This window comes from Orlajensenia leifsoniae, assembly GCF_004570845.1.
Classification (GTDB): domain Bacteria; phylum Actinomycetota; class Actinomycetes; order Actinomycetales; family Microbacteriaceae; genus Orlajensenia; species Orlajensenia leifsoniae.
Genome location: NZ_SPQZ01000001.1, coordinates 674,232 through 788,518, shown reverse-complemented (window position 1 = coordinate 788,518; position 114,287 = coordinate 674,232). Strand labels below are relative to the sequence as shown.

105 protein-coding genes (2 of these 105 cut by a window edge) are annotated in these 114,287 nt (G+C 69.3%); 61 read left to right on the top strand and 44 right to left on the bottom strand.

Going from position 1 to position 114,287, the window contains the following annotated elements; all coding sequences use genetic code 11:
* Positions 1-1,363: the final stretch of a methionine synthase gene (metH, locus tag E4M00_RS03860; RefSeq protein ID WP_135119232.1), read on the top strand. Its footprint begins 2,276 nt before the window's first position; the window shows 1,363 of its 3,639 coding nt (coding positions 2,277-3,639); its start codon lies beyond the left edge, outside the window; the stop codon is at positions 1,361-1,363.
* Here the strand turns inward: metH and E4M00_RS03855 are convergent.
* The 4 genes from E4M00_RS03855 to msrB all read right to left on the bottom strand — a co-directional run bounded on the left by E4M00_RS03855 (position 1,251) and on the right by msrB (position 6,046).
* Entirely contained in the window at positions 1,251-4,313 is a 3,063-nt protein-coding gene (locus E4M00_RS03855) for an ATP-binding cassette domain-containing protein (protein ID WP_135119142.1), read from the bottom strand. The two genes, metH and E4M00_RS03855, sit on opposite strands and share 113 nt — an antisense overlap.
* A gap of 35 nt (positions 4,314-4,348) precedes the next feature.
* Positions 4,349-4,915 carry a hypothetical protein gene (locus E4M00_RS03850; protein ID WP_135119141.1) on the bottom strand — a complete coding sequence of 189 codons (567 nt, stop codon included), beginning with the start codon at positions 4,913-4,915 and terminating at the stop codon, positions 4,349-4,351.
* A 127-nt stretch (positions 4,916-5,042) separates the two neighbouring features.
* The gene (msrA, locus tag E4M00_RS03845; RefSeq protein ID WP_135119140.1) at positions 5,043-5,573 is read right to left on the bottom strand and encodes a peptide-methionine (S)-S-oxide reductase MsrA; all 531 of its coding nucleotides are present in this window, start codon (positions 5,571-5,573) and stop codon (positions 5,043-5,045) included.
* A complete protein-coding gene (msrB, locus tag E4M00_RS03840) occupies positions 5,570-6,046 on the bottom strand; it encodes a peptide-methionine (R)-S-oxide reductase MsrB (protein WP_135119139.1) in 477 nt (158 codons plus the stop codon). Before msrB ends, msrA begins: the two co-directional genes overlap by 4 nt.
* A 491-nt stretch (positions 6,047-6,537) precedes the next feature.
* On the opposite strand from msrB, the gene E4M00_RS03835 reads away from it, so the two are divergent.
* The 11 genes from E4M00_RS03835 (at position 6,538) to E4M00_RS03785 (ending at position 17,487) form a co-directional block, all read left to right on the top strand.
* Positions 6,538-7,302 (top strand): SDR family oxidoreductase, encoded by a 765-nt coding sequence (locus E4M00_RS03835; protein ID WP_135119138.1) that lies wholly within the window; start codon positions 6,538-6,540, stop codon positions 7,300-7,302.
* Positions 7,303-7,351: 49 nt separating this feature from the next.
* On the top strand, positions 7,352-7,960 hold the full coding sequence (locus E4M00_RS03830; RefSeq protein ID WP_135119137.1) for a TetR/AcrR family transcriptional regulator: 609 nt from the start codon (positions 7,352-7,354) through the stop codon (positions 7,958-7,960).
* Entirely contained in the window at positions 7,953-8,987 is a 1,035-nt protein-coding gene (locus E4M00_RS03825) for an NADPH:quinone oxidoreductase family protein (RefSeq protein WP_240036818.1), read from the top strand. The genes E4M00_RS03830 and E4M00_RS03825 overlap by 8 nt, the downstream gene beginning before the upstream one ends.
* Positions 8,984-9,718 carry an SDR family NAD(P)-dependent oxidoreductase gene (locus E4M00_RS03820; protein WP_135119136.1) on the top strand — a complete coding sequence of 245 codons (735 nt, stop codon included), beginning with the start codon at positions 8,984-8,986 and terminating at the stop codon, positions 9,716-9,718. The genes E4M00_RS03825 and E4M00_RS03820 overlap by 4 nt, the downstream gene beginning before the upstream one ends.
* Positions 9,719-9,849: 131 nt before the next feature.
* On the top strand, positions 9,850-10,299 hold the full coding sequence (locus tag E4M00_RS03815) for a hypothetical protein (protein WP_135119135.1): 450 nt from the start codon (positions 9,850-9,852) through the stop codon (positions 10,297-10,299).
* 58 nt (positions 10,300-10,357) lie between these two features.
* Complete coding sequence (locus E4M00_RS03810) at positions 10,358-12,430, top strand: PQQ-dependent sugar dehydrogenase (RefSeq protein WP_204772959.1); 2,073 nt, start codon at positions 10,358-10,360, stop codon at positions 12,428-12,430.
* A gap of 204 nt (positions 12,431-12,634) precedes the next feature.
* Positions 12,635-13,381, top strand: coding sequence for an ABC transporter ATP-binding protein (locus tag E4M00_RS03805; RefSeq protein WP_135119134.1), 747 nt, complete (start codon positions 12,635-12,637; stop codon positions 13,379-13,381).
* Positions 13,378-14,094 (top strand): ABC transporter ATP-binding protein, encoded by a 717-nt coding sequence (locus E4M00_RS03800; RefSeq protein WP_135119133.1) that lies wholly within the window; start codon positions 13,378-13,380, stop codon positions 14,092-14,094. Before E4M00_RS03805 ends, E4M00_RS03800 begins: the two co-directional genes overlap by 4 nt.
* Before the next feature lie 2 nt (positions 14,095-14,096).
* Positions 14,097-14,975: a branched-chain amino acid ABC transporter permease gene (locus tag E4M00_RS03795; RefSeq protein WP_135119132.1), complete on the top strand. Its 879-nt coding sequence runs from the start codon at positions 14,097-14,099 to the stop codon at positions 14,973-14,975.
* Complete coding sequence (locus E4M00_RS03790; RefSeq protein WP_240036817.1) at positions 14,972-16,183, top strand: branched-chain amino acid ABC transporter permease; 1,212 nt, start codon at positions 14,972-14,974, stop codon at positions 16,181-16,183. The genes E4M00_RS03795 and E4M00_RS03790 overlap by 4 nt, the downstream gene beginning before the upstream one ends.
* Before the next feature lie 11 nt (positions 16,184-16,194).
* The gene (locus tag E4M00_RS03785) at positions 16,195-17,487 is read left to right on the top strand and encodes an ABC transporter substrate-binding protein (protein WP_056165387.1); all 1,293 of its coding nucleotides are present in this window, start codon (positions 16,195-16,197) and stop codon (positions 17,485-17,487) included.
* A 172-nt stretch (positions 17,488-17,659) separates the two neighbouring features.
* On the opposite strand, the gene E4M00_RS03780 is transcribed toward E4M00_RS03785, so the two are convergent.
* From E4M00_RS03780 to E4M00_RS03760, 5 genes are all read right to left on the bottom strand, one after another.
* Positions 17,660-19,267, bottom strand: a complete 1,608-nt coding sequence (locus E4M00_RS03780; RefSeq protein ID WP_135119131.1) for an AMP-binding protein — start codon at positions 19,265-19,267, stop codon at positions 17,660-17,662.
* A gap of 86 nt (positions 19,268-19,353) precedes the next feature.
* Entirely contained in the window at positions 19,354-20,556 is a 1,203-nt protein-coding gene (locus E4M00_RS03775; RefSeq protein WP_135119130.1) for an acyl-CoA dehydrogenase family protein, read from the bottom strand.
* On the bottom strand, positions 20,556-21,662 hold the full coding sequence (locus tag E4M00_RS03770; protein WP_135119129.1) for a phosphotransferase family protein: 1,107 nt from the start codon (positions 21,660-21,662) through the stop codon (positions 20,556-20,558). Before E4M00_RS03770 ends, E4M00_RS03775 begins: the two co-directional genes overlap by 1 nt.
* An 83-nt stretch (positions 21,663-21,745) precedes the next feature.
* Positions 21,746-22,171 (bottom strand): acyl-CoA thioesterase, encoded by a 426-nt coding sequence (locus tag E4M00_RS03765; protein ID WP_135119128.1) that lies wholly within the window; start codon positions 22,169-22,171, stop codon positions 21,746-21,748.
* 3 nt (positions 22,172-22,174) lie between these two features.
* A complete protein-coding gene (locus E4M00_RS03760; RefSeq protein WP_135119127.1) occupies positions 22,175-22,837 on the bottom strand; it encodes a QsdR family transcriptional regulator in 663 nt (220 codons plus the stop codon).
* 137 nt (positions 22,838-22,974) lie between these two features.
* On the opposite strand from E4M00_RS03760, the gene E4M00_RS03755 reads away from it, so the two are divergent.
* Positions 22,975-24,249 carry an acyl-CoA dehydrogenase family protein gene (locus E4M00_RS03755; protein ID WP_135119126.1) on the top strand — a complete coding sequence of 425 codons (1,275 nt, stop codon included), beginning with the start codon at positions 22,975-22,977 and terminating at the stop codon, positions 24,247-24,249.
* Positions 24,246-25,499 carry an acetyl-CoA C-acetyltransferase gene (locus E4M00_RS03750; protein ID WP_135119125.1) on the top strand — a complete coding sequence of 418 codons (1,254 nt, stop codon included), beginning with the start codon at positions 24,246-24,248 and terminating at the stop codon, positions 25,497-25,499. The genes E4M00_RS03755 and E4M00_RS03750 overlap by 4 nt, the downstream gene beginning before the upstream one ends.
* 9 nt (positions 25,500-25,508) lie before the next feature.
* On the opposite strand, the gene E4M00_RS03745 is transcribed toward E4M00_RS03750, so the two are convergent.
* Genes E4M00_RS03745 through E4M00_RS03735 form a run of 3 tightly spaced genes read right to left on the bottom strand, consistent with a single transcriptional unit; the run spans position 25,509 to position 27,880 of the window.
* Positions 25,509-25,979, bottom strand: coding sequence for a MaoC family dehydratase (locus tag E4M00_RS03745; protein ID WP_135119124.1), 471 nt, complete (start codon positions 25,977-25,979; stop codon positions 25,509-25,511).
* The gene (locus tag E4M00_RS03740) at positions 25,976-26,725 is read right to left on the bottom strand and encodes an SDR family oxidoreductase (RefSeq protein ID WP_135119123.1); all 750 of its coding nucleotides are present in this window, start codon (positions 26,723-26,725) and stop codon (positions 25,976-25,978) included. Before E4M00_RS03740 ends, E4M00_RS03745 begins: the two co-directional genes overlap by 4 nt.
* Before the next feature lie 33 nt (positions 26,726-26,758).
* Entirely contained in the window at positions 26,759-27,880 is a 1,122-nt protein-coding gene (locus E4M00_RS03735; RefSeq protein ID WP_135119122.1) for an alcohol dehydrogenase catalytic domain-containing protein, read from the bottom strand.
* A 134-nt stretch (positions 27,881-28,014) separates the two neighbouring features.
* On the opposite strand from E4M00_RS03735, the gene E4M00_RS03730 reads away from it, so the two are divergent.
* Positions 28,015-29,247 (top strand): serine hydrolase domain-containing protein, encoded by a 1,233-nt coding sequence (locus tag E4M00_RS03730; RefSeq protein ID WP_135119121.1) that lies wholly within the window; start codon positions 28,015-28,017, stop codon positions 29,245-29,247.
* 19 nt (positions 29,248-29,266) lie between these two features.
* On the opposite strand, the gene E4M00_RS03725 is transcribed toward E4M00_RS03730, so the two are convergent.
* Positions 29,267-30,439 carry a MarP family serine protease gene (locus tag E4M00_RS03725; RefSeq protein WP_135119120.1) on the bottom strand — a complete coding sequence of 391 codons (1,173 nt, stop codon included), beginning with the start codon at positions 30,437-30,439 and terminating at the stop codon, positions 29,267-29,269.
* Positions 30,440-30,550: 111 nt separating this feature from the next.
* Entirely contained in the window at positions 30,551-30,961 is a 411-nt protein-coding gene (locus tag E4M00_RS03720; RefSeq protein ID WP_135119119.1) for a VOC family protein, read from the bottom strand.
* A 160-nt stretch (positions 30,962-31,121) separates the two neighbouring features.
* Here E4M00_RS03720 and E4M00_RS03715 point away from each other — a divergent pair, with 160 nt between their 5' ends.
* Positions 31,122-34,544 (top strand): DEAD/DEAH box helicase, encoded by a 3,423-nt coding sequence (locus tag E4M00_RS03715; RefSeq protein WP_167756814.1) that lies wholly within the window; start codon positions 31,122-31,124, stop codon positions 34,542-34,544.
* Positions 34,545-34,577: 33 nt separating this feature from the next.
* On the opposite strand, the gene E4M00_RS03710 is transcribed toward E4M00_RS03715, so the two are convergent.
* Positions 34,578-35,045: an SRPBCC family protein gene (locus E4M00_RS03710; protein WP_167756813.1), complete on the bottom strand. Its 468-nt coding sequence runs from the start codon at positions 35,043-35,045 to the stop codon at positions 34,578-34,580.
* 76 nt (positions 35,046-35,121) lie between these two features.
* Here E4M00_RS03710 and E4M00_RS03705 point away from each other — a divergent pair, with 76 nt between their 5' ends.
* Positions 35,122-35,586, top strand: coding sequence for a winged helix-turn-helix transcriptional regulator (locus E4M00_RS03705; RefSeq protein WP_135119116.1), 465 nt, complete (start codon positions 35,122-35,124; stop codon positions 35,584-35,586).
* A 53-nt stretch (positions 35,587-35,639) separates the two neighbouring features.
* On the opposite strand, the gene E4M00_RS03700 is transcribed toward E4M00_RS03705, so the two are convergent.
* From E4M00_RS03700 to E4M00_RS03680, 5 genes are all read right to left on the bottom strand, one after another.
* A complete protein-coding gene (locus E4M00_RS03700) occupies positions 35,640-37,130 on the bottom strand; it encodes a glycosyltransferase family 39 protein (protein ID WP_135119115.1) in 1,491 nt (496 codons plus the stop codon).
* A gap of 113 nt (positions 37,131-37,243) precedes the next feature.
* The gene (locus E4M00_RS03695) at positions 37,244-38,047 is read right to left on the bottom strand and encodes a lysophospholipid acyltransferase family protein (RefSeq protein ID WP_135119114.1); all 804 of its coding nucleotides are present in this window, start codon (positions 38,045-38,047) and stop codon (positions 37,244-37,246) included.
* Between the two features lie 120 nt (positions 38,048-38,167).
* On the bottom strand, positions 38,168-38,848 hold the full coding sequence (locus tag E4M00_RS03690; protein WP_135119113.1) for an alpha/beta hydrolase family protein: 681 nt from the start codon (positions 38,846-38,848) through the stop codon (positions 38,168-38,170).
* Between the two features lie 122 nt (positions 38,849-38,970).
* On the bottom strand, positions 38,971-39,543 hold the full coding sequence (locus E4M00_RS03685) for a YceI family protein (RefSeq protein ID WP_240036815.1): 573 nt from the start codon (positions 39,541-39,543) through the stop codon (positions 38,971-38,973).
* A gap of 97 nt (positions 39,544-39,640) precedes the next feature.
* Positions 39,641-39,832, bottom strand: a complete 192-nt coding sequence (locus tag E4M00_RS03680) for a hypothetical protein (RefSeq protein ID WP_135119112.1) — start codon at positions 39,830-39,832, stop codon at positions 39,641-39,643.
* A gap of 170 nt (positions 39,833-40,002) precedes the next feature.
* On the opposite strand from E4M00_RS03680, the gene E4M00_RS03675 reads away from it, so the two are divergent.
* A complete protein-coding gene (locus tag E4M00_RS03675) occupies positions 40,003-40,656 on the top strand; it encodes an NADPH-dependent F420 reductase (protein ID WP_135119111.1) in 654 nt (217 codons plus the stop codon).
* Between the two features lie 34 nt (positions 40,657-40,690).
* Here the strand turns inward: E4M00_RS03675 and E4M00_RS03670 are convergent, their stop codons facing one another.
* Both E4M00_RS03670 and E4M00_RS03665 read right to left on the bottom strand, forming a co-directional pair.
* Positions 40,691-40,978 (bottom strand): DUF1905 domain-containing protein, encoded by a 288-nt coding sequence (locus E4M00_RS03670; protein ID WP_056165423.1) that lies wholly within the window; start codon positions 40,976-40,978, stop codon positions 40,691-40,693.
* 9 nt (positions 40,979-40,987) lie between these two features.
* Positions 40,988-42,406 carry a maltokinase N-terminal cap-like domain-containing protein gene (locus tag E4M00_RS03665; RefSeq protein WP_135119110.1) on the bottom strand — a complete coding sequence of 473 codons (1,419 nt, stop codon included), beginning with the start codon at positions 42,404-42,406 and terminating at the stop codon, positions 40,988-40,990.
* Between the two features lie 114 nt (positions 42,407-42,520).
* On the opposite strand from E4M00_RS03665, the gene E4M00_RS03660 reads away from it, so the two are divergent.
* From E4M00_RS03660 to treZ, 5 genes are all read left to right on the top strand, one after another.
* On the top strand, positions 42,521-42,820 hold the full coding sequence (locus E4M00_RS03660; protein WP_135119109.1) for a putative quinol monooxygenase: 300 nt from the start codon (positions 42,521-42,523) through the stop codon (positions 42,818-42,820).
* Between the two features lie 104 nt (positions 42,821-42,924).
* Positions 42,925-43,716, top strand: coding sequence for a transglutaminase-like domain-containing protein (locus E4M00_RS03655; protein ID WP_135119108.1), 792 nt, complete (start codon positions 42,925-42,927; stop codon positions 43,714-43,716).
* A 91-nt stretch (positions 43,717-43,807) separates the two neighbouring features.
* Positions 43,808-44,854 (top strand): Gfo/Idh/MocA family protein, encoded by a 1,047-nt coding sequence (locus tag E4M00_RS03650; RefSeq protein WP_135119107.1) that lies wholly within the window; start codon positions 43,808-43,810, stop codon positions 44,852-44,854.
* Positions 44,855-44,931: 77 nt separating this feature from the next.
* On the top strand, positions 44,932-47,394 hold the full coding sequence (gene treY / locus E4M00_RS03645) for a malto-oligosyltrehalose synthase (RefSeq protein WP_240036813.1): 2,463 nt from the start codon (positions 44,932-44,934) through the stop codon (positions 47,392-47,394).
* Positions 47,391-49,166 (top strand): malto-oligosyltrehalose trehalohydrolase, encoded by a 1,776-nt coding sequence (treZ, locus tag E4M00_RS03640; RefSeq protein WP_135119106.1) that lies wholly within the window; start codon positions 47,391-47,393, stop codon positions 49,164-49,166. Before treY ends, treZ begins: the two co-directional genes overlap by 4 nt.
* Here treZ and E4M00_RS03635 read toward each other — a convergent pair.
* Complete coding sequence (locus tag E4M00_RS03635) at positions 49,150-50,238, bottom strand: carboxylate-amine ligase (protein ID WP_167756812.1); 1,089 nt, start codon at positions 50,236-50,238, stop codon at positions 49,150-49,152. The two genes, treZ and E4M00_RS03635, sit on opposite strands and share 17 nt — an antisense overlap.
* 198 nt (positions 50,239-50,436) lie before the next feature.
* Here E4M00_RS03635 and E4M00_RS03630 point away from each other — a divergent pair, with 198 nt between their 5' ends.
* Positions 50,437-50,820, top strand: a complete 384-nt coding sequence (locus tag E4M00_RS03630) for a TFIIB-type zinc ribbon-containing protein (protein WP_135119104.1) — start codon at positions 50,437-50,439, stop codon at positions 50,818-50,820.
* Positions 50,821-50,895: 75 nt separating this feature from the next.
* On the opposite strand, the gene E4M00_RS03625 is transcribed toward E4M00_RS03630, so the two are convergent.
* Both E4M00_RS03625 and E4M00_RS03620 read right to left on the bottom strand, forming a co-directional pair.
* Positions 50,896-51,603 (bottom strand): type 1 glutamine amidotransferase domain-containing protein, encoded by a 708-nt coding sequence (locus tag E4M00_RS03625; protein WP_135119103.1) that lies wholly within the window; start codon positions 51,601-51,603, stop codon positions 50,896-50,898.
* Positions 51,604-51,683: 80 nt separating this feature from the next.
* On the bottom strand, positions 51,684-52,940 hold the full coding sequence (locus E4M00_RS03620; protein ID WP_135119102.1) for an MFS transporter: 1,257 nt from the start codon (positions 52,938-52,940) through the stop codon (positions 51,684-51,686).
* Between the two features lie 168 nt (positions 52,941-53,108).
* Here E4M00_RS03620 and E4M00_RS03615 point away from each other — a divergent pair, with 168 nt between their 5' ends.
* Entirely contained in the window at positions 53,109-53,564 is a 456-nt protein-coding gene (locus E4M00_RS03615) for a MarR family winged helix-turn-helix transcriptional regulator (RefSeq protein ID WP_135119101.1), read from the top strand.
* A gap of 29 nt (positions 53,565-53,593) precedes the next feature.
* Here the strand turns inward: E4M00_RS03615 and E4M00_RS03610 are convergent, their stop codons facing one another.
* Together E4M00_RS03610 and E4M00_RS03605 are read right to left on the bottom strand one after the other, a co-directional pair.
* A complete protein-coding gene (locus E4M00_RS03610) occupies positions 53,594-54,457 on the bottom strand; it encodes an NAD-dependent epimerase/dehydratase family protein (protein WP_135119100.1) in 864 nt (287 codons plus the stop codon).
* 75 nt (positions 54,458-54,532) lie between these two features.
* Positions 54,533-55,099: a TetR/AcrR family transcriptional regulator gene (locus E4M00_RS03605; RefSeq protein WP_135119099.1), complete on the bottom strand. Its 567-nt coding sequence runs from the start codon at positions 55,097-55,099 to the stop codon at positions 54,533-54,535.
* A gap of 123 nt (positions 55,100-55,222) precedes the next feature.
* On the opposite strand from E4M00_RS03605, the gene E4M00_RS03600 reads away from it, so the two are divergent.
* From E4M00_RS03600 to E4M00_RS03550, 11 genes are all read left to right on the top strand, one after another.
* Complete coding sequence (locus E4M00_RS03600) at positions 55,223-55,645, top strand: tautomerase family protein (protein ID WP_135119098.1); 423 nt, start codon at positions 55,223-55,225, stop codon at positions 55,643-55,645.
* 73 nt (positions 55,646-55,718) lie between these two features.
* Entirely contained in the window at positions 55,719-56,576 is an 858-nt protein-coding gene (locus E4M00_RS03595; RefSeq protein WP_135119097.1) for an alpha/beta fold hydrolase, read from the top strand.
* Between the two features lie 40 nt (positions 56,577-56,616).
* A complete protein-coding gene (locus E4M00_RS03590) occupies positions 56,617-57,438 on the top strand; it encodes an alpha/beta fold hydrolase (protein WP_135119096.1) in 822 nt (273 codons plus the stop codon).
* Between the two features lie 7 nt (positions 57,439-57,445).
* Entirely contained in the window at positions 57,446-58,237 is a 792-nt protein-coding gene (locus tag E4M00_RS03585) for an SGNH/GDSL hydrolase family protein (RefSeq protein ID WP_135119095.1), read from the top strand.
* A 126-nt stretch (positions 58,238-58,363) separates the two neighbouring features.
* The gene (locus E4M00_RS03580) at positions 58,364-58,933 is read left to right on the top strand and encodes a sugar O-acetyltransferase (RefSeq protein WP_135119094.1); all 570 of its coding nucleotides are present in this window, start codon (positions 58,364-58,366) and stop codon (positions 58,931-58,933) included.
* Between the two features lie 104 nt (positions 58,934-59,037).
* Positions 59,038-59,427 (top strand): ArsR/SmtB family transcription factor, encoded by a 390-nt coding sequence (locus E4M00_RS03575; protein ID WP_135119093.1) that lies wholly within the window; start codon positions 59,038-59,040, stop codon positions 59,425-59,427.
* Positions 59,424-59,900 carry an SRPBCC family protein gene (locus E4M00_RS03570; protein ID WP_135119092.1) on the top strand — a complete coding sequence of 159 codons (477 nt, stop codon included), beginning with the start codon at positions 59,424-59,426 and terminating at the stop codon, positions 59,898-59,900. The genes E4M00_RS03575 and E4M00_RS03570 overlap by 4 nt, the downstream gene beginning before the upstream one ends.
* A 108-nt stretch (positions 59,901-60,008) precedes the next feature.
* Positions 60,009-60,452 carry a VOC family protein gene (locus E4M00_RS03565; protein ID WP_135119091.1) on the top strand — a complete coding sequence of 148 codons (444 nt, stop codon included), beginning with the start codon at positions 60,009-60,011 and terminating at the stop codon, positions 60,450-60,452.
* 15 nt (positions 60,453-60,467) lie between these two features.
* Positions 60,468-61,352, top strand: a complete 885-nt coding sequence (locus E4M00_RS03560) for a PhzF family phenazine biosynthesis protein (protein ID WP_135119090.1) — start codon at positions 60,468-60,470, stop codon at positions 61,350-61,352.
* A gap of 312 nt (positions 61,353-61,664) precedes the next feature.
* The gene (locus E4M00_RS03555; protein WP_135119089.1) at positions 61,665-62,432 is read left to right on the top strand and encodes a DUF1353 domain-containing protein; all 768 of its coding nucleotides are present in this window, start codon (positions 61,665-61,667) and stop codon (positions 62,430-62,432) included.
* Positions 62,433-62,515: 83 nt separating this feature from the next.
* On the top strand, positions 62,516-62,764 hold the full coding sequence (locus E4M00_RS03550) for a hypothetical protein (RefSeq protein WP_204772958.1): 249 nt from the start codon (positions 62,516-62,518) through the stop codon (positions 62,762-62,764).
* 16 nt (positions 62,765-62,780) lie between these two features.
* Here E4M00_RS03550 and E4M00_RS03545 read toward each other — a convergent pair whose 3' ends face one another.
* Positions 62,781-63,737, bottom strand: coding sequence for an EamA family transporter (locus E4M00_RS03545; protein WP_135119088.1), 957 nt, complete (start codon positions 63,735-63,737; stop codon positions 62,781-62,783).
* A 281-nt stretch (positions 63,738-64,018) separates the two neighbouring features.
* On the opposite strand from E4M00_RS03545, the gene E4M00_RS03540 reads away from it, so the two are divergent.
* The 5 genes from E4M00_RS03540 to recQ all read left to right on the top strand — a co-directional run bounded on the left by E4M00_RS03540 (position 64,019) and on the right by recQ (position 72,640).
* Complete coding sequence (locus E4M00_RS03540; RefSeq protein WP_240036811.1) at positions 64,019-68,092, top strand: ExeM/NucH family extracellular endonuclease; 4,074 nt, start codon at positions 64,019-64,021, stop codon at positions 68,090-68,092.
* A 139-nt stretch (positions 68,093-68,231) separates the two neighbouring features.
* A complete protein-coding gene (locus E4M00_RS03535; RefSeq protein ID WP_135119086.1) occupies positions 68,232-68,873 on the top strand; it encodes a hypothetical protein in 642 nt (213 codons plus the stop codon).
* Between the two features lie 98 nt (positions 68,874-68,971).
* Positions 68,972-69,706, top strand: coding sequence for a YcnI family copper-binding membrane protein (locus tag E4M00_RS03530; RefSeq protein WP_135119085.1), 735 nt, complete (start codon positions 68,972-68,974; stop codon positions 69,704-69,706).
* 5 nt (positions 69,707-69,711) lie between these two features.
* Entirely contained in the window at positions 69,712-70,398 is a 687-nt protein-coding gene (locus E4M00_RS03525; protein ID WP_135119084.1) for a copper resistance CopC family protein, read from the top strand.
* Between the two features lie 211 nt (positions 70,399-70,609).
* Positions 70,610-72,640, top strand: coding sequence for a DNA helicase RecQ (gene recQ / locus E4M00_RS03520; RefSeq protein ID WP_167756811.1), 2,031 nt, complete (start codon positions 70,610-70,612; stop codon positions 72,638-72,640).
* On the opposite strand, the gene E4M00_RS03515 is transcribed toward recQ, so the two are convergent.
* Positions 72,630-73,064: a GNAT family N-acetyltransferase gene (locus tag E4M00_RS03515; protein WP_135119083.1), complete on the bottom strand. Its 435-nt coding sequence runs from the start codon at positions 73,062-73,064 to the stop codon at positions 72,630-72,632. The two genes, recQ and E4M00_RS03515, sit on opposite strands and share 11 nt — an antisense overlap.
* 77 nt (positions 73,065-73,141) lie before the next feature.
* Here E4M00_RS03515 and E4M00_RS03510 point away from each other — a divergent pair, with 77 nt between their 5' ends.
* From E4M00_RS03510 to E4M00_RS03480, 7 genes are all read left to right on the top strand, one after another.
* Entirely contained in the window at positions 73,142-73,540 is a 399-nt protein-coding gene (locus E4M00_RS03510) for a PadR family transcriptional regulator (protein WP_135119224.1), read from the top strand.
* Positions 73,533-74,477: a permease prefix domain 1-containing protein gene (locus E4M00_RS03505; protein ID WP_135119082.1), complete on the top strand. Its 945-nt coding sequence runs from the start codon at positions 73,533-73,535 to the stop codon at positions 74,475-74,477. Before E4M00_RS03510 ends, E4M00_RS03505 begins: the two co-directional genes overlap by 8 nt.
* 191 nt (positions 74,478-74,668) lie before the next feature.
* Positions 74,669-75,712 (top strand): ATP-binding cassette domain-containing protein, encoded by a 1,044-nt coding sequence (locus E4M00_RS03500; RefSeq protein WP_135119081.1) that lies wholly within the window; start codon positions 74,669-74,671, stop codon positions 75,710-75,712.
* The gene (locus E4M00_RS03495; RefSeq protein WP_135119080.1) at positions 75,709-76,548 is read left to right on the top strand and encodes an ABC transporter permease; all 840 of its coding nucleotides are present in this window, start codon (positions 75,709-75,711) and stop codon (positions 76,546-76,548) included. The genes E4M00_RS03500 and E4M00_RS03495 overlap by 4 nt, the downstream gene beginning before the upstream one ends.
* Positions 76,549-76,662: 114 nt before the next feature.
* Entirely contained in the window at positions 76,663-77,064 is a 402-nt protein-coding gene (locus tag E4M00_RS03490) for a DUF7144 family membrane protein (RefSeq protein WP_135119079.1), read from the top strand.
* A 40-nt stretch (positions 77,065-77,104) separates the two neighbouring features.
* A complete protein-coding gene (locus tag E4M00_RS03485) occupies positions 77,105-77,506 on the top strand; it encodes a DUF7144 family membrane protein (RefSeq protein ID WP_135119078.1) in 402 nt (133 codons plus the stop codon).
* 196 nt (positions 77,507-77,702) lie between these two features.
* A complete protein-coding gene (locus E4M00_RS03480) occupies positions 77,703-79,817 on the top strand; it encodes an acyl-CoA dehydrogenase family protein (RefSeq protein ID WP_135119077.1) in 2,115 nt (704 codons plus the stop codon).
* A 118-nt stretch (positions 79,818-79,935) separates the two neighbouring features.
* Here E4M00_RS03480 and E4M00_RS03475 read toward each other — a convergent pair whose 3' ends face one another.
* Together E4M00_RS03475 and E4M00_RS03470 are read right to left on the bottom strand one after the other, a co-directional pair.
* On the bottom strand, positions 79,936-80,133 hold the full coding sequence (locus E4M00_RS03475; RefSeq protein ID WP_055821738.1) for a hypothetical protein: 198 nt from the start codon (positions 80,131-80,133) through the stop codon (positions 79,936-79,938).
* Positions 80,134-80,173: 40 nt separating this feature from the next.
* Positions 80,174-81,184 carry a malate dehydrogenase gene (locus E4M00_RS03470; protein ID WP_135119076.1) on the bottom strand — a complete coding sequence of 337 codons (1,011 nt, stop codon included), beginning with the start codon at positions 81,182-81,184 and terminating at the stop codon, positions 80,174-80,176.
* A gap of 45 nt (positions 81,185-81,229) precedes the next feature.
* Between E4M00_RS03470 and pip the strand changes: the two genes are divergently transcribed.
* From pip to E4M00_RS03445, 5 genes are all read left to right on the top strand, one after another.
* A complete protein-coding gene (pip, locus tag E4M00_RS03465; RefSeq protein ID WP_135119075.1) occupies positions 81,230-82,186 on the top strand; it encodes a prolyl aminopeptidase in 957 nt (318 codons plus the stop codon).
* Positions 82,187-82,259: 73 nt separating this feature from the next.
* Entirely contained in the window at positions 82,260-83,357 is a 1,098-nt protein-coding gene (locus E4M00_RS03460) for an acyltransferase family protein (RefSeq protein ID WP_135119074.1), read from the top strand.
* A 75-nt stretch (positions 83,358-83,432) separates the two neighbouring features.
* Positions 83,433-84,539, top strand: a complete 1,107-nt coding sequence (locus E4M00_RS03455; RefSeq protein ID WP_167756810.1) for an acyltransferase family protein — start codon at positions 83,433-83,435, stop codon at positions 84,537-84,539.
* Between the two features lie 9 nt (positions 84,540-84,548).
* Positions 84,549-85,436 carry a KPN_02809 family neutral zinc metallopeptidase gene (gene ypfJ, locus E4M00_RS03450; protein WP_135119072.1) on the top strand — a complete coding sequence of 296 codons (888 nt, stop codon included), beginning with the start codon at positions 84,549-84,551 and terminating at the stop codon, positions 85,434-85,436.
* 177 nt (positions 85,437-85,613) lie between these two features.
* Positions 85,614-86,255 (top strand): GTP pyrophosphokinase, encoded by a 642-nt coding sequence (locus tag E4M00_RS03445; protein ID WP_135119223.1) that lies wholly within the window; start codon positions 85,614-85,616, stop codon positions 86,253-86,255.
* Between the two features lie 11 nt (positions 86,256-86,266).
* Here the strand turns inward: E4M00_RS03445 and E4M00_RS03440 are convergent, their stop codons facing one another.
* Positions 86,267-87,523, bottom strand: a complete 1,257-nt coding sequence (locus tag E4M00_RS03440; RefSeq protein ID WP_135119071.1) for a Coenzyme F420 hydrogenase/dehydrogenase, beta subunit C-terminal domain — start codon at positions 87,521-87,523, stop codon at positions 86,267-86,269.
* A gap of 141 nt (positions 87,524-87,664) precedes the next feature.
* On the opposite strand from E4M00_RS03440, the gene E4M00_RS03435 reads away from it, so the two are divergent.
* The gene (locus tag E4M00_RS03435; protein ID WP_167756809.1) at positions 87,665-88,678 is read left to right on the top strand and encodes a glycosyltransferase; all 1,014 of its coding nucleotides are present in this window, start codon (positions 87,665-87,667) and stop codon (positions 88,676-88,678) included.
* A gap of 5 nt (positions 88,679-88,683) precedes the next feature.
* Here the strand turns inward: E4M00_RS03435 and E4M00_RS03430 are convergent, their stop codons facing one another.
* The 4 genes from E4M00_RS03430 to E4M00_RS03415 form a co-directional block, all read right to left on the bottom strand.
* Complete coding sequence (locus E4M00_RS03430) at positions 88,684-89,148, bottom strand: FAD synthase family protein (protein ID WP_240036810.1); 465 nt, start codon at positions 89,146-89,148, stop codon at positions 88,684-88,686.
* A 134-nt stretch (positions 89,149-89,282) separates the two neighbouring features.
* Positions 89,283-90,782 (bottom strand): lipopolysaccharide biosynthesis protein, encoded by a 1,500-nt coding sequence (locus E4M00_RS03425; protein WP_135119069.1) that lies wholly within the window; start codon positions 90,780-90,782, stop codon positions 89,283-89,285.
* Positions 90,783-90,785: 3 nt separating this feature from the next.
* The gene (locus tag E4M00_RS03420; protein ID WP_240036834.1) at positions 90,786-91,865 is read right to left on the bottom strand and encodes a polysaccharide pyruvyl transferase family protein; all 1,080 of its coding nucleotides are present in this window, start codon (positions 91,863-91,865) and stop codon (positions 90,786-90,788) included.
* Complete coding sequence (locus tag E4M00_RS03415) at positions 91,865-92,425, bottom strand: acyltransferase (protein ID WP_204772957.1); 561 nt, start codon at positions 92,423-92,425, stop codon at positions 91,865-91,867. Before E4M00_RS03415 ends, E4M00_RS03420 begins: the two co-directional genes overlap by 1 nt.
* A 128-nt stretch (positions 92,426-92,553) precedes the next feature.
* Between E4M00_RS03415 and E4M00_RS03410 the strand changes: the two genes are divergently transcribed.
* The 5 genes from E4M00_RS03410 (at position 92,554) to E4M00_RS03380 (ending at position 103,458) form a co-directional block, all read left to right on the top strand.
* On the top strand, positions 92,554-94,704 hold the full coding sequence (locus E4M00_RS03410; protein WP_167756808.1) for an acyltransferase family protein: 2,151 nt from the start codon (positions 92,554-92,556) through the stop codon (positions 94,702-94,704).
* Positions 94,705-94,862: 158 nt separating this feature from the next.
* On the top strand, positions 94,863-96,923 hold the full coding sequence (locus E4M00_RS17810) for a right-handed parallel beta-helix repeat-containing protein (protein ID WP_167756807.1): 2,061 nt from the start codon (positions 94,863-94,865) through the stop codon (positions 96,921-96,923).
* Between the two features lie 111 nt (positions 96,924-97,034).
* On the top strand, positions 97,035-97,679 hold the full coding sequence (locus tag E4M00_RS03390) for a hypothetical protein (protein WP_135119063.1): 645 nt from the start codon (positions 97,035-97,037) through the stop codon (positions 97,677-97,679).
* A 108-nt stretch (positions 97,680-97,787) separates the two neighbouring features.
* Positions 97,788-102,479 carry a PKD domain-containing protein gene (locus tag E4M00_RS03385; protein ID WP_135119062.1) on the top strand — a complete coding sequence of 1,564 codons (4,692 nt, stop codon included), beginning with the start codon at positions 97,788-97,790 and terminating at the stop codon, positions 102,477-102,479.
* 34 nt (positions 102,480-102,513) lie between these two features.
* Complete coding sequence (locus tag E4M00_RS03380) at positions 102,514-103,458, top strand: glycosyltransferase family 2 protein (RefSeq protein WP_135119061.1); 945 nt, start codon at positions 102,514-102,516, stop codon at positions 103,456-103,458.
* A 14-nt stretch (positions 103,459-103,472) separates the two neighbouring features.
* Here the strand turns inward: E4M00_RS03380 and E4M00_RS03375 are convergent, their stop codons facing one another.
* Positions 103,473-104,396, bottom strand: coding sequence for a glycosyltransferase (locus E4M00_RS03375; RefSeq protein WP_204772956.1), 924 nt, complete (start codon positions 104,394-104,396; stop codon positions 103,473-103,475).
* A gap of 251 nt (positions 104,397-104,647) precedes the next feature.
* Between E4M00_RS03375 and E4M00_RS03370 the strand changes: the two genes are divergently transcribed.
* Together E4M00_RS03370 and E4M00_RS03365 are read left to right on the top strand one after the other, a co-directional pair.
* The gene (locus E4M00_RS03370; RefSeq protein WP_135119059.1) at positions 104,648-105,529 is read left to right on the top strand and encodes an O-fucosyltransferase family protein; all 882 of its coding nucleotides are present in this window, start codon (positions 104,648-104,650) and stop codon (positions 105,527-105,529) included.
* Entirely contained in the window at positions 105,526-106,590 is a 1,065-nt protein-coding gene (locus E4M00_RS03365) for an acyltransferase family protein (protein ID WP_204772955.1), read from the top strand. The genes E4M00_RS03370 and E4M00_RS03365 overlap by 4 nt, the downstream gene beginning before the upstream one ends.
* Here the strand turns inward: E4M00_RS03365 and E4M00_RS03360 are convergent.
* The 7 genes in view from E4M00_RS03360 to E4M00_RS03330 are tightly spaced (at most 52 nt apart) and all read right to left on the bottom strand, a layout consistent with a single transcriptional unit that may run on beyond the window.
* Entirely contained in the window at positions 106,558-107,781 is a 1,224-nt protein-coding gene (locus E4M00_RS03360) for an O-antigen ligase family protein (RefSeq protein WP_135119058.1), read from the bottom strand. The genes E4M00_RS03365 and E4M00_RS03360 overlap by 33 nt on opposite strands.
* Positions 107,782-107,831: 50 nt before the next feature.
* A complete protein-coding gene (locus E4M00_RS03355) occupies positions 107,832-109,424 on the bottom strand; it encodes a tyrosine-protein kinase domain-containing protein (RefSeq protein WP_167756806.1) in 1,593 nt (530 codons plus the stop codon).
* Between the two features lie 52 nt (positions 109,425-109,476).
* A complete protein-coding gene (locus tag E4M00_RS03350) occupies positions 109,477-110,673 on the bottom strand; it encodes a glycosyltransferase (RefSeq protein ID WP_135119056.1) in 1,197 nt (398 codons plus the stop codon).
* A gap of 2 nt (positions 110,674-110,675) precedes the next feature.
* Positions 110,676-111,575, bottom strand: coding sequence for a glycosyltransferase family 2 protein (locus E4M00_RS03345; RefSeq protein ID WP_167756805.1), 900 nt, complete (start codon positions 111,573-111,575; stop codon positions 110,676-110,678).
* Positions 111,572-112,336, bottom strand: coding sequence for a CDP-alcohol phosphatidyltransferase family protein (locus E4M00_RS03340; RefSeq protein WP_135119054.1), 765 nt, complete (start codon positions 112,334-112,336; stop codon positions 111,572-111,574). Before E4M00_RS03340 ends, E4M00_RS03345 begins: the two co-directional genes overlap by 4 nt.
* Positions 112,333-113,532, bottom strand: a complete 1,200-nt coding sequence (locus E4M00_RS03335; RefSeq protein ID WP_420813407.1) for a DUF1972 domain-containing protein — start codon at positions 113,530-113,532, stop codon at positions 112,333-112,335. Before E4M00_RS03335 ends, E4M00_RS03340 begins: the two co-directional genes overlap by 4 nt.
* Before the next feature lie 13 nt (positions 113,533-113,545).
* Positions 113,546-114,287 carry the end of a sugar transferase gene (locus E4M00_RS03330; RefSeq protein WP_135119052.1) on the bottom strand. The gene runs 785 nt beyond the window's last position, so 742 of the gene's 1,527 nt are visible here — the last part of the coding sequence; its start codon lies beyond the right edge, outside the window; the stop codon is at positions 113,546-113,548.

Sequence of the window (114,287 nt, the reverse complement as noted above, 5' to 3'; positions counted from 1 at the left end):
CACCGTGCGCGGCGACGTGCACGACATCGGCAAGAACCTCGTCGACATCATCCTCACGAACAACGGCTACGAGGTGATCAACCTCGGCATCAAGCAGCCCATCGCCGACATCATCAAGGCGGCGGAGGAGCACGACGCCGATGTGATCGGCATGAGCGGGCTGCTCGTCAAGTCGACGGTGGTGATGAAGGAGAACCTGCTCGAGCTCAACTCGCGCGGGCTCGCCGGGCGCTGGCCCGTGCTGCTCGGCGGCGCCGCCCTCACGCGCGCCTACGTCGAGGACGACCTCGCCGGGCTGTTCGACGGCACCGTCCGCTACGCCCGCGACGCCTTCGAGGGGCTGGCGCTCATGGAGCCGCTCGTGGCCATCGCGCGCGGGGCGGACCCGGCATCCGTCGGCCTGCCGGCGCTGAAGAAGCGCATCCATCGCGAGGGGAGCCTGCTCACCCTCACCGAGCCCGAGAACATGCCGACCCGGTCCGACGTGGCGACGGATGCCCCCGTGCCTGTTCCGCCGTTCTGGGGCACCCGCATCGTGCGCGGCATCGCGCTCGCCGACTACTCCGCGTTCCTCGACGAGCGCGCGACCTTCATGGGCCAGTGGGGCCTGAAGCCCGGACGCGGCGACGGCGCCGCCGGCTACGAGGAGCTCGTGCAGACCGAGGGGCGCCCGCGGCTGCGTTATTGGCTCGACCGCATCCTGGCGGAGGGCATGCTCGACGCATCCGTCGCCTATGGCTACTTCCCTGTCGTGAGCGAGGGCGACGACATCGTCGTGCTGAACCACGGCGACGACCCGACGGGCGTGCTCGGGGTGCCCGGGCTGCTGGCGCCCGACGGTGGTTCTGGTGGCGCTCTCGGCTCCGATCGCCTGCGCTTCCACTTCCCGCGGCAGCGCCGTGACAGGCACCTGTGCCTGGCCGACTTCGTGAAGCCGCGATCGTCGGGTCTCGTCGACGTGATGCCCGTGCAGCTCGTCACGGCCGGCGCGCACATCGACCAGGTGACAGCCAAGCTCTTCGCCGAGAACAAGTACCGCGACTACATGGAGCTGAACGGCCTCGTGATGCAGCTCACGGAGTCGCTGGCGGAGTTCTGGCACGGCCGCATCCGCTCCGAACTGGGTTTCGCGGCCGAGGATCCGACCGACGTCGCCGGGCTGTTCAAGCTCGAGTACCGTGGCGCGCGCTTCTCGCTCGGCTACCCGGCCTGCCCCGACATGGAGGACCGCCGCAAGGTGGTCGAGCTGCTCAGGCCCGAGCGGATGGGAGTGGAGCTGTCGGAGGAACTTCAGCTGCATCCGGAGCAGTCGACCGACGCGTTCGTGTTCCACCACCCCGAGGCGAAGTACTTCTCGGTGTAGTCCTTCCGCTGGAAGAGGGACCGCGAAGCGGCCCCGAAGCCGAGGAACCACGCGGCCCGAGCTTCGCCCGGCGCAGCGCCGCGAGGATGGCCGGGCCGGCTACCACGATGCCGACGACGCTCGTGACGGCGCGCAGGGTGTCCCACGTGAGGGTCGACGTCACCAGGGAGTAGAGCAGGAAGGAGCTCGCGTTCTGGGCGACGGATGCTCCGGGCACGTACGCGATGTCCGAGGCGGTTCCCACGGCGAAGGGCCAGAACCACAGGTTCATGATCAGGCCGAAGGCGTACGACGCGACGGCCCCGTAGACGGCGAGAGCGGTGATCTCGAGCGCGCGGCCGTGGTGCCGCATCCGGGCTCGCTGCGTCCGGAAGGCGGGGAGGAGTCCGGCGCCGGCGCCGACCCAGCCGCAGGCGAACATCTGGAAGGGCGTCCACGGGCCGAAGCCGCCCCACATCGTGGACGACAGCGCGATGGTGAGGATGCCGAGCAGGAAGCCGAAGCGGGCACCGAACACGCGGCCGGCGAGGATGAGCAGCACGAAGAGGGCCTCGACCCCGCCGACTCCGGTGCTCGCTATGCGCACGGCGGCGCCGATGGCAGTGAGGGTGCCGAGCAGCGCGAGGGTCTTGGCGGAGCGCACGGCGCCGTCGAGGGACAGCGCGACGGCCACGACCACGAGGGGCAGCAGGGCGATGGCGGCGAACGGCGCTGCCGCCTGGGCCTGGGTCGGGAGGGCGGGCACCAGCAGTGGCCAGGCGAAGGCGGCGGCGGCGAGGAGGGATCCGGCGACGAGGACGAGGGGCTGCCAGAGGGTGACGCGCGGCCCTCCGCTCGCTGAGACCCGGACGGAGTCCGCGGTCGAAGCGTCGTCGGGAACTGCGCTCGGAGCTGGCGCCGTGCTGGATGCGCTTCGGTCGCGGCTTCGCCGGACCTCAGCGAGCGGGTTGCTCTCGTTCGCTGAGGCCCGGACGACGTCCGCGGTCGAAGCGTCACTCAACCGCCCGGCCCGCATCTCGAGCGCACGATCGGCGACCTCGGCCGCGAACGTCCTGTCGTGGCTGGCGATGACGACGGCGCATCCGCTCGCCGCAGCAGTCCGCAGCGCGCCGGCCACCTGCGCTCGCGCGAGCCCGTCGAGCCCGCGCGTCGGCTCGTCGACGAGCAGCACCCGCGGGGCAGCGGCCAGCTGGATCGCGATGGCGAGCAGTCGGCGCTCCCCGGTGGAGAGGTCGCGCGGGTGCCGCAGGGACACGCCACCCGGCGTCGAGCCGAGCAGCGACTCGAATGACCGCTGCGTCGTGCCCCGCTCCACATCGGCCGAGCGGTCGGCGCGGCGGCACTCCTCGGCGACCGTGGTCGAGAACAGCAGGTCGTCGGAGGCGTCGGGCACCAGCGCGACCGACATGCGGCGGAGGCGCGCGGGAAGCCCCGCGACGTCGGCCCCGTCGATGACGACGGTTCCGGATGCCGCAGGCAGGGCGAGCGCCCCGAGCAGTGACGACTTGCCCGCGCCGTTCGGCCCGGTGACCGCCACGATCTCGCCGGCCGCGAGAGCGAACGAGGCGTCGATCACCGCGGGGAGTGCGGCGTGGCTGACGGAGACCCCGACGATGCGGGCGATCGTGGCGCCCGCGCCCGCCGCCGATCCACGCGCCGTCGTTGCACCTGCCACCGCAGCTCCCGGCGTCGGCGCGCCTGATTCTCCGCCGCGCCCCTCGAACATCGACAGCGCGCTCGAGGAACCGGCGCGTCGCAGCTCGCCGCCCTCGATCGACAGCACCTCATCGGCCACGTGCGCCAGCTCGCCGACGCGATGCTCCGCCACGACGACGCAGACTCCGGCCTCGTGGGCGAGTGAACCGAGCAGCTCGGCGATGCGCGAACGGGCGTCGAGGTCGAGATCCGCGAGGGGCTCATCGACGAGCAGGAGCGTCGGCTGCTGGATCACGGCGGCGGCGATGGCGACGAGGGTCGCCTCTCCGGCCGAGAGCGCCCTGATGTCTCGCCCGATGAGGTCGACGATGCCGATGCGCTGCGCCACCTCGCGCACGCGCTCCGCCACGATGACCGGTGCGACGCCGCGCACGTCGAGCGCGAAGCCGATCTCGTCGGCCACGCTCTCGCTGGCGAAGCCGAGTCGGGGCTGCTGCAGCACGACCCCGACGAAGCGGGCGGTGTCACGCGGCGGAACGGCGAGCCTGTCGACTCCGCCGATCTCGATCGTGCCGGTCGCCTCACCGCCGTCGACATGGCTGAACAGGCCGCTGCAGGCGTTCAGGAGCGACGACTTCCCCGAGCCCGTCGCCCCGGCGATGACCGTGAGCGTTCCGGTGGAGAGTGACAGGTCACCGGCGTGCAGCATCCGTCGCCCCTCGAATCCGAGGGAGAGGTCGCGCACGACCACGGGGCGATCGCAGCCGCCGTCGACCGGTCGCGTCGCCGCGAAGCCGCGCACCTCCATGGTCGCTGCCACGGCGACGGCGCGTTCGATGGTGCGCTCGAAGATGGGCACCAGCAGGGAGGCCAGGCCGCGCTCGGCACGCAGGCGGCGGGCGCGGCGCACCGAGGTGACGGCATCCGTCAGCCCCGGGAAGGTCGCCCAGGCGATGACGAGGGCGCGGGCGATGCTGCGGAACGGACCGCGCCGCGCGCCGCGCGCGAAGAGACGCGAGACGTCGACGAATGCGTTCAGCACGCCGAAGGCCAGGATGACGGCGGCGATCGGGAGGGCGCTCTCGATCGCGACCTGGATGCCGCCGGTCGTGATGGGACCGAAGAGCGAGACGTGCGCGAACGGCGGGGGAAGGCGCATTGCCGGCAGGTCGACGAGCACGAGGCCGGAGCCGCCCAGCCCGTTGAAGAGAGCGCGATACGCCAGGCGCAGCGCGATGAAGCCGACGGCGAGGAACGCCGCGGCCTTCAGCGGGGCCGAACGGAAGCGGAGCATCAGGGCCTCACTCTCGCACGCCCGGCGGGCAGGTGTCAGGCGGCGGGCGCGGCGGGCTCGTCGTTCAGCGTGAAGAGCAGCTCCACCGAGTCGCCGGGGGCGAGCTGCAGGGTGCTCAGCCCCTCCTGCGCGTACGCCCACTCGCCGTCGGCCGGCTTCGCCCAGAGCGACCAGTACGCGAAGGCCGCAGGCATGCTGGCGCACTTCTCGAAGTAATCGGTGCCGTCGGGAGAGGTGATCGCCTCATCCTCGGCCGGCACGCCGTTCACACGGCAGACGACCTGGTCGGCGTACTCGTCGGTGCCCTCGGTGGCCACATCCGCTTGCTTGAGAGCGTCGGATGCCGCGATCGGCGCATCCGCCTCGATGCAGGCCGTGGTCGACGGGTCGTCGGCGGCCTCGAGGTTGCCGGCATCGACGATGACGGCGACGCCGGTGCAGTCGCTGATCGGCTCTGCTGCCGCGGTCGAGCTCGAGGCGCTCGACTCCGGCGCTGTGGACACTGTGGAGGCGGAGCCGGCGCTGCTGCAGGCGCTGAGCGCGAGCAGGGCGAATCCGGCGAGGGCGGCGAGCGAGGCGCGAGTGGCGAGGCGGGTCGTCATGCTCTCAGCGTAGGGGGCCGGTGCGCGTGTGACGCCGGATTGCCGGTGGAGCACGACGAACGCCCCGCCCGATCCGAGGGGATCGAGCGGGGCGTTCGGTGTTCACACGGTCAGAACCGCGTTCCGGCTACGCGTTCTGCTCGGCGTTGCGCTTCGGCAGCACCCATCCCGGACGTACGAAGTGGCAGGTGTAGCCGTTGGGGTAGCGCTCCAGGTAGTCCTGGTGCTCGGGCTCGGCCTCCCAGAACGGTCCGGCGGGCGTGACCTCGGTGACGACCTTGGCCGGCCACAGGCCCGAGGCGTCGACGTCGGCGATGGTGTCCTCGGCGACGGCGGCCTGCTCGTCGCTCAGCGGGAAGATCGCCGAGCGGTAGCTGGTGCCGATGTCGTTGCCCTGGCGGTTGCGCGTGGTGGGATCGTGGATCTGGAAGAAGAACTCCAGCTGGTCACGGTACGAGGTGACGGTCGGGTCGAAGACGATCTCGATGGCCTCGGCGTGAGTGCCGTGGTTTCGGTACGTGGCGTTCGGAACGTCGCCGCCCGTGTAACCGACGCGCGTGCTGATCACTCCCGGGCGACGGCGGATCAGGTCCTCCATGCCCCAGAAGCATCCGCCCGCGAGGACGGCGGTCTCGGTGGTGGCGGGTGTGGTGGTCATGAGTTCTCCTTCGTGGTGGATGCGGCGTCGGTCTCGAACAGCGCCCGGAGTTCACCGTAGCCCTGCTCCTCGAGCTCGGCGAGCGGGACGAAGCGCAGCGACGCCGAGTTCATGCAGTAGCGCAGGCCTCCGGCATCCGCGGGCCCGTCGTCGAAGACGTGTCCGAGGTGGCTGTCGGCTCCGGATGAGCGCACCTCGACGCGCTTCATGAAGAGCGTGCGGTCGGTGTGCTCGGTGACGACGTCGGGGCTGATGGGCTTGGTGAAGCTGGGCCAACCCGATCGCGAGTCGTACTTGTCGACCGAGGTGAACAGCGGCTGCCCCGAGACGACGTCGACGTAGAGGCCTGCCTCGTGGTTGTTCCAGTACTCGTTGCGGAAGGCGGGCTCCGTGCCCTCATTCTGCGTGACCTTGTACTGGTTCGGGGTGAGGCGGGCGAGCGCCTCGGGAGTCTTGCGGTAGTCCTGTGACACGTGCTCCTCCTTCTGCTGGCGACGCTGGCTGCGGCGCCGGGGTGACACCCGTATTTCGGTGCCACCTAGGAGAACGGATGCCGGGGGTCTGCTGTTCCGCCGGGGCTGGGAGCGCGCTGTGAGTTGAGGGGCGCGGGCACCGCGGCGACGCTTCTCGCCCGCTTGATCGCGCTCACATGCAGGATGAGAAGCGTTTCGGGTCCCCACGCGACTCGAAACCCAGCTCATCCTGCATATGTAATCTCTGGCAGCGCACGGTATCCAGCGCTGGGCTCCAGCCGCATCCCTCTCAAAGCTTTCGGCGGAGCGAGTTTGCAGGATGACCTCGTCGATGTGTGCCGAGGGAGCCGCATCCGTGGCGTGGTCCTGTAAACGAGGCGAAATGGGGCCCGGGTGTTACGCTCGAGCGAGACAAACCGTCTGGTCGGTCTGTACCATGATGGCGGACGGATGCCAGGCAGCAGCGTACTCGCGTACTCGAAGGAGAGCACATGCAGAGGTTCGACGGCAGGGTGGCGCTGATCACCGGCGGAAGCAGGGGTATCGGCCTCGCCATCGCGAAGCGGTTGGTCGGCGAGGGTGCGCAGGTGGTCATCACCGGGCGCAAGCAGGAGTCGCTCGACGCGGCGCTCGCCGAGCTGAACGGGAGCGGGACCACGTCGCCCGCGACCGCCGTTGCGACCGCCGTCGCCGGCAAGGCCGACGACCCCGAGCATCGCGCCGCCGTCTTCGCGCACATCGCCGCGCACCACGGCCGCCTCGACCACCTCGTGAACAACGCGGGCATCAACCCCGCCTACGGTCCAGCGCTCGAGATCGAGGCGTCGATCGTGCGCAAGATCCTCGAGGTGAACGTGGTCGCCGCCCTCGAATGGACCCGCGACGCCGTGGGCGCCGGCCTCACCACGTCCATCGTGAACCTGTCGTCGATCTCGGCGCTGTCGGCGGCGCCCGGCATCGCGTTCTACGGCGTCTCGAAGGCGGCGCTGGTGAACCTGACGCTGCAGCTGGCGCACGAGTTGGCTCCCGGCATCCGTGTGAACGCCGTCGCCCCCGCCGTGATCAAGACGGCCTTCGCCCGCGCGCTCTACGAGGGCCGCGAAGAGGAGGTGGCCGCCGAGTATCCGCTCCGGCGGCTCGGGGTGCCGGACGACGTCGCCGGACCCGTCGCGTTCCTGCTGTCGGAGGATGCGGCGTGGATCACGGGCCAGACGATCGTGATCGACGGCGGCGGCAGCATCCGTCCCGTCGGATGACCGGCCGCAGCGCACCCCCGCACGACGCAGAAGCAGCAAGGATGAACGCATGAGAGAAACCAGTGTCGTCGACGACGTGACCCGGGCCGCCGTCGAGCTGTTCGCCGCCCAGGGCTACGCGAACACCAGCGTGCAGCAGATCGTGGAGGCCGCCGGCGTCACCAAGGGTGCGATGTACCACTACTTCCAGTCGAAGGACGACCTGCTCTTCGCCATCTACGAACGGATGCTGTCGCTGCAGAAGTCGCACCTCGACGAGATCGTGGCGCGAGGCGGAGCGGTCGACGCCGTGCTGCGCGCCGTGTGCATCGACGTGATCGAGACCTCCATCGATTTCCTGCCCGAGGGCACGGTGTTCTTCCGCAGCCAGCACATGCTCTCGCAGCCGCGCCAGCAGGAGGTCACCCGCCGACGCCGCGACTACAACGACGAGTTCAGCGCCCTGATCGAGGCCGGCCAGCAGGAGGGCCTCTACCGCACCGACGTGCCCCGCCCCGTGCTCATCGCCCACTTCTTCAGCGACCTGCACTACCTCTCGCAGTGGTACTCGCCCGAGGGTCCCGAAGGCAAGACGCTCCTTGCCGAGCAGATCACCGACCTGTTCCTGACGAGCATCGCGGCGGAGCCGACTGGCGGGACAGAGGTGACGGATGCCTGAGCAGACCACGATGCGCGCGTGGCTTGTCACCCGTACCGGCGAACCGTCGGAGGTGCTCGAGCTGCACGACGTTCCGGTGCCGACGCCGGGCCCCGGCGAGGTGCTCGTGCGAGTGCGCGCCGTCGCCGTGAACTTCCCCGACGTGCTGCTCGCGCGCGGGGAGTACCAGGTGCGCCCCGAGCTTCCGTTCACTCCGGGCATCGAGCTGAGCGGCGAGATCGTCGCGATCGGTCCGGCGACGGATGCCGCGGGCCCGAGCGACGGCGACCCGGACGAGGCTGCACTCGGCGTGGGCGACAGGGTCGTCGCCACGAAGATCGGCGTGCTCGCGGAGTACGCCGTGCTCGCGGCATCCGATGTCCATCCGACTCCGCACAGCCTCGACGACGTGCAGGCGGCCGGGCTCATGATCGCCTACCAGACGGCGTGGTTCGCGCTGCATCGTCGGGCGCAGCTGCAGGCCGGTGAGACCGTGCTCGTGCATGCAGCGGCCGGTGGGGTCGGGAGCGCGGCCGTGCAGCTCGCCGTCGCGGCCGGAGCCAGGGTCATCGGCGTCGTCGGCAGCGCCGCCAAAGCCGACGTGGTGCGCGACGCCGGTGCCGAGCTCGTGATCGTGCGCGGAGAGCAGGACTTCGCCGCCGTCGTCAACGAGGCCACCGAGGGCCGCGGGGCAGACGTCGTCTTCGACCCCGTCGGCGGCGAGAGCTTCGAGCGCTCGACCAAGTGCATAGCCTTCGAGGGCCGCATCGTGGTGATCGGCTTCGCCGGCGGAACGGTGCCGACGGTGCGCGCGAACCACGCCCTCGTGAAGAACTACGGCGTGCTCGGGCTGCACTGGGGCCTCTATCCGACGAAGAACCCCGCTCTCGTGGCCGAGGCTCACGCCGAACTGGTGCGGCTCGCGGATGCCGGGGCGATCGCGCCACTGGTCGGGGGAGTGGTCGAGTTCGAGGACGCCCCGGCCGCCATCCAGCAGCTGGCCGGCGGGGCGACAGTCGGGCGGCTCGTGGTGCGGGTGACGCCGTGACCGATCTCGAGGGGCGCGTCGCGCTCGTCACGGGCGGCGCGCGCGGCCTCGGTGAGGCCTATGTGCGGTCGCTGCACGCAGCCGGAGCCAGGGTCGTCATCGCCGACCTGCTCGAGGAGGAGGGCGCGGCGCTCGCCGCCGAGCTCGGCGAGCGGGCCGTGTTCCAGGCCCTGGATGTGACCGATGAAGCGGCGTGGGAACGCGTGGTGGCCGCATCCGTCGCAGCATTCGGCTCGCTCGACGTGCTGGTGAACAACGCCGGCATCGCCAATGCCGCTCCCATCGAGCACCTCACCCTGGCGAAGTGGAACGCCGTGATCGCGGTCAACCTCACCGGCGTGTTCCTCGGCTGCCGCGCCGTGGTGCCGCAGATGAAGGCGCAGGGCAGCGGCTCGATCATCAACATCTCCTCGGTCGAGGGGATGCGGGGCTCGCCGGGCCTGCACGGCTACACGGCGTCGAAGTTCGGGGTGCGCGGGCTCAGCCAGTCGCTCGCGGTCGAGCTCGGGGCATCCGGGATCCGGGTGAACTCGGTGCATCCCGGGCTCATCATGACCGACATGACCACGCGCATCGACCCGGCCAGGATCGACATCCCGCTCGGTCGGCCGGGTGTTCCCGACGACGTCGCCGGCACGATCGTGTTCCTGGCGAGCGACGCGTCGCGCTTCACGAGCGGCGCCGAGTTCGTGGTCGACGGCGGCATGATCGCGGGCATTCCGCACCACTGAGGCATTCCGGGGCCGCGTTCGAGCATCCGACCGCGCCTGAACCAGACCGTCCGGCGGAAATCAAGCCCTTGGTTGCGGAGCCTCGGAGGGATTGTCTGAAGTCGGGGCTGATCTGAGTGAGGTGAATCGAAGTGGACACGAGTGCATGGATCTGGATCATCGTCGCCGTGGTCGTCGTCATCATCGTGGTGGTGGCCGTTCTTCTGATCACGGCGCCGAGGCGTCGGGCGGCGAAGGAGCAGGCCGGGCGCGACAAGGCGTCCGAGCTGCGGGACGAAGCGGCCGAACGGGAGTTGGCGGCACGCGAGCGACAGGCGACGTCGGCCCAGGCCGAGGCTGATGCGCAGCAGGCGCAAGCCGACGCGGCCAAAGCCGATGCAGCGGCTCGCCAGGCGCAACTCGATGCCGAGCGGCTGAAGCGAGAATCCGCCGAGCACCGGGAGGATGCCGACGGCTTGCGTGCCGAGGCGGAGGAACGGGCCAGGAAGGCCGATGAGGTCGACCCCGACGTCGACGGAACGGGCGTGCGCGGCTCGGACGACGTCGGCGGCGCCCACAGCGCGGGCATGCGCGGAGCCTGACCGCGGGTCTAGCCTGAAGACGGCGCGCACTGGAGCGTGCCGAACAGGGGGATGCGTGATGAGAACCTCGCTCCGGATGCTGCTCGCGGCCATCCTGTCGATCGTCTGCGTCACGGCACTGCTCACGCTGCCCGCCGACGCCGCGCAGGCCGCGACGGGCAAACCCATCGTCGGGGTCGCATCGAAGAGGTGCCTCGACATCCAGTACGGCTCGATGACGGCCGGCGCCCAGACCCTCATCGGCACCTGCAACGGCGGCGCAGACCAACGCTGGATGCGCACCGCCGAAGGTGAGCTGCGGGTCTTCGACGGCGCCCGATGCCTGACGGCCGGGCCCGTCACCACCACCCAACCGCGGAAGGCGGTCATCGCGCTCTGCTCGGGCTCCGCCGCCCAGAAGTGGAGCTACACGAGCGCCAAGACGCTCAAACACACCGCGACAGGCCTGTGTCTGCACGTACGGGGTGCGCGGACGACCACCGGAACCCAGGTGAACCTGCACGCCTGCACCACGGGAACCAACCAGAAGTGGACCGTACCCGCGAAGCTGCCCGACACCACTCCGCCGACCACCCCGACGGGCCTCACGAGCTCGGCCCTCAGCTGCACGGCCGTCACCCTGAGCTGGAGCGCGTCGAAGGATGCCGTCGGCGTCACGGCGTATGACCTGTACCACGACGGCCAACTCGTGACCTCCGTCTCCGGAACCGTACGCTCGGCCTCGGTGAAGGTCGTGGCCGGAGTTCCGTGGGGCTGGTACGTGAACGCCCGGGATGCCGCGGGCAACGTCTCGCAGGCCAGCGCCACCGTGACGGTCACGCCGCCGCAGTGCACCACGGACACCGTGGCGCCATCGGTACCGACATCCGTCGCGGCGGTCGCATCCGGAACCAGCGTGAAGGTGACCTGGGCGGCATCGACCGACAACATCGCCGTCACCCGGTACGACGTGCGGCGTGACGGCGCCGTCGTCGGATCGGTGGGCGGCGGCGTTCTGACCTTCACCGACAGCGGACTCGCCGTCACTCGCGCCTACACCTATACGGTCATCGCGCGCGACGCCCAGGGGAACGCCTCGGCAGCCAGCGCACCGTCCACCACCACGACCGGAGCAGCCTGCGGGAGCCCGATCTGCGGCGTCGCGCAGGTGACCACCGACACCGACATCCCGTGGGGGCTCGCCACCCTGCCCGACGGCTCGGTGCTCTACGCGCGGCGCGACGCCCACGACATCGTGCGGCTCGTGCCGACGACAGGGGTCAAGACGACGGTCGGGGCCGTCCCGGGCGCGCAGAGCACCGACGGCGAGGGCGGCGTCATGGGCATCGCGATCGCCTCGGACTTCACCGCCGACCCGTGGCTGTACATCATGCACACCACGGCGACGGACAACAGGATCGTGCGCATGAGGTACGCCGCCGGGAAGATCGACACGACCTCGGTTCAGGTGCTGCTGAGCGGCATCCTGCGCAACAAGTACCACAACGGCGGCCGCCTGCGCTTCGGGCCGGACGGCATGCTCTACGCCTCGACCGGCGACGCGCAGAATGCCGACTACGCCCAGCGTCTCACCGGCACCGGAGCACTGAACGGCAAGATCCTCCGGCTCACGCGTACTGGCGGCATCCCGAGCGACAATCCGTTCAGCGGCAGCTACATCTGGAGCTACGGGCACCGCAATCCGCAGGGCATCGCCTTCGACAGTCGAGGCAGGCTCTGGCAGCAGGAGTTCGGCAACAGCGTGATGGACGAGACGAACCTCGTGGTGAAGGGCGGCAACCACGGCTGGCCGCAGTGCGAGGGCACGTCGGGGAACGGATGCGGGGCAGCCGGCCTGATCGCCCCGAAGAAGACCTACCCCACGGCCGACGGGTCGTGCAGCGGACTCACGATCGTGCGCGACGTGGTCTACGTCGCCTGCGGGCGGGGCTCCCGGTTGTACCGCGAGGTGATCAGCGGCGACAGTCTCACGAACGTGCAGCAGTTCTTCGTGGGCACCTACGGCCGGTTGCGCACGGTCGAGCCGACGTCCGATGGCGGGCTCTGGCTCACCACGACGAACCAGGGCGACAAGGACAGTGTTGCGAACAACAGCAACGAGAAGATCCTGAAGGTGACGCTGGGCGGGTAGGCGCCTCTCGATCCCGCCCTGCCCCGCTCGCTGAGGGCCGAGCGAAGCGACCGCCCGAAGCGCCTTCCACCTCGCTCGCCGTCGCGCTTCGACCGCGGACTTCGTCCGGGTCTCTGCGAGCAGAGAAGAGCGCGTGCAACATTCGCATACCGTCTGGTCGGTTTCTGTTGTAGGGTGTTGCCACCACGACACGAAGAGGTGCCGATGAACACACCCACGCCACGGCTGCGGATCAGCGGGCTCACTGTCGCCTTCGGCGGCCTGACCGCACTCGACGATGTCTCCTTCGACGTCGCCCGCGGCGAGACCTTCGCTCTCATCGGTCCGAACGGCGCCGGCAAGACCACTGTCTTCAACGCCGTGTGCGGGCTCGTGCGTCGTGCGAGCGGCAGCATCGACATCGACGGACGCCCGGCGCCCGCGACGCCGATGGCGTTGGTCGGCCGCGGTGTCTCCCGCACCCTCCAGGGCCTCGGACTCTTCGATTCGATGACCGTGCTTGAGAACGTCCTCGTGCCGCTCGGACTCGGAACCGCCGGCGGCAGGTCGCTGGGGGAGACGGATGCGATCCTCGCCGCCACAGACCAGCTCGCCGCCCTCGGCCTCGCCGCCGATGCAGCCCGCCCCGTGGCGTCGCTGCCCTACCCGGAGCGGAAGCGGGTCGCCCTCGCCCGCGCCCTGGTGACGCAGCCGCAGCTCCTCCTGCTCGACGAACCGGCTGGCGGGCTCGGCTCCGACGACATCACCGACCTGGCGGCCATCGTGCGCGGCATCGCGGCCGCAGGGTGCTCGGTGCTCGTCGTCGAGCACCACATGGACTTCGTGATGAGCCTCGCCGATCGCATCGTGGTGCTCGACTTCGGTCGCGTGATCGCGAGCGGAACGCCCGCAGAGGTGCAGGCGGACCCGCGCGTCGAGGAGGCCTATCTGGGTGTGGAGCCCGCAGCATGACGCCGCTGCTCGAGATCGACGCCATCACCGCCGGCTACGGCGGGTCCCCCGTGCTTCACGAGGTGGGGCTCGCCATCCCGCAGGGCGCGATCGTCGCGCTCCTCGGTGCCAACGGCGCGGGCAAGACCACGCTGCTGCGCACCATCTCCGGCCTGGTCGCTCCGGCATCGGGGCGGGTCGTGCTCGACGGTCGCGACCTCTCGAGCGTGAGCGTCGAGGATCGCTCCCGCAGCGGGCTCGCGCAGGTGCCCGAGGGGCGCAGCGTCGTCGCCGAGCTCACCGTCGACGAGAACCTGCGGCTCGGCGGACTCTGGCGCTTCGACCGCCGGCAGCTCACTGCGGCTGTCGACGAGATCTACGACCTCTTCGAACCGCTGTCGCGCCGGCGGGCGGCATCCGGCCACCAACTCTCGGGCGGCGAACGGCAGATGCTCGCCCTCGGGCGGGCGATCATCGCGAGGCCCCGGATGCTGCTGCTCGACGAGCCGTCGCTCGGACTCGCGCCGCGCGTGGTCGCGCAGATCCTCGGCGTGCTGCGGCGGCTCCGCGACGACACCGGGCTCACCGTGCTGCTCGCCGAGCAGAACGTGACCAGCGCCCTCGCGATCGCCGACCACGGCGTCGTGCTCTCCCTCGGCAGCGTCGTGGCCGACCGACCCGCAGCCGAGCTGCTCTCCGACGGCGCCCTGCGTCACGCCTACCTGGGGTTCTGACCATGGACAGACTGCTCTTCCTCCTTGCCACCGGCATCGCCCGCGGCGCGATCTTCGCGTTGTTCGCGCTCGCCCTCGTTCTCATCTGGCGGGCCGCACGCATCGTCAACTTCTCGCAGGGCGCGATGGCCGTCGTCGCCACCTATGTCGCCTTCGCCGTGACAGCGTTCACCGGCTCGTACTGGGCGGGCCTCGCCAGCGCGCTCGTCGCCGGCGCCGTGCTCGGCTACGTCGTCGACCGCGGCGTCATGCGCTTCGCCCCGCACGATTCGCCCCTGGCCGGGGTGATCATCGCGATCGGCGTGGTCATGGTGCTGCAGTCGGCGTTGGGTATCGCCTTCGGCCAGCAGTACCGCCCGATGGCGGCGCCGTTCGACCAGAGCCCCATCCTGATCGGCGGGGTCCCGGTGTTCTCGCCCTACGACGTGTTCGTGCTCGTCGTCGCCGTGGTCGTGATGGCGGCGCTCGCGCTGCTCTTCACCCGCACGTCGCTGGGCCTGCAGCTGCGGGCCTCGGCGTTCGCCCCCGAGGTGTCCCGGCTGCTCGGCGTGCGGGTGTCGCGCATGCTCACCATCGGCTGGATGCTCGCCGCCGCCGTCGGTGCCCTGGCCGCCCTGCTGCTCGTGCCGACGGAACTCGGGCTCAGCCCGCACTCGGCCGACATGCTCTTCGTCTACGCCTTCACGGTGGCCGTCGTCGGCGGTCTCGACTCCCCCGTCGGTGCGCTGGTCGGCGGGCTGATCGTCGGCGTCGCCATCAGCCTGGTCACCGGCTACCTCGGCGCGACGGTCGCCCCGATCGCCGTGCTGGTACTGCTCGTGGCCGTGCTGCTGGTGCGGCCGGGCGGCATCTTCTCGGCACGAGAGGCGCGCGTCGCATGAGTGTCGAATCCGAGCTGTCCGGTCGTGGCGCTTCCGCCGCGGACTCCGTCCGGGCCTCAGCGACCGGAATGGGTGTCGGTACCCCGTCGTCCGCGGCATCCGTCGCCCGGGCCAGCACCACGGGCCGGCGTCGCACCCGCCTCCTCGGTACGGCCCTCGTACTCACGGCGCTGGCCATCGGCGGCACCTTCCTGCTCGATCCGTACCGCAACTACCAGCTCGCCCTCGTGGCGGCCTACTTCTGCGCCACGGCCGGTCTCAGCCTGCTCATCGGCCTCACCGGACAGCTCTCGCTGGGGCACGCAGCCCTCATGGCCGTCGGCGGCTACGGCTACGCCATCACGGCGAATGCCCTGACGGATGCCGGAGTCGACGGCGTTGCCCGCTTCGCGCTGGCGATCCTGGCCGCCCTCGGGGCGTCGGGCCTGGTCGGCCTGCTCCTCGGCCTCGCCGCCGCTCGGCTGCGCGGACCGTATCTCGCCGGCGTGACCCTCGCCCTCGTGATCGCGCTGCCCGCCGTGACCGCCGTGTTCAGCGGAGCGCTCGGCGGCGACCAGGGACTGCAGATCGCGTACGACGACGTGCCACCCGCCCTCGCCACGATCATCGCGGTCGAGCAGTGGCAGGCGTGGGTGGCCATCGGCGCCGCCGCCGTGGTCGTGACAGTGCTGAGCGGCATCCGCTCGGGCGTGCTCGGGCTCCGGATGCGAGCCGTGCGCGACGACGAGGTGGCCGCGCGCCTGAACGGCGTCCGCGCCGGGCGCGTGAAGGTGTTCGCGTTCACCGTGAGCGCTGTCGCCGCCGGCGCCGGGGGAGCCGTGCTCTGCTTCGTGACGCAGTCCGTGAGCCCCGGCGCCTACACTCTCGCCTTCTCGCTGCTGCTGGTGGTGGCGGTCGTGATCGGCGGCCTCGGCAGCATGCTCGGCGCGCTGCTCGGCTCCGTCGTGATCGTGCTGCTGCCCTGGCTCATCGGAACTCTCACCGGAGCGATGGACCTGCCGGCCGACCTCACCCAGCGCCTCTCGGGCAATCTGCCCGTGCTCGTGTTCGGCGCCCTGCTCATCGTCGTGACGCTGCTGTGGCCGGCCGGCATCCGCGGGGCTCTGCCGGCGCGGCTCTCGCTGCGTCGGCGCGTCAGTCCGGCGGCGTCTTCACCACCCACCCCAGCACCACCCACCACAGCACCAGAGCAACCCACACAGGAATAGAGAGGTCACCCATGTCACACCGAAGCGCACGACACTCCCGCGCGATAGCCGTCGCCGCGGCATCCGCCATGCTCATCACGCTCGCAGCGTGCAGCACGCCCGCCGCCCAGAGCCCGGACGCCCCGGCTCCCGGTGTCACCGACGACACCGTGACCATCGGCACCCACCAGCCGCTCACCGGACCTGCCGCCGCGGGCTATTCGTCGATCTCGGCCGCAACGCAGGCCTACTTCGACTACGTGAACTCCACCGGCGGCATCAACGGCCGCACCATCGAGTACCTCGTCAAGGACGACGGCTACAACCCGGCCACCACGCAGACCGTGGTGCGTGAACTCGTGCAGGACGACGACGTCTTCGCCATCCTCAACGGCCTCGGAACGCCGACGCACACCTCGGTGCTCGACTACCTCAACCAGAAGAAGGTGCCCGACCTGTTCGTGGCGTCGGGCTCCACGAGCTGGAACCAGCCCGAGAAATATCCGTACACCTTCGCCTTCAATGCCGACTACGTGACCGAGGGCGAGGCGCTGGCCCAATACGCGACCGACGAGTTCGCCGGCAAGAAGGTGTGCCTGCTCGGCCAGGACGACGACTTCGGCGACGAGTTCATCACCGGCGCCCAGAACGTCCTGGGGGCCGACGGGCTCACCAGCGTGCAGCGCTACTCGGTGTCGAACCAGGACGTCGTGGCGCAGATCAGTGCCATGAAGGCCGCCGGATGCGAGATCAACATGCTCGCGACGGTCAACGGGTTCACGGCCCTGGCCATCGGAACCGCCGCCAAGCTCGGCTGGTTCACCCAGTGGTTCTCGTCGTCGTCGGGCGCCGACTACCCGACGCTGGTGGGCTTCCTCGGCGAGGACGTCGGACCGAAGCTGCTGCAGGGCTTCGTGAGCTCCAACTACCTGCCGGCACGCCAGGGCAACGACTGGAGCGAGCTGTTCGAGAAGATCAACACCGAGTTCAACGACGGCGCCCCCTTCGACGGCAACACGATGTTCGGCATGTCCGTCGGGTACCTGTTCGCCGAGGCGCTGGCCGCGGCCGGCGAGAACCCGACGCGGGAGAGCCTGCTCGAGGCCGTCACGTCGGGCGACCTGGTCGGCAACGGCATCCTCCCGCTCTCGTTCGGCGATGACAGCCACGCGGCCTACACCGGCGTCGGCATCACGACGGTCGACCAGGGCGTGCAGGACTACATCGGCACGACCTACGTGAGCGACGGGAAGGGTTCGGTCTCGGTCTCCGATGCCGAGCCTGTGGCGGTGGAGAACGAGGGAGTGCCCGCCTCCGCCGAGTAGATTCACGCACCGGATGCCGCGGACCGATCGGGTCCGCGGCATTCGCGTGCGTGTGCCGCCGCTCCGCTGATCGAGTAGTGCCCGAGCGCAGCGAGGACACGTATCGAGATCACCCGAACCCGGCGCTCCGCCGGGTGGTGGTCTCGATACGGCTGCTCGCTGCGCTCGCGGCCTACTCGACCGGCGACAGCGCGTCGACCGCCGCGAACCTCGCCGCAAGCTCCCGCTTCAGCACCTTGCCGCTGCCGCCCAGGGGCAGGGCGTCGACGAGGTGCACCACACGCGGGTACTTGTACGCCGCGATGCGCTCCTTCGTGAACGCCACGATCTCCCCGGCGTCGACCTCGTGGCCATCGAGGGCGACCACGGCGACGTGCACCTCCTGGCCGTGCGTGGCATCCGGGAGTCCGAACACCGCCGCCTGCGCCACCGACGGATGCCGCACGATCACGGCCTCCACCTCGGTCGGGTACACGTTGTAGCCGTTCCGCACGATCATGTCCTTCTTGCGGTCGACGATCGTCACGATTCCCTCGGCGTACGTTCCCAGGTCTCCGGTGCGGAACCAGCCGTCGACCACGGCGTCGGCAGAGGCATCCGCCCGCCCGAGGTAGCCCTTGAACAGGTTGTGGCCGCGCACCACGATCTCGCCGAGCTCGCCATCGGGCGAGAACTCGATGCGGCCCTCCACCTCGGCCTCGGCGATGGCCACGTCGATTCCCCAGTACGGCCGCCCCACGGTGCCGGGCCTGATCGGCTCGAACACCGTGTTGAACGACACCGTCGGGGAGGTCTCGGTGAGGCCGTAGCCCTCGTGCACCTGCGCGCCGTACTCCGCGGCGAAGGCCTCGAGCACGGCGACAGGCAGCGCTGCGCCACCCGAGACGGCGTAGCGCAGCGGAGGCCGCACCTCCGTTCGGCGGGCGGCCTCGATCATGCCCACGAACATCGTCGGCACGGCCGTGAACACCGTGGCACCATGCGCCACGAGCAGTTCGAGCGCCTGGTCGGCGTCGAACTTCGGCAGCAGGATGACGGAGGCCCCGCGCCGGAAGGCCACGTTCATCACGGCGGTCTGCCCGAAGGTGTGGAACAGCGGCAGGCCGCCGAAGATCACGTCGTCGGGCGTCATGTCGAAGGCGTCGATGAGCGCGCAGTGCACCTGCTCGACGATGGCGAGGTGCGAGCCCACGGCGCCCTTGGGCGTGCCCGTCGTGCCGCTCGTGTAGAGGATGGTGGCGGCATCCGTCGGCCGGACCGACACGTGACGCACGATCGGAGCGGCGACGGATGCCTCGGCCTCGAGTCGCGGCAGCTCCGTCCCGTCGGCGCCCGGAGTTCCCGCGGGCGCCAGCACGGTGACGAGAGGGACCCCGGCCTCGCGCGCAGCGGGCACGGCTTCGGCGAGAAGCGGCGCTGCAGCCACGAGCAGGTCGGCCCCGCTGTCGCGCAGCACGTAGCCGATCTCCTCGGCCTTGAAGAGCAGGTGCACGGGCACCACGACGGCTCCGAGCGAGAGCACCGCGTAGTAGACCCGGGCGAAGTCGGGCACGTTCGGAACCAGCATGGCCACGCGATCGCCGCGCCCGATGCCGCGAGCCTGCAGGGCGCCGGCGTAGGCGCGGGTCTGGTCCCAGAGCGCGCCATAACTGATCGTGTGGCCGAGGAAGTGCACGGCCGGGCGGTCGGGGGTGCGGTGGGCCGACTCGGCCAGGATGCTCGCCACCGAGAGGGTGCCGAATCCGTCGCCGTCGATCGCGGGGTCGGGGGTGTGGGTCATTGATGATCTCCTTCGATCATGGTGTGGTCTCGATACGCGTGCGACTGCGTCGCGCGCTACTCGACCGGCGGGTTGCTCGGGTGGCGTTACCGGCGGAACTCGGCCTTGCCGAGCGCCGAGAGGTGCACTTCGTCGGGCCCGTCGGCGAGGCGCAGCACGCGGGACCCTGCGAACATCTCGGCCAGGGGGGTGTCGTCGCTCACCCCGGCTCCGCCGAACACCTGGATGGCCCGATCGAGGATCTGCTGAACGGCCCGGGGCACCGCGATCTTGATGGCCTGGATCTCGGTCATGGCCTCGCGGTTGCCCACGGTGTCCATGAGCCAGGCGGTCTTCAGCACGAGCAGCCGCAACGACTCGATCTGGATGCGCGACTCGGCCACCCACTCCCGCACGACGCCCTGCTCGGTGAGCGGTCGTCCGAACGCGACGCGCGACGCAGCGCGCTCGCGCACCAGCGCCAGCGCGTGCTCGGCCATCCCGATGGCGCGCATGCAGTGGTGGATGCGCCCGGGTCCGAGCCGCGCCTGTGCGATGGCGAACCCGTCGCCCTCGCCGCCGATGAGGTTCGTCGCCGGAACGCGCACGTCGGTGAACGCGATCTCGGCGTGCCCGCCGTGGTCGCGGTCGTCGTAGCCGAACACCGTGAGTGGGCGCACGATCTCGACGCCGGGGGTGTCGCGCGGCACGAGGATCATCGACTGCTGCCGGTGACGCGGGGCCTCGGCATCCGTCTTCCCCATCACGATGAAGATGGCGGCCTCGGGGTTCATGGCGCCGGTGGACCACCACTTACGACCGTCGATGACGTAGTCGTCGCCATCGCGACGGATGCGGGTGGTGATGTTGGTGGCATCGCTCGACGCGACCTCGGGCTCCGTCATGCAGAAGGCCGAACGGATGCGCGCCTCGAGCAGCGGCTCGAGCCAGCGCTCCTTCTGCTCGGGCGTGCCGAAGTCGTTCAGCACCTCCATGTTGCCGGTGTCGGGAGCGGCGCAGTTGAACGCGGCCGGCGCCAGGCGCTGGCTCCAGCCCGTGAGCTCGGCGAGGGGTGCGTACTGGAGGTTGGTGAGCCCGGCGCCGCGCTCGCCGGGGAGGAACAGGTTCCACAGGCCGGCGTCTCGGGCCCTCTGCTGCAGCTCCCGCACGATCGGGCGTGGGCTCCAGGCTTCGGGCTCGGCCGCGAGCTGTTCGGTGAGCACGGCCTCTGCCGGCACCACGTGCTCGTCGATGAACGAGCGCACCCTGTCGATGAGCTCGAGCGTGCTGGCGTCGTGACTGAAGTCCATCAGTTCCTCCGGAGGGCTAGGCGGGCGAGGCCGTCGGTGGCGAGGGGCTCGACCATGGCGCCGATGTGGGCGAAGCCGGCACCGACGGTCTCGCCCTGCTGGTAGCGGTAGTGGATGCCCTCGGCGATCACGGCGAGCTTGTAGGCGGCGAATCCGCGATACCAGCCGAGGTCGGGGACGGCCCGGCCGACACGGGCGGCGTAGGCGTCGACCAGTTCGTCGAAGTCGGGGTAGCCCGCCGCGAGGTCGACGGCGCTGTCGAACAGGCGCCCGCCGGTGAGCTCGTCGATGTTCCAGTACATGCCGAAGACGCCGAGGTCGACGAGGGGGTCGCCGATGGTCGACATCTCCCAGTCGAGGATGGCGGCGACGCGTGGCGCGTCGCCGTCGCCGGCGACGATGGCGTTGTCGAGCCTGTAGTCGCCGTGCACGAGGCCGGAACGCGGGTTGTCCGGCATCCGCTCGCCCAAGGCGTCCTGCAGCCGGTCGAGGGCCGGGGTGTCGCGCGACCGCGAGGCGTCGAGCTGTCGCCGCCAGGTGCGCAGCTGCCGCTCGAGGTAGCCGGCTCCCCTGCCGAAGTCGTCGAGACCCACGGATGCCGGATCGATCGAGTGCAGCTCGGCGAGAACCTCCGCGAGCTCGATGCCGATCCGGTGCAGTCCTGCCGCAGTGAATGCCGCGTTCTGCTCGGGCCGGGCGAGCACGCTGCCCTCGACGAATTCCATGACGAAGAAGGGGGTGCCGGTGACCCTGGCGTCCGCGGTGTCGTCGACGATGGCGACAGTCGGCGGCACCGGAACCGCGCTGCCGGTCAGTGCGGAGATGACCCGGTGCTCGCGGGCCATGTCGTGAGCCGTCGCGAGCACGTGGCCGAGCGGCGGGCGGCGCAGCACGAGCGGGATGCGCGCGCCGTCGATGCGATAGGTGAGGTTGCTCTTGCCTCCGGTGATGAGCCGGGCGGTGAGGGACCCGGCTGCGAGCCGCGGATGCGCCTCGCCCAACCACGCCTCGAGACCTGCGACGTCGAGGCCGGGCGCGGCACCGGGCACGGCACCGGGCACCGCGCCGGGCGGTGCGCTGTCCGGCGTCGCGGGGGAGTCGGTCATCCTCGACCACCTTTCGTGCGCATCGATGCGCTCTCGAAAACTAGCATACCGCGTGGTCGGTATGTTGCGAGTATGAGAGGGGCTCAGACCAGCTGGGCCTCCACCGCCGCCCGGATCCCCGCCGGGATCGGCGTCGGCCGACGCGTGTCAGCGTCGACGAACACGTGCACGAAGCGTCCGGTCGCGATCGGCTCGCCTTCACCGGCCCGCAGGATGCCGAGCGCCCAGGTGATGCTCGACGTTCCCAGGCGCTCGATCCCGATGCCCACCTCGAGCGGCTCGGGGAACGAAGCCGACGCCGCGAACTCGCACGACGACGAGGCGCACAGCGCGATGGCCGAACCCTGCGGATCGAGGCCTCCGCCGGCCATCATCCAGGCGTTGATGGCCGTGTCCATGGCCTCGTAGTAGACGGTGTTGTTCAGGTGGCCGTACTGGTCGTTGTCGTTCCAGCGGGTGCCGAACGGAGACCGGACCCTGTACGCGGGAGTGGACGTGGAGTGCGGCATCCGTCAGCTCACCCGCAGGAGGAAGCGGAACGCCACGCGAGCCCGCGCCGTGCTCGGGCTGTCGCCGGCGATGAGGTCGGCGTAGGTGAACGACTCCGAGGTGCGCACCAGGAGGTACGCGAGCGAGGCCGGGTCGATGGCTCCGCCGAGGGGCTGGTCGCCGAGCTCGTGGCGCACGATCCATTCGGCCGTGGCCACGTAGCGACGTTGGATCTCGCTCTCCTTCGTCGTCAGCAGGCGGAGGGCGCGCGCCGGTTCCCGCTGCAGGAACTGCCGGAAGTAGGGAGCCTTGATCAGGTCGTCGACGAAATGGGTGAGCAGTGTCGCGACCCGCTCGGCACCCTGCTGGCCCTCGGCCGCCTGCTCGGCCAGCACGAGGGTCGGGATGGCGAGAGACCAGAGCACCTCCGACAGGAGCGCGTCGCGATTGCCCACCCAGCGGAAGAGCGAGGTGCGGTCGACGCCGAGCGCCGTGGCGAGCGCGGTCATGTCGATGCGCTTGCCGCTGATGAAGGTCTCCCGGGCGAGGGTGAAGGCCCGTTGGGCGTCCGTGTGTGCGGCGCCGTCGGTCGAGTGGAGGCGATCCGACAGCCAGGACGGCGCCACGGCGAGGCCCACCGTGGCGATGCTCACCGCGGTGGTCGGGGGTGCTGTCGTCGTCGGCATGTGCGGAACTCTACCCCGCGCACCGGGCTTCGGGGCCTGCATCCGGAACTCCCATGCAACATTCTGCAAAATGATGCATACTACGGTTGTTCACCGATGAACGGATGCCGCGAGACGGCACGACGAATGGAGATGCGATGACGCTCACCAGCGGGCACACCGACACCGCACAGGCCGGCTCCGGCCGGACGGACCTGCAGCAGTTCGAGGAGGCCGACGTGCTCGATGTCGACTTCTACTCGTTCCAGCAGCAGCTCACCTCGGAGGAGCAGCGTTCGGTCGCCGCCATCCGCGAGTTCCTCGACCGGGAGGTGCGTCCCTATGCCGACGACCTCTGGGAGAAGGCGCAGAGCCCGCGTCACCTCATTCCCGGCTTCGCCGAGCTCGGCCTGTTCGGTGCCTCGTGGCCCGAGACGCGTCAGTTCGAGAACAGCGCCGTCTACCGCGCCTGGGTCGCCCTCGAGATCTCGCGGGCCGATCCGTCGACGGCCACCTTCATCGGCGTGCACAGCGGCCTGGCCATGAACGCCATCGGCGTCGGCGGCTCCGCTGAGCAGCGCGAGGAATGGATGCGGCCCATGGCCCGCGGCGAGGTCATCGGCGCGTTCGGTCTCACCGAGCCCGGCCACGGCTCGGACACCGCCAAGGGACTGGAGACCACGGCCACGCGCCGCACCGTCGATGACGGGGCAGGCGGCAGCCGTGACGAATGGGTGCTCAACGGCTCGAAGCGCTGGATCGGCAACGCCGTCTTCGCCGACATCGTCGTGATCTGGGCGCGCGACACGGCCGACGACCAGGTGAAGGGGTTCATCGTGCGGCAGCCCGCCGTGGGCTTCACCGCCACGAAGATCGAGCGCAAGCAGTCGCTGCGCGGCGTGGAGAACGCCGACATCGTGCTCGAGGACGTCGTGGTGCCCGAGTCCGACCGCCTGGCGAACATCAACTCGTTCCGCGACGTGGCGATCATCCTGCGCCTCACCCGTGCCGAGGTCGCCTGGCAGGCGATCGGCGTCGCCGTTGGTGCCTACGAGGCCGCGCTCGCCTACGCGAAGGAGCGCCAGCAGTTCGGCAAGCCGATCGCCTCGTTCCAGCTGGTGCAGGAGAAGCTCGCCAACTCGCTCTCGAACATCACGGCGAGCATCGCGCTCTGCATGAGGGTCTCCGAGATGCAGGACCTCGGCATCCAGAAGGACCACCACTCGGCCATGGCCAAGGCCTTCGCGACCGCGCGGATGCGCGAGGTCGTCGGGTGGTGTCGCGAGATCATGGGCGGCAACGGCATCCAGCTCGACCATGGCGTCGCCCGCTACTTCGCCGACGCCGAGGCCGTGTACACCTTCGAGGGCACCTACGACATGAACACCCTCATCGTCGGCCGCTCCATCACCGGAATCGCGGCCTTCGTATGAGCGAGGCCTACATCGTCGCCACGGCGCGCTCGCCCATCGGCCGTGCCCGCAAGGGATCGCTGGCGAGCCTGCGGCCCGACGACCTGACGGTGCAGATGGTCCGGGCCGCCCTCGCCTCGGTTCCCGCGCTCGATCCCGGTCGCATCGACGACCTGATGCTCGGATGCGGCATGCCGGGCGGTGAGCAGGGCATGAACATGGCCCGCATCGTGGCCGTGCTGCTCGGCCTCGACGAGGTGCCCGGCACCACGGTGAACCGCTACTGCTCATCGAGCCTGCAGACCACGCGCATGGCCTTCCACGCCATCAAGGCCGGAGAGGGCGACATCTTCGTCTCCGCCGGCGTCGAGTCCGTCAGCCACGCGATGCGCGGCTCGAGCGACTACATCCCGGGCGAGAAGCTCACCAACGAGTTGTTCGACGACGCCTTGGCGCGCACGGAGGCCCGGGCCGGTTCAGGGGCTCCGGATGCTGCCGCCGCTGCCCGGGCCCTGCGTCCGTGGCACGATCCTCGTGTAGACGGCCTCCTGCCCGACGCCTACATCGCGATGGGCCAGACCGCCGAGAACGTGGCCGAGCTGCGCGGCGTCACCCGTGAGGAGCAGGACGCGTTCGCCGCCCGCAGTCAGCAGCGTGCCGAGGCCGCGCTGGCATCGGGATTCTGGGCTCGCGACATCACTCCGGTCACCCTCGCCGACGGCACTGTCGTGTCGACGGATGACGGTCCTCGACCCGGCGTCACCCTCGAGGCCCTCGCCGGGCTCGACCCTGTCTTCCGCCCCGACGGCACCGTGACGGCGGGCAACTGCTGCCCGCTCAACGACGGAGCCGCCGCCGTGGTCATCGTGAGCGACCGCGTGGTCGACGAACTCGGACTCACGCCGCTCGCCCGCATCGTCTCGACCGGGGTCAGCGGACTCTCGCCCGAGATCATGGGACTCGGGCCGGTGGAGTCGTCGCGGCGCGCTCTGGCGCGTGCCGGGCTGAGCATCGACGACATCGACCTCGTCGAGATCAACGAGGCCTTCGCCGCGCAGGTCATCCCGTCGGCGCGCGAGCTCGGCATCGATCCCGAGAAGCTCAACGTGCACGGCGGGGCGATCGCCGTGGGGCATCCGTTCGGCATGACCGGAGCCCGCATCACCTCGACACTCATCAACGGCCTCGCCGCCACGGGAGGCCGCTACGGACTCGAGACGATGTGCGTCGGCGGTGGCCAGGGCATGGCGTTGGTGCTCGAGCGCCTCTAGGGGTTCTCCTCAGCGGGCGGGAGTGCTCGGCACCAGCAGCGTCACCCACTGGGCCACGAGCGCCGGGCGCTCCGAACCGTCGATCTCGATCGTCAGATCCTGCACCACGCGCACACCCGACCCCGTCACCTCGGCGGAAGCGATGGTGCCCACCGCGCGCACCCGCGATCCGGCCTGCACCGGCTGCAGGAACCGCACCTTCTCGAACCCGTAGTTGACGCCCATCGCCACGCCGTCGACCTCGAGCAGCGGCGAGGCGAGCGCCGTGAGCAGCGAGAGGGTGAGGAAGCCGTGCGCGATCGGCGCGCCGAACGGTCCGGCTGCGGCGCGCTCGACGTCGACGTGGATCCACTGGTGGTCGTCCGTCGCATCCGCGAACGCCTCGATGCGGCGCTGGTCGATGGTGAACCAGTCGCCGGGTCCGAGGGTCGAGCCGACAGCATCCGTCAGCGCAGCGGGGGAGTCGAGGTGGAGGCTCATGCCTTCGGCCCTCCGGCCACGTAGAGCACCTGGCCCGAGATGAAGCTCGCCGCCTCGGAGCAGAAGAACGACACCGCTGCGGCCACGTCCTCGGGCTGGCCGGGGCGCCCCACGGGGATCTCCTTCGCGGCTCCGGCGAGGAAGTCCTCGAACGAGACCCCCATCCTGTCGGCCGTGGCCTTCGTCATGTCGGTCTGGATGAAGCCCGGCGCCACGGCGTTCGCCGTCACGCCGTAGCGTCCCAGCTCGATCGCGAGAGTCTTCGTGAAGCCCTGCATGCCGGCCTTCGCCGCCGCGTAGTTCGCCTGCCCGCGGTTGCCCAGCGCCGAGGTGCTCGACAGGTTCACGATGCGACCCCACCCCTCCTTCACCTGGAACGCCTGCACGGCCCGGCTCATCAGGAACGCACCGCGCAGGTGCACGCCGAGCACGGCGTCCCAATCGTCATCCGTCATCTTGAACAGCAGGTTGTCGCGCAGGATCCCGGCGTTGTTCACGAGCACCGTCGGTGCCCCGAGTTCTTGGGCGACAGATGCCACGGCCGATCCCACGGCCTCGGAGTCGGCCACGTTCGCCCCGACCGCGAGAGCGCGACCGCCGGCGGCCTCGATGGCGGCGACGGTGTCGGCACAGGATGCGGCGTCGAGGTCGAGCACGGCGACGGCGAAACCGTCGGCGGCGAGCTGGAGGGCTGTTGCGGCTCCGATGCCCCGGGCGGCTCCGGTGACGATGGCGGTGCGGGTCATGCGTTGTCCTTTCGTGGGCGGTTCAGGGGCGGTTCAGGGGAAGGTGATGAGCTGGCGCAGCTCTCCGCCGGCGGCGAGGCGGTCCATGGCGGCATCGAGGTCGTCGAGGCGCACGTGCGACGACACCAGGCGCTCCAGCGGCAGCTTCCCGCTGCGCCACAGCTCGACGTAACGCGGGATGTCCCGGCTCGGAACGGCCGAGCCGAGGTAGCTCCCGATGATGGTCCTGGCCTGCGCGGTCAGCAGCAGAGGGGAGACGCTCGCTCGGGCATCCGGAGCCGGCAGACCCACCGTCACTGTCGTGCCGCCGGGAGCCGTCAGGGCGAGGGCCGTCTCGAAGGCGCGTGCCGAGCCGGCTGCCTCGATCACGAGCGGGGCCGTGAGACCGGCTTCGGCCGCCTCGGCCGGACCGTGGGCGGCGGATGCCCCGAACTCGCGTGCGAGCTCGAGCTTCGCGGGCACGGCGTCGACTCCGATGACCTCGAGTCCGAGGGCGACGGCCACGAGCAGGGCGGCCATGCCGACTCCGCCGAGGCCCACGACGATCACGCGCGAACCGGGCGCCGGGGTGCCGGCGTTGATGACAGCGCCGCCTCCGGTGAGCACCGCGCAGCCGAGCAGCGCGGCGATCTCGGCCGGAACGTCGGCATCGACGGGCACCACCGAGGTGCGGCTGACGACGGCGTGGCTGGCGAAGCCCGAGACCCCGAGGTGGTGGTTGACCGCTTCGGGAGCAGCGGCATCCGAGCCCCCACGATGCAGCCGGATGCCTCCGCCCACGAGAGTGCCCTCGTTGTTCGCGGCGCTCCCGACGCGGCAGGGCAGCCGCCCGTCCGTCGCGCACTCGGGGCAGTCGCCGCAGCGCGGCAGGAAGGTCATGACGACGCGAGTGCCGAGCGGCAGGTCGTCGACGCCGTCACCGAGCTTCTCGACGATGCCCGCGGCCTCGTGCCCGAGCAGCATGGGGGTCGGGCGCACGCGGTTCCCGTCGACGACGCTGAGGTCGGAATGGCAGACGCCGGCCGCCTCGATGCGCACCAGGATCTCGCCGGGGCCCGGGGGATCGAGCTCGAGCGGGCCGACGGTGAACGGATGCGAGCTCGCGAAGGGCGGCTCCGCGCCCGACTGCTCGAGTACTGCTCCGATGATGCGCATTCGACCTCCTCGTCGTGTGGGTGCTGCCGTCGAACCCGCCAGCGGCGCCGTGACTCCATGATGCCGCGTGACAAGCATACCGACTGCGCGGTATGCTCCCAAACGCATCACCACACCGACCGTGAGGAACCTCGATGACGAGCAGCTCTCCCACCGCAGCGCCGGCCGACGTCGCCCCCGACGCGTCCCCGGCCTCCGTTCCCGCTCCGGCCGCTGCGTCCGCCGCCGCACCGGCCCCGATCGCAGGCGTGGTCGATGACCGCTTCGAGGGTCTCCGCGACGAGTTCGAGCGCAGGCTCGCCACCGGCGAGGAGCTCGGCGCGTCGCTCGCCGTCGTGCTCGACGGTGAGCTCGTCGTCGACCTCTGGGGAGGATGGGCAGACCCGGATCGCTCTGTGCCGTGGGCATCCGACACCATCACCAACGTCTGGTCGATCTCCAAGACCGTCTCCGCGCTCGCCGTGCTGATGCTGGTCGATCGCGGGCTGGTCGATCCTGACGAACCCGTCGCCACCTACTGGCCGGAGTTCGCCGCGGCAGGCAAGGAGGGCGTGCTGGTGCGCCACGTGCTGATGCACACCTCGGGCGTGCCGGCCTGGGAGCAGCCGATCGTCGGAGCCGACATCCTCGACGTCGAGACCTCGGCCGCGCGGCTCGCGGCACAGGCTCCGTGGTGGCCCGCAGGAGCGGCATCCGGCTACCACCTGCTGAACTACGGCCACCTGCTCGGTGAGCTGGTGCGCCGGGTCACCGGCAGCAGCCTGGGCGACTTCGTCGCGAGCGAGATCGCGGGGCCGCTCGGCGCCGACTTCCACCTCGGCCTCCCCGCGAGCGAGGACCACCGGGTGAGCAACGTCGTGCCGCCGCCCGGCACGATCGACATCACGCAGTTGCCGCCCGACTCGATCCCGTTCCGCACCCTCACCGGTCCGCCGCTCGAGGCCGCGTTCACCTGGACGCGCGAGTGGCGCGCCGCCGGCCTCGGGGGAGCGGGCGGGCACGGCAACGCGCGGTCGGTCGCCCGCATCCAGAGCGTCGTGGCGCAGGGCGGCGAGGTCGACGGCATCCGTCTGCTCTCCGCCGAGACCATCGATCGCATCTTCGCCGAGCACACCGACAACGTCGACCTCGTGCTCGGGCTGCCGCTGCGCTTCGGTCTGGGCTACGCGGTGTCGAACCCGGCGAGCACCCCGACCATCCCCGAGGGACGGGTGGCGTTCTGGGGCGGCTGGGGCGGATCGCTCGTGATCGCGGACACCGAGCGCCGTCTGACCTTCGCCTATGTGATGAACAGGATGTCGCCGGGCATCATCGGCTCGCCGCGCTCCGACGCGTACACGGCGGCGGTGTACCGGGCGCTGGGGTAGGCGGACGGGCGGATGCCGCTCAGGCCGCGCAGGCGCCCGACGAGACGGTGTCGCTGAGGCCGGCCGCCGCCGCGACGACGGGCTGCAGCTCGCTGATCGCCAGCGCGTAACCCACGTCGTCGATGGCGGCCGACTTCGCGAACACGACGCCGATGACGGCGCCATCGGGGCTGAGCAGCGGGCCGCCGGAGTTGCCCTGGTTGATGTCGGCGGAGAGTGCGTAGACGTCGCGCTGGCCTGAGGCATCCGCCTTCGGAATCGTCGAGAGCTCGGCGATCGTGGCGGGCAGCGATACGAACGGCCCGCCGAAGGGGAAGCCCTGCACGGCAGCGGCCGAGCCGACGGTGGGGACGTCGCCGAGGGGCAGCGGCGAGGCGTCGAGGCCGTCGACCTCGAGCACGGCGAGGTCGGTGGCGTCGTCGAAGTAGACGACGCTGGCGGCGCGCGGCTGCTCGCCCGGTGCCTCGACGACGGGCTCGTCGACGCCGGCCACGACGTGGGCGTTGGTGACGACGCGGTCGTCGCTCACGACGAAGCCGCTGCCGGTGAGCGACTGGCCGCACTGGTAGGCGTTGCCCGAGACCCGCACCACCGAGGCGCCGGCCGTGGTGAGTGCGGGGGAGGCCGTGTCGAGATCGGCGATCGGGGGCACCGATGTCGGCGGCGCGATGGTGTCGATGACCCACGGCAGCGCGTCGTTCACGGTCGAGGCCCGCACGCCGGCGAGGAACGACTTCGCCGGTGCCGGGGTGAGCTTGTCGATGGAACTGAGGGTGGCGCTTCCGGCGATGGCCTGGGTCACGGGCGGGATGCCGAAGCCGCTGATGCCGCCGGCCACGGTCGTGAGCACGAGGGCCACGACGACGGTACTGGTGACGAGTCCGGCTGCGCGATCGATGGGGCCGAGCTTGATGACCCGTACGCCGCGGCTGAGCAGACGGCCGATCATGCTGCCGATGGCCTCGCCCACGACGAGCAGCAGGATGCCGCCGCCCAGCACGATCGCGATGCGCCAGCCGGGTGACGTCGTCCAGGTGGCGAAGACGGGCAGCAGCAGGTAGGCCGCGATGCCGCCGACGACGAGGCCGATGGCGGTGAACACGCTGCGGAGGAACCCGCTGCGCCAGCCGGAGACGGCGGCCGCGATCAGCAGGACGATCACGACGATGTCGAGAACGACGGATGCGGGCACAGGAACTCCTGGAGACGGTCACCGAGGCCGGGTGGCCATCCGCTCTACTCTGCGGCATCTCCCTCCCGTGGGGCTGGGAGGACGCTGCAAGCGTGCCGTGGGGAGCCGCTCCTACGCCGCAGCCTGCCCGATGTTGAACATCCAGTGGGTGCCGAAGCGGTCGGTGAGCTGACCGAAGGCGTCACCCCACGGCGCGACCTCGAGCGGCATCGTGATCGTCGCGCCCTCCGAGAGCGCCGCCCAGTAGCCGCGCAGCTCAGCCTCGTCCTGCCCGCTCAGCGAGACCGTCACGTTGTCACCGATCGTCAACTCGATCGCGTTCGGGGTGTCGGCGGCCATCAGGGTCATGCCGCCGGACTCGAGCTGGCCGTGCATGATCTTGTGCAGTTCCGCCGGGTCCTCGCTGGCGTGGAACTCCTCGTAGGTGCTCAGCGTGAGTTCCCCGCCGAAGACGGAGTGGTAGAACTCCAGCGCTTCCCGGGCGGTGTCTCGAAAGCTCAGATACGGGTTGAGAGTCGTCATGACGGAACCTCCCTGGTTCATCCTCATCGATGCCCACCATCATCCCGCCGTCCGCCCGGCAGCGCGAGGGGCATCTCGCCGGAGTCGGCGAAGCGTGCGGCCCCGATCCACACCACCTTCCCGGGTGCGACGGGCCCGAGGTTCGTGCGAGCATGGTCTGATGGCCATCGACAGCTTTCCCCGCGTGGAAGAGCTCACGATCGCGCGCTTCGTCGGCCCGCTCGCGCTCAGCCGTGGCCGCAACTACGCGCGCTCCGGAAACGTCGGCGAGCTCAGCTGGGACGCCCCGCAGCATCGCCTGACGGCATCCGTGCAGGGCAGCGATCCCACCCCCTATCGATGCTCGGTCTCCCTCGACATCGGCTCGGCCGGCCGCACCACGATCCTCGGGAGCACCTGCAGCTGCCCCGTCGGCTTCACCTGCAAGCACGCCGCCGCCGCCCTGTTCGCCGCGAACGAGGCAGCCGTCGCCGCCGCGAAGGTCGCCGTCGAATCGCAACGCAGCGCTGTCGGTGCCGTCGACGACGGCTGGCGCGGCGACATCGCGGCGCTCACGGCACAGACCCGCGGTGCGTCGACCGCCGGTTCCGCGTCAGGATGGACGGATGCCGCACGACGTGCCCCGAGCGAGAATCCGCTGGCCCTCCAGTTCGAGCTGCGCCAGCGGGTCGCCCGGCGGCGCGACAGCTGGCAGTCGCCGCGCGACGCCACGGCCGGCGATGCAGCCACGGTCGAGCGCCTCGCCGTGCGACCCGTCACGATGGGTGCCCGCGGCGGCTGGATCAAGGGAGCCCTGACCTGGCAGAACGTCGGCTTCCAGGGCGGCGCCGGTGGCTTCGATTCGCTCAAGGCGCGCTGGTTCGCCCAGTTCTCCGTGCTCAAGGGCCCCGTGCATGGCGGCTACCTGAACTTCGGCTCCGACTGGATCTCGCTCGACGACTTCGAGAGCAGCCTGCTCTGGGCGCTGCTGACCGATGCCGACAGGCTGGGCATCCCGCTGGTCGGATCGGGGCCGACTCCCACCATCCGCGTCGCCGGATCGGCATCCATCGGTCTCGATGCGCGCTTCGGGGCGAACGAGCCCGGAGCCGCGGATGTCGCGGCCGACGACGCTCTCACCCTCACCCCGTCCGTGCTCATCGACGGGGTGCCGCATCCCACGGACCAGGTGCGATTGATCGGCACCCACGGCGTCTACCACTACGACTTCGAGCACGGCGTCATCACGCTCGCCAGGCTCGGCTCGCCCATCACTCCGGAGCAACGCGCCGTCGTCGAGCGGCAGCGCCCGGTGCGGGTGCCGCAGCCCGAGGTGGCCGAGTTCCTCGAGTCGCACTACAGCGCCCTCGCCCGCACCCTCCGCGTCGTGAGCAGCGACTCCACCTTCACCCCGCCGCCGCAGAAACCGGCCACCCTCGTGCTCACGGCACGCTTCGAGGCCGGTCACGTGCTGCGGCTGCTCTGGGAGTGGTCGCTCTCCGACGGGCGACGTGCCCCGTTGTCGGCCCCCGACTCCGAGTTCCACGATGCTGAGGCCGAGCGTGCCGTCGTCGGCGTGGTCGAGGACATCCTGCACGACGACGTCGCCGGGTCGCTCGCGTTGGGCAACCCCGTCTCGAGCGCGGCGGTCACTCCGAGCTCGTCCGGCGGCCTGCGCCTGCGCTCCTCCGTCGTGTTGCGCACGCTCGATGCCGCCGAGTTCAGCGCGCGCATCCTTCCCGAGCTCGAGCGGGTCGAGAACCTGCACATCGACATCGTCGGCCAGCAGCCCGACTACCGTGAGGTGGTCGAGGCGCCGGTGCTCACCGTCAGCGCCGTCGAGACCGAGGAGAACGACTGGTTCGACCTCGGTGTCGTCGTCACGGTCGAGGGGCGCACGGTGCCGTTCGGTCCTCTCTTCACCGCGCTCTCGAACGGACGCAAGAAGCTCCTCCTCGTCGACAACAGCTACCTCTCGCTCGACCAACCCGTCTTCGAGCCGCTGCGCGAACTCATCGAGGAGGCCGGCACCCTCCCCGAGTGGGAGGCCGGCATCCGCATCAGCCGCTACCAGACCGACCTCTGGGACGAGTTCGAGGAGCTCGCCGACGTCAGCGAAGCCGCAGCGGCGTGGAAGGCAACGGTCGAGGGGCTCCGCGACCTCGGCGCGATCGAGCCGCTCGACGCCCCGGCGGGGCTCGCGATCGAGCTGCGGCACTACCAGCTCGAGGGGTTCCGGTGGCTGGCGTTCCTGCACCAGCACAGGCTCGGCGGCATCCTCGCCGACGACATGGGACTCGGCAAGACCGCCCAGACCCTCGCCCTCATCGCCCACGTCGTCGAGCAGTCGACGACGGATGCCGCGCCCTTCCTGGTGGTCGCTCCCACCTCCGTGCTCTCGAACTGGGCGACGGAGGCGGCGCGTTTCACGCCGGGCCTTAAGGTCGTCACCGTCGACGCCACCCAGGGCAAGACCGGCAGGCGACTGGCGGATGCCGCAGCCGGGGCGGACATCGTGCTCACGACGTATGCCATCCTGCGCATAGATGCCGAGGTCTTCGCCGACCTGAGCTGGGGCGGCCTCGTGCTCGACGAGGCGCAGTTCGCCAAGAATCACACGTCCAAGGTGCACCAGGCCGCTCGCGGCATCAGGGCTCCCTTCCGGCTGGCCGTCACGGGCACGCCGATGGAGAACAACCTCATGGAGCTGTGGGCGCTGTTCCAGATCGTGGCCCCGGGCCTGTTCCCCTCGGCGCGGCAGTTCACCGAGAAGTACCGGCGCCCGATCGAGGGCGATCACAACACCGAGCGACTCGCGAAGCTGCGCCGCCGCATCCGTCCCCTCATGCTCCGTCGCAGCAAGGAACTCGTCGCGCCCGAGCTGCCGCCGAAGCAGGAGCAGGTGCTCTCGATCGAGCTCGACCCCAGGCACCGCCGCATCTACGACACCCACCTGCAGCGTGAGCGGCAGAAGCTGCTCGGACTCATCGAGGACCTCGACCGCAACCGCTTCATCGTTTTCCGCTCGCTCACGCTGCTGCGCATGCTCAGCCTCGACGCAGCGCTCATCGACGAGGAGAAGTACGCGGGGGTGCCGTCGGCCAAGCTCGACGCGCTGTTCGAGCAGCTCGACGATGTCGTCGCAGAGGGGCACCAGGCGCTGGTGTTCAGCCAGTTCACGTCGTTCCTGCAGCGCGCGGCCGCCCGCCTCGACGAGCTCGGAGTTCCCTATGCCTACCTCGACGGCAGCACACGCTCGCGCGGACAGGTCATCGAGCGCTTCCGCGGAGGCGAGGCCCAGGTGTTCCTCATCAGCCTCAAGGCCGGCGGCTTCGGGCTGAACCTCACCGAGGCCGACTACGTCTTCCTGCTCGACCCGTGGTGGAACCCGGCCAGCGAGGCGCAGGCCGTCGACCGCGCCCACCGCATCGGCCAGGACAAGACCGTGATGGTCTACCGGATGGTCGCCTCGGGCACCATCGAGGAGAAGGTCATGGCGCTCAAGGCCAAGAAGGCCGAGCTCGTGAACTCCGTCATGGACGACGAGGCCCTGTTCAGCGAGTCGCTGACGGCCGACGACATCCGGGGGCTGCTCGAGGCATAGGGAAACCGATGCGGCCAGGCGTCGGGGGACCACTCAGCGATACAACTCCACCAGCTTGTCCAGCGACTCCTCGAGCCCCTGCTGAGACAGGGCGAGCTGCTCGTGCGAGCTGTACCCGAACTCTGTGACGGCCATCCTCGTGTGCTCGCCATCGAGTGGCTCGAATGTGATCACGTGCCGCACGTCGCGCGGGATGCGTGCAGCGCCGATGCTCGCCGGATCGATCGTCGTGCCACTCGCATCGGCGATGTTGTGCACGAACTCCAGCCGGGTCGGCTCCTCGACGACGGTGTAGCGCCAGGTGCTGTACAGCGCCGGAAAGCCGAGGTCCGGTGCACTCATGCAGACGAGCGACGTTCCGCCCACCGTCACGTCGAGGTCCGCGAGGGTGCAGGTGAACCCCGTCGGTCCCCACCAGCGACGTACGACTGCATCGTCGGTCCAGCTCCTCCAGGCCTCGGCTGCTTTCGCCGGGAGGACGCGCGTCACGGTGAGATCCATGCCGCAAGGATATTTCACTTCGATGATCGAAGTCAATATGCCATACACTTGAGCCGGCGAAAGACGAGGAGATTCGATGAAGCGTGCTGACGGCCGTTCGGACTGCCCGACCAACTTCACGGTCGAGGCGCTCGGCGACAGCTGGTCGCTTCTGATCCTGCGAGACATCCTCGCGCTCGGCAAGCGCAGTTTCGGCGAATTCCTCGCCTCCGACGAGCGCATCGGTCAGAGCGTGCTCGCCGAGCGACTCGACAGGCTCGAACGGACAGGACTCGTCAGCAGGAGCACGAGCCCCACGGATGCGCGGAAGCAGCTCTACATCGCGACCGAACGCGGTATCGACGTCATCCCGCTCCTGCTCGAGGCCGTGCGCTGGGGAGTCGGCGGCCTGCCTCCGGTCGGCGAGGACGATCCGTGGATGCAGGTGCTCCAGGTCGACCGCGGCGACCTCATCGCTGCGTGGCAGCGATCCGTGCGCGCCGGTCGTTCGCTCTTCGGCGACGGCGGCGCACTCGAGGATCTGGCCGCGGCAGGCGCCTGATCGGCCCGAGCTGCCGGGGAACGGAGTGCGCGCGGCGCACAGACCAGCTCCCGTCAGTCGAGGTGCGCGAGCCGCGGCCAGAGCTGCGCCCACGACGCCCGCATGCCCGTGCACAGCCAGATCGGCACGCCCTGCTCCTCGTTGTCGACGTCCACCCCGTTGTCGAGGGTCGCCCGCTGATCGCAGGAGTCGAACGCCGAGCGCACGGCCGGGCCGATGTCGCCGACGAACACGGCCGCGGCGGCATCGTCGGGGGGTCGCGCGCGCTCCCAGAGGGCGTTGTGGCCGCTGTAGACGGCGTCGTCGATTCCGGCATCCGGCCCGTAGCGATCGATCGCACCGGCCTCTCCGTAGTTGCTCGTCACCACCACGGGCTCGGCACCCGACTCTCGCACGACCGTGGCGATCTGCTCGACGTACGTCGGCCACCCCACGGTGTCGCCGACGACCTGGTTGATCGCGGGCACCGGGGTCGCGCCGAGTGCGGCCAGCGGGGCGAGGGGCAGGGCGATCAGGGCGGAGACCACCCCGTTCACGGCGACGGCTGCCCAGACGATGACGGTGCGGGAACGCGAGACCATCCAGTCGGCCACGGGAACGCATCCGATGGCCATGAGCACGCTCAGCAGCCCGAGCGGGTAGTAGAACTGCGCGCCACCCGCGATCGTCGCGGCGACGACCACCCCGAGCGCGACGGTGAGGAAGCGGAGGTCGCGCCAGGCCGGCCGCCTCAGCAGGGAGACGATACCGGTCACCCAGATCGCGACCAGCGGCGGGCCGAGCAACAGGAACAGGAAGGGCAGCACCATCGGACGAACCTCGCCGCCGTTGGCTGCGCCGAGGGCCGCTCCCATCTCGAGTTGCGGCCATCCCGTGATCGCCTGGTAGAGCAGGTTCGGCGCCGCGACGACGAGCGCCACCGCCACGGCGACCCAGAGCAGGCCGGACCGCAGGATGCGCCAGGGCCCGAACACCAGCACGCCGACCATGAAACCGAGCACGAGCATGCCGACGAGTAGCTTCGTGTAGGTCGACAGGCCGATCACCAGTCCGGCGACGAGCCACCAGCGCGGGTCGGTGCGCAGGATGGCGCGCACAGTGAACAGGCAGACGAGAGGCCAGACGACCAGGTCGACGGATGCCGACAACAGCACGTGACCGAACACCAGCGGAAACGACGCCGTCACCGCGGCCCAGGCGCTGAGGGCCTGCGCTCGTCGGCCTCCGCCGACCTCGCGGGTGACGAGGGCGAGCACGAGCACCGCCGCGACCGCTGAGAGCGTCGCCGGGATGCGCAGGGCCCACGGCTCGTCGACGACGCCGGTGATCAGGCGCGCGAGAAGAGGTGTGAGCGGTGGCTGGTCGACGTAGCCCCACGCCGGATCGAGCATCCGGAAGTACAGCTCGTCCCGGTGGAATCCGTAGAGCTGGCTCGACGCGGAGAGGATGGCGGCGAGGATCGCCATGGCGGCGATGACCGGACCGCGCGCGAAGGCCGGGACAGGCGGTGCCTGCGCCCTGACGGCTGCCTCGACCTGCGGCATGCGCCCCAGAGTAGCGTCAGCCGCGACAGGCCGGAATCACCAGGACAGACCGATCGGGCCTGTGCGAACCCGGTACGCGCGATGCGGCCTGTACCCGGCGGACGACCGGGGTCTCAGCGCTCGGCGCCGGAGCCCGGTGTCGTCGTCGATGCCGCTGCCCGGGCGGCTCGTGCCGCATCGCGCGCCTCGTCGGCCGCCTGGGCCTCGGCCACGGTGGGCGCCGTTCCCCCCAGGTGCTGCGGCTGCCACCACTGGCCGGCTCCGCTCACGGGGTAGCTGGTCTGCAACTCGTCGACCATGCGCTGCATGACGGTGCGCAACTGCTCCGTCGCCACGCGCGGGTCGTCGTCGGCGTGCGCCGTGATGGGCGCGCCGAAGGAGAACGACACCGGAACGCCGAAGCGCTCGAAGAACTTGACCTTGCGACGCTTGGTCATGAGGCGGTGACCGCCCCAGACGGCCACGGGGATGATCGGAACCCCGGCCTCGGCGGCGAGCCGCACGGCGCCGGTCTTGAACTCGCGCACCAGGAACGACGCGCTCACGCCGGCCTCGGGGAACACGCCGATGAGCTCGCCGTTGCGGAGGGCGCTGACGGCGTTCGCGTAGGCCGCCGCACCGGCCTGCATGTCGACGCTGATGTGACGCATGCCGCGCATGAGCCAGCCGACGACGGGCTTCTGGAAGACGCTCTTCTTGGCCATGAAACGCACGCGACGGTGGGTGCTCAGCCAGGCCACCCACTCGGTGAGGGCGAAGTCGAGGTAGCCGAAGTGCGTGATGGCGATCACGGCGCCGCCGTCACGAGGCAGGTTCTCGATGCCGGTGACGTGGCGTTTGAGGCCCCAGAAACCGAAGAGACCCCGGCCGGCTGCGATGGCCGCGTTGTAGATGGGCTCGCTGGGGCGCTTCGTCATGGCATCCAGCGTAGGGCTTCAGGCTGAGCGGCGTCGGGGAAGTACGACCCCTTGACAGGCGCGCACTCCGGCCTTGCCTGAGAAGACCATGTCATGATGCGAGCTCCGGATGCCGCAGGCCTATGCCTGCGCGCGTATGTACTCGGCGACGGCCGGCGCGAGCGACGCCCCGATCACGTCGGCCGGACGTTTGTTGCCCGCAACGGCGAAGTCGTGGGTTCCCCCCTCGATCCACTCGATCGATGCGTTCGGCCCGATGCGCTCGACGACCGACTCCAGCAGCTCGACGCTGATGAACGGGTCGCGGGTGCCCTCCACGAACAGCATCGGCAGGGTGAGGCCGTAGAGGTGCGCATCGCGGATGTTCTCCGGACGCCCGGGCGGATGCAGGGGGTAGCCGAGGTAGACGAGCCCGGCCGGTTCCATGCCGTCGGCCACGGCCATCGAGGCCATCCGGCCGCCAAAGGACTTGCCCGAGGCCCAGACCGGCTCGTCAGGCGCGCCGGCGTCGGCCGCCCGCTGCCGGGCGAACGCCAGCGCGGCGCGCCAGGCGGCGATGGCTGCTGGGGCCCGGTCGGGGAAGCTGCGGCCGGCCTCGCGGTAGGCGAAGTTGAAGCGCAGCGTGGCGATGCCCGCAGCGTTCAGGGAATCAGTGAATCCGACGAGGAACGGATGCTCGAAGCCAGATCCGGCTCCGTGCGCCACGACGAGCGTCGCCCCCGCGTCCTCGGGTCGCGCGTAGGCGCCGGACACCGTAGTGCCGTCGAAGTCGATCGTGATGGACTCGCTCGCGCTGGACATGCGTTCCATCATGCCCGTGACCGGCCGGCGACGGCATCCGGAGACTGCATCCGGAGACAGAGAAAGCGGGCGACACCGGGTGAACCGGTGCCGCCCGCTCGCGAGCTGGAAGAGGGGTGAACCTACTTCTGCAGAACGACCTGGATCTCGGCGTTCAGGGTGATCTCGTCGCCGAGCGTGAGGCCGCCGGCCTCGACGGCTGCGTTCCACGAGACACCGAAGTCGTTGCGGTTGAACTTGGCGGTCGCCGAGGCGCCGGCCTTGGTCTGGCCGTAGCCGTCGGTCGTGACTCCGCCGAACTCGCCCTTCAGGGTGACGGGCTTGGTGACGCCGCGCAGGGTCAGGTCGCCGGTCACGGTGAAGTCGTCTCCGTCGATCGTGATGTCCTTGGCCGCGTAGGTGGCGGTGGGGAACTCGTCGACCTTGAAGAAGTCGCTGGTGCGCAGGTGCTCGTCGCGCTGAGCCTGGTTCGTGTTGACCGAGGCCACCTCGATGGTCGCGTCGATCGTGGTGTCAGCGGGGTTCTCCCCGGTCACGATGGTCGCGTCGAAGTTCTCGAAGGAGCCGCGCACCTTGCTGATGGCGAGGTGGCGCACCGAGAAGGAGAGCTCCGAGTGGGCGGGGTCGAGCTTCCAGGTGCCGGCGATGTACTGGGGGTGAGTGGTCGTGGTGTCCATGCTGGGGTATAAGTCCATGCATCTGCATGTTATTCCCGTTCCCGGGAAATTGTTTTCGGGCGCGACGACGACCCGAGCCGCTCTCGCTCGCCGAGACCGCGGTCAGGCGGTCGCGCTACTCGTCGTCGGGCTTCACCGCGTCGAGTTCGGCCGGGTCGGCTTCGGGGGCGTCCTCCTCCGGATTGAAGTGGGACTCGTCACCCACGCCCACGCCGATCCCGCCGGGGTGATTGGGGATCGTGCCATCACCGCCCAGACCGTCCGGCTTCACGTCGCCCTCGGGGTTGTTCTTCGCCTCGTCGTTCATGACAGCACCTCGCATCTCGTGTGGCTTCCAGCCTGCGCCGCCACGGCATCAGTTTCATGGCCTTGACTTCACAGGAAGCGGCGTCGACTGTCGGCGGGCAGGGTGTCATCCGTCGTCATGATCAGCTGTGAACGGGAACAAATGGCGCCGGGGGCGTCTTGGCTCTCATCATGACGACAATCGGAATCATCGGAGCAGGACACATCGGCAGCCAGGTCGCCCGCGCGGCCATCACGGCGGGCTACGACGTGGTCATCAGCAATTCACGCGGACCGGAGACCCTGGGCGATCTCATCGCCGAGTTGGGGCCGAAGGCGAAGGCCGCAACGGCGACGGATGCCGCAGCCGCGGCCGACATCGCCGTCGTGACGGTACCGCTCAAGGCCCTGGGTGCGATCCCCGTCGAGCCGCTCGCCGGCAAGATCGTGATCGACACCAACAACTACTACTTCGAGCGCGACGGCCGCATCGCCTCACTCGACGACGGCATCGACACCGTCTCGGGCCTGCTGCAGGCCCACCTCCCCGAGAGCCGCGTGGCCAAAGGCTTCAACCACATCGGCTGGGCTGACATCACCACGGACGGCACCCCCGCCGGCACCGAGGGCCGCCGCGCCCTCGCCACTGCGAGCGACTTCGACGACGCCGCGGCGTTCGTCACGAAGCTCTACGACGAGATCGGTTTCGACACCGTGAACGTCGGACCGCTCTCCGAGAGCTGGCGCGTCGAGCGCGACCAGCCGGCCTACGTGGTGCCGCAGACCCGCGAGGAGCTCGTTGCGAACCTGGCCAGGGCCGAGCGCGCGACGGCTTCGGCCGCGTAGACGGCTCCCTCGCCGAGGGCCGGTCGACGTCGGGTCAGAGGTCGAGAACCTCGAGGTCGACCGTCACGTCGTCGTCGGGCTCGATGCCCTCGGCCGTGCGCACGGCCTTCTTGACCGGCAGCACGTAGGTGCCGCCGGACGGGAAGATCGACGTGCTCCAGTCGGAACCACCGACCCGCACCCGCACCTTCACGGCTCCGAAGCCGCGCACCATGCGCGGCACCTCGGCGATGTCGGCGCCCATCTCCTCGGGCAGGCTCACGAAGTACCAGTTGGCCTGAGCCTCCCACTCCCAGAGCGGCGCGGTGAAGGAGAATCGCATGCCTCGACGCTACAGGCGCCCGCCGACCTCGACCGGCTTCGGCATCCGTCCCCGCGAGAGCAGGCGCTCGATGGCGATCAACGGGATCGGCGCCCAGGTGGGCCTGTTGCGGGTCTCGTAGACGGCCTCGTAGATGGCCTTGTCGAGTTCGAACGCGTCGAGCAGCTGGCGGTGCTCACGCAGGTCGTTGCCGGATGCCGCGATGTAGCCGTCGACGAAGGCGCGACGGGCGTCGTGCGACCAGGCCTTGAGGTCGGAGACGCGGCGCTCGGGATGATCGGCCTTGGTCGAACCGGCCACGTAGTCGAAGGAGCGCAACATGCCGGCGATGTCGCGCAGCACGAGATCGGGCTGGTCGCGTTCGTTCATCGGACGCATGGGCTCGCCCTCGAAGTCGAGCAGAACCCAGCCGCGACCGGGAACCTGCAGCACCTGACCCAGGTGGAAGTCCCCGTGGATGCGCTGCATCGACGGCCACGGAACAGCCTGGGCCGCTTCGAAGACGGCCTCGATCTCGGACCTGTGAGCCGCGATCTCCGGCACCTCGGCCAAGGCGATCGCCAGGCGCTGGTACCAGCTCATGGTGACCGCCACCATGTCGCCCGGGCTCGAGGGCCGCGTGGGGAAGAGGTGCGAGAGCGAGCTGTGCACGACGGCCGTGGCCACGCCGAGGTCGTGCGCCTGGTCGCTGAAGTCGTCGCCGGATGCCGCTGCGTCGAGTGCCACGCGCCAGGCGTCCTGCACTCCCGGGAGGAACTCCTGGGCGAAGGCGAGGTGGCCGCTGGCTCGTCCCGATGAGCGACCCACGTCGTCCCATTCGCCGGTGATGTGGCCGATGCTGCGCGGGACGTGCGGCGACCCCGACTCGGCGAGAGCCGTCTGCAGCGTGACGTCGGGGTTCTCGCCGTGGTGCAACTGGCGGAACACCTTGCAGATCACGCTGGCCCGATCACCGGTCCCCTCGTAGATGATCGAGGTGTTCGACTGCTCGCCGCTCAGCACCGTCGCGGTCATCGACGCGTCGTCGAGGCGCGGGTTGTCGGCTCGTGCTGCGGGAAGCGAGCTGTGCCCGACGGCGTTAACGGCATCCGGGATCGCCGTCTGCTCGCCGACGATCATGCGCAGCAGAGCCCGGGCGTAGACCGGATCGTGCGGCCCGTCGTACACGTACTCGCCGGAGTCGATGCGCCCGATGAGCCTGTGACCGCCGCCGGGCAGCAGCGACTGCCGCAGCGTGACCGGCACCTGGTAGAGGGTCGCCGGACGTGCGGCGTCGTCCATGAGGAGCAGCGTGCGCACGCGCACGCCCTCGGTATCGCTCGGCAGCCCCCACGCGCCCAGACGGCGCAACTGCGGCACGCGGCCCTTGCCGCCGTACCAGCGTTGCCGCGTCATCCAGTCCGTGAGGCACGCCATCGTGCTGTCCATACTGCGACGCTAGGGGCGCCGGCCTCCGCTGTCGAGGGGTTGCGGAGACCGACGCCCGCCGGGACCCGGCCGAACTCCTCGGTCGAAGCGAGCCGACGGGCGCGAAGATGGAGCATGACCTACGCGAACATCGGCACCCTCGGTGCCCGTCCCGGCCGGCGCGACGAACTCGTCGCCCTGCTCACCCGTCCCAGCGTCGAGTTGCGGGAGGTCGGATGCCTCCTCTACGAGGTGGGCGTGAACGATGACGAACCCGACACCGTGTTCGTCGCCGAGCTCTGGGAGTCGGAGGAGTCGCATCGGGCATCGCTCCGGCTCGCGTCGGTTCAGGCCGCCATCGACGAGGCCCGACCGCTGCTCTCGGGCGTGATGGGGGGAACGGCCTTCTCCGTCGTCGGATCCCCTCTGCGCTGAGACGGATGCCGTCCCGGCGCTGGACAGAGCGCTCGGTGCTGTGATGATAGGACGACCGTGCCGCACGGCACCGCACCGTCCCCCGTCGTAACAGGAGACCTCAGATGCAGCGCAAGGCCAACGCCCACCTCCGCCTCCAGATCCTCGACCCGGCCCACCTCGCGTTCATCGTGGCCGCCGCCGAGGGCAACGAACGCACCGAGACCCTGGAGCTGAAGCTCGACGGTTCCCCCGTCGAAGCCCGTGAGGTGATCAGCGGCCATGGAACCCGCATCCACGCCCTCGAGGCCGGACCCGGCGAACTCACCCTCGATTACGCGGTCACGGTGACAGGACAGGCCGAGCCCCTCGCCGTGACGGAGCGCTCGCTGCTCACCTACCTGCGTCCGAGCCGGTACTGCGAGTCGGACTCGCTCGGCCCCACCGCCGTGGCCCAGTTCGGCGGCCTCAGCGGCGTCGATGCGCTCGACGCGGTCAGCTCCTGGGTCGGCAGCCACCTCGCCTACGTGCCCGGCTCGAGCCTGCCCACCGACGGTGCCGAGCGCACCCTGCTCGCCCGCCAGGGTGTCTGCCGCGACTACGCGCACCTGGTGATCGCGTTCCTCCGCGCGCTCGACATCCCGGCCAGGCTCGTGGCCGTCTACGCCCCCGGCCTCGACCCGATGGACTTCCACGCCGTGGCCGAGGCCTACGTCGACGGCGCCTGGCACGTCGTCGACGCCACGGCGCTGGCCCCTCGCCAGTCGCTCGTGCGCATCGCCACCGGACGCGACGCCGCCGACACGGCGTTCCTCAGCACCTACCGCGGAGCCGTCACCCTCGAGGAGATCTGGGTGAGCGCGGTCGTCGACGAGCTGCCCCACGACGACGTGCGCGAGTTGGTGCAGCTGCGCTGACGTCGCGACACTGGCTGAAGAACGGATGCCTCACCCGCCGTGGTATCCATGAAGGTGCCGCACGCACCAAGCGGCAGCGAACAGGAGCATCATGACCTCGTCCCAGCCCATCCGCACCGCCGTCATCGGCTTCGGCACCTCGGGGCGGGTGTTCCACGCCCCGTTCCTGGCCGCGAACGACGAGTTCTCGCTCGATGTCATCGTGACCTCCAACGCCGAACGGCGGGCCGAGGCCGAGCGCCTCTATCCCGACGCGACCATCGTCGACAGCCCTGACGACGTGATCGCCCGCGCAGCCGACCTCGACCTCGTGGTCATCGGCTCACCGCCCGAGACGCACGCTCCGCTCGCCGAGGCCGCGCTCGCCGCAGGGCTCTCGGTCGTCGTCGACAAGCCGTTCGCCGTCACAGCGGCCGAAGGGCGTGCGCTCATCGCCTCGGCTGCGGCATCCGCCGGCACCCTCACGGTGTTCCAGAACCGCCGCTGGGACGGCGACTTCCTCACGCTCCGCCGCCTCATCGACGCGGGCGAACTCGGCGAGGTCCGTCGCTTCGAGTCCCGATTCGAGTGGTGGAAGCCCGCGCCGCCCGCCACCTGGAAGTCGAGCACGGCTGCGGCATCCGGTGGGGGGATCCTCTACGACCTGGGCACGCACCTCATCGACCAGGCGCTCACGTTGTTCGGCCCCGTCGTCGACGTCTACGCCGAGGTGCGCACCCTGAGGGAGGGCGCCGGAGCCGATGACGACGCCTTCGTCGCCCTCACCCACGCCTCGGGCACCATCTCGCACCTCTGGATGAGTTCGCTCGCTCCCCAGTTCGGACCCCGCTTCCACGTGCTCGGCTCCGACGCCGGGTACACGACGTGGGGCCTCGACCCCCAGGAGGCCGCACTCAAGGGCGGCGGTTCGCCGACGGATGCCGGATTCGGCGAGAAGCCCGAGAACGGCTGGGGCGAGCTCGGCCTCGAGGGCTCGATCCTCCGCGAGCCCACCGATCGCGGCGACTACGCCGGCTTCTACCGTGCACTGGCCGACACCCTCCTGCGCGATGCCCCCGTTCCCGTCGACCCCGCCGACGCCGTGCGCGTGCTGGAGATCATCGAGGCCATCCACGCAAGGGGGGACGCCCAGCGGTGAACTCGTGACACCCTGAGATGACGCCGGTGGAGCCACCGGCGTCGTCACGCCAGCCGTGGTCACAGCAGGGGGAGCGCATGCACGAATCGGATTCGACGTCGGGCGAACGGATGCCGCAGCAGAGGCGTCTCCCGCGGTCCACCTACAGGCTGCAGATCACGCCGGGGTTCACCCTCGACGATGCCGCATCCGTCGTCGACTACGTGCGTGCCCTCGGCGCCGACTGGATCTACCTCTCACCGCTGCTCGCGGCGGAGGACGGCTCCGACCACGGCTACGACGTCACCGACCACGCCCTCGTCGACCCGGCTCGCGGTGGCGATGCGGCTCTGGATCGTCTCGCCGCCGCTGCCCGGGAGCAGGGGCTCGGCGTGCTCATCGACATCGTGCCCAACCACGTGGGAGTGGCGACACCGTCGGCGAACGCGTGGTGGTGGGACGTGCTGACCCACGGGCGGGAGTCGCGCTACGCCGAGGCCTTCGACGTCGACTGGGACGCGGGCGAGGGGAAGCTGGTGCTGCCGGTGCTCGGCAGCGACGACGACTCCGAGTTCGCGGCGATGACCATCGACACGGATTCCGCAGAGCTGGCCTATTACGACCACCGGTTCCCGCTCGCCCCGGGCAGCCTCGACGGGCTGGCCATCGAGGGCCAGGTCGAGGGTGGCGCCGACGGAGCCCCCGGCCGTATCCGCGCCGTCCTCGAGCGCCAGCACTACGCGCTCGTCGACTGGCGCCGGGCCGACGCCGAGCTCAACTACCGACGCTTCTTCGCCGTCAACACCCTCGCCGCCATCAGGGTCGAGGTTCCGTGGGTGTTCGAGCAGTCGCACGAGGAGATCGGCCGCTGGGTGCGCGACGGCCTCGCCGACGGCCTGCGCGTCGACCATCCCGACGGCCTCGCCGATCCCGGGCGCTACCTCGCCGACCTCGCCCGTCTCACCGGCGGCGCCCCGGTCTGGATCGAGAAGATCCTCGAGGGCGACGAGGCCATGCCGCCCGAGTGGGCGACCGTCGGCACGACCGGCTACGACGCCCTCGCCCAGGTCGACCGGCTCTTCGTCGACCCGACCGGACGCGAGGCGCTCGAGCAGGCCGCCGGGGCGATCGAGCCGGCATCCGCCACCACCGGGCCGGCCTGGCCCGATCTCATCCACGGCACCAAGCGCGCCATCGCCGACGGCATCCTGCACGCCGAGGTGCTGCGGCTCGCGCGGTCGCTGCCCGAGCTCGAGGACGCCGGCTTCGACCTCGACACCCGAGCGGATGCGCTCGGCGAGCTGCTCGCCTGCTTCCCGGTGTACCGCTCTTACCTGCCCTTCGGTGCCGGGCACCTCGAGGAGTCCCGGGTCGAGGCGCACCGCCGCCGGCCCGACCTCGCCGCGGCCGTCGACGCCGTCTCGGCCGTCCTGGCCGACCCGCGGCATCCGGCAGCCGTCCGCTTCCAGCAGACCTCGGGAATGGTCATGGCGAAGGGCGTCGAGGACACGGCGTTCTACCGCTACACCCGCCTGACCTCGCTCACCGAGGTGGGCGCCGACCCCAGCGAGTTCGCCGTCGATCCGGCCGGGTTCCACGACCACCAGGCCGCGCGTCAGGCCGGCTATCCGCTCTCGCTCACCACGCTCTCGACGCACGACACCAAGCGCGGGGAGGACGTGCGCGCGCGCATCTCGGTGCTGTCGGAGTGGACCGACGGCTGGACCACGACCCTCGCCGCCCTGCACGAGAGACGGCCGCTCGGCGACGTCGCCTTCGAGAACCTGCTCTGGCAGGCCGTCGTCGGCGCCTGGCCCGCGTCGCGCGAGCGCCTGCACGCCTACGCCGAGAAGGCGGCCCGCGAGGCCGGAACGTCGACGACCTGGACGGCCCCGGATACCGCCTTCGAGGCGCGGATGCACGACGCCGTCGACGCCGTCTTCGATGACGCCGAGGTCGCAGCCATCGTGCAGCGTGCCGCCGACGCCGTGACCGGAGCCGGCTTCGCGAACGGTCTCGGGGCCAAGCTCGTGCAGCTGACGGCTCCGGGCGTTCCCGACGTCTACCAGGGCAGCGAGCTGTGGGAGCTCTCACTGGTCGACCCCGACAACCGCCGCCCCGTCGACATGTCCGTGCGCCGCGAGCAGCTGGCGCGTCTCGACGGCGGCTGGCTGCCGCCGGTCGACGACTCCGGCGCCGCCAAGCTGCTCGTGACCTCGCGAGCGCTGCGCCTGCGCCGAGACCACCCCGAGCTGTTCACTCGGTACCTCGGCGTGCCCGCCTACGGCGCTGCCGCCGATCACGTCGTCGCTTTCGACCGCGGTGGTGCCATCACTGTCGTCACCCGGCTCTCGCTGGGCCTCGCCGGCGGCGGTGGCTGGGGTGACACTGTCGTCAGGCTGCCGGATGCCTCCCTCGTCGACGTGATCACCGGGAGGGAGTGGAGCGGTGAGGTGCTCGTCTCCGAGCTGCTGGCCGACTACCCCGTCGCGCTGCTCGCGCCCCTGGCGGCGCAGCTCTCCCACGACGCGCAGCCCGACGACGCTCGGCGCGCCCGATGAGGCTGGGGGTCTGGGCGCCCGCTGCCCGCGAGGTGGTGCTGCGCCTCGACGGCGAGGACCTGCCGCTGACTCCTGACGCCGACGGCTGGTGGCGGCATCCGTTCGATGTCGCGGCGGGCCTCGACTACGGCTTCGTCGTCGACGGCGACGGGCCGCTGGCGGATCCGCGTTCGCTGTGGCAGCCGCACGGCGTGCACGGTCTGTCGCGCACGCTCGACCTGGCCGCGCTGAGCACCGGCGCAGCCGCAGCCGAGACGAGCGTGGGCGGCGCACCCGGCGGCTGGCGCGGACTCCCCCTCGAGGGCTCCGTCATCTACGAGCTGCACCTCGGCACCTTCACACCCGAGGGCACGCTCGATGCCGCCGCCCAGCACGTCGATCATCTGCGCTCGATCGGCGTCGACTTCATCGAGCTGCTGCCGGTCAACGCCTTCAACGGCGAGCACGGATGGGGCTACGACGGCGTGCTCTGGTTCGCCGTGCACGAGCCGTACGGCGGACCGGCGGCCTATCGCCGCTTCGTCGACGCCGCCCACGCGGCCGGGCTCGGCGTCATCCAGGACGTCGTCTACAACCACCTCGGCCCGAGCGGCAACGTGCTGCCGCGCTTCGGTCCCTACCTCCACGAGCAGGACGGCCCGTGGGGCAGCGCGCTGAACCTCGATGGAGCCGATGCCGCAGAAGTGCGTCGCTACATCCTCGACAACACGCGGCTCTGGCTGCGCGACTACGGTGTCGACGGGCTGCGTCTCGACGCCGTGCACGCGCTGCACGACACCGGTCCGACGCACATCCTCGCCGAGATCGCGGAGACGACGGATGCCCTCGCCGCCGAACTCGGACGCCCGCTGCACCTCATCGCGGAGTCGGACCTCAACGACCCCGTCATGATCGAGCCGCGACCCGACGGATACGGCCTCACGGCGCAGTGGAGCGACGACTTCCACCATGCCCTGCACGTGGCACTCACGGGCGAGGTCACCGGCTACTACGCGGACTTCGCCGGCCTCGCGGTTCTGCAGAAGGTGCTGACCCGCGGGTTCTTCCACGACGGCACCTACTCGTCGTTCCGCGAGCGGAACCACGGGCATCCGCTCGACTTCGATCGCACACCATCGTGGCGACTCGTCGTGAGCGACCAGAACCACGACCAGATCGGCAACCGGGCGATCGGCGACAGGCTCGCCGACACCCTCGACGACGGCCAGCTGGCCATAGCCGCGGCGCTGACCCTGCTCGGTCCGTTCACGCCGATGCTGTTCATGGGGGAGGAGTGGGCCGCCTCGACGCCGTGGCAGTACTTCACCTCGCATCCCGAGCCCGAACTCGCCGCCGCCGTCGCGAACGGCCGCATCTCGGAGTTCGCGCGCATGGGCTGGGACCGCGACGTCGTGCCCGACCCCCAGCACCCCGAGACGCTGGAGCGCTCGGTGCTCGACTGGAGCGAGCTCCAGCACGGGCGTCACGCGCGGATGCTCGCGTACTATCGGGAGCTCGCTGTGCTGCGGCGCTCGGAGCCGGCGCTGCGGAGCTCCGACCTTCCCCAGGTGGATGTCGCCGACGGAGGCGCATCCGTACTCACCATGCGACGAGGAGACGTGATCGTCGCGGTGAACTTCGCCGACACCCGGGCGCCGATCGAGGTGCCGCCGAGCACGGTGCTCCTCGCTTCCCCCGAGACGGATGGCGCGGCCGCCGAGGTCGGAGCGGCCGCGCCGCCGACCCTCGGAGCTCACTCCCTCGTGATCGTGCGAGTCACACCGGAGCAGTGACGCTCTCGCGCAGCAGCCGCGCCAGCCCGGGGAGGCCGCCGGCATGCACCGCCGCGCGCTGGCGGTGCGCGCCCGTCCCGTCGTGCAGCAGACGGGCGATGCCGGCGGCGACGAACTCGCGGTCGCCCTCGGCCTCGAGCTGATCGGCGATGTAGGCCTGCAGCACGTCGAGCGCGGCGCGGGCCTCGATCATCGAGCCGGAGATCGGGTCGAGCTGGCGACCGCGCAGGCCGTCGCGCGCCGACTGCCAGAGCGCGTTGTCGAGCAGCTCCGGAGCGACGTTCGGCGTGGCATCGGCGGCCTCGGCGAGCGCCGTCGTCACGAGGCCGCGCACCACGGCGACCAGCAGCAGCGTGTCGTCGGTCGTGAGCTGCGCGTCGCACACGCGCACCTCGAGGGTGGGCACGTGCTCCGAGAGTCGCACGTTCCACATCACCATGCCGGTGTCGAAGGTGCCGCCGACGCCCACGACGTTGCGCAGTCGCCGCTCGTAGTCCGCCGCGTCGACGAAGGCCGGCGGGCAGCCCGATATGGCCCAGCGGCGCACGACGATGCCGCGCCAGCTCTCGAAGCCGGTGTCGACGCCGCGCCAGAACGGGGAGTTGCCGCACATGGCCTGCAGCAGCGGCATCCACAACCGCACCCGATTGAGTGCGCGCACCCCGGCATCGCGGTCGGCGATGCCCACGTGCATGTGCAGGCCGTTGATCTGGTGGTCGGCGATGATCTGGCGGTAGTCGCTCACCACGCGCTCGTAGCGGTCGTCCTCGGTGATGGTCGGGTAGAGGGGGGCCTGGAAGGGCATCCCGACGCTCGCCGCGATCACGTCGAGGTTGCTCGCCCTGTCGGCGACCTCCCGGCGAAAACGATCGAGGGCTGCGGATGCCTCGGTCAGCGTGGTGAACACGGCCGAGGTGTGCTCCACCTGCGAGGCGAGGTACTCGTGGTTGACGATCGGCGCCCACTCGGCCTCCGCCGCCATCGCCTCGTGCACGTGGGTGCCCACGTCGACGGGCCGTAGGGTCTCCGGATCGAGGAACATGAACTCCTCTTCCACCCCGAATGTCGTCATCGACCACTCCCCTCGAGCCTGCGGCACCGCACTGGACCGTGGCGGAATCATGGCACACGCAGCCCCTCGACTGCTGAGGATTGACTCATATTTCACCTGCGCGCCTCGTCGCCCGCGATCCCGGCGGCGGGCGGCATCCGGGATCTGCTCAGAATTCGTTCCTAGGGTCGAGGAGACCCCAACGAAGGAGAACGTTCGATGCAGTGCCCGAATGACCAGTCCGTGCTCGTGATGAGCGAGCGCAGTGGCGTCGAGATCGACTACTGCCCCACCTGCCGCGGCGTGTGGCTCGATCGCGGCGAGCTCGACAAGATCCTCGAACGCGCGGGCGCCGAGCTTCGGGCGGCCCAGGACTACAGGTCGCCGTCAGTGCCTGCGGCCCCGGCGGTCGCACAGTCGCAGCCGAGCTGGGGCGAGCAGCCCGCGCAGACCTACGGTCAGCAGGGCTACGACCAGCAGGGCTACGACCAGCGCGGCCGCGACGATCGGCGCTACGACGATCGAGGACGCCAGCAGTCCGGCGACCAGGGCTACTACCGCAAGAAGAAGCGCGAGAGCTGGCTCAGCGAGCTCTTCGACTGATCACACTCCCGCTCGCTGTCATCCCGCTGATCGAGTAGTGCCCAAGCGCAGCGAGGACACGTATCGAGATCACCCTCACGCCCGAGCCGAGAGCGCCTCGATCACCGCAGCCGCCACGGCGCCACTCGACTGCGGGTTCTGCCCGCTGATCAGGTTGCCGTCGACCACGACGTGGCTCGACCAGTCGGCGCCGGTCTCGACGACGGCGCCGGCCTCGCGCAGGCGGGTCTCGACGAACCAGGGCGTCTTCTCGCCGGTTCCGCCGGTGAGCTCCTCGTGATCGGTGAACACGGTGAGGCGACGTCCGGCGAAGGCGAAGTCACCGTCGGCACCCACAGCTGACAGCAGCGCAGCGGGACCGTGGCAGAACGGAGCGATGATCGTTCCGGCGGCGTTCGCCTCGGTGAGCAGCCGCCCCGTCGTCGCGTCGAATGCCAGGTCGGTCATCGGTCCGTGTCCACCGGGCAGCACGACGGCGTCGAATGCCGACACGTCGATCGTGTCGAGGGGCACGGATGCCGCGAGCTCGGGTGCGATCTCGTCGAGGTAGCCGCGCAGCTCGGCCGCCTTCTCGGCTCCGCCGGCACCGGCCTCCGAGATGCTTCCCGCGTCGACGGTGGGGGTGACGCCGCCCGGCGTGGCGATGGTGATGGCGTGGCCGGCGGCACGCAGCTCGCGGTGGGCGACGACGAGTTCCTCGGCCCAGAAGCCCGTGGGGTGCTCGGTGCCATCGCTGAGGGTGAGGCTCGTGGCCCCGGTGACGATCATGAGGATGTCGCTCATGGAGATGTCCTTTCGTTGCGCCGGATGCGGCGGGGTGATGCGTGGTGATGCGTGGTGCGTGCGGTGCGCGGCGCTGAAGCTCAGGCGACAGCGTGAGTGGGCCGGGTCGGCGTCGCGGCGGACGCGCGCACCCCATCCATTCTGCGCGTCGTTCGCCGGGCATCGACGGCGGCGAAGGCCATCACGACGACGGCGGCCGCGGTGATGACGGCGCCGACCCAGAGCGGCGAGGTGTAGCCGAGACCGGCCGTGATGGCCAGCCCGCCCACGAACGCGCCCAGAGCGTTGCCGAGGTTGAAGGCCGCGATGTTGGCGCTCGAGGCCAGGGTCGGTGCGCCGTCGGCGTAGCCCATGATGCGGGTCTGCAGGCCGGGCACGGTGCCGAAGCCGAAGCCGCCCATGAGGAAGAGCAGCACGCCCGTCGCGACGGGGCTCGAGGCCAGCAGCGCGAACAGCACGAGCACGACGGTGAGCGCCCCGAGGAAGCCGAGCAGGGTCCCGTCGATCGACCTGTCGGCGAGGCGTCCGCCCAGCCAGTTGCCGACGACGAGGCCGCCGCCGAACAGCACGAGGAGCCACGGAACCGCGCCCGAGGCGAAGCCGCTCACCTCGGTGAGGGTGTAGGCGATGTAGGTGAAGGCGCCGAACATGCCGCCGAAGCCGAGCACGGTGACCGTGAGCGAGAGCCAGACCTGGCCCGAGCGGAACGCCCCGAGCTCGGTGCGAAGGCTGGGTGCCGCTGGGGAGGACACCGGGCCGACGGATGCCTCGCCTGCGGCATCCGTCACCGCGGGCGCTGCCGGCACGAGCCGCCAGATGCCCACGAGGGCGACGACTCCGATGGCGGCGATCACCCAGAAGGTGGAGCGCCAGCCGAACTGCTGGCCGAGGAAGGTGCCGAACGGAACGCCGAGCACGTTCGCGGCGGTGAGGCCGGTGAACATGATCGCGACGGCCCCGGCCTTGCGGTTCGCCGGCACGAGGCTCGCGGCCACCACCGCGCCGATGCCGAAGAAGGCGCCGTGGCAGAGGGCGGCGATGACACGGCCGCTCATCATGACGCCGTACGTGGGCGCGAGGGCCGAGAGTGCGTTGCCCGCGATGAAGAGCACCAGCAGCGCCATGAGCACGGGCTTGCGGGGGAGCCTGATGGTCGCGGCGGTGATTCCGAGGGCGCCGACGACCACGGCCAGCGCGTAGCCCGAGATGAGCCAGCCGGCTGCGGCCTCGGTGACGTCGAAGCTCGCGGCGACCTCGGGGAGGAGGCCCATGATGACGAACTCGGTGAGTCCGATGCCGAATCCGCCGATGGCGAGCGCGATCAAACCTGCGGGCATGCTGATTTCTCCAGTGCTGGGGTGGGGTTCGGGGATGATGCGCGTACGGTGGTAGTTGCAGACGCGGTGTATAAATAGTTGCACATGCAAATACAACGCGCAAGCAACTACTTTTCGTGAGGCCGTTCCGGCGGCTCAGCGAACGCGACGAGAGGATCGAGGACCGCCATGGGCATCGCCGACGACGCAGTCGAGGTGCGAGCGCAGGGCTGGCGCACGCTGGCCGCTCTGCACGGGCTCATCGAGGCCGAGCTGGAACGCGCGCTGGCGGCATCCGTCGGGCTCTCGGTGGTGGAGTACACGGTGCTCGACGCCCTGAATCGCCAGGACGGTTGGCACATGCGGATGCAGCAGCTCGCCCGAGCCGCGGCGTTGAGCGCCAGCGCCACGACCCGCCTCGTGACGCGGCTCGAAGAGCGCGCGCTGCTCACCCGCATCCTGTGCGCCGACGACAGGCGCGGCATCTACACGGAGCTCACGGCTGCGGGGCGGGCCCTCTACGAGCGGGCGCAGCCCATCCACGACGAGGCGCTCGAGCGCGTGCTCGCCGATGCCGCTGAGCAGCCCGAACTCGCGCCGATGCTCGACGCGCTGCACACGGTCGCGCCCGCACACGCTCGCTGAGGCCAGGTGCTAAGCCCGCGGTCGAAGCGTCAGGCGTGATCCCGCCACGAGTGCTCCGGCTCGAAGCCCAGCACCCGCCGCGCCTTCGCGATCGAGAGCAGGGTGTCGTTCTCGCCGAGCTCGCGGTGCAGCGGCACCTCGGGGAACACCTCGGCGACGAGCTCGGCGTTGGGCCGACTCATCACGGTGTCGGCGGCCGCGATGATGAAGCGGTCGAACCCCGGCCCTGCCGTCGTCAACGCACGCTCGATGGCCTGAGCGCCGTCGCGGCCGTCGATGTAGCCCCACAGGTTCCACTTGCGTGCGTTCGCGTCCGAGTCGAATGACGGGAACGCCGCGTAGTCCTCCGGGTCCATCACGTTCGAGAAGCGCAGCGCCGTGATCGACAGCTCGGGGTCCCAGCGCACGAGCTCGATCGCCAGCTGCTCCTCGAGGTGCTTCACCAGCGAGTAGACGCTCTCGGGTCGCGCCGGGTACTCCTCGTCGACGGGGATGTAGGGCGGCGGCACATCGAACGGCAGACCGAGCACGGTCTCGCTCGAGGCGTAGACGATGCGCCGGATGCCGAGTCGCTTCGCCGCCCAGAACACGTTGAAGGTGCCGATCATGTTGTTGGAGAAGGTGCTCACGTCGCTCACGATCCCGGGCGCCGGTACTGCGGCCAGGTGAACGAGGGCGTCGACGTTGCCGCGATCCTCGTGGCCGTCCGGCTGCTCGGCGAGGCCGGCGATCGCATCGATCACGGCACCGAAGTCGCTCAGGTCGACCCGCAGGAACCCCGGCCCGCGCTCGCCGTTCTGGTCGAGATTGACCACCTCGTGACCGGATGCCGCGAGCTCGCGCACCACCGTTCGTCCGAGCTTGCCCGATCCACCAGTCACCACGATGCGCATGAGTCCATCCTGCCGGTCTTTCGGCGCGCATCGACCTGGCTGGCACTCAGTGCGACATAACGGGGTAGCCGATCATCAGGGGTTGTCGATCAGGTCCGCGATCCGAGCCAACACTTCCCTGGTGACGTCATCGAGAGGTTCGATCCGCTGCTCCGCCCTGCACATCACCACGGCACCTTCCGCCGCCGCGATGAGCAGGGCCGCAACGCCCGGAGCGTGCCGTTCGGGCAATCCGCCTTCGGTCATGAGCAGAGCCAGCTCTTCGCGCCACGTGCGGAAGACTGTCGCCGTCTCGTTCAACACCTCTGAGGAGTCCGTCGACGTCGTCACCGCAACGACCGCGCATCCTGTGCTGAAGTTCGTGCCTGTGAGGAGCATCCGCCAGGCGGAGAGAAAACGCTCGGCGATCACATCTGCACGCTCGCCACGCCATGCCCGGATCATCGCGATCGATCGAGCGCCCGACAAGGCGACCGCCTCGGATACGAGCTGGTTCTTTCCATCCGGGAAGTGGTGGTAGACCGACCCCCGTGGCGCGTTCGTGTACTCGAGCACCGTCGCGAACGAGGTCTGCTGCATACCCCCTCTGGCGAGGAGATGGACGGTGCCATCGATCATCTGCTGTCGCGTGTCCTTCGCCACAGTGCCTCCTTGTCGATTCGCCAGCCAGTGGGATCAATAATATGCGAAATATCATAATTCTCTTGACTATGCAGACTTACATAGTCAAGCTGGGTGCAGAGACAAGGGAGAAAAATCGTGCCGATGATCGACGTCTACGCCACCGCGGGCACCTTCGCTGACAGGCGCCAGCTCGCACTCGACCTGGCGACAGCCGTGAAGGCGATCGAGGAGGTGCCCGACATCCCGATGTTCCGGAAGAACACCGCTGCGTTCGTCCATGAGCTCCCCGAGGGGGCTCTCTGCAACGTCGATGGCGACACCGACCACGTTCGGGTGCAGGTGCTCACCAATGCGGGCGCGCTCGATCGTGACAAGCAGATGGCGGTGGTATCCCAGCTGACCGAGATCGTCTCCGCGGCAGCCGGCGACCCCGGCCTGTCCGAACGCACGTGGGTTCTCCTGACGGAGGCAACCCCCGGCGGCTGGGGGCTCTGGGGGCACGCGCACACGAACGACGAGATCGTGGCGGCCGCCCGTGCGGAGATCGGAGCGCTCCGGGCCTGACCTCCCGGCACGGCGCAGTCACGAACGCCCCACCACCGAGCAAGCAATGAATCACGCAAGGAAAGGCACGGCAATGATCACAAGCTCGACACCCGGACTCGTCGACACTCCAGTGGCTTCTGTCGAGGCGACGAACGGAGTGACCTACGCCTACCGCCGCTTCGGCACCGGCACCGGCGTCCCGCTGGTGTTCCTGCAACACTTCCGTGGCAACATCGACAATTGGGACCCGAGACTCGTCGATCAGATCGCTGCCGAACGCGACGTGATCCTGTTCGACAACACCGGCGTCGGGGGCACCGACGGGACCACGCCCAGCACGGTCGAGCAGATGGCCGACGACGCCGTTGCCTTCATCACGGCGCTCGGCCTGACCGAGGTCGACCTCTTCGGCTTCTCGCTCGGCGGCTTCGTGTCGCAGGAGATCGCCCTCTCCCAGCCCGGCCTCGTGCGGCGAATCATCCTGGCCGGCACCGGTCCGAAGGGCGCCCCCGGCATGGGGCGGTGGAGCAAGGACGTCGAGGACGCCGTCGTCGCCGACGCCACCGGCCCCGCCGGTGTGCTCTACGTCTTCTATGCCCACACCGATTCCAGCCAGCAGGCCGGCCAGGAATCGCTCGGGCGGATCTACGGATGGCAGGCGGGCCGGGACGAGCAGCCGTCGTTGGAGACGAAGAACGCCCAGTACGAGGCCGTGCTGGCCTGGGGTGTTCGCGACTGGGACGCGCTTGCCCGCCTGGCCGACCTGCGTCAGCCCGTCCTCGTCCTGCAGGGCGACGACGACATCATGATCCCCACGAAGGCCAGCTACCTCCTCGCCGGCCTGATCCCGAACGCGACACTGCGCATCTATCCGGATGCCTCGCACGGGTCGATCTTCCAGCACGCCGCCCGGGCCGCTCGGGACACCCTGACCTTCCTGGCCGACTGACCCTCCGTACGCGACGAACCGATCTGAAAGCGAGAAGACGATGCCATACATCACCACCTCTGACGGGGTTGAGATCTACTACACCGAGCAGGGGAGCGGGCAGCCGATTCTCCTGAGCCACGGCTGGCCCCTCAACTCCGATGCCTGGGCCCTCGAACTCAAGATCTTCGCCGATGCCGGCTACCGGGCGATCGCTCACGATCGCCGTGGGCATGGGCGATCGAGCAAGACGTACACCGGCAACGACATGGACCACTACGCGGCCGACCTCAACGACCTCGTCGAAGCCCTCGACCTGCGCGATGTCGTGCTCGTCGGTCACTCGACGGGAGGTGGAGAAGTCGTGCGCTACGCCGCCCGGTATGGCAAGGACCGCGTCGCGAAACTGATCACGGCTGGCGCGATTCCCCCCTTGATGCTCAAGACCGATGCCAATCCGGAGGGTGCGCCGATCGAGGTCTTCGACGCCATCAGGAACGGAGTGCTCTCCGACAGGTCGCAGTACTACAGAGACCTTGCGCATCCGTTCTTCGGAGCCAACCGTGAGGGATCCCTCGTATCCGCGGGTCAGATCGACGACTTCTGGCGGCAGGGCATGCAGATGAACGTCGCCGCGGCATTTGACTGCATCGCCGCATTCTCCGAGACCGACTTGACCGACGACCTGAAGGCGATCGACGTGCCGGTGTTCCTCGCCCACGGTGACGACGACCAGATCGTCCCGGTCGACGCGGCGTCGAAGAAGGCGATCACGCTCCTGAAGAACGGGACCCTCAAGGTGTACCCGGGGCGACCGCACGGCATCTACGGCGAGTACCAGAGGGAACTCGATCGCGACATCCTCGACTTCATCGCGAAGTAGCAGTGAGATGCCGGTCGAGCACGGCAGCGAATACGTCGCTCTGGGAAGCTCATTCGCGGCCGGCCCTGGTCTGTCGCCTCGTACCGCTGGAGCTCCGCGTGCGTCAGGCCGATCCGACAGCAACTACGCCCACATCGCTGCGGGGAGGTTGAGGCTGACGCTGAAGGATGTGACCTACTCGGGTGCGACGATCGGAGACGTCCTGGAGGGAACGGCCGGTCGTCCTCCTCAGATCCATGCTCTCGGGCCCGCCACTCGCCTGGTGACCGTCACCGCGGGCGGAAACGACATCGGCTACGTCCCAGCACTGACTCTCGCCAGCTTCCCCAGGCCGTTGCGGTCCATTCCGACATTCCGCCGTCGAGTGACTGACTTCACCGATCCCGCATCGACCGACGAGCGGTTCCGGGTCTTGGAATCCAGTCTCACGACGCTCATCCGCGCGGTTCAGGATCGAGCGCCCGACGCGCAGGTCGTCCTGGTGGACTACCTGACGATCCTCCCGCCGAACACACCCGATGACAGGAGGCTCGACGTTCTGCGCTCGCATCCCGGCGGCGATCTGGTGAGCTGGGGCAGGGGCGTCGCCAGCCGCCTCAGTGCGACTTTCGCGTCCGCCACCTCGACGCACGGAGGGACGTTCCTCGAAGCGGGTGCCCGGTCGAGAGAACACCACGCGTGGTCGCCGACCCCGTGGACCCGGCAGTTCCACCTGTCGCTGCGGGGTGGAGCACCGTTCCACCCGAATGCGGCAGGCATGGCGGCCGTCGCGGAGATGCTGGTCGACGATCTCAGCTGAAGCTCACTGCGCATGATCAGTCGGGCTGGTGGGACGATATCTGAACGGGGAGCGTTCCCGCGCCCATCGGGCCGTCAGAATGATTGCGACCGGCGGGCTCCCATCTCCACCCACTCGGAGGTCAGCATGACTCTCACCGAACTTCTCGCACTCCTCGACGCCGGTGAGAGCGTCACGGGTGGTTCGCCTGGCCATGCGGTCATGCACGAGACCAGCCAGACGGCACTCCGCATCGCGGGGGAGCTCAACACGGGATACCACGAGCCGAGTGAAGTGCGGGAGATCCTCGGGCGGCTGATCGGAACACCCGTCGATGAAACAGTGACGTTGTTCCCGCCGTTCACCGCTGACTTCGGGAGGAACATCTCCCTCGGCAAGCGCGTCTTCATCAACTCCGGCTGCCGATTCCAAGATCAGGGCGGCATCGCGATCGGCGACGACTGCCTGATCGGGCACAACGTCGTCATCGCCACCCTCCAGCACGACATCCATCCCGGCCGTCGCGCCGACCTCATCCCCTCTGCTGTGGTCATCGAGCGAAATGTCTGGCTGGGAGCCAACGTCACGGTTCTCCCTGGCGTCACCATCGGCGAAGACTCGGTCATCGGCGCAGGCTCTGTCGTGACCAAGAACATCCCGGCCAGGACGATCGCCGTCGGTTCTCCCGCGCGCGTCGTGCGCACCATCGACGAGTAGGACCCTGTCACGGTCCCACTGGTATCGATCGCGACCGTTGACAACCCCGCATCTCCGCCGTATTCTTTAATCAATCAAGTGGTTGATCAAGCAGAAGGTTGATAATGATCGTGGATCCGAAGTCGGAGGAACGGCTCGACCGGGCATTCATGGCCCTGGCCGACCCCATCCGTCGCCGGATCATCGCCCGCCTCAGCCGAGGCTCGGCCACGGTCAACGAACTCGCGGAGCCGTTCGAGATCTCCAAGCAGGCGGTCTCGAAGCACATCCAGGTGCTGGAGCAGGCGGGGCTGGTCACGCGAACGCGTGATGCCCAGCGCCGCCCCGTGCACCTGAACGCCGTCGAGCTCGAACGCATGACCAGCTGGATCGACCGGTACAGGCTCATCCACGAGCAGCAGTTCCGCAGTCTCGACGCGGTGCTCGGCGCGATGGGCGCATCGGATGCAGCAGCACCGCCATCCGTCGACACCATCAAGGAGAAGGAACAATGAGCACCACCACCAATGCACTCACCGTCACCGCGCCGGAAGGCGTGCAGTACGTCGACTTCGTGCGCGAGTTCGACTACCCCGTGGAGGCCGTCTTCAACGCCCACCGCGACCCGGCCCTCGTCGCGCAGTGGCTCGGTCCGCGCGATCTCGAGATGGAGATCGAGGAGTACGACTTCCGCACCGGAGGCCGCTACCGCTACGTGCACGGCCGCGGCGACGAGAAGTACGGCTTCAACGGCGTCTTCCACGTCGTGCGCGAGAACGAGTTCGCCGTGCAGACCTTCGAGTTCGAGGGCTACCCCGACGTCGTGGCGCTCGACTCGATGCGCTTCATCGACCTCGGCAACGGTCGCACGCGCCTCGAGGGTCACTCGGTCTACCCCACCCAGGAGGCCCGCGACGGCATGGTCGCCTCGGGCATGGAGACCGGCATGCGCGAGGGCTACGAGCGCCTCGAGGATCTGCTCGGCTGACCTTCTGGAAAGCGAGGAAGTTCTTCCTCCTCGGTGGGTCTGCCGGCCTCCGCGGGCCTGATCCTGACCGGACTTCCTCGCTTTCCAGCCAACGAAAGGATGAACATCATGGACTGGACCCTCGAAGTCGTCATCGTGCCCGTCAAGGACATCGAGCGATCGATCGAGTTCTACCGCGACAGGGTCGGCTTCGACCTCGATCACGACACCGACATGGGTGAGGCGCGCATCGTGCAGTTCACTCCGCGCGGCTCCGGCTGCTCGATCGTGATCGGCACCCTGCCGTCGCAGAACCAGATGGAGCCGGGCTCGCTCAAGGGTCTGCAGCTGGTGGTCTCGGATGCCGCCACGGCGCGCGAGGAGCTCATCGGCCGCGGCGTCGACGCGAGCGAGCTGACGGTCTTCGACGAGCGCGACGGCGGCACGTTCTTCGGCTTCAGCGACCCCGACGGCAACAGCTGGGCCGTGCAGGAGCTGCGGGTGCGTGCCGAGAAGCCGCTCATCCCGGTCGAGTACCGCGGGCGGTTCGGCGAGGAGTACGAGGTCGAATAGCGCGAGGATGGTTCTGTGACCGACTCTCCGCAGATCCTCCGCTACGCAGCCTTCACCACCGACCCCCGCGGCGGCAATCCCGCCGGCGTCGTGCTCGACGCCGGCGGGATGACCGACGAGGAGATGCAGCGCATCGCCGCCGAGATCGACTACGCCGAGACCGCGTTCGTGACGGGTGCCGAGGACGGCATCCACGTGATCCGGTACTTCAGCCCGATCGCCGAGGTGCCGTTCTGCGGCCACGCCACCATCGCGACCGCCGTCGCGATCGCCGAGCGCGATGGTGTCGGCGAGATCCGGTTCCGCACCCCGGTCGGTGAGATCCCGATCGTGACTGATGCCGGAGCACCGGATGCCGGCCCCGATGCCGGCGCCTCCGCGCCGGTCGGCATCAGCGCCGCCTTCACCAGCGTCGACCCGGCCGTCGAGCCACTCGACGCCGCAGCGCTCAGCCAGATCCTCGCCATGACCTCGCTCAGCGAGACGCAGCTCGACGATCGCTACCCGCCGCGCGTCGCCTTCGCAGGCAACCGGCATCCGATCGTCGTCGTCGCCGATGCCGACGTCTTCGACTCCTTCACCTTCTCGCCCGTCGTCGCACGCTCCCTCATGGACGTCGAGGGCTGGGCCGGCACCATCACCATGCTGCGAGCGGTCGGCCCCGCCGAGTTCGAGGCGCGCAACATCTTCCCGGTCGGCCGCATCACCGAGGATCCCGCGACGGGATCCGCGGCGGCCTCCCTCGGCGGCTACCTGCGGGAGCTCGGCCTCATCGAGCCGCCGGCGCGCGTGATCGTGCACCAGGGTCGCCACGTCGGCCGCCCGAGTGTGCTCACCGTCGACGTCCCGGTGTCGGGTGGCATCACGGTGAGAGGGAGCGCCGTCCCCATCCCCGAGTGAGCTGGCGGGGCGAACCGTAGACGTTTGCCGGGAATCTCGAGGAATTCCAAACCGATCGGGCGTCGGCGCCGTACCCCATGCCGTTCTGCGTGGAGAGAAGACTGCGCAGGACGCGAACGTCATCTGTGGTCGACCCGACGACCTCTTGTGCGGATGGCAGGAAGGGCCCCGCGAGCGCGCGGGGCCCTTCCGCATGCCCGGCGCCACCTCGCCCCTCCCGCTCGCTGAGGCCGGGCGAAGTCCGCGGCCGGAGCGCATCAGTGACGCCGGCACGCGGCAGGATGGACTCACACCGCGTCGAAGGGGGAACGGATGCCGTTCATCACCGAGGACGGCGAGCCACTCGCCTCCATCGAACTCGGCCAGGTGCCGCCAGACGGCTACCTGCTCCAGCTGCGTCGCGCCATCGGTTACAGGGAGCCGGGCGGCGACACCGTCGTCTGGGCGCCGGCTCACGTGCCCGACTCCCATCCGACCCGGCAGAACAGCACCGACCTCGCGTCGGTGCCCCACTTCCTCTGGAGCTTCATCGCCTCCTACGGCCGCCAGTCGGCTCCGGCCATCGTGCACGACCACCGCTCGGAGGTCGCCGCCCTGATCGGTGACGGCGGCGATCCGCACGCCGCCCTCGAGCAGCGCCGGGAGGACGACCGCGTCTTCCTGGTGGGCCTCCGCGAGCAGCGTGTGCCGCTGCTGCGCGCCTGGCTCATGTGGGGCTGGGTGTCGGCGGAGCGCTACCTGCGGCACGCCCTCCCGCTCGGCCTGGTGCTCCTCGTGCAGGTGCTGTTCTCGCTCGTGGCCATCGCGACGGGCATCGTGCTGGGCATCGTGCTGGCGATCACGACGGATCCGATCTGGCTCCTGCTGCTCCTGGCTCCCCTCGCCGCGTCGTTCCTGTGGGGTCGGGACTGGCTCATGATGGTGGTGCTGTCCTACGGCAGCGCCGTCATCGCTCCGCTCCTCATCGTGCAACTGCTCGCGCTGCTTCCGTTCCGCCTGCTGGAGTTCATCGTCGAACTTCTCAGCGGGGGACAGCCGACGCAGGTGTTCCGTCCGACGATCCGACCGCCCGGTCCCTGACCGGCGAGCGGCCGGATGCCGTCCAGTCGCAGCCCCGCTCACGGTGGTCCGCTGCATCCGGAAGCCGCGGGTAGATTGTCTGCATGGCTGAGAACACCCCCGAGCCGCGCCTGCCCGGCCGCGCTGGACGCAAGCACATGAGCGCACTGGTCGCCTGGCCGCTCGGCCTCGTGATCGGCGGAGTGCTCGGCGTGGCCATCGGCTACTCGCTCGACAGCGTCGTGGCCGGGGCCCTCATCGGCATCGGGATCGGCATCGCATTCGGCGTGATCTTCTCCCCGACGTCGACCGAGGGCAAGCGCCCGCGCAGGGCGCCGAAGTCCGGGAAGTAGCGCGAGCCGCGCGGACTCAGGCCAGCGCCAGCATCCCGGCGGCGGTGAGCGCCAGTGCCAACCCGATCCACTGCACCGGGGCGATGCGCTCGCGCAGCACGATCGCGGCCAGCAGGATCGTGCCTGCGGGATAGAGGGCCGTCAGCACGCTCATCACGCTGAGGTCGCCCACACGGATGCCGAGCAGCAGCAGGGTGTTCGCGACGGCGTCGATCACGCCGCACGCCACGGCGAGCGTGATGCCGGTGCGCAGCATGGTCCGACCGTCCGATGCCGCTACGGAGGCGGGTACCGGCATCGCGTCGTGGCCGTCGGCATCGGTTCCCATGCCGGTCAGGCTCGCGGCCTCGTGGCGTGAGTGATGGCGGCGGCGGCGCAGTCCGATCACGAAGAGGATGCCGACGACGCCGAACATGATCCCCGCATTGACCGCGCGATTCAGCACGAGGGGCACGAGCCCGCTGTCGTCGGGACTGAGGTCGATGAGCACCAGGAACGCCCCGATGGCGGCACCGGATCCGACCGCCATCAGGATGCCCTTGAGCGAGGGCCGCACGGCGCCCTTCTCGGGCACGAAGCCGACCATCACCACCGCGATGAGGGCGAGGCCGATCGCCCAGTAGCCGAGGGCCGCGAGGGTCTCGCCTCCGGCGAGGGCGACCGTCAGGGGCACGATCGCCGAGACGACGGCGGTCAGGGGCGACAGGATGCTCATCGGTCCGATGGCGAGGCAGGCGTACAGCAGCGAGATGGCGATGGCGCCGGTGATTCCCGAGAGGGCACCCCAGAGAACGGCATCCGACGACCAGACGCCCCCCAGGAACGGCAGCAGGATCACGAGCAGCACGAGTCCGGTGAGAGCCGCGACGGCCGTGGTGAGCAGGGCGCTCATGCGCTTGGCCGCGAGACCTCCGAGGAAGTCGGCGGCGCCGAAGATGAGCGCGCCAGACACGCCGAGGATCACGGTCACCATAGGCGACCAGCCTAGGGCGCGGCAGGGGTCGCCACGTGCTCACGGCCGCCGGGCTGCATTCGCGCGCGGCGCTGTGGCGACCAACTTAAGAGCAGATGACATTTCCCTCACGACTCTTGGCAGTGTCACGGGCAGACCATAGTCTGCGGATGACCCCTGAACGAGTGCGCCCCGAGTCGGGGTACATCCGGGAGGGGTCACCAGTTTCTCGGCACTGCGGCCGAACCCGCGCCCCGAGAGCAGTCCTGTGCACCACATCCGTTTCATCCGAAGGGAAGTCCGTGTCCACGATCCAGCGCTCCAGCGCAGAGGCAGCGGAGAACACGCCGCCAGAAGTCCAGCCAGTCCGAACGAATCGCCGCAGGCTGTCGGCGCTCGCCGCCGTCACCGTCGCCACCCTCGGGTTCGCCTCCTTCGGCGCGACCCCGGCCTTCGCGGCGACGGTCGACAGCACCATCGCCGCCGTCCAGGGCACCGGAGCGGCCAGCCCGTTCGCCGATGACGGAAACAGCTACGTCGTGCAGGGCGTCGTCACAGCAGACGAGCGCACGGGCGGCTACAACGGCATCTACATCCAGACGGCCGGCAGCGGCGGCGGGGACATCCCCGGTGCATCCGAGGGCCTGTTCGTCTACCTCGGCAACCAGAAGCCGACCCTCGCCATCGGCGACCTGGTGCAGGCCACGGGAACCGTGCGCGAGTTCAACGGACTCACCCAGCTCACGGCATCCGTCGCCGGAGCCGTCACCGTGGTGACGCCGGCAGTCGGCGTTCCCGCAGCCACGCCGCTCCCCGACACCGTGCTCGGCGCCGACCGCGAGAACCTCGAGGGCATGCTGGTCGAGCCGACGGGCACCTACAAGGTCGCCTCGAGCCACCAGCTCTACAACTTCGGCACCCTCTGGCTGTCCGCCGGTGAAGCTCCCCTCGTGGCGGCCACCGAGCAGAAGCAGTCGGGTCCGGATGCCGCAGCCATCGCCGCGGCCAACAAGGCCAACCGTCTCCTGCTCGACGACGGCTACAGCATCCAGGTGTCCAACGCCGCCCACATCGGCGGGCAGCCGTACTACACGACCGACACCGTCGTGCGGAACGGCGACGTCGTCGACTTCCCGGCCCAGCCCTACGTGCTGAGCTACGGCTTCGACGACTGGCGCCTGCAGCCCGCGGTTCCGATCACCGACGCGAGCCCGGCCGAGGCCAAGCCCACGTTCGAGGCGACGAACCCGCGCCCCGAGGCTGCGCCCGCCGTCGGCGGCGATGTCCGCCTCGCGTCGTTCAACGTCTTCAACTACTTCACGACGCTCACGAGCGAGAACTCGAGTGCACGCGGCGCGGCCACGGCCGAGCAGTTCGCGATCCAGCAGTCGAAGATCGTGGCGGCCATCAACGGCCTCGACGCCGACATCGTCTCGCTCGAGGAGATCGAGAACTCGATCAAGCTCGGGGACCCGAAGGACGAGGCCCTCGGCAACCTGGTCGACGCCCTCAACGAGGCGGCGGGCAGCGAGGTGTGGAGCTTCGTTCCCACCCCCGACGCCCTCACGGCCGATGTCACCGACTTCATCACGACGGCGATCATCTACAAGGCCGCTGCCGTCACCCCCGAGGGTGCCAGCCAGACCGTTCCGATCGATGAGAGCGTCTGGGGCAACGCCCGCGAGCCGATCGCGCAGACGTTCAGCTTCGAAGGCAAGACCATCACCGTCGTCGCCAACCACCTGAAGTCCAAGTCGGCTCCCTCCGGTTCGACCGGAGAGCCGGCCGACGGCCAGGGCTGGTTCAACGAGGATCGCGTCAAGCAGGCGCAGGCCACCCTCGCCTTCACCGACACCCTGAAGCAGAGCTCGGGCAGCGGCGACATCTTCCTCATCGGCGACTTCAACGCCTACGCCCAGGAGGACCCGATCGACGTCTTCACCGACGCCGGCTGGACCGACCTGGTACCGACGGATGCCGCAGGCCAGTACACCTACTCGTTCAACGGCGAGCTCGGCAGCCTCGACCACGTTCTCGCCAGCCCCTCGGTGGCCTCGACCGTCACCGGCGTCGGTGTGTGGAACATCAACTCGCCCGAGTGGAGCGACCGCGGCTACGCGTTCGCCGCCACCGAGGCTGGAACGCCCTGGCGCTCGAGCGACCACGACCCCATCGTCGTCGGCGTCTCGAGCGAGGTCGCCCCGGTCTCGATCGACCTCGTGACGGTCAACGACTTCCACGGTCGTATCGAGAACGAGTCGGGTTCGGCCGCCGGCGGCATCGCCGCGCTGTCGACAGCAGTGAAGCAGGTGCGGGCCGAGAACCCGAACACCGTCTTCGCGGCCGCCGGTGACATGGTCGGTGCCTCGACCTTCACCTCGTTCATCCAGCAGGACAACCCCACGATCGACGCGCTGAACGCGGCCGGTCTCGACGTGAGCGCTGTGGGCAACCACGAGTTCGACAAGGGCTTCGCCGACCTCACCGACCGCATCATCCCGCGGGCGAAGTGGGAGTACCTCGGAGCGAACATCTACAAGAAGGGCACGGACGAGCACGCGCTCCCCGCGTACTACACCGAGGAGTTCGACGGCGTGACCATCGGCTTCGTCGGAGCCGTGACGAACGAGCTGTCCTCGCTCGTCAGCCCGGCCGGCATCGCCCAGATCGACGTGCGCGACGTGACGGAATCCGTCAACGCCGTCGCCGACGAGCTGCGCGACGGCGACCCCGCGAACGGTGAGGCCGACGTCGTCGTGCTGCTCGTTCACGAGGGTGCCGCCACGCCCGATGTCGCCTCCGCCACCGACCCGACGTCGGCATTCGGCAAGATCGTGACGGGCGTCGACTCCGACGTCGACGCGATCGTGTCGGGTCACACCCACCTCGCCTACAACCACGTGATCGACGGTCGACCCGTCATCTCCTCGGGCCAGTACGGCGAGAAGTTCAGCATCATGGACATCGAGGTGAACCCGCAGACCAAGGAACTGCTGTCGATGGTGAACAACACCTACGACGTCAAGACCAAGGTCGTCAACGGCACCGTCACCACGTACACGCCGAACTACGCCGATGACCCCGCCGTCGCGCCGATCGTCGCCGACGCCGTGGCCAAGGCCGCCGTGCTCGGTGCCGTGAAGCTGGGCGACATCACCGCAGACTTCAACCGGGCCAAGCAGACGGCCGGTGCGGAGAACCGCGGTGGGGAGTCGACCCTCGGCAACTTCGTCGCCGATGTGCAGCTGTGGAGCGCCCAGCGCGACGCCGCCGACATCCAGGTCGCCCTCATGAACCCGGGTGGCCTGCGCGCCGACATGAAGTACGCGTCGACAGGGCCGGCCGACCCCGACGGCAACCTCACCTACAAGGAGGCCGCTGTCGTCCAGCCCTTCGCCAACACCCTGGTGACGCTCACCCTCACGGGTGCGCAGCTCAAGGAGGTGCTCGAGCAGCAGTGGCAGCCCGCCACGGCCGCGCGACCGTTCCTCAAGCTCGGTGTGTCGAAGAGCCTCACCTACACCGAGGACCCGACGGCCGCGGTCGGATCGCACATCACGAACGTGCTGCTGAACGGTGAGCCGGTCGCGGCCGATGACAGCATCCGCGTCGTCGTCAACTCGTTCCTGGCCTCGGGCGGAGACAACTTCTTCACCCTGGCCGAGGGAACGCAGAAGGCCGACTCCGGCAAGGTCGACCTCGAGTCGATGGTCGACTACATGGCCGCCAACTCGCCCGTCTCGCCCGACCTCGCCCAGCGCGCAGTCGGTGTGAAGCTCACGGCCCCTGCCAACGGTGCCGCGTACGCAGCGGGGGAGTCGGTCACGGCCGACCTCTCGTCGCTCGCGTTCAGCGCCGGCGAGCCTGCAGCCTCGACGGTCGAGCTCTCGATCGGCGGAACCGTGGTCGGATCCTCGGCCATCGACCCGACGATCGTCGACACGACGGATGAGGTGGGCCGCGCATCCGTGACCTTCACGATTCCGGCCGGCCTCTCCGGTGCGCAGCAGCTCACGATCGCCGTGCCCTCGACGGGAACGTCGATCGCCGTGCCGATCACCATCACGGCACCTGTGCCCGCGGTGAAGAGCTCGACCTTCGCCTACGCCAACACCATCCTCGGCAGCCACAATTCGGCGCTGAAGTACACGGTGGTGGTGTCGGCTCCGAAGGGCACCGTCGTCACCGGGGACGTGTTGGTCTACGACGGCAAGAAGCTGCTCACGACCATCACGCTCACCGCCGGTGACAAGGGCAAGAAGACGGTCACCCTGCCGAAGCTGAAGGCAGGCCTGCACGTGCTGAAGTCGGTCTACGCCGGCTCCGACACGGTGAAGGGCTCCACGAGCAACGCCTTCCCGGTGCTGCTCTGGTAGCGGATTCCCGCTGCTGAACGGATGCGGCCCCTCACCCTCGCGGTGAGGGGCCGCTCTCGTTCGCCCTCTTCGCCGCGGGCGACGAGTCCGGGGGTTGGCCGTCCTCCCGGCATCCGCCGCTCCTCGTAGAATTGACCCCATGAGCCAGCGGGGTGCCCGGACTGCGCGCGGACTGACCGCCGCCGCTGTCGCCACCCTGCTCGCCGGACTCTCGCACTCCATCGGCGGAGGCGCCGGCGCCCAGGTTCCGCTCGGCGTCGGCGCCGTCATCGCCTTCGCGTTCGCCGCCATGGTGTGCGTGGCGCTGGCCGGACACACCCTGTCGCTCGGGCGGCTGGCGGCATCCGTGGTCCTCAGCCAGCTCGCGTTCCACACCCTGTTCGCCGTGAGCGGCAGCTCGCTACAGGTAACCACGAACCCGGCAGCACACCACGACGCCTCGGCGCACCTGCTGCAGCTCGGCACGAGCGGGGCGGCCGGAGCGCTGGAACACGCCGGCCACTCCTCCCACCCCGGCACGTCGATGATCCTGGCCCACGCGCTCGCGGCCGTCGTCACCATCGCCGTCCTGCACCGCGGAGAGCGGGCGCTGCTGACCGTCGCGCGCGTCACCGGCCGGCTCATCGCCGTGCTCATCGAGAGCGGCCCGCGTCTGTCGCCGGTCGTGCACGTTCGCGTGACCGCTCGCGCCGTCGTCCTCCTCCCGCGCGATCTCCTGGTCGTGCTCTCGTCGATGCGGCATCGAGGGCCGCCCCGTTCGACCGCGCTCGCCTTCGCGTAGCGCTGCTCTTTCGAACCATTCCTCCCTCGGCACCGAACAACTCTCCAGACGCCCGCGCGCGTCCACGGTGCCCATCGATACAAGGACGACCAACGATCATGAAGACCACCACCCGCACGACCGCCCTCGCAGCCTCGGCTCTCGGCGCCGGCCTCCTCTTCGCCCTCGCCTCCCCTCTCGCAGCCAGTGCTCACGTCGGCGTCACGCCCGACAGCACGGCCGCAGGCTCCTACACTGTGCTCACCTTCGCCGTGCCCCACGGCTGCGACGGATCGTCGACCACGGCGGTCGCCATCGACATCCCCGAGTCCATCCCCTCGGTCACGCCGACCGTGAACCAGGGCTGGACCGTCGAGAAGAGCACCATCACCCTCGACCCGCCCGTCACCGATGCCCACGGCAACGAGCTCACCGAGCGTGTCGGTCAGGTCGTCTACACGGCCAAGACTCCGCTGGCCGATGGCTACCGCGACACCTTCGCGCTCTCGCTGCAGCTCCCCGAGGATGCTGCCGGCGACACGCTCGAGTTCCCCGTCACGCAGACCTGCGAGGTCGGCTCGACCCTGTGGAACGAGAAGACCGTCGACGGCGAGGCCGAGCCGGAGCATCCGGCACCCGCCATCACGGTGACCGAGGCCGCGGGTGACGCCCATGGTCACAGCGACTCGGATGACGCCGCCGCGTCCACCGACCACGACGACGCCTCGTCGACGACGGATGCCGCAGAGGTCGACGTGCTCGCCCGGGTGCTCGGTGTGCTCGGGCTCGTCGTCGGAGCCGTCGGCGTGGTCATCGCCGTCGTGTCGCGTCGCCGCGCTCCGGCCGGGAAGTAGAGCTCATGTCCTCCGGACTTCGTCGCCGGCTCGGCCTCGTCGGTGCGGGGGTCGCGGTTCTCGCGGCCTCAGTGCTCGGCGCGGCCGGGCCGGCCTCGGCGCACAACTACCCCGTCAGCTCCACCCCGGCCGAGAACAGCACCGTCACCGAGCAGCCGGGCACGGTCTCGCTCACGACCAACGACAACCTGCTGTCCTTCGGCAACGGCTCGGCGATCGAGGTGTCGGGTCCGGCATCGGATCCGAGGTTCTACGGCGACGGATGCTCCCGGATCGTCGACGCCACCATCGAGACCGACGCGCAGCTCGGGCAGCCGGGCACCTACACGGTGACCTGGCAGGTCGTCTCCACCGACGGGCATCCTGTGTCGGGGGAGTACGAGTTCGAGTGGGCGCCGGCCGACGGCACCGAGCTGGCCGAGGGCAGCGCCACTGCACCGATGTGCGCGACCGCAGAGGCCGAGGCTCCGGCTGCCGAGAGCGGTGACGGATCGGACGATTCGACGACGGATGCCGCAGCCACCTCGGCCTCATCGCTCGGCGACCTGCTCTGGATCGCCGGCGCCCTCGCGGTGGTCGTGCTCGCCGTCGTCGTCACGCTCCTGGTGCTCCGCCGCCGCAACCCCGATGCCCCGTCGGACGCCGAGGCCTACGAGGCGACGGCCCCGAAGGAGGACCCGGGCGCCCGCTGATCCCCCCGCTGATCGAGTGGTGCCCGACGCAGTCGGACACGTATCGAGATCACTCCCACCCCGGCGCCTCCCGAGTGCCCTGAGAGTGGTCTCGATACGCCTGCTCGCTTCGCTCGCGGGCTACTCGACCGGCGCTTGGGGGAGCGGCGATCCGTCCCCACCCCACCCGCACCCAGCCTTCACCGTCAGCCCCGCCGCATAGAATCGCCGGGTGAGTTGGAACGCCGAACGGAACCAGATCCCCGACCCCGACGAGGGCTTCGACGGGTTCCCGTTCGACGACGCTCCGCCTCCCCTCGATGACTGGGCGCCGCCCGAAGACGGCTGGCTTCCCCCGACCGACGCCGAGCTCGCCCAGACGGCGTCGTTCGCCCGCCCGGCGGCATCCGGCAGCACGGCGACCCTCGTCGCCCGAGCCGCTCCGCCCCGTTTCGCGACGGCCGCCGAGGCCCTGCACACGGTGTTCGGCTACGAGTCGTTCCGCGGCGAGCAGGGCGAGATCATCGGCCAGGTCGCGGCCGGCGGCGACGCCATCGTGCTCATGCCGACAGGGGGTGGCAAGAGCCTCTGCTACCAGATCCCCGCGCTGCTGTGTGAGGGCACCGGCATCGTCATATCGCCGCTCATCGCCCTGATGCACGACCAGGTCGACGCCCTCCTCGCCGTCGGCGTCCGGGCCGCCTACCTCAACTCCACGCAGGACGCCGGGGAGCGTGCCCGCGTCGAGCGCGCCTACGTCGAAGGCGAACTCGACCTGCTCTACATCGCTCCCGAGCGCCTCAACAGCGAGGCGTCGAAGCGCTTCCTCGAGCGCGGCACCATCGCCCTGTTCGCCATCGACGAGGCGCACTGCGTGTCGCAGTGGGGGCACGACTTCCGGCCCGACTACCTCTCCCTCGGCGACCTCGCCGAGCGCTGGCCCGATGTGCCGCGCATCGCCCTGACCGCAACGGCCACCGAGGCCACGCACCGCGAGATCGCCGACAGGCTGCACCTCGAGAGTGCTCGGCACTTCGTCTCCAGCTTCGACCGGCCCAACATCCAGTACCGCATCGTGTCGAAGAACGAGCCGCGCAAGCAACTGCTCGACTTCATCCGCACGGAGCACCCGAACGACGCCGGCATCGTCTACGCCCTCTCGCGCGCGACGACGGAGAAGACGGCGGAGTTCCTCCGTGCCAACGGACTGAACGCCCTCGCCTACCACGCCGGTCTCGACGCCGGCCTGCGGATGCGCACCCAGTCGCGCTTCCTGCGCGAGGAGGGCGTGATCGTCGTCGCCACCATCGCCTTCGGCATGGGCATCGACAAGCCCGACGTGCGGTTCGTCGCCCACATCGACCTGCCCAAGTCCGTCGAGGGCTACTACCAGGAGACGGGGCGTGCCGGCCGCGACGGTGAGCCGTCGACGGCCTGGCTCGCCTACGGACTGCAGGACGTCGTGCAGCAGCGCCGCATGATCGACCAGTCGCCGGGCGACATCGCGCACCGCCGTCGCCAGTCGGCGCACCTCGACGCCATGCTCGCCCTGTGCGAGACCGTAGAGTGCCGACGCGTCAACCTGCTGAGCTACTTCGGTCAGCCGAGCACAGCGTGCGGCAACTGCGACACCTGCCTCAACCCACCCGTCTCGTGGGACGGCACGGTGCCGGCCCAGAAGATGCTCTCGACCATCGTTCGGCTGAAGCGCGAGCGCAACCAGTCCTTCGGCGCCGGCCAGATCGTCGACATCCTCCGCGGCAAGACCACGCCGCGCACCGAGCAGTGGGGTCACGAGCGCCTCGCCACCTGGGGCATCGGAGCCGACCTGAGCGACCAGCAGTGGCGGGGAGTGGCCCGCCAGCTCCTGGCGCAGGGCCTGCTGGCCGCTGTCGGCGAATACGGAACCCTCTCGCTGACGGATGCCTCGGCCGAGGTGCTCTCCGGCGCCCGCAACGTCGCGCTCCGCACCGAGCCCGAGCGATCCGCCAGCCGGTCGTCCGGTCGCTCGGCGAAGTCGTCAGCGGCCCTCGCCGACCTCAGCCCGGCCGACGTCGAGCTGTTCGAGGCATTGCGCGCCTGGCGTGCGGCTCAGGCCAAGGAGCAGGGCGTTCCCGCCTACATCGTGTTCGGCGACGCCACCCTGCGTGCTGTCGCGCAGGCTCGGCCGCAGTCGATCGGCGACCTCGACGGCATCTCCGGAATCGGCGAGAAAAAGCTCGAGGCCTATGGCGAGGGCCTCATCGCCGTCGTCAATCGCTGAGCATCCTCCGCCAGAACACCGCCGACTCCTCGTAGCCGAGCGCCGCATAGAAGTCCCCGGCCCGCCGGCTCGCGAGCGCCAGGTACGGCGCTCCCACCACATCCCGCGCCCACGTCTCGGCCGCGGCCATCAGGGCCGATCCGACGCCCGAGCGCCGCATCGTGACCTTGACCTCCTCGACCCAGGCCACGGGCCCGTTCGCCAGGAACGTGCGATGCGCATCCGCGAGCAGGTAACCGACGAGCCGCCCCTCGGCCTCCGCGACGATCAACAGGGCATCCGGATCCTCGAGCAACAGGGGGAATGTCGCCCGATAGGCGGCCTCCTCCGGCCGGAACGTCGTCGCGAAGTCCCGCGCCATCGGCCACACGGCGTCGGCGTCGGCGATCGTCGCGGCTCGAACTGTGACGTCTGGCGATTCCATCCCCACAAACTACTGCGCCCTTCAGTCCGAACTTGGGGATCAGAACAAGTACTGTATGTGATACAGTACTTGACGTGATGAAGACAACTGATGCCGCATCGGGGGCGGCGGGCGAGGCCGGAACCTCCTCCGGCGCATTCGCCGCCGACCTCCTGCGCGGTCATACCGACACGATCGTGCTCGGACTCCTCCGTCGTAGCGACAGCTACGGGTTCGAGATCTTCAAGGCGATCCGCGACGCGACCGGCGGTGAGCACGAGATCAAGGAGGCGACTCTCTACGCCACCTACCGCCGACTCGAGAAGGACGGCCTGGTCGAGTCCTATTGGGGCGACGAGACCCAGGGTGGTCGCCGCAAGTACTACCGCATCACCGACGCCGGCCGGGCGATCTTCCGCGGCAACGTCGCGGCCTGGGTCGCCACCCGCCGCGTCATCGACTCGCTTCTCGACGTGAAGGACACGAAGAATGACTGACAACACGCCTCGCCGCTCGGGCGCCGATCTCCACAGACTGCTCGACGAAGCCTTCGCCGGCGTCGACATGACCCCGGACGCACAGGACCTCAAGGAGGAGGTGCGTGCCAATCTCATCGCCCGCGTCGCCGACCTCGAGGCTTCCGGGAGCAGCACCACGGATGCCGCCCGCCAGGCGATCGACGAACTGGGCGACGTGCGGGAGCTCGCCGCCGAGGCCGCCTCGGCAACCCTGCCCGATGCGGCCACCCCGGCCGGCGCACGAGGTGCCTCGCCCTGGAACCAGAACGCCGCCTACCTCTCGGCGCGAGTGCGCCCGAAGCCGGCGTTCGTCGTGCGCGTCGTGACGGCCGCCCTCGTCGCTCTCGCGGCGCTGACCGTCGCCGGTCTTGCGGCCGCAGGCGTGCTCGGGCTGCCGGTGGGCGTCACGATCCTGATGATCGGCATCGGAGCCGCCGCCATCGGCTGGATCGTCGGCGACTCGCTGGTGCAGGAGACGACCACGAACCACCCCATGCCCCGGCGCCGAGGCGCGGGCTACGCCCTCGCCAGCTTCCTCACCGTCGCCGGCCTGGGCTTCGGCGCCCTCATGGCTCTCGGGGCCGTCCAGCCCTGGGGCATCGCGATCGCGGCCGTCGTCCTGATCGCCGGCATCGTGCTGTTCTCCTTCCTGGGGGCAACGCAGACCAATCGCCACAAGGCCTGGCTGCGCCAGGCGCAGCGCGAGATGAGCGTGGGCAACCGCTTCGAGGAGGAGCCGGAGTCCGCCGCCCGTTTCGGCATCTACACGGCCGTCATCTGGATCGTCGCCTTCGCCGCCTTCATCGTGCTCGGCTTCACGATCGGCTGGCTGTGGTCGTGGCTCGCCCTGCTCGGCGGCTTGGTCGTCATGATGCTCGTGCTCGCCCAGATGCTGTTCGGTTCCCGGAAGAGCTGACGATGCCGGCGCTGGAGCGGCCCATGGCCTGACCCACGAAGGAACGGCGGTCCGGATGCTGGAACATCCGAACCGCCTCGCAACAGAGTCGAACGGCGTGAAGCCGACATGAACCAGCTCAGTGCGCGCTGCCAGAATACCCGCGCGCCCTGAGACGACTCGAACCCACATCGAGAACGAAGGAGCGCAGCATGGCTGCAGCAACACCAGGGTCGGCATTGGAAGCCGTCGACCTCGTCAAGACCTACTCCCAGGGGCGCGGCAAGCCCGCTCTCCGAGCCCTCGACGGGCTCACCTTCCGAGCCGAGGCCGGCACGGTCTTCGGCCTGCTCGGGCCGAACGGCGCCGGCAAGTCGACGACGGTCAAGATCCTCTCGACGCTCTCGCACCCCGACTCCGGTGACGCCTTCGTCGCCGGTATCGACGTGCGGCGGCATCCTGAGCAGGTGCGACGGGCCATCGGCTTCGTGGCCCAGAAGCAGGTGTCCGACCCGATGGACACCGGCATCGAGAACCTCGTGCTCGCCGGACAGCTGCAGGGCATGGGCACGAAGGCGGCGCACACCCGCGCCGACGAACTGCTCGACCGCTTCTCCCTCACGACAGCAGCCACGAGGCAGGTGAAGACCTACTCCGGCGGCATGGCCCGCAAGCTCGACGTGGCCATCGGCCTGATGCACAGCCCCGAGGTGCTGTTCCTCGACGAGCCCACCACGGGTCTCGACCCCGAGGCGCGCGCCGAGATGTGGGCTGAGATCGAACGGATGTCGCGGAGCGACCGCATGACGGTGCTGCTCACGACGCATTACCTCGAGGAGGCCGACCGCCTGGCCGACCGCCTCGCCATCGTCGCTCACGGCCGCATCGTCGCCGAAGGCACCCCGGAGCAGTTGAAGAGCGGGCTCCGCGGTGACGCCGTCGTGCTCGAGCTGCGCGACTCGGAGGCTCTGACCGATGCGCTCGCCGCCATCGGCCGCGTCCCGGAACTGCGCGAGGTGACTGTCGAAGCCGGTCGCATCGTGCGTGCCCGAGCCGACGATGGCGGAGCAGCCCTCCCGCTCGCGCTCGCCGTGCTCGACGCCGAGGGCCTGCGGGTCGCATCGGCCACTGTCGCCAGGCCCAGCCTCGACGACGTCTACCTCGCCCACACCGGGCACTCCTTCGCCGCCGCCCAGGACCGCTTCGCGCGTCGGGCGACGGATGCCGCCACCAGCCTCGAGACGAGCGCATCATGAGCACCCTGACCGCCCCCGCGCAGCCGACACGGCCCGCCAGCTACGCCCGCCCCGCCGGTGCCGGCTTCTTCGCCCACACCGGCTACCTGACGCTCCGCCACCTGCGTGCCGCGGTGCGCATCCCGGCCTTCCTCGTCATGAATGTCGTTCAGCCGCTCATCTGGCTGCTGCTGTTCGGGCAGCTCTTCCAGTCGGTCGTCGAGATCCCGGGCTTCGCTGGAGGTTCGAGCTACCTCGAGTTCCTCACGCCCGGAATCGTCATGATGATGGCGCTGTTCGGCAGTGCCTGGGCCGGCACCAGTTACATCGAGGACATGGACCGCGGCGTGATGGACCGCCTCCTCACGTCGCCGACCAACCGCGGTGCGCTGATGACGGCCACGCTCGTCTACCAGGCCATCCTCACCGTGGTGCAGACCCTCATCGTCCTGGGCGTCGCCTGGCTGTGCGGTGCGCGCTTCGATGGCGGGCTCGGCGGCATCCTGATCATGATGCTGGCAGCCATGCTGCTCACGGCGTCGTTCTCGGCGCTGTCGAACGCGGCGGCGCTGCTCGCACGCAACCAGACCGTGCTCATCGGTCTGTCGCAGCTCATCACCATCCCGCTGATGTTCCTGAGCTCCGCCCTGATGGACACCAGCCTGTCGGCGGACTGGGTGGCGGATGCCGCAGCCTGGAACCCGTTCGAATGGGCCGTCGTCGCAGGCCGCGAGGCGCTGCAGGCGAACCCCGACTGGGCGAGCGTGTGGAGCAACCTCGGCATGCTCGCCGCGTTCACGGTGGTGCTCACCTGGATCGCCACCCGCGCCTTCCGCGCCTACCAGCGGAGCGCGTAGCCGGGGGACGCCTCCCGCTGGCAGAGGCAGCGACGAAGTCGCCGCCGAAGCCGAGGGCCTGCGCGAACATCTGCAGTTCCGCGGGCCTTCGGCCGCCATCGCTACACTCACCCCATGGCCTACCGCAGACCCGCAGTGGTGACCGTCGCCGGTGCCCTCACCTGGCTCGCGGGCGTCATCGACATCGTCATCGGCGTCGTGCTGCTCGCGCAGTCCGGTGTGAGCGTCGTGGTGCTCGAGTTCGGGGGAGCGGCCCAGCTGTTCACCTCGGCCATCGTCGCCCTGCTCTTCGGCGCGATCCTGTTCTTCGCCGGTGGCGGACTGCTGAGCGCCAAGAACACCGCGCGCATCGTGGCGACGGGCGCCCACGGGATCTCGATCCTCGCCGCGTTGGTGCCCGCCCTGCTGCTCCCCTCGGTGTTCTTCGGGTCATGGGTCGGCATCGCGGCATCGGTCATCGTGATCGTCCTGCTCTTCACCAGGCCGGCGAACGATTACTTCCGTGAGGACCACTGACGCCACTAGCCTGAAAGTCACTTGAGACATGAGGAGCCCCATGAGCCTGACGGTCAGCCGCCCCGGAGGAGTCACGTTCATCGCCGTTCTGGCGTGGATCCAGGGAGTCTTCGACATCGTCGTCGGCATCCTCCTGCTGTTCAACCAGCACGACCCGGCCATCGTCCTCGATTTCGGGAGCAGCGGGGCGCTCATCACCTCGGCCATCCTCTACATCCTCGTGGGCATCATCATCATCGTCATCGCCCGAGGGCTCCTCCGCGGCAGCAACGGCGCGCGGGTGGTCGTCACGGCGTTCGAGGTCGTCACCCTCATCGGTGCGCTCTTCGTGATGATCGCCGCACCCTCGCAGTTCATCGGCGCCCTCGTCACGGCCTTCATCGCCCTGGTCATCATCCTGCTGCTCTGGACGGGCCGGGCCGCGGCGTTCTTCCGCGGCTGACCATCGGGAACCTCCCGCTCGGGGGTCGCCCCCTTGTGGTCTTTCACCCAGCCCGGGAGCTGTCTTTGTCGGATGCCGCCAACGCCGTGCGCCAGCATCCGTTCCCCGTTTGTGGCCCAGCCACGCAGAGTTTCGCCTGCTCCGATCACGCTCGTACCGTGGGGACACACCCCTACTGCGAGATGTGAGGACCACGATGGTTGACACTGCCGTTCGCCCGACCGACCACGAGAACGTCGACGAGGTCATCCGTCCGACCGTCGACACCGGACCCATCACCGTGCCCGGCCAGCCGGGTGCACCTCGGATCGACCTCGAGAAGCTCGGCCGGCAGCTGCTCGGCACGTGGGCCGACGTGCGCCTCGCCTCGCGGGAGCTCACTGCTCGCCCCGAGATGCAGCGCATCGACGGTCAGTCGATGGAGGAGCATCGCGAGAGGGTCATGGGGCAGCTGAACCTGCTCGTCGAGCATGGCGGCGTGCACCGGGCGTTTCCGAGTGCCGTCGGCGGCATGGACGACCACGGCGGCAACATCGCCGGATTCGAGGAGCTGGTCACCGCCGACCCGAGCCTGCAGATCAAGTCGGGAGTGCAGTGGGGACTGTTCTCGGCCGCCATCCTGCACCTCGGCACCGAGTACCACCACCTCACCTTCCTGCCCGACACCATGACGTTGAAGGTGCCCGGCGCCTTCGCCATGACCGAGACCGGCCACGGATCCGACGTCGCCTCCATCGGAACCACGGCGACCTACGACGAGAAGAAGCAGCAGTTCGTCATCAACACCCCGTTCCGCGGGGCGTGGAAAGACTACCTCGGCAACGCCGCCAAGCACGGCACGGCAGCCGTCGTCTTCGCCCAGCTCATCACGCGGGGTGTCAACCACGGCGTGCACGCCTTCTACGTGCCCATCCGCAACTCCAAGGGCGGTTTCCTGAAGGGTATCGGCGGCGAGGATGACGGTCTCAAGGGCGGCCTGAACGGCATCGACAACGGTCGCCTCCACTTCACGAACGTGCGGGTGCCGCGCACCAACCTGCTGAACCGCTACGGCGACGTCGCCGAGGACGGCACCTACACGAGCACCATCGCCAGCCCGGGTCGCCGCTTCTTCACCATGCTCGGCACCCTCGTGCAGGGCCGGGTGTCGCTCGACGGTGCCGCAACCCAGGCCTCGGCCATGGCTCTCAAGATCGCCGTGACGTACGCCACCCAGCGCCGCCAGTTCAACGCCGCCAGCGACACCGACGAGGAGGTGCTGCTCGACTACCAGCGCCACCAGCGTCGCCTGATCCCGCGTATCGCCACGACCTACGCGCAGACCTTCGCGCACGACGAGTTCCTGGTGAAGTTCGACTCGGTCTTCTCCGGCAAGGCCGACACCGACGACGACCGGCAGGACCTCGAGACCCTCGCCGCGGCCCTCAAGCCGCTGTCGACCTGGGCGGCCCTCGACACCATCCAGGAGGCTCGCGAGGCCTGCGGAGGCTCGGGCTTCCTCGCCGAGAACCGCTTCGTCGGGCTGCGAGCCGACCTCGACGTCTACGTCACCTTCGAGGGCGACAACAACGTGCTGCTCCAGCTCGTCGCCAAGCGCCTGCTCACCGATTACTCGAAGAAGTTCGCCTCGGCGGATGCCGGTGCCCTCGCGCGCTACGTCGTCGAGCAGGGCGTCGACAGGGCCTATCACGGCACCGGGCTGCGCCGTCTGGCCCAGACCGTCGCGGACTTCGGTTCGACGGCGCGCTCGGTCTCCGAGCTGCGCAACCCCGTGACGCAGCGGGAGCTGCTCACCGACCGCGTCGAGACGATGATCGCCGGGATCGGCGGACGCCTCCGAGACAGCCGCAAGCTCAGCAAGCAGGCTGCAGCCGACCTGTTCAACTCGCAGCAGAACGAACTCATCGAGGCTGCACGCGCCCACGGCGAACTGCTGCAGTGGGAGGCGTTCACGCGTGCTCTCGAGAAGACGACGGATGCAGGCACCAAGGAGGTGCTCACCTGGCTGCGCGACCTCTTCGGCCTCGGTCTGGTCGAGAAGCACCTGGCCTGGTACCTCATCAATGGGCGCCTCTCGGCCAAGCGCGCCCAGGCCGTCACGGCCTACGTCGACCGCCTCATCTCGCGGCTGCGTCCGCACGCCCTCGACCTCGTCGACGCCTTCGGCTACAAGCCGGAGCACCTGCGCGCGTCGATCGCGAGCGGTGCCGAGCAGGAGCGCCAGGACGAGGCCCGCGCGTACTACGCGGATCTCCGCGCCTCGGGCAAGGCTCCGATCGACGAGAAGACGCTCAAGGCCAAGAAGCGCTGAGTGCAGAACCCCTCATAGACCGCTCGCTGAGAACCGGACGAAGTCCGCGTTCGAAGCGCTCGGCCGTACCGCGCGTCGGCCGCGGCCTGCGGCCGGGCCTCAGCGACCGGTGAGTGCCCTACTTCACCGGCGGCTTGATGAACGAGCCGAACGCCAGGCCCACCGCGGCACCCGCAGCCAGCCAGAGCCAGAACCCGCTGATCAGGCTGATCACGAGGCCGACGATGAGTCCGACGATCACGCCGATGATCACCTGGGAGCGTCGCGAGGCGCGCTCGGGTTCGGGAGCTGGTCGTTGTGCGGGTCGCTGGGCCATGGCTCCAGCGTAACCAGCGAACGCGGTGTCGCGCGCCGTGTCAGCCCAGCAGCCCGAGCGTCCGTACGGCCTCGCGCTCCTCGATGAGTTCGGCCACCGAGGCGTCGATGCGTTCGCGCGCGAACGCATCCAGCTCGAGGCCCTGCACGATGCGCCACTGCCCGTCGATCGATTCCACGGGGAACGACGACACGAGTCCCTCCGGCACGCCATACGAGCCGTCGGACGGCAGCGCTGCCGAGGTCCATCCGTGCGTCGTCCCGCTCACCCAGTCGGAGACGTGGTCGATGGTGGCGTTGGCGGCCGAGGCGACGGATGACGAACCGCGCACCTCGATGATCTCGGCTCCACGCTTGGCCACCCGCGGGATGAACACGTCGCGGATCCATTCGCGAGCGGCATCCGCCCCCAACTGCTCCTCGAGCAGCTCGACCACGGGACGCCCGCCCGCTGTCGCGTGGGCGATGTCGGGGAACTGCGTCGCCGAGTGGTTGCCCCAGATGCTCACGTCTCGCAGTTGGGACACCGGGGTGTGGAGCGCCTCCGAGAGCTGCCCGAGTGCCCTGTTGTGGTCGAGCCTGGTGAGGGCGGTGAAACGCTCACAGGGCACGTCGGGCGCGTGGGCGCTCGCGATGGAGGCGTTGGTGTTCGCCGGGTTGCCGACGACGACGATGCGGACGTCGTCCGCGGCGCCCGCGTTGATCGCAGCACCCTGCGGGGCGAAGATGGCGCCGTTCGCCGCGAGCAGGTCGCCGCGCTCCATGCCGGGGCCGCGGGGTCGCGATCCCACGAGCAGCCCGACGTTGGCTCCGTCGAAGGCGCTGGCTGCATCATCCGTCACGTCGACCGATTGCAGCAGGGGGAACGCGGAGTCCTGCAGTTCGAGCGCAGCGCCCTCGGCCGATCGCAGGCCCTGCGGGATCTCGAGCAGTCGCAGCCGGACCGCGGTGTCGGGCCCGAGCAGCTGGCCCGACGCGATGCGGAACAGCAGCGCGTAGCCGATCTGTCCGCCGGCGCCGGTGATGGTCACTGTCGCGAGTGAGTTGGCCATGCCTCGACCCTACGCGCGCCCGCCGTCTTCGCCTATCGTTGCCTGATGCGCGACTTCTACCCCGAGATCGAACCGTACGACTCCGGCATGCTCGACGTCGGCGACGGCCAGCAGATGTACTGGGAGACCTCGGGCAACCCCGACGGCAAGCCCGTGGTGTTCCTGCACGGCGGTCCAGGCGCCGGCACCAGCCCGACCCAGCGCCGGCTGTTCGACCCCGAGAAGTACCGCATCGTGCTGCTCGACCAGCGCGGCTGCGGGAGGAGCACCCCGCACGTGAGCGCGCCGGATGCCGACCTCAGCACCAACACCACCTGGCACCTCGTCGCCGACATCGAGAGGCTGCGCGAGCACCTCGGCATCGACCGCTGGCAGGTGCTCGGCGGATCCTGGGGCAGCTCCCTCGCCCTCGCCTACGCCGAGACGCATCCGGAGCGGGTGACGGAGATCATCCTGCGGGGCATCTTCACGCTCCGCCGCATCGAGCTCGACTGGTTCTACGAGGGCGGCGCGGCCGCTCTCTTCCCCGACCTGTGGGAGGGCTTCATCGCCCCGGTGCCCGAGGCCGAGCGGAGCCACCTCATCGCCGCGTACAGCCGGCTGCTCAACGACCCCGACCCGGAGGTGCATCGCCCGGCGGCGATCGCCTGGTCGCGCTGGGAGTCCTCCACCATCACGCTCCTGCCGCAGGAGGAGACCATCGCGCGGTTCACCGAACCCGACTACGCGGTGGCCTTCGCACGCATCGAGAACCACTACTTCATGAACGGCGGCTGGTGGGAGGAGGGGCAGCTCATCCGCGACTCCGTGAAGCTGCACGACATCCCGGCGGTCATCGTGCAGGGACGCTACGACGCCTGCACCCCGCCGATGACGGCGTGGGACCTCCACAAGGCGTGGCCGCAGGCCGACTTCAGGATGATCCCGGATGCCGGTCACGCGTTCGACGAGCCCGGCGTCCGCGACGCCCTCATCGAGGCGACGGACCGCTTCGCCGGCTGACCGACCGCTTCGTGCGTGTAAACGTCAGGTGACGTTTCCTCGCCATCCCCTCAGAGCGCCCTAGCCTGCAGGGATGACCGCGAATGAGGACACCCGAACGGGGGCGGTGACGGCTGCGTCCGTCGCGCTCGCTCCCGTCGTGCGCGAACGCTGGATCGACACGGCCAAGGGCATCGCCATCGTGCTCGTGGTGCTGTATCACGCGACGATGTACCTCGGTCTCGCCGGCGTCGACGTGCCCGGCGCCCGAGCCAACCCGATGCTCGAGACGTTCCGGATGCCCCTGTTCTTCTTCATGTCGGGAGTGCTCGGGGCGCGCGCGGTCGCCCTCGGCTACAGGGCGCTGTTCCACCGTCGCCTGGCGCTGCTCGTCTACCTCTACGCCGTGTGGGTCGCGCTGCAGCAGGTCTTCCTGGCCCTGCTGCCCCCCACCTCGCTCGAACCGGAGCCGAGCCCCCTGTGGAGCTTCATCACGCTCGCCGTCATCCCGAACGAGAACCTCTGGTTCCTGTACGCGCTGCCCCTGTTCTTCACGATCGCCTGGCTCACCCGCTCGTGGCCGGCGCTCGTGCCGCTGGCGCTCACCGCCGTGGTGTCGGTGCTGTTCAGTTCCGGCATCCTCGAGACCGACACCGCGTGGGACAAGATGGGCCGCTACCTGTTCTTCTTCCTGCTCGCGTTGCGCATCGGCGGCACGGTGCGGCGCCTGGCGCCCAGCATCCGCTGGTGGCATGCCGCAGTGCTCGCCGTCTTCTACCTCGGCCTCACGGGGCTCACCTTCGCCACCGGCATCCGGGGCGTTCCCCTCGTGCTCTTCGTCCTGAGCCTGCTCGCCGTGGCTGTCGGTGTCGCTCTGGCCGTCATCATGAGCCGGATGCCGTTCTTCGACGTCGTGCGCCACCTCGGCACCCGCACCCTGCCGATCTACGTCGTGCACGCCTTCCCGCTTCTCGCCGTCGGCGCCCTGATCGTGGCGACGGGCGTGAGCGTCCCGACCCCGGTCGCCATGACCCTGCCGGTCGTGCTCTGCGCCTTGGCGATAGCGATCGCGCTCGGCGTCCACAGGCTGTTGCGCGATGTGCCGGGCGTGTTCACCCTGCCCCGGTTCCTGACTCCCGGCCGGAGCGCAGCGCGACGAGAGACGGCGGGCCCCACCACCCTTGCCGACTGACTGGGGCCGCCCTATCCTGAGACCACTCGGCGGACCCCTGACGTTCCCGAGCAGTACGGCGAGAGGCACACCCGAGTGACCGACGACATCCCGGCTCCAGCGTCAGCGCCGACAGCGCTCGCGCCAGTGAATCGCGAGCCGTGGATCGATGTCGCCAAGGGAATCGCGATCACCTTGGTCGTGCTCTTCCACAGCACGATGTACCTCGGACTCGCCGGCGTGGTCGGTCCGTTGACCACCCTCAACCCGCTGCTCGACACCTTCCGGATGCCGCTGTTCTTCTTCATGTCGGGGATCGTCGGGGCGCGAGCGGTCACCCTCACGTACAGAGGCCTCTTCCGACGCCGCCTGGTCCTGCTGCTGTACCTCTACGTGGTCTGGAGTGCCGCGCAGCACCTCTTCGCCATCGCCCTCCCTCCCATCACCGAGGTCGCCGACGAGGGGCACTGGTGGGGCATCGTGAACCTCTTCGTCATCCCCAACGCCAATCTCTGGTTCATCTATGCGCTTCCCCTCTTCTTCACCATCGCCTGGCTGACCCGCTCGTGGCCGCGGTGGCTTCCTCTCGTGCTGTCGGCGGTGGTGTCGGTGCTGTTCAGTTCCGGATACCTCCACACGGCCACGGCCTGGGACAAGATGGGGCGCTACCTGTTCTTCTTCCTGCTCGCCCTGCAGCTCGGCTCGTGGGTGCGTTCGGTGGCTCCGAGAACCCGGTGGTGGCACGCGGTCGCGGTCATCGTGATCTACGGAGCCCTCCTCGCCCTGGTGGTGAAAGCCGGACTCATCCGCGCGCCGTTCGTCCTGTTCGCGCTGAGCATCATCGCCGTCTGCGTCGGCATCACGGTGGCGGTGGTGATCTCACGGATCCCCCCACTCGACTTCGTGCGCCACCTCGGAACGAGGACCCTTCCGATCTATCTCGTGCACACGTTCCCGATGGTCGCTGTCGCCTCCGTCATCGTGGCCACCGGCGTCGAGGTCCCCTCGCTGCTCGCCGCCGTGATGCCGATCGTGCTGACCGTCGTCGCCATCCTGCTGTCGCTGGCGCTGTATCACTGGCTGCGCGGGGTGCGCGGGGTGTTCACGGTGCCAGTGGCGTCGTGGGTCGACACTCGCACGGTCCTCGATCGGTCCGAACCGGTCGCTGTCAAGCCGTCACCCGGGGGACCGCAGGCCCGATAGGTTGTCGGGATGACGTTCGACGACAACGCCAAGATCGGTGGCGGCAAGGTATCCAAGCGTGGCCGCAATGTGGGCATCGGTGTGGGTGGAGGCATCGGCGTGATCGCCATCGTCCTCATCGGTCAGCTCCTCGGGGTCGACCTCTCCGGCCTCGTGGGAGCCGGCGGTGGCGGAGGGGCCGTCGACTCGTCCAGCGACGAGGTCATCACCAACTGCGAGACTGGCGCCGACGCCAATGCGGGCATCGAGTGCCGCCTCGAGGGTGCTGCCGAGTCACTCGATGCCTACTGGGCCGAGGAGGCGCCGGCGCTGGGTGCGACGTATGCCACGACGAACGTCAAGCTGTTCTCCGAGGGTGTGGCGACCGGATGCGGCAACGCGACGAGCGCCGTCGGACCGTTCTACTGCCCGCCCGACCAGCTCATCTATCTCGACACGACCTTCTACGACGAGCTGCGCAGCCGCTTCGGCGCGTCGGGTGGACCGCTCTCGGAGATGTACGTGATCGCCCACGAGTGGGGTCACCACATCCAGAACCTCACGGGCGCGATCTCGGCATCACAGGACGGCACGACCGGGGCGGCATCCGGCAGCGTTCGGGTCGAACTGCAGGCCGACTGCTACGCCGGTGCCTGGGTCGCGGCAGCGTCGACGCAGCCGACGGCCGCTTCGGACGTGCCGCTGCTGAAGCCGGTCACGCCTGCTGAGATCGCGGATGCGCTGAACGCCGCAGCGTCCATCGGCGACGACCGCATCCAACAGCAGTCCGGCGGGGATGTGAACCCCGAGGCCTGGACCCACGGTTCGAGTGAGCAGCGCCAGAAGTGGTTCCAGGCCGGTTACGACGGCGGGGCTGCGGCCTGCGACACCTTCTCGGTCAGCGACTCGAAGCTCTGACGCCGACTGCGCTCTCTCATGGTCGATTCACACGGATCGCAGAGGAGCGGTGCGTAGCGTCGAGGTGTGGACACGATCCCCGATGACAAGCCCAGGCTGACCGCACTCACGCGGCCACTGCTCACCCCGCGAACCAGCGAGCTGTTCCAGCAACTCGACCTCGACACCCTCGCCGAGATGAAGGCGCTGCGCGACGAGTTCAGTCGCTTCCTGCAGCGCTACAAGTTCGGCATGGACGAGATCGTCACGAAGCTGTCGATCCTGCGTGAGGAGTTCAGCGAGCAGGAGGACCACAACCCGATCGAGCACATCTCCTGCCGACTCAAGTCGACCGACGGCGTTCTCGAGAAGCTCGACCGCAAGGGCATCGAGCCCTCGTTCGACGCCATCCGCTCGTCCATCACCGATATCGCTGGCGTGCGTGTCACCTGCAGCTTCGTCTCCGACGTCTACCGCATCGTCGACATGATCACGGCGCAGCAGGATGTCCGCGTGCTGAGCATCAAGGACTACATCGCCCGCCCGAAGCCGAACGGCTACCGCAGCCTGCACGTCATCCTCGAGGTACCGGTCTTCCTCTCCGGCGGCCCTGTCCCCGTCACCGTCGAGGTGCAGTTCCGCACCATCGCCATGGATTTCTGGGCGAGCCTCGAGCACAAGACCTACTACAAGTACGACAAGCAGGTCCCGCAGCACCTCGTCGACGGCCTGACCGAGGCCGCCGAGACGGCCGCCCGGCTCGACGAGACGATGGAGCGCCTGCACCGGGAGGTGCACGGCCACCCGGCCCCGCGACGTGCCCAGGTGCTCGAGGCCTGACGGCGACAGCCTCAAGGACGCCGTGATCGGGAGCGGTCGGCGCGCACCCTGCTGTAGGTGCCCCGGGCCGTGCGTGCGACCAGACCGAGGCGGCCGGCCGCGAACGCGAGGAGGCCGAACCCGATGAATCGGGGCGGGCGGATGCCTGCGGCACGCGCGCCCGCGAGCCGACCGGCGAGGGTCTGGCGTCGCTTGCGCTGCAACGGCTGGACCGCATCGAGCTCCTCGGTCGACAGGGGAGAAGCGACGAGGATCCCCGCGGCGATGGCGCGGGCGACCACGTCGCGTCCCCGCGTGGTGCGGGCGATCAGGGCGCTGATGCCGTCGCCCTCGGTGAAGTCGGGATAGCCGCGGTCATCCGATCGCCAGAAGTCGGCCGCGGTGATGTCCGAGCTCTCGCCGATGCCGTCGGGGCAGATCTTGCAGCGCCACTGCACGGTGGGTCCGAGGTGATCGCCCCAGGATTCGTCGTAGGACGCGGAGTGTTCGGTGCCCTCGGTCGTCACCGCGGTGAAGCGGCCCGGCCACCCCCTCCCGCGGTACCAGAGGTCGCGCAGCGCGCCGCCCGGCTGCACGCCGAGCGCGGTCACAAGGGAGTCCGTGGCCGACTGGCTGGGGGTTCCGGCACAGTAGAAGGACAGGAGCAGGGGCCCGTCGGCGGATCCCGGTGGGCGCATCGCGCGCAGGGCGGATGCCTCGCACGGCTTCCCGACGACCGCGGACGCCGCGAGGGTCGCCAGTGGATTCGCGGCGATCGAGACCGGGGCATAGCGTGATCCGGCGGCAGCGAGTGCCTCGTCCCGAGTCATGATGCTCACGCTCACCGTCCGTCGCGGGCTTCCCGCCTCGGCCTGGGCGCCGACGACCTGAGCGGCCTCGCCGGTCTCGACGAGCCAGGCGGCCAAGGCGGTGATGGTGCCGCCGCTGCTGCCCTTCCGGCGGATCTCGGGGTCGGCGGCCCATGCCGACCACGCCTGCACGACCGGCCCCATCGTCGGGTGCCGCTGGGACTCCTTCGGGTTCTGCGCGCGCACGAGGATGCCGGGGCATGCCCGCCGGAGGGTGTCGACCGCTCCAGCGGCTGCGACTCCGTCATCGATGCGCGTCGGCCGGCTGTAGCCGTCCTCGTCGAGTGCCATCGTGAGTCCACTGTCGAGGAGGGTGCATGCCCCGCACCCCGAGCAATTCCCCTCAGCCACCACCCGAGCGATCGCCCTGTCGAGCGCCGCGCCCTCGCCGGCATCGCTCCTCGTGGCTCTGATGCGCATGGACCGATGCTAGCGGTCGGTCCCGCGACGTCGCCGTCGCCGCGGGAAGCCACGCCCTTGTCGCGTCGCCATGGCAGCCCTATCATGAGCACGAGCGGCCTGTCGGCTGCCGATCGAGCCCGATTCGAAGGACGCACGCGAGTGACCGCACAGCACCACGGCCGACATCTGACGATGGCCGTCGCGATGCGGGTGTACAACAGCGAGCGCTTCGTCGGGGATCATCTCCGGTCGCTCATCACCCAGTCGGTTGTACCCGATGAGATCGTGATCGGCGACGACGGTTCCACGGACGGAACCAGGGCTGTGATCGAGACCGTGCGGTCCGAGGCTGCCGCGAGGCCGGAGAGCGCAGGGATCGTCTGGACGCTGCTGCCGTCCGAGCACCACGGCATCGCCGGCAACATCGAACGTACGATGGCCGCGTGCACCGCCGACATCGTGGTCGTGTGCGATCACGATGACATCAGCTATCCCGATCGCTTCGAGCGCATCCGGGATGCCTTCGAGTCACGGCCCGCCCTGCTCTTCGTGCACGGGGATGCCGACCTCATCGACGAGACCGGGGCGTCGATGGGGGCGCGGCTGGCGGCAACCCAAGCCGTGAGCGAGTGGGAGCGCGGCCGCTATCGCGCGGGTGAGGCGCTGGACGTGCTCATCCGTCGGAACATCGTCACCGGCGCGACGGCCGCATTCCGGCGGGAGCTTCTCCAGTCGGCCACGCCGTTCCCGCGCAGTTGGGTCTACGACGAATGGCTCGGGATCGTCGCCGCCGGGCTGGGCGGCACCGACTACCTCGACGATCCCACCATCGGCTATCGGCAGCACAGTTCCAACAAGACCGGCGTGCGCCGGCGGGGGGTCCGCGAACGGATGGCGCTCCTCCTGGCTCCCGGAGCGGCCCGGAACGAGCGTCTGCGCACTCGCGCCGAGGTGCTGGTCTCCCGGTTCGAATCCCTGGGTGACCGGGTGCCACCGGCTCGCCTGGCCCTCGCGCAGCAGAAACGCGATCACGAGCGGGCGAGAAACGCCTTCCCCGTCAACCGCCTCCGCCGCGCGATCCCGGTGCTGCGCGCCGCATCCACCGGGGCATACGGGCGTTTCGCGCGCGGCCGCAAAGACGTCCTGCTCGATCTGGTGCAGCCGATCCGATAGCTCGGTCAGGCCTCGTTGGCGATGGTGTCGTCGCCTCGATCGAGGATCTCGAGTGCCCGTCGCAGCACGGTGCTCGAGGTGTGGACCGTGTACGGGAAGTACACGATCTCGACTCCGACCTCGGCGAATCTGCGTTCCAGTCGCAGGCCCTTCTCCGTCCCTCGCCAGTCGTCGCCCTTGAAGAAGACGTCGAAGCCGACCTCACGCCAGGTCTCCAGCTTGTCGGGCAGCACCTCGGCGCGGGCCTCGTCGACGAACGAGATGTGGCTGACGATCTCCAGGCGTTCGGCCAGGGGCACGATCGGCGGCGATCCTTTGGTGCGCAGCAGCATCTCGTCGGAGACCACGCCTGCGATCAGCACGTCGCAGTGGCTCTTCGCATGGCGCAACAGGTTGAGATGGCCGACGTGGAAGAGGTCGAAGGCACCGGCCGCGTAGCCGATCCTGGGTCTGGAATCGTCGATCGTCACTGGGAGTCCTCTCGTTCGGCGCAGTTCGGGCGCACCGATCTCGGGTGTGAGAGTTTCTCAGATCGTAAACCGGGTGGTTCGTCGGCGCCTAGTCTTTCGGGCCGAATCACCCCCGGTTGAGGGGCGTCGGGCGCTCATTCAGGCGCAGCAGGCCGCCGCCGGAGGGACGGCAGCAGGCGGAGGAGCGAGAGCACATCGAGCACATCGCGGCGTACCGGCCTGATCAGGAGGGCGGCGATGGCGTAGGTCAGGACCACGCTGACGATGCCCCCGATCAGTGCGACGAACGACGGCACTGACGAGAGAGCCACGGCGACTCCCCACCCCGCCGCTGCGCCCGCAGCGACGACGGCGAGCATCCGAAGTGCCTGCATGTACAGCCGACGAGTCGGAATGACGGTGCGACGCGACAGCCAGGCGAGCGAGATCGGCCACGCGATCGCCGGGGCGACCGCGTAACCGACGGCGACCCCGATCACCCCGAAGAACGACCCGGCGACGATGCAGACGACCTTGATGGCCGACGTCACGAGGGTGTAGCGGAACAGGTCCGCTGTGAGGCCCTTCGACATGTAGATCCAGTACCCCACGTAGGAGATGGTCTGGAAGATTCCGGCGACGGCGAGCAGGCGGAGGATCGGCGTCACCCCGTCCCATTGCGGGCCGAGCAGGATCGCGGTGAGCGGGTCTGCGGTTGCGATCACGAGTCCGAGCCCGGCCACGAGTGTGTACCCCAGGGCCTGCTGGCCGCGCAGCACGAAGGCGGCATAGCGCTTGCTGTCGTTGCTGAGTCGGGACAGCACGGGCAGGGCGACGCGCGTCGTCGGAGAGCGCAGCTGGCCGAGCGGCTGCATGAGCAACTGGAAGCCGCGGTTGTAGATTCCGAGCTGCCCGGCACCGAAGCGGAAGCCGATGATCACCGAATCGACATTGTTGCTCACATAGCCGATGAGCTGAGTTCCCACCATGTGCCAGCCGAAACGGAGCAGTCCTCCCATCGATTGCCCGCGGCGCGGGAGTCGCGGAAGCCAGCGGGCGCTCGAGACCACGACGAGGAGACCGACCACGCAGCCCGACAATTGCTGCACGGCGAGGGCCCAGTACCCCCAGCCGGCCAGAGCGGTTGCGATGGCTGCGGCGAGACCGACCGCGGCCGCGAGGATGTCGCTCGCCGCCAGCACCGAGAACTTGAGGGCACGGTTGCGGTCTGCTCGATACTGCGTGGTGATGCCGTTGATGAGGAACGTGAGCGAGAGCACCCGAACCAGGTCCACGAGCTCCGGCTCGCCGTAGAACGCGGCGACGAGGGGAGCGGACAGGGCCACGATCGCGGTGAGGACCAGTCCGATCCCGCTGTTGATCCACACCAGGTTGTCGCGCTGGCCCCGAGTCAGCGTCGGGCTCTGGATGGCGGCCGACGAGAGGCCGAAGTCGCGGAAGATCTCGCCGATCCCGATGATCGTGAGCACCATGGCGAGAAGGCCGTAGTCGTGCGGGGTGAGCAGGCGCGAGAGGACGACGACGGAGGCGACCTGGATCGCGATCCGTCCTCCCTGGCCGCCCAGAGTCACGGCGGCGCCACGCGCGGCAGCCTGCCCGAGGCTCCGGCGCGGTGGTTCGTCTGCGAGCGTCACGGGCTAGCTGATCGCCGAGCGGATCGCGTCGGTGGCAGGCAGCAGCCGGTCGCGTGCCCGATCGAGCGTCGTCGCGACGGCCGAGGCGAGTCCGTCGTCGGAGGCACGGGCCTCGACGGATGCCGCGGGATCCGCGTCCGTGCGCAGATCCACCGTGGCCGTCCACCCGAGGTCGTCCAGGAGCGGCTTGAACTTGCGTGAGTACGCCAACGGGACGGCGGGGGTGCCGACCGAGAGGGCGTTGAGGCAGGCGTGCATGCGCGACCCGATGACGACCTCCGCCGAGGCGACCAGCGCACGCACATCGTCGAGGCCCGTCGGTGACAGGATCTCGGCGTCGGGGGCATGGGCGGCCGCGAACTCCCGGATGGCGGGAGCGTCGTTGTCGGCATCCGTCGAGTCCAGCACGTGGGGGAGGAGGGCGACGGTGCGGCCGGAGGAGGTGAGGCGCTCGTACACGCCCGCCACGACGGCGCGGTAGCCGGCGGCGTCGACGTGGGGATTGTCTCTCCACAGCAGTCCGGAGACGTTGAGGATGACGTCCCTCGTCTTCGGTACGGCGGGAACGGGAAGGGCGAAGACCACATCGGTCGTGAGCGTGGCGTCGGAGCGCCCGAGCTTCTTGGCGTGGTCGAGGCTGTCGCTGTCGCGCACCAGCACCGCGCCGGCCCGGTGGAGCGAGAACCGGCCGGTTGCGCGGCCTCGAACCGTCGTGAACGGACCGATGGTCTGCGGTCCCATGACCACGACAGCGCCGGCCTGCCGTGCGCACTCGGCCATGGCCGACATGACCGCCAGCCGACGAGCGCCGTAGATGTCGGCGAAGCTGTCCCCGGCGCGGGTGTCGACCACGAGATCGAACTGCGAGAGCCACTTCTGCATCCCGAGTCGACCCGTCACGCGCTCTCGGGCGATGCTCGTGACCCGTCCACCCGGGAGATGGCGGTTCGGCTGGCCGAAGCTCTGGAAGGTGAAGGACGATTCAGGAACCGCCCCCTGCACGAGAGCCGCCGTACCCGCCGCGAGAGCCCTGACCCCGAGGTTGGTGGAGAGGTCGTTGGCCCAGAGAACCAGCGTCTTCATCACCACCACCAGGGTTTCAGCCTGCGGTCGGGCAACCGGTAGGTGAGGTCGGTCGGGCGGTCGCCGAGCTTCTTGGCAGGCACGCCCCCGACCAGGGTGAACGGTGCGACATCGCCCGAGACCACGGCTCCGGCTGCCACCACGGCACCTTCCCCGATCGTCGTGCCCGGCAGGATCGTGGCCCGGGCGCTGATCCAGGCACGGTCGCCGATCGAGACCGGAGCGGATTCGTAGGCGAAGTCCGGCGACCGCCAATCGTGCTGGCCGGTCCAGATGTGCACATTCGTCGACAGGTTCACGTCCGAGCCGAGAGTCAGGCCTCCGCGAGCATCGAGGATCGCTCCGTTGCCGATCGAGGAGCGTGGTCCGATGGACAGCCCTGTCGCGCGACGAACCTCGAAGCCGTGCGAGATCGTGGCCGTGTCGTGGATCCGGGCGCCCCACCAGCGCAGTACGACCACGCGGACCGCATGGATCGGGATCTTCCCGGCCAGGACGAGGGTGGCCATCTCGGCATCCCGTCGTCTCCGGGCCGCAGCACGCTTGATCTGCTTGAGCATGCGATGAGACTATCCGCACATCTCCCGGCGACCCCACTGGTGTGCCGACCGAGAGAGTGTCACAGTGGATGTGCCCGAGAGGGCCGAGGCATGCGACTCGACCGGACCAACCCGAATGCGACGGCCACATGAGTGCACCGACCACTGATCATTCCCCCGTCAGTGCTGCTCCGGCGCGGACTGCGCCCGGCTTCCTGCCGGAGATCCAGGCGTTGCGCACCGTGGCCGTCCTGCTCGTCGTCGTGTACCACCTCTGGCCCGGCTACCTCCCGGGCGGGTACATCGGCGTCGACGTGTTCTTCGTCATCTCCGGTTATCTGATCACTGCTCACATCGTCCGCGAGGTCGTGGACAAGCGGTCCTTCACCCTGACGGGCTTCTACGTGCGACGGATCCGGCGCCTGCTCCCGGCGGCGCTCGTCGTCCTGGCCGTCGTCGGAGTGGCCACCCTGCTCTGGGCGCCGCAGACGCTGTGGAACGACACCGGCAAGCAGATCGTCGCCAGCGCCTTCTACGTCGAGAACTGGGCCCTCGTTGCCAACTCCGTCGACTATCTCGGCGCGTCCGTCGAATCGAGCCCGGTGCAGCACTTCTGGTCGCTGTCGGTCGAGGAGCAGTTCTACCTGTTCTGGCCGATCCTCATCGCCGCAGCCTGGCTCCTGATCGCTCGGGGTCGAGCGGCCAGCGCGCGCACACGCCTCGGGCTCACTCTCGCCGGGATCGCTGTCGCGTCGCTCGTGTTCTCGGTGATCGCGACGTACTCGGATCAGCCGAGCGCCTACTTCAACACCTTCACGCGCATGTGGGAATTCGCGGTGGGCGGAGTGCTGGCGGTCTTCGCCGCACGCCTGAGTCTGCGCCCGTGGCAGTCGATCGCCGCGACCTGGGCCGGCCTCGTCGCGATCCTCGTCTCTGCCGTGGTCTACACCTCGGGCTCCCTGTTCCCCGGCTGGATCGCCCTTCTCCCCGTCGTCGGTACGGCGGTGGTGATCGCCGCCGGCCACGCCGACGGCCGGCTCTCCCTCGCCCCGGTGATGCGGTCGCGTCCCGTGCAGTTTGTGGGCGCCATCTCGTACTCGGTCTACCTCTGGCACTGGCCGCTCATCGTGCTGCTGCCGATCATCCTGGAACGAGCGCTGGACACGCCGTTCCGGATCGCGCTCCTCTTCGGGTCGCTCCTCGTCGGGTGGCTCTCGAAGAAGTACATCGAGGATCCGTTCCGCTCGGGAACGATCGGCTGGGGGTCGGGCACCGCGACGCCGAATCCCACAGTGCGGCCGCGGCTCGTGTTCGCCATGGCGGCGGTCGGCATGGTCGTGGTCGCGTCCATCGGCGCGGCGCAGTGGGCGCAGAGCGAGGCCAGGATCGCGCAGTCCGAATCCGCCCTGCGCGCCGTCACCGACCCCGCCGCACTGCCGTGCTTCGGTGCGGCCGCGGCCGTCCCGGGATCGGGGTGCGCCCCGGCGACCACATCCGAGGGCGTTCTCCCCGATCCGATCATCGCTCGTGACGATGGCGCGGCCGACGGCTGCCAGCAGTCGACGGGCTCCACCGAGGTGCTCGTCTGCTCGTTCGGGTCGAAGGCGCCCGGCGCCCTGCGCATCGCGGTGGCCGGCGACTCCCACGCCGGACAGTGGGTCGGCGCGCTGAAGACCCTCGCGATCGACTCCGGATGGCACCTCGACACCTATCTGCGCAGCGGATGCGGCCTCGCGAAGCTGCCCGATTCGGCCGTCGGCGGCGCGCAGCGCTGCGCGACGTGGAACGACAAGGCGTTGCGGGCCATCGTCGCAGAGCAGTACGACGCCGTGATCGTGTCGACCAGGAGCAGCGTCGTGGGCGGCGGAGCCAAGTCCGAGAGTCAGCAGGCGGCGGACGCCTCGGCCATGGTCGGTGCCTGGACCGAGATCCAGGCATCCGGAGCCAGGGTCATCGCCATCCACGACATCCCGCAGCCGGCCAACGGCGGGGTGTACGACGCCCCGACCTGCGTGATGGAGAACCCGGATCCGGCTCCCTGCGCCACGTCGATGTCGAGCTCCATCGTGGCCGACCCCCAGGTGGCGGCGGCTCGGGAGCTCGGCTCGGTCGAGGTCATCGACCTCGCTCCCTACTTCTGCGTCGATGACAGCTGCCCCGCGGTCCTGGGAAGCGTCCTCGTCTACGGAGACGGAAATCACATGACCGCGCTCTTCGCGCAGACTCTCACGCCGTACCTCGGCGCGGAATTGGCCCCTGCTCTGGGTATCGAGCCTGCTGAGGCATCCTCGCTATCGTGAAGGTCCCGGTGCAGCACCGAGGTCGATGTGACAATCGACAGGGCCGTATGTAAGGTTGCTGCAATCCCCCGAACGGGTGTCATCTCCCTACAGCTATTTTGACCGACGACCGTTAGAGGCCCCCCTTGATGCGTTTACGCACCACACGACGCCGACCCTTGTTCGCCCCCATCACACTTGCGACGGCCTTTCTGGCCCTCTCCGCTCTGATCCTCACCCCCCTCGCCGCCACGCCGGCCGACGCAGCAACTCCCTCCGGTTCGCTGTACCAAGCCGTCGCCCCGCAGCGGGTCCTCTCCGGGACCTCGCTCGCCGCGGGCGGCACAGCCACCTCCGCTCTGCCTTCCGTGCCGAGCGGCGCCACAGCCGTCTGGCTGTCGGTGACCGCGGCCCGCGCCACCGCGGCATCCGCCATCTCCGTCTGCGCCGGCTCGACGGCCGCCCAGGCGTGCCGTGCGGCTCCGGCGTTCATCGCCCCCACCGGCATTCCAGCATCGGCTCCGGTCCGAGTGGTCCTCGGCGGGCAGTCGAAGATCACCGTGCACGCGACCAAGCCCGTGGCGGTCGCCTTCGACGTGGTCGGATACTCGGTTCCCTCGGGAACCCAGGGTGCGGGCACGTACTCGCCGGTCGCCGCCGGATCGACGTCGACGCAGAAGCTCGGCGCTCGCGAACTCGTGACGCTCACTGTGCCGGGAGTCCCCGCCGGTGCCACGGCCGTCGCGCTCAACCTCACGTCGACGGGATTCAGTTCCTCGACCTACGTCTCAGCCTGCCCGGCCGGTCAGGCCAAGGCGGACTGTGCTCGCACCTCGGTGCTGAATCCCCGTCCGGCTGGTGATCGCCAGAAGTCCACGATCGTCAAGCTCGGCGGCAGCGCCAACAATCAGGTGCAGTTCTACAACAACGCCGGCAGCGGCACGTTGCGCAGCACCGTCGCCGGATTCGTGCGGACGACGGCGGGCACCGGTGGTGTCCTCTCGGACGTTTCGAGCGCATCCTCCGAGATCGTGCTCGCACCGGGAGGGTCGGCATCCGTCCCCCTCGCCGGAGTCTCGTCCGACGCCACGGCAGCGCTCGTGCGCATCGTCGGAAGCGGCGCCTGGCGGTCGACCGTCGTGTCCGCGTGCTCCACGGCAACGGCGTGCTCCACAGCGTTGATCGCCGAGCCGGGACAGGCGTCGACGAACACGGTCCTGCTGCCGGTCGTCGCCAAGTCCGCGAGCCTGTCGGTTCGCAACTCCTCGGCCAGTGTTCGCCTGAAGTTCGAGGTACTCGCCCAGGTGCTGCCCACAGGCTCGGCCGCTCCGGGCCCGAAGCCGACGGCGACGCCGACCCCGGTCCCCACTCCTCCGGCGAAGCCGACGCCCACGGCCACGCCGAAGCCGACTCCCACCCCCACGCCGACTCCGACGCCTCCAGCGCCCAAGCCGCCGACACCGACTCCCGCGAGCGGGATGCCCGGTGCGAAGAACACGGGTGTGCCCGCCGGTACGAAGCTCACGGTCCACGACGGTGACATCACCGTGACCGCGCCCGGTACTGTCATCGACTCGCTCGACGTCCGCGGCTCGATCGTCGTCAAGGCGGCGAACGTGACGATCAAGAACTCGATCATCCGCGGACGCGCTGGTTCCGGCCCTCTGGTCAACAACCTGCTGCACAACCCGAACCTGGTGATCCAGGACTCGGAGCTGTTCGCGGCCATGGACAGGCGAGTCAGCGGAATCATGGGCTCGCACTTCACCGCGACCCGCCTGAACATCCACCACGTCACCGATGGGATCCACCTCACCGACGGCGAGGTGACGCTCAAGGATTCCTGGCTGCACGACAACCTCCACCTCGACAAGGATCCGGCCTGGAACGGCACCCCGACCCATGACGACGGCATCCAGGTGCAGGGTGGATCGAACATCACCATCGATCACAACACCCTGACCGGTGCGCACAATGCGGCGCTCATGGTCACGCAGGACCGGGCTCGGGTGACGAACCTGAGCTGGACCAGGAACTACGCCGACAATGGTGGCTGCACCATCAACATCGCGCAGGGGAGCCTCGGCCCTGTGACTGGAATGAAGATCACGGACAACACGTTCGGCCGGAACACGTCGATCGCCAACTGCGCGATCATCGCGCCGACGACGACCAAGATCGACACCCAACGCAACTACTGGGCCGACGACATGTCGCCGGTGGCGGTCCGGAAGGGCTGATCGATCGCCGACCCACCCGCTCGCGCGTGACGCGAACGGGTGGGTCGACGGCTCTGGCACGCCCGCAGGGGAAGCTCGTATAGTGTGACCCTCCCCCAGAGAGGCTCAGCCATGACCGACCAGAACGCCACGGCCGGCGGCGCATCATCACGGCGCCGCATCACCCTGCTCGTCATCTCGGGGGTCGTGGTGCTCGCCGTCGTGGCGGTCGTCATCGCGTTGATCTCCGGTGCGTTCGGCGCGCCGGGTGGCACGGGCGGATCTCCGTCCGGATCACCCTCGGGAGCGCCGGCCAGCGGCGAGGCCACTCCCAGCCAGTCGGCGACACCGACGACGACGCCCACCCCGCCGATCCCCATCGAGACCACGGTGCCGCTCGATTCGACGGCTCAGCCTGCGCCGGGAGTGACCGTCTCCGTGAGCGGCTTCGAGGCCGTGGAGGGTGAGGCCGAGCTCGCGGGTGACGTTGCCGGACCGGCCGTCCGCTTCACTGTGACCGTGACGAACACGACGGCCGAGACGGTGTCCCTCGCGGGTGCGCTGGTCAACGTGTACTACGGCCCGGCCCAGAGCCCATCCGACAGTCTCCCCGAGCCCGGCGGTGTTCCGTTGCCCGCTGAGGTGGCTGCTGGGGGGACGGCCGAGGGCGTGTTCATCTACACGATCCCGGAAGACCAGAGGGACGACGTCCTGATCACGTTCGATTATCAGGTCGGCACTCCCGTGACGGCATTCCAAGGTTCAGTGTCCGGCTGAAGAACGGCCCCTTTTGGGGGGGATTGAGTTTGAGTATTCGTCACTAAACTCTGCCTCAGGCTGGCGATCACCCGAAGGTCGCCTCCATACCCGAATGAGGCCTGCCCGATGCGTGTCTTCGCCCGCTCACGTGTACTTTCCATCGCTACAGTCCTGGCTGTCACAGCCGGACTCGTCCTGGTCGCCCAACCGGCGGTCGCCGATACGGCGCCACCGATCACGGGCACTCCTGAGACCGTCTCGTCGGACGCGCTGCCCACAGTGCAGATCGACGGCGTCGTCTGGGACCAGGAAGTCGCCGGCAACAAGGTGTTCGCCGGTGGCGAGTTCGGCACGGCGAGGCCCGCGGGCGCGGACCCCGGCGTCAACACGGTGGTGCGGAACAACATCCTCTCGTACAACCTGACGACGGGTGTCCTCGACGCGACGTGGGCCCCCAACGCCAACGCCCGCGTGCGCAACCTCGCTGTCTCCCCCGACGGCAAGCGACTGTACGCGGTGGGCAGCTTCACCTCGATCGCGGGTGCGACGCGGTATCGCATCGCGGCGTTCGACACGGCGACCGGCGCTCTGATCTCCACCTTCAAGCCCGTGATCAACGGCAAGATCAACGCGGTCGCCGTCACCAACTCCACCGTCTACGTCGTCGGACAGTTCACCACTGCCAACAACGTGGCGGTGGCCGGCGGTGCGGCCCTGGATGCCGCGACCGGCGCCACGAAGACCGGGTGGGCTCCGCAGATCGCGAATGGTCAGGCGACCTCGATCGTCGTGAAGTCCGACGGGTCCAAGGTGGTCATCGGCGGGTACTTCCAGAGCGTCAACGGATCGTCCAGCCCCGGCTACGGCCTCGCGTCGCTGGATGGAACGACGGCAGCGATCCAGCCGTTCAACGTGAACAACAGCGTCCGCAACGCTGATGCCAACGCCGCGATCAGCAGCCTCGCCTCGGACGAGGGCGGCGTGTACGGAACGGGCCAGCACTACGGATCCGGAACCCTCGAGGGCACGTTCTACGCCAGTTGGGACACCGGCGACATCATCTGGGTCGAGGACTGCCACGGCGACACCTACTCGGTATACCCGGTGGGCGACGTGATCTACACGACGAGCCACGCACACTACTGCGGCAACATCGGTGCATTCCCGCAGACCGAACCGTGGACGATGCACCGTGCACTGGCCTTCACGAAGACCGTCCAGGGCACCATCACCAACGACCCCCACGGTTACACCAACTGGGCCGGCACGCCGCGCCCCGCGCTTCTCGACTGGTTCCCGGACATCAACACGGGATCCTTCACCGGCGTCGGCCAGGGCGGCTGGTCGGTCAGCGCGAGCGGTGACCAGAAGTACGTCCTGTACGGCGGCGAGTTCACCCGGGTGAACAACACCAAGCAGCAGGGCCTCGTGCGGTTCGCCGCCAAGACCGTGGCCCCGAACAAGGACGCCCCGCGACTCAGTGGAGCCAACTACGTTCCGAATGTCGTGTCCTTCGCGACCGGCACAGCCCGCATCGCGTGGCCGGCGAACTGGGATCGTGACAACGCGAGTCTCAAGTACGACGTCATCCGCAACGGCGTGACCGCCGCCCCGGTCTACACGACGACGGTGAACTCCAACTTCTACACGCTGCCGACGATGAAGTTCGTCGATACGGGCCTGACACCAGGGGCGACGTACACCTATCGCATCCGAGTGACGGATCCGTTCGGCAACGTCGTGAACGGCAACAACGTCAGCGTCGTCGTGGCCTCGTCGGGATCCATCTCCGACTACGCGACCGATGTGCTCGATGACAACCCGACGGACTACTGGCGACTCGGCGAGACGTCAGGTCCGACGGCCTACGACTGGGCCGGTTCGCAGGATGCGACGGCGAGCTCGGGTGTGACCTTCGGCGCCGCCGGTGCCATCGGGTCCGACTCGAACACCGCAGCGACGTTCTCCGGCGACTCCAGTGGTCTCGTGTCGACCCAGAGCGCCATCGAGGGCCCGAACAGCTTCGCGATCGAGACCTGGTTCAAGACCACGAGCACCTCCGGCGGGAAGATCGTCGGATTCGGCAACTCGAGCACCGGAACGTCGACCAACTACGACCGACACGTCTACATGGACAACGCCGGCCGGGTGTTGTTCGGCGTGCACCCGGGCACATCGCGGGTGGTGCAGAGTGGAACCGGCTACAACGACGGTCAGTGGCACCACGTGGTGGCGAACCTCGGTCCGTCGGGCATGCAGCTCTACGTCGACGACGTGCGTGTCGGGCAGCGTTCCGACACCACCTACGGTCAGGCCTACTCGGGCTTCTGGCGCATCGGCGGTGACTCGTCGTGGTCGGGCGCCAACTTCTTCCAGGGCACGATCGACGACGTCGCCATCTACCCGGCACCGCTGTCTCTCCAGCAGGTCGACTCGCACTGGGTGAAGTCCGGACGCACGAGCAGCATCCCCGCGGCACCGGCCGACAGCTACGGAGCGCGGGTGTTCAACGACTCTCCCGACCTGTACTGGCGCCTCAACGAGGGTGTCGGAGCCGGGACCGCGAACGACTCCGGCACGTCCGACAACGACGGTTCGTACACCGGCGGCGTCACGAAGGGCATCACCGGCGCGATCTCCGGCACCACGAACAAGGCCGCATCCTTCAACGGGTCCAACGGTCTGGTGGCAAGCAACGCGGTGTTCAGCAACCCGAAGAACTACACAGAGGAGCTGTGGTTCAACACCACCACGAACAGCGGTGGCAAGCTCATCGGCTTCGGATCCTCGAACACGGGAACCTCGGGCAGCTACGACCGTCACGTCTACATGCAGGACGACGGCAAGCTGGTGTTCGGAGTGTGGACCGGGTTCACGAACACGATCACCACGCCCGGCGCCTACAACGACGGCCTCTGGCACCACATGGTGGCGACCCAGTCGACGACGAGCGGCATGGCCCTCTACGTCGATGGTGCGCTGATCGGCACCAACGGGCAGACCGATGCCCAGGCCTACGACGGCTACTGGCGCATCGGCGGAGACAACACCTGGGGATCGTCGAGCCCGTTCATCAATGCGCGCATCGATGAGGCCGCGGTGTACAGCACGGTGCTGAGCAGCACGGACGTGGCGGCGCACTACGCGCTCGGCACCGGAGTGACCCCGAACGCCGCACCGACCGCGTCCTTCACGTCGACGTCGGGCGTGCTCACTGCGGATGTCGACGGATCGGCATCCGCCGACTCCGACGGCACCATCTCGTCCTACAGCTGGTCCTTCGGTGACGGGGGAACGGCGACAGGGCCGACGGCGACGCACGCCTACACGGCTGGAGGCACGTACACGGTGACGCTGACGGTGACGGACAACCAGGGTGCCACTGCGACCACCAGCTCGTCGGTCGTGGTCGCATCCCCGCCGCCGAACGTTCCGCCGGCCGCATCGTTCACCACCGCAGTGACGAACCTCGATGTGAGCGTCGACGCCTCGGCATCCACCGATTCCGATGGCTCGATCACCGGCTACGCCTGGACGTTCGGCGATGGTGCGACAGCGTCGACTCCGACAGCGTCGCACTCCTACGCGGCGGCAGGCACGTACACGATCGGCCTGACGGTGACCGACGACGATGGCGCGACCACGACCACGACGAGTGGCGTGACCGTGGCTCCGGCACCGCCGGCCAACGTCGCCCCCACTGCCGCGTTCACCTCGAGTGCGACCTTCCTCTCGCTGTCGGTCGACGGCGGGACGTCAACCGACTCCGATGGAACGATCGCCTCGTACGCCTGGAACTTCGGTGATGGTGCGACCGCGACGACACCCACCGCGACCCACCCGTATGCGGCAGCAGGCACGTACAACGTGTCGCTGACAGTCACGGATGACGACGGCGCGACCAACACGACGACCACAGCGGTCACCGTGTCGGCTCCGCCGCCGAACGCTCTGCCGACGGCCTCCTTCACGACGCAGGTCGACAGTCTCCACCTCGCGGTGAACGGCACGGCTTCGTCGGACACCGACGGCACGATCACCTCGTACGCCTGGAACTTCGGTGACGGAGGTACGGCGACAGGTTCGACCGCCACCCACGACTACGCGGCGGCCGGCACCTACACGGTGACGTTGACGGTCACGGACAACGCGTCCGGCACGGGAACCACGAGCAGCAGTGTCACGACTGTCGCGCCCCCCGGCCCGGCCGTGTACGCCAAGGATGCCTTCGGACGCACGACCAGCAACGGACTGGGGACCGCCGATGTCGGCGGCGCCTGGACCGTGTCCGGTGGTACGGCGAACTTCTCGGTCGGCTCGGGCACCGCGAACCTGAAGGCTCCGCTCGGCGGAACCCTCACCGGATACCTCAACGGCGTCTCGACGACCGATTCCGAGGTTCGCGCCCAGGTCTCCATCGACAAGGTACCGACAGGCACGGGCACCTACGCCTCGGTCTACGGCCGGACCGTCGGCACCGGCACCTACGGTGCCAAGCTGAGGTTCTTCCCCACGGGAGCGGTCACGCTGCAGGCGTCAGGAGGCTCGGCGATCGTCCTGCCCGGCCTCAGCTACACGCCCGGGGAGCAGTTGCAGGTGCGCGTCCAGGTGACCGGGACCTCGCCGACGACGACTCGGGCCAAGGTCTGGCGCGTCGGAGAGCTGGAACCGACGACGTGGCAGGTCTCGGGGACCGACTCGACGGCGGCGATGCAGGTTGCCGGTGGGGTGGCGATCCAGGTCTTCCTCCCCTCGTCCGCGACCAACGCGCCGGTGACCGGTCGGTTCGACAACCTGTTCGCCACGGCCTCCCAGTAGGGGAGGTCGCCCGAGATCGCTGGAGAGGGCGACGATGCGCACGGCTGACGATGAGCCCACGACACTCGTGGTGACCATCGGCGTGCTCACCTATCGTCGCCCCGCCGATCTCGTGGCGATCCTCCCGGTGCTCGTCGAACAGGCCGAAGCCTCGGCGGACGACGTTCGAGTACTGGTCATCGACAATGCGCCGGAGGCCTCGGCCGAGAAGACGGCACGGTCGTTCCCGCCACGATCCGTGCAGTACGTCCACGAACCGTCGCCCGGGATCGCGGCCGCCCGCAATCGCGCGATCGACGAGTCCGAGCGGTCCGACCTGCTCATCTTCATCGACGACGACGAACGCCCCGTCGGCGAGTGGCTCACAGCCCTGCTCTCCACCTATCGCGCGGAACGCCCGGCCGGCATCGCCGGTCCGGTCATCTCCCAGTACGAGGAGGAGCCGGACCCCTGGATCGTGGGCGGCGGCTTCTTCGCCCGGGAGCGCTTCGCGACGGGCACCCAGGTCCAGGTCGCCGCGACAAACAACCTCCTGCTCGACCTCGGCATCGTGCGCCGCCTGGGCCTGCGCTTCGATGAGGAGTTCGGTCTCAGCGGCGGATCGGACACCCTCTTCACGCGCAGCCTCACCGCAGCCGGTGAGCGGATCGTCTGGTGCGATGAGGCCGTCGTCCTCGACATCGTCCCGTCGTCGCGACTCACACGCCGCTGGGTGCTGCAGCGCTACTACCGGATGGGCAATACATGGAGTCGAACCACGGTGCTGCTCAGCGGCTCGACGCCGAGCCGTCTCATCGCTCGGCTCTCGCTGACGGCCGGCGGCGCGGCACGAGTCGTGCAGGGCGCAGCGCGGTCGACGTGGGGCAGGCTGGCGCGGTCGGTCTCACGCGACGCGCGGGGTCAGCGCACGCTCAATCGCGGGCTCGGGATGATGGCGGGAGCCTGGGGCCACGTCTACGCGGAATACAAGCGCGCTTGAGCCCCGAGACCTCTCTATCCGCGCCGGATGCGCACCGCGCGCTCGTACGCCTGCGCGTGCTGCGATCCGACGGTGCTCCAGCTGCGCCTCGACAGGTCGGGCCGCTCCGTTCCGAGGTCGCGCACGGCCGCCAGCGCTCGGGCAAGGTCCGCGGCATCCACTGTTCCGGAGAATCGTTGCACCCACGTCTCACCGACCTCGGTCGCCAGATCGGCGTTCGTCTCGTTCTCCGGGACCAGGATGGGGCGCCCCAGCGAGAGCGCGAGGATGGCGACTCCCGAGTTGTGCATCTCGCGGTAGGGGAGCACGACCAGCTCCGCCTCGCCCACCTCCTCGGCGAGCCGCTCGTCGTCCACGTACTCGAACGCCGCGTCTATGCGGCGGTCTCCGACGGCGGCCGCCTCGATCTCGGCCTGGAGCTCGGGGGTGGCTCTCCCGACGATGCGCAGGGCGGTGTCAGGGTCGTCGAGGCCCTGGAATGCCGTGACGAGGTCGTCGACTCCCTTGTAGGGGCGGATCAGCCCGAAGAACAGCAGACGTCCTCGCTGCCTCGGCGGATGCGGTCGTCCGGAGAACCACTCGATGTAGTCGCCGTGCAGGATGGTGGCCACGGCGGCACCGTCGGGCACCGTCGTGCGATCGTTCAGCCTGATCCACAGCGCGGTACCTCGAGCACTCAATCGGTCGAGGGTGTTCGCGACGACGCCGCGGCGCTCGTGCGGGGCGAGGTTGTGGGCCGTGCGCACCAGGGCGGTCCCTGTCAGGCGCAGGCGCAGCAGCAGGGCCAGGAAGAGCAGAGCGCCACCGGCCGATCGCACTCGACTGCGGCGGAGGAAGAGCACGTCGGGCAGGTGCAGGTGGAACACGTCGTAGCGCCCGAACAGCGCGGTGCGCCAGGTGAAGGCCCTCTGGGCGACTCCCGGGACGCGGCGCAGCACCTGCGTCAGGTAGGGATTCGTCGTCGGTCCCGGCTCACCGAACGACTGCAGGATCCGGAGCGGCGGATGCGGGGGACGGGACGGGCTGGCGATGGTCTGTCGTCCTTCGAGTCGGCTGAACGCGTGACGGAAGCTGAGCGATCCCCAACCTATCGCGTCGTCTCGCGCGGCGGCGTGGGTAGACTCGCGACACGTGCGGGCGGTCCCCTCCGCACCCGTTCGGTACTGCGCGTTCCGCAGGAGGTGAGGAGATGACCCTCCCCCTGTTGCGCCCGTCGATCGTCGCGTACAACGGCTACGACTCCGGTCTCGGAAACCGGGTGCGCGTCGTGCTCGGCTGCAAGAGCCTCGCCGATCACGAGAACCGGGACTTCAGCTACGTCTGGCCCACCGGGCCGCTGTTCGGTCCGAAGTTCCCCGAGCTGTGGGACTTCTCCGGTCGCACGATCTCGCGGGCGACCTCGCGGGTTCTCGCCAAGGTCTATCCCTACGTCGACGAGACCCTGACCTGGCTCGATGACGACAAACGGCGCGAGCACGTCTGGCAGATCAGGACCGGGAGCCCGATCCAGCTCCCTGCGGGTGCCCGGAGCTGGCAGGAGGAGTTCCGTGCCCTCCAGCCCGCGGACGAGATCGCGCGGTCTGTGACGACCTTCTTCGATGCCCACCTCCGCGGTGCTCCCTACGTCGGCGTCATGGTGCGTGCCCACGCCGTCTCCCACTCCGTGACCCGCGAGACCTCGCCCGTCGAGTGGTTCATCGAGCGGATGCAGCAGATCCGGGATGCCGACCCCGATGTCCGCTTCTTCCTCTCCTGCGACGTTCCCGAGGTGCAGGAGCGCATCATCGCGACGGTGCCGGGATGCGTCGCCCAGACGGACAAGGGTGCGTACAACTCGGCCGAGGCCGTGCGGGCGTCGATCGTGGACCTCTATCTCCTGGCGGCATCCGGCTACCTGATCGGACCGCATTTCTCGAGCTTCATCCACCTCGCCGAACACCTCGCCGGCGATCGCCTGATCCTCGACACCCCGGTGAACCCGCACGCGGAGCCCGACTATCTCCGCCAGGGGATCGTCAACGACCCCCTGCGCCCGTTCGTGCGCGTCGACCAGTCGGGGGCGGTGTCATGACAGTCCGGGTCGCCGAGCGATCGACGATGACGATCGCCGCCCGGTTCGATCCGCGGGCCAATGGCCTGAACGCCGTGCGACTGCTGCTCGCGAGCGGCGTGATCATCTGGCACGCGTTCCCATTGACCGGGCAGGACATCCCCGACGGACCTCTCCGGCAACTCCTGGCGTTCATCTGGGTCGACGGTTTCTTCGCAGCATCCGGCTTCCTCATCGTCTCCAGCTGGATGCGCCGACCGAACTGGTGGGCGTTCCTCAGTGCCAGGCTGCTCCGCATCCTTCCGGCCTTCTACACCTGCCTCATCGTCACGGCCTTCGCCATCGCTCCGCTGGCGATCTGGCTCTCCAACTCCGTGTTCCCGCCGGGATTCTGGGCGGACGGTGTCGGCTACGTGCTCAAGAACTCCAGCCTGCGCATCTTCCAGTACGACATCGCCGGAACGCCTCTCGGGGTACCGGACGAAGGCGTCTGGAACGGGTCGATCTGGACTCTCTGGTGGGAGTTCCTCTGCTATCTGGGTGTGCTTCTCCTCGGGGTCACCGGTCTGCTCAAGCGCACGTGGGTGCTGCCCGTGGTCTTCGCGCTCTGCGTGATCGGCGTGCTCTCGACGTCGTACGGCCCGATCGACAACTTCTACGTCTACGCCGCGGCGCGGTTCGGGATCATGTTCATAGCGGGCGGTCTCATCTTCCGGTTCCGCGACCGCATCCGCGCGTCGTGGATCCTCGTCGCCCTCGCGATGGTCGTGGTCGTCGCCTCCGCTTGGCTCCCGGACTACAGGGTCGTCGCAGCACTGCCGCTCGCGTACGCCGTCATCACCACCGGCGCCCTGCTGCGCCAGCGCATCTTCTGGCTGAGAAACGACGTCTCCTACGGGATCTACGTCTACGCCTTCCCGATCCAGCAGACCCTGGTCCTTCTCGGCGCAGCAGTCTGGGGCATCCCCGCGTTCATCCTGCTGTCCATCGTCCTGACGATCCCGTTCGCCGTGGCGAGCTGGGTCTTCGTCGAACGGCCGGCGCTCAGGCTACGGAAGCGGGCTCAGGGCGTCGCGGCGTAAGACCACGGCGGGCGCATCCACCCCGCGCGGCTTCGCGGCGGCAACCGGGAGGAGCCCCAGTCCGACGGTGAGCACCAGCGTGGGCAGTGAACCGTAGATGGGGCTGAACAGCACGTTCCACAGCGTCGAGATGCCGAGGAACATCGTGATGCTCGTGGCCGTGCGCGTCGACAGGCCCTGTCCCAGGGTGTGGAGCACGAGCACCACGATCCACGCCACGAACGCCAACCCGGGAATGCCGTACTGGCTCCAGAGGTCGCCCGCGACGGAATGGAGCTCGAAGCCGCCGCCGAAGAGGTAGGTCTCGACGTAGCCGTTGTTGGGTTGGTAGCCGATCGATGCCATCCCGGTCTTGGCGACGAGGATGTCAGCCAGATTGGGCTGCACTCCGGCGCCGAACCCCCACGGGTTGGACTGGAACAGCGCGATGCTCGCCGCGGCCTCCGGACGACCGCCGAGCAGGAGCGAGCCGGATGCCTCCAACTGGGCGATCGTGCGCGATTGAGCCTGCTCCCCGAGATAGCCATCGACGATCAGAGCTGTGGCCAGGTTGTAGGTGATGGCCGCGATGACGGCGACCATCGCGACCATCGCCAGGGAGCTCGCTCGTCGGGTGCGGAATTGCGGGAGCATCTGCCAGAACACGAGGACCGCCGTGATCATGAGGGTCGCGAAGCGGTAGCGGGAGTCGGTGCCGAGCGCCACGACGGCGAAGACGAGCAGGGCGACGGCTTCCAGAGTGCGCAGTCCGGGGCGGCTCACGAGCGAGAGCACGATGATCATGACGGGGAATCCGACGCCGAACTTCCACGGATTCTCGTTGCCGGTCTCGGCGCCGAGAGTTGCACTGGCCAGCATCGCGAGACCGAACAGCGCTCCGACCATCCAGTCGGGGATGATCGTGCGTGCCCACAGCACGACACCGACGGCTGTGACGATGCCGATCAACATCATGACGCCTGCGATCATGCCCGACTCGCTCGACTCGTGGTTCACGGCGGTCACTTCGCGCAGCCAGATCCCGGAGACCGCGGCGAGGAGCCCGAGGGCGGCGAACACGGTGGCACCCCAGTACCGCCGCAGCACCGTCACCCAGAGCGGGAGCAGCACGAGCGCGACGACGAAGCCGACGGTGAGGCTGCCGCCGACGAAGATCCGTGAGCCGACGGCCAGGACTGCGAAGCCTGCCACCAACCGGATGGTGAGGCCCGCGTGTTCCGGACCCTGTGTGCGCACCGGCGTCAGCTCTCCACGACGACGGTCGCTCCGGCGTCACTCGTGTGGATCACGTCCGATCGAGCCCGACGTGTCTTCTTGGTGCGGGTGACGGTCGGAGCCGCAGCGTGCGACTCATCGGTGGCTTCTGGGCCCTGATCCGACTCGACATCGGCCGCAGCCGGCGATTCCTGCGGCGCCGCCGACGGTTTGGTCGGGGCCGTCGTCTCCTCTGCATCGTCGGGGGTCGACGCGGGCAGGTCGGGCGAGCCGTCGGAGCGCTTGGCGTGGTAGGAGTAGTACTCGATCGCCTTGGGCGTGGGGATGCGGTCGAACACCACGCCGAGCAACCGGGCGTTCACCGTGCGCATGGATCCGACCGCCTCGGCCAGTTGCTGACGACGCGTCGACTTGTACTTCACGACGATGATCGCACCGTCGGTCGCGTGAGCGAGGCCGAGGGTGTCGGTGGCGGCGAGCAGCGGTGGGGTGTCGATGACCACGAAGTCGTAGGTCGATGACACCTCGGCGAGCAGTGCGGCCATCGCCGACGAACCGAGCAGCTGCCCGGGGTTGTGGGGGATCACTCCCGACGCCAGCACGTCGACGGTGCGCGCGTATCGCTGAACGGCGTCCGCCACGGAGAGCTTGCCGAGCAGGACGGTCGTGAGGCCGACGGATCCTTCGAGTCCGCAGCGCTCTGCGATCGTGGGGCGGCGCAGGTCGCCATCGATGAGGAGTACCCGCCCGACCCGTTCAGCCATGGCGAGAGCGAGATTCAGTGATGTCGTGGACTTGCCCTCACCGGCGGTCGCTGAGGTCACGATGACGCTGCGCACAGCTCGCTCGATGTCGGCGAACTCGAGGTTCGCCCGAATCCTTCGATACGACTCCGCCTGCATACTGTGCGAATCGCTGCGCATGGCGATCCAGCCGGGTTTCTTCGACGGGCCGGTGGCGACGGCTCCGAGCACGGGCAGGCCCGTGATGGCGGTCAGCTCCTTCTCACTGCGGACCCTGGTGTCCAGAAGCTCCCAGATGAGGGCGAGGACCAGGCCGAGTGCCAGTCCCACCGCGAGACCCGTCGCGACGATGAGTCGGGTGTTGGGGGCGAATGGCGCCGCGGGCACCTGAGCCGGAGCGATCTGGGTCATCTTGACCGCGGGGGTCTTGTCGGCGCTCGTCGGGGAGATCTCCTCGACGACCGTGGAGAGGGAGTCGGTCACGGCATCGGCGATCATCGCCGCGCGTGCCGGATCGCTGTTCTGGACCGTGATCTGGATGATCACGGTGTTGAGCGGCGTGTCCGACGAGATGACGGAGGCCAAGCCGTTGACGGTCGTGGTGAGGCCGAGTTCGTCGATCACCGGCTGGAGGACCACCGGCGACGTCGCCAGTTGAGCGTAGGACTGCACGTTGGCCTGCGCGAAGTTCGACCCCTGGACGAGCTCGCTCGTCGTGTCGCCACGCTGGGTCGACACGAAGACGCTCGCGGTCGACTTGTAGAGCGTCGGCAGGGTCGAATCGTAGAAGAACGCAGCCGCGGCACCGAGGAGACCCAGGACGATGATCAACGGCCAACGGCGGCGCAGCGCCGAGAGGTACATCCGCGGATCCATCCCTCCCCCTCCTTCTCTTTGCCGCAACACTACCCGGTCGGCCGATGAAACCTCAGGTGCCGTCATCGGAGTCCTCGACGCCCCAGGCGCGGCCCGCGGCGGTGGCCTCGACCGCTGCCGACATGCGCGTCCTGTAGAGCTCGGTGCTGTGGCGGGAGTGGGCGACCTCGCGGTCGACGAGCGCGGCATCGCGGAACGTCGGCCAGTCCTCGTACACGCTGCGCAGGGCCGCCGCGAGCGCGGCCGCGTCGCCGGGGCGAACCCGCTGGGCGCTCTCGAAGCCCGATGACGCCTCGCGCAGTCCGGAGGTGTCGCTCACCACGACGGGCCGGCCGGCCAGCAGGGATTCGACGGCGGTGTTCCCGAACGGCTCGTCGACTCGAGAGGGCACGACGGCCACGTCGCACCGGCGGTAGGCGTCCCAGACGTCGGGCTGGAACCCGAGCATCCTGACGGCGTCACCGAGCCCTTCATCGCGGATCTGCTCGACCAGGGCGGCCTCGTACTCCTCGTTTCCGGCGAACACCGATCCGACCACGTCGAGCTCGGCGGGCGTCCCGCCCCTGCGGAGCTCGGCCATCGCCGCGATCGCCACGTCGACGCCCTTGCGATCCGACAGTCTGCCGACGTAGAGAACACGCAGGGGGCCGTCGATGCCGTCACGTGCCGTCGTCGTCTCAGCCGGGCCGGCGACGCCGTTCGGCACGATTCCCACCCGGTCACCCAGCGCGGAGAAGGAGTCCCCGAGAACGTCAGCGCTGAAGCCGCTGTTCGCCACCACTGTTCGCGCGAACAGCACCGGCGCCGAGAGCGCCCGGCGCAGAACGGGGCGGGCCGAGCGTTCGGCCTCGTGCACATGGCAGAGCACAGGCCTGCCCGTCATCCGCCCGACCGCAATCCACAGGGGAATCGTCACGGTGTTGACGTAGATCACGTCGGGTCGTGCTCGCAGTGCCAGACCGATGCCGGCGGCCAGCCCGCGGGCCGCGCCCGAGATGAGCTGCAGCCAGCCCGACGGGGTGATGAGGCTCTTGCGGAGCACGAGGGTCGGGGCGATCACGACGCTGGCTCCCAGAGCACGGACGGCCTCGAGCATGGGGCCGTCCGTCGGCACTGTCACCAGAACGGCGTGCCCGGCGGCCCGGAGACCCGCGACGCTCTCGACGAGCATCCGGTCGGAGCCGAAGAGCTCGGCTCCAGGATGCGCGACGAGGACTCGGAGCCGGGGTGAGGTGGTCGGATCCGCCATGGCTACACCGACTCCCGCCAGCGGGCCCCGGCCCACGTGCCCCGGACGGCGGCGAGAATGAGCTGCGGCTTCCGGAGCAGCACGCGTCGTCCCGCGCCGCGCGTGATGATGCGGTAGGCGTAGCCCACGTCTCGGGCACGCCAAGCCCGGCGGGTCCCGGCGGGAAGGTTCTTGGCCGCGAACAGCAGACGGTTCCGGCAGTTGTAGTACACGTAGGTCGGGGTCTTCCCCTGCCCGGCCTGAGTTCCCCCCACGTCGTGCACGACCTCGAGGTCGGCGCGCACGCTGAGCGATCCTCCGGCCGTCCGGCAACGCCAGGACAGGTCCACGTCCTCCCAGTACAGGAAGTAATCGTCGTCGAATCCGCCGGATCTCGACCACAGGTCCTCGTGGATGGCCACGCACGCCCCGGTGATCCAGCCGTCGGCCGAGGCACTGTCGGATCCCGGCGCCGTCGAGGTGTATCCCGTCGTGGTGTCGAGTGTCGCTCCCTCGAACCACGGGCGTCCGTCCGTCCGCACGATCCTCGGAGCGACCAGGACGTCGTGGTGCTCCAGAACGATGGCGAACAGCTCTGCCGCGACCGCTGCCGTGATGATCGCATCGGGGTTCAGGATGATGAACGCCGTGCACCCGAGGGAGCGCGCATGCTCGACGCCGATGTTCACGGCGGTGCCGAATCCCACGTTCCGATCGTTCGAGACGACCCGCCATCCGTTGTCGGCTGACAGTCGCGCGACAGTCTCGGCCTCGGCCGTGCTGGTGAAGTTGTCGACGATCACGATCTCGTCGGCGGCGGTCGACCCGTCTCCGGATGCCAGATTGCTGGAGAGGAGCGCCGACGACCCGTAGTTCACAATGATGATCGCGGTGCTGGCGGCCCGGTCCGGCTGCGGCGTCACGACTTCCCGCCGGGCACGAGGGCGCCCATGTCTCTGAACCACTTCACGAGGGCGAGCAGCAGGTACGCCGCGTTGGCGACGAAGAGGATCGTGTACACGCCGAGGAACACCAGAGGGAACCCGAGGGTCAGGAACGACAGGCAGAGAACGCCGTAGTCGGTCGGGATGCCGAGGAGCGAGCGGATGGGGCTGCTGGCGCGCGGCGGAGCCTCAACGGCCGTCGCATGCCGCCCTTTCAGCTGGTCGTTGAGGATCATCGCGAAGAACGACACCGTCGCCACCACGGTGAAGCCGATCGGCACGAGCAGCCAGGCCGCGTTGGTGATCGGGAAGTGCAGGTAGAAGGTGATGAGCACGGCGAGATGCAGTGCCGAGGTCTTCGCGGCGTCGAGCACGTGGTCGAGCCACTCGCCGGCTGGGGTGCCTCCTCCGCGGAGCCGCGCGAGCTGCCCGTCGGAGGAGTCGAGTGCGTAGCCGATGAGGAGGAGGGCCGCGACGAGGACGCCGACCCAGGGGACCGCCGGCGCCGCCGCGATGACGGCGATCGCACCGAAGGTGAAGCCGGCACTGATGATGCTGACGACGTTGGGCGTCAGCCCGGCGAGGTAGGCGATGGCGGCCAGCCGACGGCCTGCCGGACGATTCACGTAGACGGAGTAGGCGGGCGCCCCACGAGCGCGCTTCTTCTGGGCGCCGGCCAGCCGCTGCACGATGTCCGAGTAGCGCTCCGCCGGAGGACTGGTGGCGGCGTCCCCGGTCACCGTCGTCTCGATTCGCTCAGGGCCGTGCCCGTCGACACGAACCGTGGCTTCGCGGCGAGGGCCCGTTCGGAGTCGGCCGCCCGTGGGTGGGATTCCCCGCTCGTCGAGTAGCCGAGCACGAGCCGCTCCGCGAGGGCCTCGTAGCCCAGGGCGACGGTATCCCAGCGGTACACGGACTCGGCTCGCTTCTGAACGGCATCCGCGTCAGCGTCGACGAGCTCAGGCCGCGTCTCGGCGATCCCGAGCAGCCTCGCGACATCGGCCGGGCTGCCGAAGAGCTGGGCACTCGGACCGGCGACATCGCGGTTGAACTCGACATCCCAGGCGATGATGGCCGTGCGCGCGCCCATCGCCCGGAGGAGGGAGGGGTTCGTGCCGCCGACGGAGTGTCCGTGCAGGTAGGTCATGGCGTGGGCGTACAGCTGGTCGAGCAGGTCCTGGTCGTAGACGCCGCCGAGGAATCGGATGCGGGGATCGGCGCCGGCCGCCTCACGGATGCTCTGCGTGTGCGCCGCCGCGTACGGCGCGCTGCCGACCACGATGAGCGGCTTGGTGGCCGCGCTCTGCCTGTAGCCCTCGACGATGACGTCGACGTGGTTCTCGGGTTCGAAGCGGGCGACGACCAGGTGGAATCCGCCGGGCTCGAGGTCGAGCTCCGCGAGCCGGTCGGTGGGAGTGTCCGTGAGGATCTTGGCACCGTAGGTGAGCAGCTCGGTCGGGACCGCGAACTCGTCTCGGTAGTACCGGCTGATGCCGTCGGCATCCGCGATGAGGGCATCAGCCCACCGCACGGACATCGACTCGGCCCAGCGGTAGTAGCGACGACCGTTCGCTCCCCACTTGTCCCGCTTCCACTCCAGTCCGTCGACGTGCACGGCGACGGGGATGCCGCGCGCACGGAGTGCGGGCAGGAACGGAGCATTGGCGGCGTTGAAGACGAAGGCCGCGTCGGGTCGCCGATGGGTCACCGCGTGAGCGACCGAGAACCCGGTGTGGGACAGGGTCTCGGCAGTCTTGAGATGAAGGGCCGGGAGGTGCACGAGGTTCATGCCGAGGTAGGTCGAGCGCGGGCGCTCGTCACTCCTCCTGCAGTACACCGTGACCTCGTGGCCGTTCTCGACCATGCGGCGGCCGATCTCCTCGACGGCCGTCTCGAATCCGCCGTAGGCGGCAGGCGCTCCCCGGGTGCCGATCATCGCGATCCGCATCTCAGTAGGCCCCGACAGGCTTGAGGATGGTCTTGAAGGTGCGCCAGATGATCATGATGTCTCCGGTGAGCGACCAGTTCTCCACGTAGTAGAGGTCCAGGCGCACGCTCTCCTCCCAGCTGAGGTCCGACCGGCCGCTGATCTGCCACAGTCCGGTGATGCCGGGCTTGATGAACAGACGACGGTGCACGTCCTTCTCGTAGGAGTCGACCTCTGACCGCAGCGGAGGACGCGGCCCGACGATGCTCATGTCACCGTTCAGCACGTTCCAGATCTGGGGGAGTTCGTCGAGGGAGTACTTCCGGAGCAGACGCCCGACCCGGGTGACCCGCGGATCGTTGCGCAGCTTGAACAGCACGCCGTTGGCCTCGTTCTGGTCGAGCAGGCCGGCGAGGTCGTCTTCGGCGGTCGCGACCATGGAACGGAACTTGACCATCTGGAAGGTGCGCCCATTGCGACCGCACCGCTCCTGGCGGAAGAGCACGGGGCCATGGCTGTCGAAGTGCACGAACAACCCGATGGCGACGAGGACGGGCGCGAGCACGAGGAGAGCCGCCGCCGCGAACACGACGTCGAAGGTGCGCTTCAGCACGTGCTTCCAACCCTCGAAAGTCGGGATCTCGACGTGGATGAGGGGGAGGCCCTCCACCGGACGGAAGTGGATGCGCGGGCCGGCGACATCCGTCAACCGGCTGGAGAGCACGAGCTCGGTGGCGGTTCCCTCGAGGCTCCAGCCGAGGGTG

Excerpts from the sequence above, each read along its gene's own strand:
- E4M00_RS03855 (WP_135119142.1), bottom strand. The coding sequence starts at position 4,313 with ATGCTCCGCTTCCGTTCGGCCCCGCTGAAGGCCGCGGCGTTCCTCGCC.
- E4M00_RS03850 (WP_135119141.1), bottom strand. The coding sequence starts at position 4,915 with ATGACGACCCGCCTCGCCACTCGCGCCTCGCTCGCCGCCCTCGCCGGA.
- msrA (WP_135119140.1), bottom strand. The coding sequence starts at position 5,573 with ATGACCACCACACCCGCCACCACCGAGACCGCCGTCCTCGCGGGCGGA.
- E4M00_RS03835 (WP_135119138.1), top strand. The coding sequence starts at position 6,538 with ATGCAGAGGTTCGACGGCAGGGTGGCGCTGATCACCGGCGGAAGCAGG.
- E4M00_RS03830 (WP_135119137.1), top strand. The coding sequence starts at position 7,352 with ATGAGAGAAACCAGTGTCGTCGACGACGTGACCCGGGCCGCCGTCGAG.
- E4M00_RS03825 (WP_240036818.1), top strand. The coding sequence starts at position 7,953 with ATGCCTGAGCAGACCACGATGCGCGCGTGGCTTGTCACCCGTACCGGC.
- E4M00_RS03810 (WP_204772959.1), top strand. The coding sequence starts at position 10,358 with ATGAGAACCTCGCTCCGGATGCTGCTCGCGGCCATCCTGTCGATCGTC.
- E4M00_RS03805 (WP_135119134.1), top strand. The coding sequence starts at position 12,635 with ATGAACACACCCACGCCACGGCTGCGGATCAGCGGGCTCACTGTCGCC.
- E4M00_RS03800 (WP_135119133.1), top strand. The coding sequence starts at position 13,378 with ATGACGCCGCTGCTCGAGATCGACGCCATCACCGCCGGCTACGGCGGG.
- E4M00_RS03795 (WP_135119132.1), top strand. The coding sequence starts at position 14,097 with ATGGACAGACTGCTCTTCCTCCTTGCCACCGGCATCGCCCGCGGCGCG.
- E4M00_RS03790 (WP_240036817.1), top strand. The coding sequence starts at position 14,972 with ATGAGTGTCGAATCCGAGCTGTCCGGTCGTGGCGCTTCCGCCGCGGAC.
- E4M00_RS03785 (WP_056165387.1), top strand. The coding sequence starts at position 16,195 with ATGTCACACCGAAGCGCACGACACTCCCGCGCGATAGCCGTCGCCGCG.
- E4M00_RS03780 (WP_135119131.1), bottom strand. The coding sequence starts at position 19,267 with ATGACCCACACCCCCGACCCCGCGATCGACGGCGACGGATTCGGCACC.
- E4M00_RS03775 (WP_135119130.1), bottom strand. The coding sequence starts at position 20,556 with ATGGACTTCAGTCACGACGCCAGCACGCTCGAGCTCATCGACAGGGTG.
- E4M00_RS03770 (WP_135119129.1), bottom strand. The coding sequence starts at position 21,662 with ATGACCGACTCCCCCGCGACGCCGGACAGCGCACCGCCCGGCGCGGTG.
- E4M00_RS03765 (WP_135119128.1), bottom strand. The coding sequence starts at position 22,171 with ATGCCGCACTCCACGTCCACTCCCGCGTACAGGGTCCGGTCTCCGTTC.
- E4M00_RS03760 (WP_135119127.1), bottom strand. The coding sequence starts at position 22,837 with ATGCCGACGACGACAGCACCCCCGACCACCGCGGTGAGCATCGCCACG.
- E4M00_RS03755 (WP_135119126.1), top strand. The coding sequence starts at position 22,975 with ATGACGCTCACCAGCGGGCACACCGACACCGCACAGGCCGGCTCCGGC.
- E4M00_RS03750 (WP_135119125.1), top strand. The coding sequence starts at position 24,246 with ATGAGCGAGGCCTACATCGTCGCCACGGCGCGCTCGCCCATCGGCCGT.
- E4M00_RS03745 (WP_135119124.1), bottom strand. The coding sequence starts at position 25,979 with ATGAGCCTCCACCTCGACTCCCCCGCTGCGCTGACGGATGCTGTCGGC.
- E4M00_RS03740 (WP_135119123.1), bottom strand. The coding sequence starts at position 26,725 with ATGACCCGCACCGCCATCGTCACCGGAGCCGCCCGGGGCATCGGAGCC.
- E4M00_RS03735 (WP_135119122.1), bottom strand. The coding sequence starts at position 27,880 with ATGCGCATCATCGGAGCAGTACTCGAGCAGTCGGGCGCGGAGCCGCCC.
- E4M00_RS03730 (WP_135119121.1), top strand. The coding sequence starts at position 28,015 with ATGACGAGCAGCTCTCCCACCGCAGCGCCGGCCGACGTCGCCCCCGAC.
- E4M00_RS03720 (WP_135119119.1), bottom strand. The coding sequence starts at position 30,961 with ATGACGACTCTCAACCCGTATCTGAGCTTTCGAGACACCGCCCGGGAA.
- E4M00_RS03715 (WP_167756814.1), top strand. The coding sequence starts at position 31,122 with ATGGCCATCGACAGCTTTCCCCGCGTGGAAGAGCTCACGATCGCGCGC.
- E4M00_RS03710 (WP_167756813.1), bottom strand. The coding sequence starts at position 35,045 with ATGGATCTCACCGTGACGCGCGTCCTCCCGGCGAAAGCAGCCGAGGCC.
- E4M00_RS03705 (WP_135119116.1), top strand. The coding sequence starts at position 35,122 with ATGAAGCGTGCTGACGGCCGTTCGGACTGCCCGACCAACTTCACGGTC.
- E4M00_RS03700 (WP_135119115.1), bottom strand. The coding sequence starts at position 37,130 with ATGCCGCAGGTCGAGGCAGCCGTCAGGGCGCAGGCACCGCCTGTCCCG.
- E4M00_RS03695 (WP_135119114.1), bottom strand. The coding sequence starts at position 38,047 with ATGACGAAGCGCCCCAGCGAGCCCATCTACAACGCGGCCATCGCAGCC.
- E4M00_RS03690 (WP_135119113.1), bottom strand. The coding sequence starts at position 38,848 with ATGTCCAGCGCGAGCGAGTCCATCACGATCGACTTCGACGGCACTACG.
- E4M00_RS03685 (WP_240036815.1), bottom strand. The coding sequence starts at position 39,543 with ATGGACTTATACCCCAGCATGGACACCACGACCACTCACCCCCAGTAC.
- E4M00_RS03680 (WP_135119112.1), bottom strand. The coding sequence starts at position 39,832 with ATGAACGACGAGGCGAAGAACAACCCCGAGGGCGACGTGAAGCCGGAC.
- E4M00_RS03675 (WP_135119111.1), top strand. The coding sequence starts at position 40,003 with ATGACGACAATCGGAATCATCGGAGCAGGACACATCGGCAGCCAGGTC.
- E4M00_RS03670 (WP_056165423.1), bottom strand. The coding sequence starts at position 40,978 with ATGCGATTCTCCTTCACCGCGCCGCTCTGGGAGTGGGAGGCTCAGGCC.
- E4M00_RS03665 (WP_135119110.1), bottom strand. The coding sequence starts at position 42,406 with ATGGACAGCACGATGGCGTGCCTCACGGACTGGATGACGCGGCAACGC.
- E4M00_RS03660 (WP_135119109.1), top strand. The coding sequence starts at position 42,521 with ATGACCTACGCGAACATCGGCACCCTCGGTGCCCGTCCCGGCCGGCGC.
- E4M00_RS03655 (WP_135119108.1), top strand. The coding sequence starts at position 42,925 with ATGCAGCGCAAGGCCAACGCCCACCTCCGCCTCCAGATCCTCGACCCG.
- E4M00_RS03650 (WP_135119107.1), top strand. The coding sequence starts at position 43,808 with ATGACCTCGTCCCAGCCCATCCGCACCGCCGTCATCGGCTTCGGCACC.
- treY (WP_240036813.1), top strand. The coding sequence starts at position 44,932 with ATGCACGAATCGGATTCGACGTCGGGCGAACGGATGCCGCAGCAGAGG.
- treZ (WP_135119106.1), top strand. The coding sequence starts at position 47,391 with ATGAGGCTGGGGGTCTGGGCGCCCGCTGCCCGCGAGGTGGTGCTGCGC.
- E4M00_RS03635 (WP_167756812.1), bottom strand. The coding sequence starts at position 50,238 with ATGACGACATTCGGGGTGGAAGAGGAGTTCATGTTCCTCGATCCGGAG.
- E4M00_RS03630 (WP_135119104.1), top strand. The coding sequence starts at position 50,437 with ATGCAGTGCCCGAATGACCAGTCCGTGCTCGTGATGAGCGAGCGCAGT.
- E4M00_RS03625 (WP_135119103.1), bottom strand. The coding sequence starts at position 51,603 with ATGAGCGACATCCTCATGATCGTCACCGGGGCCACGAGCCTCACCCTC.
- E4M00_RS03620 (WP_135119102.1), bottom strand. The coding sequence starts at position 52,940 with ATGCCCGCAGGTTTGATCGCGCTCGCCATCGGCGGATTCGGCATCGGA.
- E4M00_RS03615 (WP_135119101.1), top strand. The coding sequence starts at position 53,109 with ATGGGCATCGCCGACGACGCAGTCGAGGTGCGAGCGCAGGGCTGGCGC.
- E4M00_RS03610 (WP_135119100.1), bottom strand. The coding sequence starts at position 54,457 with ATGCGCATCGTGGTGACTGGTGGATCGGGCAAGCTCGGACGAACGGTG.
- E4M00_RS03600 (WP_135119098.1), top strand. The coding sequence starts at position 55,223 with ATGATCGACGTCTACGCCACCGCGGGCACCTTCGCTGACAGGCGCCAG.
- E4M00_RS03595 (WP_135119097.1), top strand. The coding sequence starts at position 55,719 with ATGATCACAAGCTCGACACCCGGACTCGTCGACACTCCAGTGGCTTCT.
- E4M00_RS03590 (WP_135119096.1), top strand. The coding sequence starts at position 56,617 with ATGCCATACATCACCACCTCTGACGGGGTTGAGATCTACTACACCGAG.
- E4M00_RS03585 (WP_135119095.1), top strand. The coding sequence starts at position 57,446 with ATGCCGGTCGAGCACGGCAGCGAATACGTCGCTCTGGGAAGCTCATTC.
- E4M00_RS03580 (WP_135119094.1), top strand. The coding sequence starts at position 58,364 with ATGACTCTCACCGAACTTCTCGCACTCCTCGACGCCGGTGAGAGCGTC.
- E4M00_RS03575 (WP_135119093.1), top strand. The coding sequence starts at position 59,038 with ATGATCGTGGATCCGAAGTCGGAGGAACGGCTCGACCGGGCATTCATG.
- E4M00_RS03570 (WP_135119092.1), top strand. The coding sequence starts at position 59,424 with ATGAGCACCACCACCAATGCACTCACCGTCACCGCGCCGGAAGGCGTG.
- E4M00_RS03565 (WP_135119091.1), top strand. The coding sequence starts at position 60,009 with ATGGACTGGACCCTCGAAGTCGTCATCGTGCCCGTCAAGGACATCGAG.
- E4M00_RS03555 (WP_135119089.1), top strand. The coding sequence starts at position 61,665 with ATGCCGTTCATCACCGAGGACGGCGAGCCACTCGCCTCCATCGAACTC.
- E4M00_RS03550 (WP_204772958.1), top strand. The coding sequence starts at position 62,516 with ATGGCTGAGAACACCCCCGAGCCGCGCCTGCCCGGCCGCGCTGGACGC.
- E4M00_RS03545 (WP_135119088.1), bottom strand. The coding sequence starts at position 63,737 with ATGGTGACCGTGATCCTCGGCGTGTCTGGCGCGCTCATCTTCGGCGCC.
- E4M00_RS03535 (WP_135119086.1), top strand. The coding sequence starts at position 68,232 with ATGAGCCAGCGGGGTGCCCGGACTGCGCGCGGACTGACCGCCGCCGCT.
- E4M00_RS03530 (WP_135119085.1), top strand. The coding sequence starts at position 68,972 with ATGAAGACCACCACCCGCACGACCGCCCTCGCAGCCTCGGCTCTCGGC.
- E4M00_RS03525 (WP_135119084.1), top strand. The coding sequence starts at position 69,712 with ATGTCCTCCGGACTTCGTCGCCGGCTCGGCCTCGTCGGTGCGGGGGTC.
- E4M00_RS03515 (WP_135119083.1), bottom strand. The coding sequence starts at position 73,064 with ATGGAATCGCCAGACGTCACAGTTCGAGCCGCGACGATCGCCGACGCC.
- E4M00_RS03510 (WP_135119224.1), top strand. The coding sequence starts at position 73,142 with ATGAAGACAACTGATGCCGCATCGGGGGCGGCGGGCGAGGCCGGAACC.
- E4M00_RS03505 (WP_135119082.1), top strand. The coding sequence starts at position 73,533 with ATGACTGACAACACGCCTCGCCGCTCGGGCGCCGATCTCCACAGACTG.
- E4M00_RS03500 (WP_135119081.1), top strand. The coding sequence starts at position 74,669 with ATGGCTGCAGCAACACCAGGGTCGGCATTGGAAGCCGTCGACCTCGTC.
- E4M00_RS03495 (WP_135119080.1), top strand. The coding sequence starts at position 75,709 with ATGAGCACCCTGACCGCCCCCGCGCAGCCGACACGGCCCGCCAGCTAC.
- E4M00_RS03490 (WP_135119079.1), top strand. The coding sequence starts at position 76,663 with ATGGCCTACCGCAGACCCGCAGTGGTGACCGTCGCCGGTGCCCTCACC.
- E4M00_RS03485 (WP_135119078.1), top strand. The coding sequence starts at position 77,105 with ATGAGCCTGACGGTCAGCCGCCCCGGAGGAGTCACGTTCATCGCCGTT.
- E4M00_RS03480 (WP_135119077.1), top strand. The coding sequence starts at position 77,703 with ATGGTTGACACTGCCGTTCGCCCGACCGACCACGAGAACGTCGACGAG.
- E4M00_RS03475 (WP_055821738.1), bottom strand. The coding sequence starts at position 80,133 with ATGGCCCAGCGACCCGCACAACGACCAGCTCCCGAACCCGAGCGCGCC.
- E4M00_RS03470 (WP_135119076.1), bottom strand. The coding sequence starts at position 81,184 with ATGGCCAACTCACTCGCGACAGTGACCATCACCGGCGCCGGCGGACAG.
- pip (WP_135119075.1), top strand. The coding sequence starts at position 81,230 with ATGCGCGACTTCTACCCCGAGATCGAACCGTACGACTCCGGCATGCTC.
- E4M00_RS03460 (WP_135119074.1), top strand. The coding sequence starts at position 82,260 with ATGACCGCGAATGAGGACACCCGAACGGGGGCGGTGACGGCTGCGTCC.
- ypfJ (WP_135119072.1), top strand. The coding sequence starts at position 84,549 with ATGACGTTCGACGACAACGCCAAGATCGGTGGCGGCAAGGTATCCAAG.
- E4M00_RS03445 (WP_135119223.1), top strand. The coding sequence starts at position 85,614 with ATGAAGGCGCTGCGCGACGAGTTCAGTCGCTTCCTGCAGCGCTACAAG.
- E4M00_RS03440 (WP_135119071.1), bottom strand. The coding sequence starts at position 87,523 with ATGCGCATCAGAGCCACGAGGAGCGATGCCGGCGAGGGCGCGGCGCTC.
- E4M00_RS03420 (WP_240036834.1), bottom strand. The coding sequence starts at position 91,865 with ATGAAGACGCTGGTTCTCTGGGCCAACGACCTCTCCACCAACCTCGGG.
- E4M00_RS03415 (WP_204772957.1), bottom strand. The coding sequence starts at position 92,425 with ATGCTCAAGCAGATCAAGCGTGCTGCGGCCCGGAGACGACGGGATGCC.
- E4M00_RS03410 (WP_167756808.1), top strand. The coding sequence starts at position 92,554 with ATGAGTGCACCGACCACTGATCATTCCCCCGTCAGTGCTGCTCCGGCG.
- E4M00_RS03390 (WP_135119063.1), top strand. The coding sequence starts at position 97,035 with ATGACCGACCAGAACGCCACGGCCGGCGGCGCATCATCACGGCGCCGC.
- E4M00_RS03385 (WP_135119062.1), top strand. The coding sequence starts at position 97,788 with ATGCGTGTCTTCGCCCGCTCACGTGTACTTTCCATCGCTACAGTCCTG.
- E4M00_RS03380 (WP_135119061.1), top strand. The coding sequence starts at position 102,514 with ATGCGCACGGCTGACGATGAGCCCACGACACTCGTGGTGACCATCGGC.
- E4M00_RS03370 (WP_135119059.1), top strand. The coding sequence starts at position 104,648 with ATGACCCTCCCCCTGTTGCGCCCGTCGATCGTCGCGTACAACGGCTAC.
- E4M00_RS03365 (WP_204772955.1), top strand. The coding sequence starts at position 105,526 with ATGACAGTCCGGGTCGCCGAGCGATCGACGATGACGATCGCCGCCCGG.
- E4M00_RS03355 (WP_167756806.1), bottom strand. The coding sequence starts at position 109,424 with ATGGATCCGCGGATGTACCTCTCGGCGCTGCGCCGCCGTTGGCCGTTG.
- E4M00_RS03350 (WP_135119056.1), bottom strand. The coding sequence starts at position 110,673 with ATGGCGGATCCGACCACCTCACCCCGGCTCCGAGTCCTCGTCGCGCAT.
- E4M00_RS03335 (WP_420813407.1), bottom strand. The coding sequence starts at position 113,532 with ATGATCGGCACCCGGGGAGCGCCTGCCGCCTACGGCGGATTCGAGACG.